This window comes from Streptomyces sp. NPDC050842, assembly GCF_044456565.1.
In the GTDB taxonomy this organism is placed as follows: domain Bacteria; phylum Actinomycetota; class Actinomycetes; order Streptomycetales; family Streptomycetaceae; genus Streptomyces.
Window position 1 is genome coordinate 111,787 of the sequence record NZ_JBITGA010000011.1, and the last position, 115,343, is coordinate 227,129.

Annotated in this window: 78 protein-coding genes and 2 pseudogenes (2 of these 80 only partly in view); 35 read left to right on the forward strand and 45 right to left on the reverse strand. The window is 72.6% G+C overall.

Going from position 1 to position 115,343, the window contains the following annotated elements; all coding sequences use genetic code 11:
- On the forward strand, window positions 1-1,142 hold the 3' portion of the coding sequence (locus ACIBG6_RS31890) for an MFS transporter (RefSeq protein WP_399226190.1). 157 nt of this gene lie to the left of the window's left edge; only the last 1,142 of its 1,299 coding nucleotides appear in the window; its start codon lies beyond the left edge, outside the window; the stop codon is at window positions 1,140-1,142.
- Complete coding sequence (locus ACIBG6_RS31895) at window positions 1,139-2,146, forward strand: NADP-dependent oxidoreductase (RefSeq protein WP_399226191.1); 1,008 nt, start codon at window positions 1,139-1,141, stop codon at window positions 2,144-2,146. The genes ACIBG6_RS31890 and ACIBG6_RS31895 overlap by 4 nt, the downstream gene beginning before the upstream one ends.
- Before the next feature lie 119 nt (window positions 2,147-2,265).
- Here ACIBG6_RS31895 and ACIBG6_RS31900 read toward each other — a convergent pair whose 3' ends face one another.
- Both ACIBG6_RS31900 and ACIBG6_RS31905 read right to left on the reverse strand, forming a co-directional pair.
- On the reverse strand, window positions 2,266-2,868 hold the full coding sequence (locus ACIBG6_RS31900) for a recombinase family protein (RefSeq protein ID WP_399226192.1): 603 nt from the start codon (window positions 2,866-2,868) through the stop codon (window positions 2,266-2,268).
- A 169-nt stretch (window positions 2,869-3,037) separates the two neighbouring features.
- Window positions 3,038-3,613 carry a TetR/AcrR family transcriptional regulator gene (locus tag ACIBG6_RS31905; protein WP_399226193.1) on the reverse strand — a complete coding sequence of 192 codons (576 nt, stop codon included), beginning with the start codon at window positions 3,611-3,613 and terminating at the stop codon, window positions 3,038-3,040.
- 117 nt (window positions 3,614-3,730) lie between these two features.
- On the opposite strand from ACIBG6_RS31905, the gene ACIBG6_RS31910 reads away from it, so the two are divergent.
- Complete coding sequence (locus ACIBG6_RS31910; protein WP_399226194.1) at window positions 3,731-4,657, forward strand: NmrA/HSCARG family protein; 927 nt, start codon at window positions 3,731-3,733, stop codon at window positions 4,655-4,657.
- The gene (locus tag ACIBG6_RS31915) at window positions 4,654-5,550 is read left to right on the forward strand and encodes an LLM class flavin-dependent oxidoreductase (protein ID WP_399226195.1); all 897 of its coding nucleotides are present in this window, start codon (window positions 4,654-4,656) and stop codon (window positions 5,548-5,550) included. Before ACIBG6_RS31910 ends, ACIBG6_RS31915 begins: the two co-directional genes overlap by 4 nt.
- Here ACIBG6_RS31915 and ACIBG6_RS31920 read toward each other — a convergent pair.
- From ACIBG6_RS31920 to ACIBG6_RS31965, 10 genes and pseudogenes are all read right to left on the reverse strand, one after another.
- Window positions 5,540-5,686 (reverse strand): annotated as a pseudogene (locus ACIBG6_RS31920) (hypothetical protein); the annotation flags it as partial. The gene ACIBG6_RS31915 and the pseudogene ACIBG6_RS31920 sit on opposite strands and share 11 nt — an antisense overlap.
- Window position 5,687: 1 nt before the next feature.
- Window positions 5,688-5,992, reverse strand: a pseudogene (locus ACIBG6_RS31925) (response regulator transcription factor); the annotation flags it as partial.
- Between the two features lie 34 nt (window positions 5,993-6,026).
- Window positions 6,027-6,512 (reverse strand): SAM-dependent methyltransferase, encoded by a 486-nt coding sequence (locus ACIBG6_RS31930; RefSeq protein WP_399226196.1) that lies wholly within the window; start codon window positions 6,510-6,512, stop codon window positions 6,027-6,029.
- 93 nt (window positions 6,513-6,605) lie between these two features.
- Window positions 6,606-7,001, reverse strand: coding sequence for a hypothetical protein (locus ACIBG6_RS31935; protein ID WP_399226197.1), 396 nt, complete (start codon window positions 6,999-7,001; stop codon window positions 6,606-6,608).
- Window positions 7,002-7,081: 80 nt separating this feature from the next.
- Entirely contained in the window at window positions 7,082-8,815 is a 1,734-nt protein-coding gene (locus tag ACIBG6_RS31940; RefSeq protein WP_399226198.1) for a tetratricopeptide repeat protein, read from the reverse strand.
- Window positions 8,816-8,903: 88 nt separating this feature from the next.
- Window positions 8,904-9,575 (reverse strand): 4'-phosphopantetheinyl transferase, encoded by a 672-nt coding sequence (locus ACIBG6_RS31945; protein ID WP_399226199.1) that lies wholly within the window; start codon window positions 9,573-9,575, stop codon window positions 8,904-8,906.
- A 51-nt stretch (window positions 9,576-9,626) separates the two neighbouring features.
- The gene (locus ACIBG6_RS31950) at window positions 9,627-10,934 is read right to left on the reverse strand and encodes a hypothetical protein (RefSeq protein ID WP_399226200.1); all 1,308 of its coding nucleotides are present in this window, start codon (window positions 10,932-10,934) and stop codon (window positions 9,627-9,629) included.
- A gap of 159 nt (window positions 10,935-11,093) precedes the next feature.
- Entirely contained in the window at window positions 11,094-12,530 is a 1,437-nt protein-coding gene (locus ACIBG6_RS31955) for a DEAD/DEAH box helicase (protein WP_399226201.1), read from the reverse strand.
- 288 nt (window positions 12,531-12,818) lie between these two features.
- Window positions 12,819-13,022 (reverse strand): cold-shock protein, encoded by a 204-nt coding sequence (locus ACIBG6_RS31960; protein WP_024760785.1) that lies wholly within the window; start codon window positions 13,020-13,022, stop codon window positions 12,819-12,821.
- 252 nt (window positions 13,023-13,274) lie between these two features.
- Window positions 13,275-14,357, reverse strand: coding sequence for an AI-2E family transporter (locus tag ACIBG6_RS31965; RefSeq protein ID WP_399226202.1), 1,083 nt, complete (start codon window positions 14,355-14,357; stop codon window positions 13,275-13,277).
- Between the two features lie 297 nt (window positions 14,358-14,654).
- On the opposite strand from ACIBG6_RS31965, the gene ACIBG6_RS31970 reads away from it, so the two are divergent.
- Both ACIBG6_RS31970 and ACIBG6_RS31975 read left to right on the forward strand, forming a co-directional pair.
- Entirely contained in the window at window positions 14,655-16,436 is a 1,782-nt protein-coding gene (locus tag ACIBG6_RS31970; RefSeq protein WP_399226358.1) for a bifunctional serine/threonine-protein kinase/glutamate ABC transporter substrate-binding protein, read from the forward strand.
- 95 nt (window positions 16,437-16,531) lie between these two features.
- Complete coding sequence (locus ACIBG6_RS31975; protein ID WP_399226203.1) at window positions 16,532-17,263, forward strand: hypothetical protein; 732 nt, start codon at window positions 16,532-16,534, stop codon at window positions 17,261-17,263.
- On the opposite strand, the gene ACIBG6_RS31980 is transcribed toward ACIBG6_RS31975, so the two are convergent.
- The 3 genes from ACIBG6_RS31980 to ACIBG6_RS31990 are packed head-to-tail and all read right to left on the reverse strand — an operon-like array spanning window position 17,260 to window position 19,109.
- Complete coding sequence (locus tag ACIBG6_RS31980; RefSeq protein ID WP_399226204.1) at window positions 17,260-17,925, reverse strand: 4'-phosphopantetheinyl transferase family protein; 666 nt, start codon at window positions 17,923-17,925, stop codon at window positions 17,260-17,262. The two genes, ACIBG6_RS31975 and ACIBG6_RS31980, sit on opposite strands and share 4 nt — an antisense overlap.
- Window positions 17,926-17,935: 10 nt before the next feature.
- Window positions 17,936-18,199: an acyl carrier protein gene (locus ACIBG6_RS31985; RefSeq protein WP_384146290.1), complete on the reverse strand. Its 264-nt coding sequence runs from the start codon at window positions 18,197-18,199 to the stop codon at window positions 17,936-17,938.
- Between the two features lie 49 nt (window positions 18,200-18,248).
- Entirely contained in the window at window positions 18,249-19,109 is an 861-nt protein-coding gene (locus tag ACIBG6_RS31990) for a hypothetical protein (RefSeq protein ID WP_399226205.1), read from the reverse strand.
- Window positions 19,110-19,436: 327 nt separating this feature from the next.
- Between ACIBG6_RS31990 and ACIBG6_RS31995 the strand changes: the two genes are divergently transcribed.
- From ACIBG6_RS31995 to ACIBG6_RS32015, 5 genes are all read left to right on the forward strand, one after another.
- Window positions 19,437-20,528 (forward strand): phytanoyl-CoA dioxygenase family protein, encoded by a 1,092-nt coding sequence (locus tag ACIBG6_RS31995; RefSeq protein WP_399226206.1) that lies wholly within the window; start codon window positions 19,437-19,439, stop codon window positions 20,526-20,528.
- On the forward strand, window positions 20,510-21,850 hold the full coding sequence (locus ACIBG6_RS32000; RefSeq protein ID WP_399226207.1) for a DUF6271 family protein: 1,341 nt from the start codon (window positions 20,510-20,512) through the stop codon (window positions 21,848-21,850). The genes ACIBG6_RS31995 and ACIBG6_RS32000 overlap by 19 nt, the downstream gene beginning before the upstream one ends.
- A complete protein-coding gene (locus ACIBG6_RS32005; RefSeq protein ID WP_399226208.1) occupies window positions 21,844-23,652 on the forward strand; it encodes a condensation domain-containing protein in 1,809 nt (602 codons plus the stop codon). The genes ACIBG6_RS32000 and ACIBG6_RS32005 overlap by 7 nt, the downstream gene beginning before the upstream one ends.
- Before the next feature lie 2 nt (window positions 23,653-23,654).
- The gene (locus tag ACIBG6_RS32010) at window positions 23,655-24,905 is read left to right on the forward strand and encodes an MFS transporter (RefSeq protein WP_399226359.1); all 1,251 of its coding nucleotides are present in this window, start codon (window positions 23,655-23,657) and stop codon (window positions 24,903-24,905) included.
- A gap of 237 nt (window positions 24,906-25,142) precedes the next feature.
- Window positions 25,143-27,161 (forward strand): ATP-binding cassette domain-containing protein, encoded by a 2,019-nt coding sequence (locus tag ACIBG6_RS32015; protein WP_399226209.1) that lies wholly within the window; start codon window positions 25,143-25,145, stop codon window positions 27,159-27,161.
- Here ACIBG6_RS32015 and ACIBG6_RS32020 read toward each other — a convergent pair.
- From ACIBG6_RS32020 to ACIBG6_RS32045, 6 genes are all read right to left on the reverse strand, one after another.
- The gene (locus tag ACIBG6_RS32020; RefSeq protein WP_399226210.1) at window positions 27,142-30,111 is read right to left on the reverse strand and encodes a hypothetical protein; all 2,970 of its coding nucleotides are present in this window, start codon (window positions 30,109-30,111) and stop codon (window positions 27,142-27,144) included. The genes ACIBG6_RS32015 and ACIBG6_RS32020 overlap by 20 nt on opposite strands.
- A complete protein-coding gene (locus tag ACIBG6_RS32025) occupies window positions 30,108-31,232 on the reverse strand; it encodes an AAA family ATPase (protein WP_329619717.1) in 1,125 nt (374 codons plus the stop codon). Before ACIBG6_RS32025 ends, ACIBG6_RS32020 begins: the two co-directional genes overlap by 4 nt.
- Before the next feature lie 12 nt (window positions 31,233-31,244).
- On the reverse strand, window positions 31,245-32,606 hold the full coding sequence (locus ACIBG6_RS32030; protein ID WP_399226211.1) for a VWA domain-containing protein: 1,362 nt from the start codon (window positions 32,604-32,606) through the stop codon (window positions 31,245-31,247).
- A complete protein-coding gene (locus ACIBG6_RS32035) occupies window positions 32,603-33,994 on the reverse strand; it encodes a hypothetical protein (RefSeq protein ID WP_399226212.1) in 1,392 nt (463 codons plus the stop codon). The genes ACIBG6_RS32030 and ACIBG6_RS32035 overlap by 4 nt, the downstream gene beginning before the upstream one ends.
- Window positions 33,994-34,497 carry a hypothetical protein gene (locus tag ACIBG6_RS32040; RefSeq protein ID WP_399226213.1) on the reverse strand — a complete coding sequence of 168 codons (504 nt, stop codon included), beginning with the start codon at window positions 34,495-34,497 and terminating at the stop codon, window positions 33,994-33,996. Before ACIBG6_RS32040 ends, ACIBG6_RS32035 begins: the two co-directional genes overlap by 1 nt.
- Before the next feature lie 111 nt (window positions 34,498-34,608).
- Window positions 34,609-35,199 (reverse strand): HPP family protein, encoded by a 591-nt coding sequence (locus ACIBG6_RS32045; RefSeq protein WP_399226215.1) that lies wholly within the window; start codon window positions 35,197-35,199, stop codon window positions 34,609-34,611.
- 221 nt (window positions 35,200-35,420) lie between these two features.
- Here ACIBG6_RS32045 and ACIBG6_RS32050 point away from each other — a divergent pair, with 221 nt between their 5' ends.
- Complete coding sequence (locus ACIBG6_RS32050) at window positions 35,421-35,666, forward strand: DUF6296 family protein (protein ID WP_399226216.1); 246 nt, start codon at window positions 35,421-35,423, stop codon at window positions 35,664-35,666.
- Window positions 35,667-35,784: 118 nt separating this feature from the next.
- Here the strand turns inward: ACIBG6_RS32050 and ACIBG6_RS32055 are convergent, their stop codons facing one another.
- The 4 genes from ACIBG6_RS32055 to ACIBG6_RS32070 form a co-directional block, all read right to left on the reverse strand.
- On the reverse strand, window positions 35,785-36,192 hold the full coding sequence (locus ACIBG6_RS32055) for a YybH family protein (RefSeq protein ID WP_399226217.1): 408 nt from the start codon (window positions 36,190-36,192) through the stop codon (window positions 35,785-35,787).
- A gap of 144 nt (window positions 36,193-36,336) precedes the next feature.
- Window positions 36,337-43,011, reverse strand: coding sequence for a type I polyketide synthase (locus ACIBG6_RS32060; protein WP_399226219.1), 6,675 nt, complete (start codon window positions 43,009-43,011; stop codon window positions 36,337-36,339).
- Window positions 43,012-43,109: 98 nt separating this feature from the next.
- On the reverse strand, window positions 43,110-52,655 hold the full coding sequence (locus tag ACIBG6_RS32065) for an SDR family NAD(P)-dependent oxidoreductase (RefSeq protein ID WP_399226220.1): 9,546 nt from the start codon (window positions 52,653-52,655) through the stop codon (window positions 43,110-43,112).
- 5 nt (window positions 52,656-52,660) lie between these two features.
- Window positions 52,661-66,697, reverse strand: coding sequence for a type I polyketide synthase (locus ACIBG6_RS32070; RefSeq protein ID WP_399226221.1), 14,037 nt, complete (start codon window positions 66,695-66,697; stop codon window positions 52,661-52,663).
- 270 nt (window positions 66,698-66,967) lie between these two features.
- On the opposite strand from ACIBG6_RS32070, the gene ACIBG6_RS32075 reads away from it, so the two are divergent.
- Window positions 66,968-67,360: a YybH family protein gene (locus tag ACIBG6_RS32075; RefSeq protein ID WP_399226223.1), complete on the forward strand. Its 393-nt coding sequence runs from the start codon at window positions 66,968-66,970 to the stop codon at window positions 67,358-67,360.
- An 87-nt stretch (window positions 67,361-67,447) separates the two neighbouring features.
- Here the strand turns inward: ACIBG6_RS32075 and ACIBG6_RS32080 are convergent, their stop codons facing one another.
- Window positions 67,448-68,200, reverse strand: coding sequence for a thioesterase II family protein (locus ACIBG6_RS32080; RefSeq protein ID WP_399226224.1), 753 nt, complete (start codon window positions 68,198-68,200; stop codon window positions 67,448-67,450).
- 128 nt (window positions 68,201-68,328) lie between these two features.
- Entirely contained in the window at window positions 68,329-68,913 is a 585-nt protein-coding gene (locus tag ACIBG6_RS32085; protein ID WP_399226226.1) for a maleylpyruvate isomerase N-terminal domain-containing protein, read from the reverse strand.
- 220 nt (window positions 68,914-69,133) lie between these two features.
- On the opposite strand from ACIBG6_RS32085, the gene ACIBG6_RS32090 reads away from it, so the two are divergent.
- Window positions 69,134-70,309 carry an acyl-CoA dehydrogenase family protein gene (locus tag ACIBG6_RS32090; protein ID WP_399226228.1) on the forward strand — a complete coding sequence of 392 codons (1,176 nt, stop codon included), beginning with the start codon at window positions 69,134-69,136 and terminating at the stop codon, window positions 70,307-70,309.
- A 118-nt stretch (window positions 70,310-70,427) separates the two neighbouring features.
- Here the strand turns inward: ACIBG6_RS32090 and ACIBG6_RS32095 are convergent, their stop codons facing one another.
- Both ACIBG6_RS32095 and ACIBG6_RS32100 read right to left on the reverse strand, forming a co-directional pair.
- On the reverse strand, window positions 70,428-70,952 hold the full coding sequence (locus ACIBG6_RS32095; protein ID WP_399226229.1) for a flavin reductase family protein: 525 nt from the start codon (window positions 70,950-70,952) through the stop codon (window positions 70,428-70,430).
- A gap of 1 nt (window position 70,953) precedes the next feature.
- A complete protein-coding gene (locus ACIBG6_RS32100) occupies window positions 70,954-71,145 on the reverse strand; it encodes a hypothetical protein (protein WP_399226231.1) in 192 nt (63 codons plus the stop codon).
- Window positions 71,146-71,349: 204 nt separating this feature from the next.
- Between ACIBG6_RS32100 and ACIBG6_RS32105 the strand changes: the two genes are divergently transcribed.
- Window positions 71,350-72,906 (forward strand): aspartate aminotransferase family protein, encoded by a 1,557-nt coding sequence (locus ACIBG6_RS32105; RefSeq protein ID WP_399226232.1) that lies wholly within the window; start codon window positions 71,350-71,352, stop codon window positions 72,904-72,906.
- 143 nt (window positions 72,907-73,049) lie between these two features.
- Here the strand turns inward: ACIBG6_RS32105 and ACIBG6_RS32110 are convergent, their stop codons facing one another.
- Window positions 73,050-75,497, reverse strand: coding sequence for a BTAD domain-containing putative transcriptional regulator (locus ACIBG6_RS32110; RefSeq protein WP_399226233.1), 2,448 nt, complete (start codon window positions 75,495-75,497; stop codon window positions 73,050-73,052).
- Window positions 75,498-76,141: 644 nt separating this feature from the next.
- On the opposite strand from ACIBG6_RS32110, the gene ACIBG6_RS32115 reads away from it, so the two are divergent.
- Entirely contained in the window at window positions 76,142-77,617 is a 1,476-nt protein-coding gene (locus ACIBG6_RS32115; protein ID WP_399226235.1) for an FAD-dependent oxidoreductase, read from the forward strand.
- Between the two features lie 52 nt (window positions 77,618-77,669).
- On the opposite strand, the gene ACIBG6_RS32120 is transcribed toward ACIBG6_RS32115, so the two are convergent.
- The 3 genes from ACIBG6_RS32120 to ACIBG6_RS32130 all read right to left on the reverse strand — a co-directional run bounded on the left by ACIBG6_RS32120 (window position 77,670) and on the right by ACIBG6_RS32130 (window position 80,717).
- The gene (locus tag ACIBG6_RS32120; protein ID WP_399226236.1) at window positions 77,670-78,443 is read right to left on the reverse strand and encodes an SDR family oxidoreductase; all 774 of its coding nucleotides are present in this window, start codon (window positions 78,441-78,443) and stop codon (window positions 77,670-77,672) included.
- 139 nt (window positions 78,444-78,582) lie between these two features.
- Entirely contained in the window at window positions 78,583-80,130 is a 1,548-nt protein-coding gene (locus ACIBG6_RS32125) for a PQQ-binding-like beta-propeller repeat protein (protein WP_399226237.1), read from the reverse strand.
- 38 nt (window positions 80,131-80,168) lie between these two features.
- Window positions 80,169-80,717, reverse strand: coding sequence for a hypothetical protein (locus ACIBG6_RS32130; protein WP_399226238.1), 549 nt, complete (start codon window positions 80,715-80,717; stop codon window positions 80,169-80,171).
- A 202-nt stretch (window positions 80,718-80,919) separates the two neighbouring features.
- Here ACIBG6_RS32130 and ACIBG6_RS32135 point away from each other — a divergent pair, with 202 nt between their 5' ends.
- Window positions 80,920-84,009 carry an AfsR/SARP family transcriptional regulator gene (locus tag ACIBG6_RS32135; protein ID WP_399226239.1) on the forward strand — a complete coding sequence of 1,030 codons (3,090 nt, stop codon included), beginning with the start codon at window positions 80,920-80,922 and terminating at the stop codon, window positions 84,007-84,009.
- 37 nt (window positions 84,010-84,046) lie between these two features.
- On the opposite strand, the gene ACIBG6_RS32140 is transcribed toward ACIBG6_RS32135, so the two are convergent.
- Window positions 84,047-84,931 (reverse strand): NAD(P)-dependent oxidoreductase, encoded by an 885-nt coding sequence (locus ACIBG6_RS32140; RefSeq protein WP_399226240.1) that lies wholly within the window; start codon window positions 84,929-84,931, stop codon window positions 84,047-84,049.
- 49 nt (window positions 84,932-84,980) lie between these two features.
- On the opposite strand from ACIBG6_RS32140, the gene ACIBG6_RS32145 reads away from it, so the two are divergent.
- Window positions 84,981-85,394, forward strand: coding sequence for a MerR family transcriptional regulator (locus tag ACIBG6_RS32145; RefSeq protein ID WP_399226241.1), 414 nt, complete (start codon window positions 84,981-84,983; stop codon window positions 85,392-85,394).
- A gap of 21 nt (window positions 85,395-85,415) precedes the next feature.
- Here ACIBG6_RS32145 and ACIBG6_RS32150 read toward each other — a convergent pair whose 3' ends face one another.
- Together ACIBG6_RS32150 and ACIBG6_RS32155 are read right to left on the reverse strand one after the other, a co-directional pair.
- Window positions 85,416-86,615, reverse strand: coding sequence for a cytochrome P450 (locus tag ACIBG6_RS32150; protein WP_399226242.1), 1,200 nt, complete (start codon window positions 86,613-86,615; stop codon window positions 85,416-85,418).
- Between the two features lie 186 nt (window positions 86,616-86,801).
- Entirely contained in the window at window positions 86,802-87,623 is an 822-nt protein-coding gene (locus ACIBG6_RS32155; protein ID WP_399226244.1) for a class I SAM-dependent methyltransferase, read from the reverse strand.
- Between the two features lie 115 nt (window positions 87,624-87,738).
- On the opposite strand from ACIBG6_RS32155, the gene ACIBG6_RS32160 reads away from it, so the two are divergent.
- The 4 genes from ACIBG6_RS32160 (at window position 87,739) to ACIBG6_RS32175 (ending at window position 94,106) form a co-directional block, all read left to right on the forward strand.
- The gene (locus ACIBG6_RS32160) at window positions 87,739-88,887 is read left to right on the forward strand and encodes an AI-2E family transporter (protein ID WP_399226246.1); all 1,149 of its coding nucleotides are present in this window, start codon (window positions 87,739-87,741) and stop codon (window positions 88,885-88,887) included.
- 125 nt (window positions 88,888-89,012) lie between these two features.
- On the forward strand, window positions 89,013-90,710 hold the full coding sequence (locus ACIBG6_RS32165) for a GMC oxidoreductase (protein WP_399226247.1): 1,698 nt from the start codon (window positions 89,013-89,015) through the stop codon (window positions 90,708-90,710).
- Window positions 90,707-92,251 (forward strand): patatin-like phospholipase family protein, encoded by a 1,545-nt coding sequence (locus ACIBG6_RS32170; RefSeq protein ID WP_399226248.1) that lies wholly within the window; start codon window positions 90,707-90,709, stop codon window positions 92,249-92,251. The genes ACIBG6_RS32165 and ACIBG6_RS32170 overlap by 4 nt, the downstream gene beginning before the upstream one ends.
- A 13-nt stretch (window positions 92,252-92,264) precedes the next feature.
- Entirely contained in the window at window positions 92,265-94,106 is a 1,842-nt protein-coding gene (locus ACIBG6_RS32175; protein WP_399226249.1) for a hypothetical protein, read from the forward strand.
- Window positions 94,107-94,213: 107 nt separating this feature from the next.
- Here the strand turns inward: ACIBG6_RS32175 and ACIBG6_RS32180 are convergent, their stop codons facing one another.
- Window positions 94,214-95,179, reverse strand: a complete 966-nt coding sequence (locus ACIBG6_RS32180; RefSeq protein WP_399226250.1) for a pirin family protein — start codon at window positions 95,177-95,179, stop codon at window positions 94,214-94,216.
- Between the two features lie 103 nt (window positions 95,180-95,282).
- On the opposite strand from ACIBG6_RS32180, the gene ACIBG6_RS32185 reads away from it, so the two are divergent.
- From ACIBG6_RS32185 to ACIBG6_RS32200, 4 genes are all read left to right on the forward strand, one after another.
- On the forward strand, window positions 95,283-95,627 hold the full coding sequence (locus ACIBG6_RS32185) for a tetratricopeptide repeat protein (protein WP_399226252.1): 345 nt from the start codon (window positions 95,283-95,285) through the stop codon (window positions 95,625-95,627).
- 86 nt (window positions 95,628-95,713) lie between these two features.
- Window positions 95,714-96,106, forward strand: a complete 393-nt coding sequence (locus ACIBG6_RS32190) for a DUF6153 family protein (protein ID WP_399226253.1) — start codon at window positions 95,714-95,716, stop codon at window positions 96,104-96,106.
- Between the two features lie 113 nt (window positions 96,107-96,219).
- Window positions 96,220-96,978 (forward strand): DUF305 domain-containing protein, encoded by a 759-nt coding sequence (locus tag ACIBG6_RS32195; RefSeq protein WP_399226254.1) that lies wholly within the window; start codon window positions 96,220-96,222, stop codon window positions 96,976-96,978.
- Window positions 96,979-97,062: 84 nt separating this feature from the next.
- A complete protein-coding gene (locus tag ACIBG6_RS32200; RefSeq protein WP_399226255.1) occupies window positions 97,063-97,947 on the forward strand; it encodes a F510_1955 family glycosylhydrolase in 885 nt (294 codons plus the stop codon).
- A gap of 2 nt (window positions 97,948-97,949) precedes the next feature.
- Here the strand turns inward: ACIBG6_RS32200 and ACIBG6_RS32205 are convergent, their stop codons facing one another.
- Both ACIBG6_RS32205 and ACIBG6_RS32210 read right to left on the reverse strand, forming a co-directional pair.
- Window positions 97,950-99,623 carry an amidohydrolase gene (locus tag ACIBG6_RS32205; RefSeq protein ID WP_399226256.1) on the reverse strand — a complete coding sequence of 558 codons (1,674 nt, stop codon included), beginning with the start codon at window positions 99,621-99,623 and terminating at the stop codon, window positions 97,950-97,952.
- 74 nt (window positions 99,624-99,697) lie between these two features.
- Window positions 99,698-101,098 carry a purine-cytosine permease family protein gene (locus ACIBG6_RS32210; protein WP_399226257.1) on the reverse strand — a complete coding sequence of 467 codons (1,401 nt, stop codon included), beginning with the start codon at window positions 101,096-101,098 and terminating at the stop codon, window positions 99,698-99,700.
- 147 nt (window positions 101,099-101,245) lie between these two features.
- Between ACIBG6_RS32210 and ACIBG6_RS32215 the strand changes: the two genes are divergently transcribed.
- Window positions 101,246-101,881: a TetR/AcrR family transcriptional regulator gene (locus ACIBG6_RS32215; RefSeq protein WP_399226258.1), complete on the forward strand. Its 636-nt coding sequence runs from the start codon at window positions 101,246-101,248 to the stop codon at window positions 101,879-101,881.
- A 7-nt stretch (window positions 101,882-101,888) separates the two neighbouring features.
- Here ACIBG6_RS32215 and ACIBG6_RS32220 read toward each other — a convergent pair whose 3' ends face one another.
- Window positions 101,889-103,328 carry a dihydrolipoyl dehydrogenase family protein gene (locus ACIBG6_RS32220; RefSeq protein ID WP_399226260.1) on the reverse strand — a complete coding sequence of 480 codons (1,440 nt, stop codon included), beginning with the start codon at window positions 103,326-103,328 and terminating at the stop codon, window positions 101,889-101,891.
- Between the two features lie 115 nt (window positions 103,329-103,443).
- On the opposite strand from ACIBG6_RS32220, the gene trxA reads away from it, so the two are divergent.
- Window positions 103,444-103,809, forward strand: a complete 366-nt coding sequence (gene trxA, locus ACIBG6_RS32225) for a thioredoxin (RefSeq protein WP_399226261.1) — start codon at window positions 103,444-103,446, stop codon at window positions 103,807-103,809.
- Between the two features lie 66 nt (window positions 103,810-103,875).
- Here the strand turns inward: trxA and ACIBG6_RS32230 are convergent, their stop codons facing one another.
- The 3 genes from ACIBG6_RS32230 to ACIBG6_RS32240 all read right to left on the reverse strand — a co-directional run bounded on the left by ACIBG6_RS32230 (window position 103,876) and on the right by ACIBG6_RS32240 (window position 106,927).
- Window positions 103,876-105,063 carry a thiolase family protein gene (locus tag ACIBG6_RS32230; RefSeq protein WP_399226262.1) on the reverse strand — a complete coding sequence of 396 codons (1,188 nt, stop codon included), beginning with the start codon at window positions 105,061-105,063 and terminating at the stop codon, window positions 103,876-103,878.
- 542 nt (window positions 105,064-105,605) lie between these two features.
- A complete protein-coding gene (locus ACIBG6_RS32235) occupies window positions 105,606-105,875 on the reverse strand; it encodes a hypothetical protein (RefSeq protein ID WP_399226263.1) in 270 nt (89 codons plus the stop codon).
- Window positions 105,876-105,892: 17 nt separating this feature from the next.
- The gene (locus tag ACIBG6_RS32240) at window positions 105,893-106,927 is read right to left on the reverse strand and encodes a LacI family DNA-binding transcriptional regulator (protein WP_399226264.1); all 1,035 of its coding nucleotides are present in this window, start codon (window positions 106,925-106,927) and stop codon (window positions 105,893-105,895) included.
- 156 nt (window positions 106,928-107,083) lie between these two features.
- Here ACIBG6_RS32240 and ACIBG6_RS32245 point away from each other — a divergent pair, with 156 nt between their 5' ends.
- The 4 genes from ACIBG6_RS32245 (at window position 107,084) to ACIBG6_RS32260 (ending at window position 110,931) form a co-directional block, all read left to right on the forward strand.
- Window positions 107,084-108,370 carry an MFS transporter gene (locus ACIBG6_RS32245; protein WP_399226265.1) on the forward strand — a complete coding sequence of 429 codons (1,287 nt, stop codon included), beginning with the start codon at window positions 107,084-107,086 and terminating at the stop codon, window positions 108,368-108,370.
- 108 nt (window positions 108,371-108,478) lie between these two features.
- Entirely contained in the window at window positions 108,479-109,186 is a 708-nt protein-coding gene (locus ACIBG6_RS32250) for an alpha/beta fold hydrolase (protein WP_399226267.1), read from the forward strand.
- Window positions 109,187-109,200: 14 nt separating this feature from the next.
- Window positions 109,201-109,431 (forward strand): hypothetical protein, encoded by a 231-nt coding sequence (locus ACIBG6_RS32255; protein WP_384146174.1) that lies wholly within the window; start codon window positions 109,201-109,203, stop codon window positions 109,429-109,431.
- An 81-nt stretch (window positions 109,432-109,512) separates the two neighbouring features.
- Window positions 109,513-110,931 (forward strand): flotillin family protein, encoded by a 1,419-nt coding sequence (locus tag ACIBG6_RS32260; protein WP_399226268.1) that lies wholly within the window; start codon window positions 109,513-109,515, stop codon window positions 110,929-110,931.
- A gap of 168 nt (window positions 110,932-111,099) precedes the next feature.
- Here the strand turns inward: ACIBG6_RS32260 and ACIBG6_RS32265 are convergent, their stop codons facing one another.
- Both ACIBG6_RS32265 and ACIBG6_RS32270 read right to left on the reverse strand, forming a co-directional pair.
- Window positions 111,100-111,270 carry a hypothetical protein gene (locus ACIBG6_RS32265; protein ID WP_317601405.1) on the reverse strand — a complete coding sequence of 57 codons (171 nt, stop codon included), beginning with the start codon at window positions 111,268-111,270 and terminating at the stop codon, window positions 111,100-111,102.
- A gap of 94 nt (window positions 111,271-111,364) precedes the next feature.
- Entirely contained in the window at window positions 111,365-112,195 is an 831-nt protein-coding gene (locus ACIBG6_RS32270) for a TIGR02452 family protein (RefSeq protein WP_399226270.1), read from the reverse strand.
- A gap of 212 nt (window positions 112,196-112,407) precedes the next feature.
- Between ACIBG6_RS32270 and egtA the strand changes: the two genes are divergently transcribed.
- The 3 genes in view from egtA to egtC are tightly spaced (each overlapping or abutting the next) and all read left to right on the forward strand, a layout consistent with a single transcriptional unit that may run on beyond the window.
- Window positions 112,408-113,667: an ergothioneine biosynthesis glutamate--cysteine ligase EgtA gene (gene egtA / locus ACIBG6_RS32275; protein ID WP_399226271.1), complete on the forward strand. Its 1,260-nt coding sequence runs from the start codon at window positions 112,408-112,410 to the stop codon at window positions 113,665-113,667.
- Window positions 113,664-115,007 carry an ergothioneine biosynthesis protein EgtB gene (gene egtB, locus ACIBG6_RS32280; protein WP_399226272.1) on the forward strand — a complete coding sequence of 448 codons (1,344 nt, stop codon included), beginning with the start codon at window positions 113,664-113,666 and terminating at the stop codon, window positions 115,005-115,007. The genes egtA and egtB overlap by 4 nt, the downstream gene beginning before the upstream one ends.
- Window positions 115,007-115,343, forward strand: the beginning of a protein-coding gene (egtC, locus tag ACIBG6_RS32285; protein WP_399226274.1) for an ergothioneine biosynthesis protein EgtC. The gene runs 416 nt beyond the window's last position; only the first 337 of its 753 coding nucleotides appear in the window; its start codon is at window positions 115,007-115,009; its stop codon lies beyond the right edge, outside the window. The genes egtB and egtC overlap by 1 nt, the downstream gene beginning before the upstream one ends.

Genomic DNA, 115,343 nt, shown 5'->3' on the forward strand with positions numbered 1-115,343 from the left:
CCGCGACCGCCGGCGGACTGGTCGGCGCCTGGGCCTTGACGATCGCCGTCGCCAGCGTCCCGCTGACCCGGCTGACCGCACGGGTACCGCGCCGGCGGCTCTTCCCCGTCATCCTGCTGCTGCTCGCCCTGGCGACCACCGGCACCGCGCTCGCCCCCTCGTACGGATGGGCGTTCACCAGCCGGATCACCGCCGCCGCCGCGCACGGCCTCTTCTGGTCCCTGCTCGTGCCGACGGTGGCCACGCTCGTCCCGCCGGCGCGGATCGGCCGGGCGGTCTCGGTCGTGCTGGCCGGGCCCGCAATGGCCAGCATCGTCGGCATTCCGCTCGGCGCCACCGTCGGCGCCGCGCTCGGCTGGCGGATCTCCTTCGCCGCGTTGGCGGCGCTGCTCGCACTGGCGGCCCTAGGCATCCGTACCCTGCCGCTGTCGGACACGCCCCAGCAGGCAGTACGGCAGGAAGGCCGCGACCCAGCGCTGTGGATCGTGCTCGGCGTCGCGCTGGCCGGAGGTCTCGTCATCACCGGCCACTTCCTGCTCTACACCTACATCGCGCCGCTGCTCCAACAATTCGGCGGGTACGACAACGCCACCAGCGGCATACTGCTGTTCGTCTTCGGGGCGGCCGGGGTGGTCGGCACCCTCGGGGCCGGATCGCTCTCTGACCGGTTCCCACGGCAGGCGCTCGGCTGGGTCAGTGCAGCCTTCGCCGGTAGCGCCGCCTCACTGCTCCTACTCGATCTCCATCTCGCCGTGGCAGTCGTGGTGATCGCCGGCTGGGGTGTACTCATCGGGTTGCTGCCACCGGTCTTCCAGATGCACCTGCTGCGGATCGCCTCCCCCGGTCGGGAGGCCACCTCCGGGGCGATCGGCATCACCGTGCTCAACCTCGGGATCGCCACCGGGGCGACGCTCGGCGGGGCGGTACTCGACAACTGGCAGGCCGGTGCCCTACCCGCCGTCGCGGCCGTCGTCATCGCCATCGCCACCGTCGGGCTGGTGGTCAACGGTCTCCGGGGCCAGCGCACCGCGGGTGGTGCCGGAGCCGAGCACACCGCAGACGCTGTCCCGGACGGTGACCACCCCGGAAGCGCAGCGGCGCCGGATCGCAGCGCCGCCGAAGCCGGCGGGGTGCGGTCGTGACGGCCGCCGTACCAGGGAGCGCGGCCGACGCGGCCACACCCGCCCCTGACCTGATCCGCGCCAGCGTCATGGAGCGGTTCGGCGCACCCCAGGTGCTGCGTACGGTCCGGCTCCCACGACCCACACGAGCATCCGGACACGCCCTGGTCCGGGTACACGCGGCCTCGGTGAACTACGGCGAGACGAAGATCCGTCGGGGACTCGTACCGGAACTCGGGCCGCCACCGTTGGTGCTCGGCTCGGACCTCTCCGGCACGGTTGTCGAGGCCGAGCCGGGCGGCAGGTTCCGGGTCGGTGACGAGGTCTACGGCATCCACTTCATCGGCACCTACGCCGAGTACGTCTCAGTACCGGAGGCGAGTCTGGCGACCAAACCCGTGACCGTGGACCATGTAAGCGCGGCAGCGCTGCCGGTCGCGGCGCGCACCGCACTCGTCGCCATCTCCGAGTACGCAGCCCTGCGCGATGGTCAGCGGATCCTGATCCACGCCGCGGCCGGCGGCGTCGGCCACCTCGCGGCGCAGCTCGCCCGGCACCGAGGCGCCTACGTTTTCGGCACGGCCCGGACCGCGCACCACCCGTTCCTCCGCGACCTCGGGGTGAACGAACCGATCGACTACACCAGGGTGGACTTCCGGAGCGTGGTCCGCGACGTCGACGTCGTCCTCGACCTCGTCGGCGGCGAGTACGGACAACGCTCCCTCGACTGCCTCCGCCCGGGCGGCCTCCTGATCGGCGCGGCCCTGGACCCAGGCGTGACCGAGGAGGAGGCCGACCGACGGGGCCGGCGGTACCGCTGGCTAGGCGAGGCGCGGATGGCCCAGCCCCTCGACGTGGTACGTGACCTCGTTGACGCGGGACGGCTCAAGGTCCACGTGGAGCGGACCTATTCACTGTCCGAACTGCCCGCCGCGCATGCCCACGCCGAATCCGGCCGGGTTACCGGGAAGCTCGTCATCACGATCAACGACGAGCCGGCGGTCGGCTTGCCGACGCCGCCGTAGTTCGGCTCCCGGCCGCTGCCGCTACGGCCCGGTCCCCAGCTTTCGCACACCGAACACAACTTCGCACAGCCCCCGCAGGGTCAGGCAGCCCCGGCGCATGACTGCGCCGGGGCCGTGTTTCACGAGCGAACGCTGAGCACGGTGTGCAGCATGTCGTCTGTGATGACCGGCGGCCGGCCGCCGTGGTTGCCCTTGCGGGCCGCGGCGTCCAGCCCTTCGAGGGTGGACTCTCGGATGTTCTCCCGCTCCGTCTCCGCCATCGCCGCGAAGAACCCGAACAGCGGACGGCCCGGCCCGCTGGGGTGGTACATCCCTTGGAGGGGTCCGGCGAGCATTTCCAGGACCAGGCCGTGGGCGGTCAGGTGGTCGGCGAGCGCTGTCAGCTCTGCGGCGTCGCGTCCCAGCCTCTTCATCTCGCTCACCGTGAAGATGACCCGGCAGTGCGGAGCGTGGGATTTGATCTCCCTCGCGGCGGCGAGCGCGGCCTCGAACTGCGGGCGGACCCGGACCCGGGTGCTGATCTTCTCGGCGAAGATCTTGTCCCGCGGGATGCCGGGTCCGGCGAGTGCGTCGAGCTGCGACTGGAGTTCCTGGGTGAAGCTGGAGCACCTCGCGTACCCGATGCGAATGTCCGCGGTCGGGGTGTCCGGGTCGATGGGCGCGGGCGCCGGGGTGCCGGGCCGCCACGGCTGGCCCGGGCCGCGGTCGGCGGGGGAGGGCACGCGCAGGAGTTTCGCGAGCCGGGGCACCTTCGTGAAGCGGCCGGTGTGATGGACGCCGGCGACCGCGCCGGCGCGCGAGCGGCAGGGCGAACCTGGCGATGCGTCACAACGTGGGCAGGGGTGGCGCTCGACGTCGTCCGCTCCGGACACGAGTGCGTGAGAACCCGGGTCAGCGCGTGCGGACGCCGTCGATGGCGATCGCCAGCAGGAGGTCGGCCTCGGCCGGGCCGTCGGCGTCCTGCTCGGTAGCCAGTGCAATGGCGCCGACGAGCTTCAGCAGCTGAGTGATGGTGATCCCGGAGCGCACGACACCCGCCGCTCGGGCGTGCGAAAGGAGGGCGTCTCCGGCAGTGGTGATCATGTCGTGGCAGGTCTCGCCCAGCGCTGGGTCTCCTTCGCGCATCAGCGACGCCCCCAATCCGCGGTTGGCCACGGCGTGCGCGCCGACGGCGCGAAGCCAGGTGGACAGCGCCTGGCCCGGGTCGGGTTCACCGAGAAGGGCATCCGCCTTCGCGCACAAGGTCTCCACGCGCCCCTTGAAGACCGACTCCAGGAGTGTCTGGCGGGAGGGGAAGTGACGGTGCAGCGTGGCCGAGCCGACACCGGCGCGGCGTGCGACCTCCTCCAAGGAGGCGTCGGCGCCATGCTCGGCGATCAGGGCCCCGGCGGCGGCCACGATCTTCTCGACATTGCGGCGGGCGTCGGCACGCATCGGCCGGCGGGGTTGGGCGGCGTCCTTCGACACGGGCGCTCCTGCAGCTTGATAAGTGGGGTGTCCCTCCATATCGTAGCGAACGATAAATGGAGGGCCGCCCCACTTACTGGTCGGCTCCCCTTCCGCATGGACGCGATGGAGAAGACCATGAAGTTGAGCCACAAGACCTTCGTGGTGGCGGGAGCGACCGGTCTGCAGGGCAGGGCCGTGACGCATCACCTGCTCCGGGACGGCTGGCAGGTGCGCGCACTGACGCGTGACCCGCACGGGGCGCAGGCCCACGCACTGGCGCAGGCCGGGGCACAGGTCGTGCGGGCACAGATGGAGGATGTCGACTCCCTGACCGCCGCAGCCGAGGGTGCCTGGGGCCTGTTCAGTGTCCAGCCCACCGTCGGCTCGCCCGGCACCGCGCCGGACTTCAGCGCCGAGGACGAGGTGCGCTGGGGTGTGAACGTCGCCGAGGCCGCGCACGCCGCAGGCATCGGGCACTTCGTCTTCACGTCGGTCGCCGAAGCGGACCGGCACCTTGACGAGAAGCTGCCGGTGAACCTGGTCAGCAAGTGGCGGATCGAGCAGCACATCGCCGCGCTCGGCCTGCCCTCGACGATCCTCAGGCCGGTGTCCTTCATGGAGAACTTCACCGGCGGATACGCGCTGCGGGACGGGAATCTGTCCACCGGGCTCGCGCCGGAGGTCCCGCAGCAGATCATGGCCGTCGACGATGTCGGCGCCGTGGCGGCGCTGGCGTTCTCCCGGCCGAAGGAGTGGATCGGCCGGGAGGTCTCGCTGGCGGGGGACGAACTCACGCCGGTTCAGATCGCCGTGGCCATCGGGAAGGCGCTCGGCATACCGCTGCCCTACGTCCAGGTCCCGATCGACGCGATTCGGGCCCTGAGCGAAGACTTCGCCTACGCCAACGAGTGGCTCAACGCATACGGCTACCGCGCCGACATTCCCGCCACCCGGAAGATCCACCCCGCCGCGATGGACTTCGGCACCTGGCTGGAGCGAACCGGTGCGTCCCAGATCGCCGCCTTCCTGGACTCCACGCGCACCGCAGGGCAGGACGCGTGAGCGCCCGCACCCACGGCCTCGGACGCATCGGAATCTGGGCGGGGGACTTCGACCAGCTCTCCGCACCCGGGGTTCGTCAGGCCGCCGCCGTGATCGAGGACCTCGGCTACGGCACCTTGTGGTTCCCCGAGATCATGGGACGGGAGGCCATGGCGCAGGCCCCGATCCTCCTGTCGGTCACCCAACGCATGACCGTGGCCGCCGGCATGACCGACATCTACGCCCGCGACCCGGTCACGGCCGCCGCCGCACAGCGCACCCTGGAGGAGGCATACCCCGGGCGGTTCCTGCTCAGCCTGTGGGACAGCCACCCCAGCCTGGCCCAGGACATCCGCGGCCACCGCTTCGGCCCGCCCCTGGCCACCATGCGCTCCTACCTCGACGCGCTGGACACCGCCCCGTTCGGGCCACCCGACACGGCTGCCTCACCGCAGCACCGCGTACTCGCCGCCCTGGATCCCGACATGCTCGCCCTTGCCGCCGAACGCGCCCGGGGCGCAACGGTCCTTGGCATGCCCATCGAGTACACCCGCAGCGCCAGGGCCATCCTCGGAGACGACGGCCTGTTGGCCATCACCCAGATGTGCGTGCTCAGCCACGACCATGCGGACACCGCCGAGCTGGCCCGCACCACGGCCGCGGCCGCCCTGCCGAACCGCCGCGAACTGCTGCGAGGACTCGGATACGAGAACCCGGACGCGCTCGACGACCGGCTGGTGGTGGGGAATCCTGAAAGCCGTCGCCTCCAGCTCAGGACTGCTGATGACGAAGGCGAGCCTTATCTGTCGCTGCCATCCTCGTCCTCGTCCTGGAGTCGTGGACCTCGGTACGCACAGCCCGCCCAAGTTCTTCGATCGCCCGGTACGTCGGGTGCTTGGGGCCGCCGCGGGTGAACCGGCGCAGGACCTGCTCGGCTTCGGCGGTGCCCAGGCGCAGGGCGGTGGTTACTTCACGATCTGGTCGTACTGCTGGGCGATCAGATCCCAGGCGATCGTCTTGGTGGAGAGCACCGGTCCCAGGTTCGGCCAGTGCGGTCGAGGCTCAGCCGCGTGCCGTAACCCTGCGGTCCCGAAGGCCTGTTATCGGGTCGTGTCCGCCGGAGCACGGCCCGGATCCGGGCGATCACCTCGCGCACCCCGAAGGGCTTGGACGGCAGACGTCCAGACCGTCGGTGTCGGGCAGCCCGAGATCGAGGAGGACGAGGTCGTACGGGGTGGTGACGGCGAGCGCCGCGGCTCCCGTGGTCACCCACTTCACCTCGAACCCGTAGCGCAGCAACCCGCGCCGCAGGGACTCCGCGATCGGCTCGTCGTCTTCCACCAGCAGTACACGCACACACGAGACCCTGGTGCGCGTGCCGTACGTCAGTTCACCAGTAGCGGCGCATGATCTCGTCGGCCCACGCGGGCTGGGTGGTCGGCCCCTGGGGGCCGAACTCGGCCATGTACGGCTTGATGTCGAGTACGGGCGTGCCGTCGACGGCGTCCAGGCCCCGCACATGGAGGTCAAGGCCGTCGGTACGGATCAGGCGACAGCGCGAGACGCCGAGGCGGTTGGGGCGGTTCTTGCCGCGCTGGGCGAAGATCCCGACGAGCGGCCACTCCGTGTTGCCGCGCGGGTGGCGGGCCCCGGTCTCGACCGCGTCCGGCTTCACGCGGTCGAAGTGGTAGACGACCTCCAGGTGCGAGAAGGCGTCGAGACCGGCCAGCGCCTCGGGGCCGAAGGCCTCCGCGTCCAGCCGGATCACCGATTCGACGTCGCCCCACTCGTCGTCGCGCACCTCGTCCCGCCCGCCGACGACACGCCCCACCGGGTGCGAGACGACCGTCTCCGGGGCGCTCTGCTCCTGTGCCATGCGGTTCCTCACTCCTCGCCCGTGGGACGGCCCTCGTCCGTACGTGATCATGACGACGGTACTCCCGTCGGTGACGGGGTGGGGGTACGACGGTCAGATCCCCGGCCCGTACCCCGGATCAGGGCCCTGCTTCGGGTGCCAGACCGCGTCGAGGCCCCAGAGCCCGAGCGCGACGACGGCCAGGCAGACGAGCGCCGCCGCCCACGGCCGCAGGCGCCGCGTGGCCGCCGCCCAGGTCAGGGGCGGGACGGCGAAACCGGCGAGGAGGATCAGCGGCAGTTCGACGAGGACGGTGCTCCAGTCGGTGTCCTGGTCCTCGAAGCCGCCGTCGTAGCTGTACTCGGCCCGGGGCATCGCGTAGGCCGCCGCGATCAGGACACCGGCGACGGCGAGGAGACAGCCGACGCTGTTCAGCACCCGCTCGTCGCGCTCGCCGCTCTCGGCGGCCCCGTCGCCCCCGGCGCTCTCCGGTCGGTCCTCGAAGCTCATGTCGGGTACGGACGCCGGCCGCCGCCGCGCGGTTCCCCAGTCCGGCCGCGACCCCGGCCCCTCCTCCCGCTGCCGTTCGGTCACCTTCCCGGCTTCGGCCCGCGGCGGCGCAGGTCATCCGCCGCCCGCGCCGTCTCCCGGGCGGCTTCGCGGTGGCCGCGCTTGCGCAGGTACCAGGCGAGCCAGGCGAGGGAGTCGGCGAGCGCGGCGACGTCGTTGCTCGGATGGATCCGGTCCAGGGACCGCAGCAGCCGGACGGTCTCCGTCGTGGCGCGCACGGCCTCGTCGGGCCGTTCGACGCGGGCCAGCCGGAGCGCGAGGTTGGACAGGGCGTGGAGAAGGCCGGGCAGGTGCGTCTCCGGGTCCCGGCGGTGGAGACGGCGCTGGAGGCCGGCGGCCTGCTCCGCGACGGCGAGCGCCTCGTCGTGCCGGTCGCTGTCGGTGAGCCGGATGCCGAGGTTGTTCAGCGCACGGGCGAACTCGCCCTCGTACGCGGCCGGGTCGGTGTGCGCGAGTTGCCGGTAGAGCGCCACGGCCTCCGTCGCGGGCGCGACGGCGTCGCGGTGACGCCCGAGGACCGCGAGCCGGCTGCCCAGGCTGTCCGCGGCCTCGGCGAGGAGGGGCCGGACGACGTCCGGTGCGGCGGCGAGTCGGCGCCTGCACAGGTGGACGGCCTCGTCTGCGGCTTCGAGCGCCTCCGTCCGGCGGCCGGCCCAGGCGCGTACGAGCCCGAGGTTGTGGAGGGTCCGGGCCAGGGCGACGGCACTGCGGGGGCTGCCGTCGGCGGCTGCCGCGCGGGCGAGCGCCACGGCCTCGGCCAGGAGCTCCGCGGCGAGGTCCACCCGGCCGGAATCCGCCAGGGCCAGACCGCGTGCGGTGAGCCGGTCCACCTCGCCGAGGGGATCGGCGCCCTCCCGTTCGATGCCTCCCTCCCGGGTGACCCGGTAGCCGTGGCCGCCGAGGAGACGATCGAGGAAGGCGGCGGCCCGGGGCTCGCGCGCGGCGATCTCGGCGCGGAGCGCCGCCACTTCGGCGAAGTAGGGGGCGGCCTCCTGGGTGCGTCCGAGGCCGGTGAGGGTGCGGGCCGCCGCGAAGGCGACCGCCGCGTGCTCGGCGAGCTCCCCCGTGTCCCGCGCCCCGGCCGTGCGTGCCGGGCCCGCGGTCTCGCTCCCGCTCTCGCGCTCGCTCTCTCGGTACGTGCCGACCGCCGCCAGCAGCGCGTCGAGCGCCTCGGGTTGACGGCCCATCTCGCCCAGTTTGATGCCGAGGTCCCCGAGGGCGGAGGCGAGTTCGTGCCGGCCGGCTCCGCTCGCCCGGTCCACGAGGGAGCGTCGTATCTCCACGGCTTCGGTGATCCGGTCGAGTGCCTCGTGGTGGCGTCCCGTCTCGGCGAGCTGGTTGCCGAGGTTCACCAGGGCGGCGGCCAGTTCTCCGCGGCTGCCTTCGACTCGGGCCTCCACGATGCGGCGCCAGAGTGCGACCGCTTCGTGCGCCACGGCGTACGCCTCCTCGCGCCGTCCCATGACGCCGAAGCCGAGGGCCTGTCGGTGCAACGCGACGGCCAGGCCGACGAGAGGGGGATCCGGCGCGTCGTCGGCCAGTCCCCGGTACACCCGGGCCGCCTCGCCCAGGACCCCGATCGACTCCTCGTGACGGTCCGGGTCACCGGCGAGCACGGACCCCAAGGCCAGGAGGGCGTAGGCGAGTTCGGGGAGATGGCGGGCGGGGTCGGCGGCCGCCGCGCGCCGCAGCGCGGCGACGGTCCGCTCGGCCTCGCCCGTCGCGTCCGTCTCCGGTGTCTCCCCGTACGGCATGGCGCTCCCCCTTGCCCGAAAGGATTGGGAGAGCAACGATCCCTGACGCCCGTGAATTCCCGATGAAGAGACCTCCCGCCGGGGCGGGTTACCGGGTCAGGACGATCGCCGTGATCACCAGTCCGCCCCTAGCGAGCCAGCGCCCGGTGAAATGTTCCCGCGGGGTGCCGTCGACCGTCGGCCCGGGTACGAGCAGCCGCGCGTCGAAGGTGCCCGCGCGGCCGTTCCCGTCGTCCGGGGTGAACTCGACCACCGCCTCGTCGAAGTCCAACTCGCGCCCGGTCAGCGGGTACCAGGTCTTGAAGACGCTCTCCTTGGCGCTGAAGAGGAGCTTCTCCCAGGAGACCCCCGGATCCCTGACCTCCAGGGAGGCCAGGTGACGGCGTTCCTCGGGCAGGGACACCACCCCGAGGACGCCGTCCGGCAGGGACTCGGCCGGCTCGGCGTCTATGCCGAGCGACACGACGTCCGTCGACCGGGCCACCGCGGCGGCCCGGTAGCCCTCGCAGTGGGTCATGCTTCCGGCGATGCCCGCCGGCCACCGCGGCTCCCCGCGCGGGCCCGGTGTCAGGGGCCCCACGGGCACCCCGAACCGGCCCAGCGCGAGCCGCGCGCAGAGCCGGACGGTGGCGAACTCCTGCCGCCGCTTCGCCACCGCGTTGGCGACGAGCGCCGTCTCCTCGGGGAAGAGCGTGACCGATTCGGAGTCGTCGAGGCGCCACGCAGTGGCGACCGACCCGGGCACGAGCTCGCCGATCATGGTGTTCCCTCCGCGTACGGGGTGATCACGGGGTGGTGACGGGCCTGACCGTCAGGCCGGGTTCTTCACGTCCGCGACGTAGTTCGCGCCGCCGAGGCAGTCGCGGATCTCGTAGCGGGGCGCGGACGTCCCGGTCCACCGGAGGAAGCCGGTGGCGCCGGTCGCGGACGTCATGTCGATGAATCGGCATCCGTCGTAGATGAGCTTGCCGTTGGTGGTGGCGACGGCGCTCGTCCCCACCTGGTGCGAACCCATCAGCGCGCAGTCGGTGTACCGGACCGTCGGGCCGCGGTCGCCGTTCGCGTTGAAGGCGTACGTGTGCGTGACGGCGTCCGGCGCCCACGACTTGAAGCTCAGCGCGGTGTCGTCGCACGACACGAAGCTGATGTTGCCCTTGTACCAGCGGGAGTCGATCACCTTGTGGCCGAGGCCGCGCAGCTCGAAGCGGATGCCCTGGGCGTACAGGCGCATGGTGGAGTCGGCGCGGGTGGGCGCGTCCGAGGTGAGCTGGAAGAACGTGCCGTTCGACGCGGCGTCGGTGAGGATGTAGGACCCGCCGATGAAGTTCATCGAGCCGCCGCGGTTGTTCTTCACGAACACCCCGGACTGGTACTCGACCTTGCAGTCGCGGAACCAGTAGTTGAGGAACTGGTCCTGCTGGGTCGCGGCCGGGGTCATCCCCATGACGAGGAACGCGTCGGAGTAGGAGCCGCCGACCTGGCAACGGTCCCAGCCCATCTCGCTGTTCAGGTTGGAGGTGGTGGCGGGGCCGTCGAGGCCGATGCCGCGCTTCCAGCTGCCGCGCCACTCGACGTCGGTGTACCAGGTGTCCTGCACGCCGTAGGCGGCGGAGGAGTAGGCGTAGTTGAAGCTCGACGTGGCGTTCTCGCTGGTGAAGGTCAGCCCGGAGATCCGGATGTTCTTGTAGCGCTGGTAGTTGGTCCACAGCGTCGTGTCGTTCGCGGTCGGCGCGTACACGATGCGGGACAGCCGCTTGCCGTAGCCGGTGATCGAGACGCCGTCGACGATGCCGCCGCCGCCCTCGCCGTTCACGTTGGGCAGGAGCGAGTCGGGCTGGGTCAGCAGGTAGGTGCCGGGCGGGATGACCAGCACCTTCTTCGGGACGGCCCCCGAGATCGGGTCCGGCTGGAAGGAGGCGAGCACCTCCGCCGCGGCCGCGCGGAAGGCGGCGTCGCTGGCGGTGGCGCCGGTCGGGTCCGCGCCCTTGCTGATGACGTCGACGCTGTACGGGTCGTCCCCCGCGCCCGCGGCGTACGCCGGGCTTCCGCCGAGCGCCATCACGCCCGCGGCCCCCGCGCCGGCCGTCGCCATTCCGCGTATGAGCGAACGTCGATCCATGTTCCCGGTCATTCGTAACCCCCCATAGTCGTGATCATGAAACAGACGGGACATACGATCACGACTCCGGCGCGGAAGCAAGACCGTTCCGCTCCGCAGGACCCTTCGGAACGGGGCCTGTTGGGCTCCCGGCCCCCCACCCGGCCCCCTCCGGCGGCCTCAGGCGCCGCGGCGGATCCGGGCGGCCTGGCGGGCCTCGGCCTGCTTGCGGGCCTCGGCGGAGCGGCGGGATTCGTTCTTGGCGCGGCCGGGCTTGCCGGGGACGGTGCCCATGCCGCGGAAGGCCGCGCCGCGCGGGGAGCGTTCGGGGGTGACGGGCGCGTTTCCTCCGATGGCGACGCCGGAGGGGGTCTTGGCGCCGGTGATCCGGCTCAGTTCGGCCTCGCCGGAGCGGACCTGGGTGATCTGCGGCCGGATGCCCGCGTCGGTCATGAGGCGGGCCACGTCCTTGCGCTGGTCCGGCGTGACCAGGGTGACGACGCTGCCGGTCTCGCCGGCCCGCGCCGTGCGGCCGCCGCGGTGGAGGTAGTCCTTGTGGTCGGCGGGCGGGTCGACGTTGACGACGAGGTCGAGGTCCTCGATGTGGATGCCGCGGGCCGCGACGTTCGTCGCGACGAGGACGGTGACGACGCCCGTCCTGAACCGCTCCAGGGTGTGGATCCGCTGCGGCTGCGACTTGCCGCCGTGCAGCGCCGCCGCGCGGACACCGCTGCCGAGGAGGTGGCGGGTGAACCGGTCGACGGCGTGCTTGGTGTCCAGGAACATGAGCACCCGGCCGTCGCGGGCGGCGATCTCCGTGGCGGTGGCGTACTTGTCGGGTCCGTGGACCTGGAGGACGTGGTGTTCCATCGTGGTGACGGCGCCGGCCGAGGGATCGACGGAGTGGACCACCGGGTCGTCGAGGTACGTGCGGACCAGCAGGTCGACGTTGTGGTCGAGGGTGGCCGAGAAGAGCAGGTGCTGTCCGCCGGGCCGCATCTGGTCGAGCAGCTCGGTGACCTGGGGCATGAAGCCGAGGTCGGTCATCTGGTCGGCCTCGTCGAGGACGGTGATCCGCACCTGGTCGAGGTGGCAGTCGCGGCGCTCGACGAGGTCCATGAGGCGACCGGGGGTGGCGACGAGGACCTCGACGCCCTCCCTCAGCGCGACGACCTGCTTGTTGATCGACACGCCGCCGAAGACGGTCGCCGTCCGCAGCTTCAGGGCCTTGGCGTACGGCTCGATGGCGGCGGTGACCTGCTGGGCGAGCTCGCGCGTGGGGACGAGGACCAGGGCCAGCGGCCTCTTGGCGTCGGCGCGCCGGCCGGCCGTGCGGGCGAGGAGCGCGAGACCGAAGGCGAGCGTCTTGCCGGAGCCGGTGCGCGCGCGTCCGAGGACGTCGCGGCCCGCGAGGGCGTTCGGCAGGGTCGCGGACTGGATCGGGAACGGCGTGGTGACACCGAGGTCGGTCAGCGTCCGCAGGACCTCCGCCGGGAGTTCCATGGCGTCGAAGGTGTCGGCGGGCGGCAGGGCCGGCGTGATGGTGTCCGGCAGCGCGAACTCACCCTTGACGGGTGCGGCGCGGCGGGTGTCGTTCGTACGGTCCGAGCGGTTCATGGGGGCCTTCCTCGATGCGGCGATGCTGAGATGCGGCGCGTATCGAGGAATCCACGGCATGAATGCGCCGGAGGAATTGCAGGAACGGGCCGAGAACAGTACCTGTACGGATCCGGGCACATCCGTACGATGCGGTACCTCGTCACGGCATCCGGTGTCGGAATGCCATGGGGGACCCGGGCGGGCGGCGGTCTGCGGCCCGCGGCGGGCTTCAGGCCCGGTAAACGCGACGGCCGGTGCCCCCCACCCTGGGGGTGGGGGGCACCGGCCGCGTCAAGCGAGTCAAGCTTAGGCGGGGGTGATGTTCTCCGCCTGCGGGCCCTTCTGGCCCTGCGTGACGTCGAAGTTCACCTTCTGGCCCTCCTGCAGCTCACGGAAGCCGGAGGACGCGATGTTCGAGTAGTGGGCGAAGACGTCGGGGCCGCCACCCTCCTGCTCGATGAAGCCGAAGCCCTTTTCCGAGTTGAACCACTTAACGGTGCCGGTAGCCATGCGATATCTCCTTCGAGGCATTACCCGGAATTCACACTGCGTGAATCCCGGCGTCGCCGCGATGATTGCCCCGTCCGGAAAAAGCACCGAAAATACAAAAAGTGCTCTGACGGTAACGAACCCGCCTAAGCACTTGAAGTCTATGGGAACCACAACTGCAACTGATAACTACTGTATCACGTAATGGGCCGGAGGGCTCTTTGGGGCGGAACTTCTTTCGTTTCGCGTGTCGGCCAGGCCCCCGCGGCCCCGTCACGGCAGGCCCGTGGCCCCGTCACGGGCCGTCCCGCGCGCCTCGCGCAGCGCCGTGTGGACGGACCAGACCACCGACACCAGAGGCACGGCCACCACCGCGCCCACGATGCCGGCCGCGATCGAGCCCGCGATGACCGAGACGGCCACCACCAAGGGGTGCAGCCGCACGGCCCAGCTCATGACGAGCGGGTGCAGCAGGTGTCCCTCGATCTGGCCCATCACCACGATCAGGCCGCTCACGATCAGCGCCACCACCGGGCCCTGCGACGCGAGCGCCACCACGGCGGCGACGGCGAGGGCGATGGGCGAGCCGATCAGGGGGACGAAGGCGGCGACGAACTCCAGGAGGGCGAGCGGGACGGCCAGCGGGACCCCGAGGAGCCAGAGCGCGAGGCCGACCAGGACCGCGTTCGTGGCGGCGACCAGCACGATCCCGTGCGTGTAGCCGGTGAAGGTGCGCCAGGCCGCGCGCCCCGCGATCCCCACCCGGCCCCGTACCGACCTGGGCAGCTGCTCCTGGAACCAGGCCCACTGCCGGTCCCCCGCGTGGACGAAGAACACGGCGGAGAACAGGGCCAGAGCCAGGGTCGTGAGGACGGCCACCACATGGCCCGCGCCGCTCAGCGCCGTACTGACCAGGGCCGACCGGTGGCCGGACAGGAACTGACCGATCCTGGCCTGCATGTCGGACAGCGCCTCCGGGTGCAGCCGGAACGGCGGCCGCTCCAGCCAGTCCTCGATCCGGCCGATGCCCTCCCTGAACTCGCGCACCAGCGTCGTCCGCTCCCCCGCGACGGCCTCGCCGACCAGCGTGAGCACGCCGAGGACGAGCGCGATGCCGCCGAGCAGGGTGAGGGCGACCGCCAGCGGCCGGGGCAGACCCTTGGCGACGATGTCGGCGACGGGGCGCACCAGCGCGGTGATCACCAGGCCGAGGAAGAGGGCGACGCCGATCTCGTGGAAGCGGCCGAGGACGGCGAACAGGCTGTAGACGAGCAGGCCGACGATCAGCAGCCGCCACGCGTACGCCGCGGCCGTGCGGAGGAACGGGGTCACCGGCGGTGCTGTGCCTGGCTGCATTTCGACGAGGTACCACCGGGGGCCCTCCGCGCCACGCCGCCGGCCCGACATTCGCCCGGTCAGCCGGGGGCCGCGCCCCGGCTGCGTACGAGGGGCAGGTACACCTCGTCGGTGATCTCGACGAGGACGTCGTCGGGTGCGGTGGTATCGGGGCGCGGGAGACCGGAACGCCCTCGGTCAACTCCCTTCGCTCCGGGCCGATGTGGCAGAGTCGGGACGGGTTCGGGGTGAGGGGGCTGCGTGGCGCGAGTGGTCGACGGTCGGTTCGAGCTGGTGGCACGGCTCGGCGGTGGCGGCATGGGAACGGTGTGGCGGGCGCGGGACACCGCCCTGCACCGCGAGGTCGCCCTCAAGGAGGTACGCCCGCCCGACCCCGCGCTGGCCGAGTACGACCCCGAGGGCGCCCGCGCCCTGCGCACCCGCGTCCTGCGCGAGGCGAGAGCCCTCGCCCGTATCGCCCACCCGCACGTGGCGACCATCCACCACATCGTGGACGGCGGCGAGGACACGTACCCCTGGCTCGTCATGGAGCTGGTCACCGGCGGCTCCCTCCAGGACCGGCTCGACCGGGGCCCGCTGTCGCCGGCCGAGACGGCCACGCTGGGGCGCGGGGTCCTGTCCGGGCTGCGGGCGGCGCACGCGGCGGGCATCCAGCACCGCGACATCAAGCCCGCGAACGTCCTGCTGCGACCGGACGGCCGGCCGGTCCTCACCGACTTCGGGATCGCGGCGATGCACGGCGCGACGGCGCTCACCGCCGCCGGTTCGATCATCGGCACCCCCGACTACATGGCGCCCGAGCGGGTCGGCGGCGAGGAGGGCGGCCCGGCCGCCGACCTCTGGTCGCTGGCGATGACGCTGTACGTCGCGGTGGAGGGGCACCATCCGCTGCGGCGTGCCAACACGCTGGCGACCCTCGCGGCCGTCCTCGGGGAGGACGTGCCGCCGCCGCGGAACGCGGGAGCGCTGACGCGGGTCCTGACGGACGTCCTGGTCCGGGACCCGGCGGCGCGACCGGACGCCGAGACGCTGGACCGGCTGCTCGCGGAGGTGGAGACGGGGGCGGAGGCGGAGGCGGAGACTGCCCCGGCGGCACCCGCCGCGCCCGGCACCCCCACCTCGTACCCGCTGGCTCCTCCCCTGCCCGCAGCTCCTCCCGGGGAGCCCGGGAAGCGCCGGGGCCCGGTGTACGCGGTGGCCGTCGTCGCGGTGGCGCTCTGCGGCGTACTCGTCTGGTCCCTGCTGCCCGACGGTGACGGTGACGGCGGCGATGACGGCAAGAAGGCGGGCGGCGCGCCGTCCTCCGTGGCGCCCTCCACGGCCCCGTCCGCGTCGACGTCCGCGTCCCCGTCTTCGTCGACGTCCTCCGACGGCTCCGGGATCACCATCGGCATCAAGTTCGACCAGCCCGGGTTCGGCTGGAAGAACCCGGACGGCACCTTCTCGGGCTTCGACGTGGACGTGGCGGCGTACGTCGCCCGCGCGCTCGGTCACGACCTCGCCGACGTCACGTGGAAGGAGGCCAGGAGCGCCACCCGCGAGTCCCTCCTCACCGGCGGTGAGGTCGACCTCGTCGTGGCCACGTACACGGTCAACGACCAGCGGAAGCGGCGCGTCGACTTCGTCGGCCCCTATCTCGTGGCCCATCAGGACGTCCTGCTGCGGGCGGCCGACACCGGCGTGACGCGCCCGGCGGACCTGAACGGCCGGAAGGTCTGCTCGGCGGTGGGCTCCACCTCCGCGCTCAACGTCCGGACGCTCGCCCCGCAGGCGCAGCTCCGGGAGTACGACAGTTACGCGCGCTGTGTCGACGATCTGGCGTCCGGCGCCGTCGACGCCGTCACCACCGACGATTCGCTCCTCGCCGGGTACGCCGCCCAGTCGGCGTTCAAGGGCAGGTTCAGGCTCGCCGGCTTCCGCACGACCGACGAGCCGTACGGCATCGGCCTCCCGAAGGGCAGCCCGCTCGCGTCGAAGGTCCGGTCCGCGCTGGAGCAGATGGTCTCCGACGGCTCCTGGCAGGCGGCCGTCCAGCGGAACCTTCCGCTCCTCCGCGCGGACGCGCCTCCGCTGGGGTAGCGCGGCGTGGCCTCCGGGGTCTCGTGTTCGGGTGATCGTCCGCTGCTAGTGTCCGGTGCGGGGCGTGTGTCCCGTCCCAGGGTGAGGAGGAGCCCATGAACGCCGCGGACGAAGGACGGCAGCAGCTGGACGCGGCCAGCGTCCTCAACGCCAAGAGAACGCTCCTCCAGCTCCTGGCCAGGGCCGGGGTCTGGTCCGGTGACGCCGAGGAGCTGATCGGTCTCGTGGAGGCCGGTGCCCTCGCCCTCGCCCACGCCGAGATCGGCGACAGCGGACGGAGCGGGCCGGGAGACAAGGGCGAGCTGTACGAGGCCGGCTGGCGTGACGGCACCCGGGCCGTCGCCGACGAACTCGCGGACATCGCCGAGCGCACGCTGCGTCACGCCCTCGCCCCCGATCCGACGGTGTCCTCGCCCGACGACCGTTCCCCGGTCGGGCGGGCGGAGATGGAGCGGGCGAAGGTCGCGATCACGCCGCTCTACCTCTCGTACACCGCCGTCTCCGACCTCGACCCCGACGCCACCGAGCAGGTGCTCACCGCCGTCCTCGGCACGATGAGCCCCCGGCAGCGCGCGGGGTACCCGGGTCGTCTGACGGAGTTCTCCACGGCCCATCACGCGCGTCTGGAGCGGCTGTACGCGGAGTACGGCCCCGGCAGCGCGATCGCGATCCACGGCCGCTACTCCCTCGTCCACTCCCCCACCAGCGTCGCCGTCCTGGAACGGCTCGCCGCCGCGCCGGATGCGCTGCACGAGGAGTGGGACGCCGCCGAGCTGCCGCCCGCGTGGCTGGACGGGCTGACCACGGCCTGGGGTTCCGCGGCCTAGCGAGATGCGCTCCGGCTCGGGTGGTCCACGACCTCCTGGTCGAGAGTGAACGTCTTCGCGGGGGCGGCGGCGGCCATCGCCACCACGGCCGCCCGGTGCGGGTCCGTCCATTCGAGGAGCCGGAGGCCTTCCCCGCCGGCTTTCAGCAGCGCTTCCGCGCGCACCCACAGGCGGAGCAGGGCCGCGCCCGGGTCCGGCCCGTCGGCGGCCGCCCGTACGTCGGCCTCGGGCAGGACCCGGCTCAGTACCGACAGGGGGCCCGGCCTGCGCGTGGAGGGTTCCACGTCGACGCCGACGGCGCCGGGGCCTACGGCCGCCGCGACCAGCCCGTCGGCGTGGCTGAGGCTGACGCCCACGCCGGGGTGGTCGCGCAGGTACGGGCGGCCGTGGCCGGTCCGCCCGCACCCGGTGCAGTACTGGGCCGGGGCCGACTCCTCCGGGGAAGCCCCGGTGAAACGGGCGACGCACAGCCGCAGCAGCAGCCGTGCGGCCAGGACGTCGTCCCGGCGGCTCGGCACCCGGACCGCGTCCAGCCGGCGCAGCTCCCACGGTGCGAGCAGTCCCTCGTGCAGCCGCGGGTGGGCGAGGACCTCGCCGGTGGTCGCGACGGCGGCCAGGGCCGTACGGGAGTCCCGGTCCGGCAGCGGGGCGCCGCCGGTCACGCGCGCGTGCTCACCCCGCGGCGGTCGCGCCGGGGGCGGCGGCCGTCGCGGACGGGGTCAGAAAGCGCCGCTCCACGCGGCTGAGGGTGCGGAAGTCGTCGATGGTGACTTCCTGGAGGTCGATGGTGTCGCCGGAGATCTCCTCCAGGAGGTCGATGAACTCCAGGAAGTCCATCGAGTCGATGAGCCGGGCCTCGATGAGGTCCTCGTCGACGTCGATCGGGCCGTCGAGGCCGGGGTTCTTCTCGTGGAGCCACTCGGCGATGCGTTCCATGGTGCGGGTCACTCCTTGCTGGTACGGGTGTTCCTGTCGTAGCGCTCGCTCAGGCGGCCTGGGCGGCGCGGAGTCGTACGAGGGCCTGCTCCGGGGTGCCGTGGGCGAGGATCATCGCGTGCACCCAGCGTTCGACACCGAAGGCGACGCAGGCGCTGTACGCGGGTCCCTCGGCGCCCGCCCGGATGTCCAGCCGCTCGCCGAAGAAGTTGCGGTGCCGGTTCACGGAGGCGATGGCCGTGCCGTCCGAGGCGCTGAACTCGTGCTTGACCGGGTCGAGCGCCATGAGGCGGGCCCGGGAGCCGCCCCGGTCGTAGAACGGGTCGTCGGCCGTGGCACGGGTCAGGTCGAGGCCCAGGAGTCCGGCCAGTTCCCCGACGAACTCGGCCCCCTTCTCGAGGTGTTCGACCGCGCCCTGCTTGGTGCCGAGGTACAGGACTTCCCGCATGTGGAAGCCCCAGAGGCGGCGCAGTCCGTCGTAGTGGGTCTCGTTGCGGAAGCAGCGGCCGGTCGCGGAGAGCCGCAGCCCGTCCTCGCCGACGTCCCGGCCCTCCAGGGAGAGCAGCAGGCCGTAGCAGGTGGCGGAGGGCAGCAGGTGGCCTGTCGGCCGCAGCGGCAGCTCTCCCGGATTCTCGCCGGCCGCCAGACCGTCGAGCGCCTCGGGGGTGAACCGCCCGGCGGAGACGCCGAGATGGGGGAAGTTGCGGAAGTAGTCCAGCTTGGCCAGGCCCTCCACGGACAGCAGCGGCGGACCGACCACCTCGGGGGCGGAGAGGCGTGCGGCCAGGCCGGTCAGCAGGTCGTCGAGGCCGTGCAGCAGGGCGGTGTGGACCGGATCCAGCGTGAGCAGCCCCGGACCGGGGTTCCTCAGACCGCCGTCCGGCAGGGCTGTGCTGCTGCTTGTACTCATGGAACCGCTCCCTCTCAGCGTGGGCGGACAGTCGGGGGCGTCGACAGGCGGGCAGGACGCATCTCCACGACGTGATGGTGTCGGTGCTGACGGCGCTGTCGCGACGGTCCGTACGTCCGGGGAATGGACCCTAGGCCAGCACTTCGCGACTTGTCTAGACCAAAGTCGGCGGGTCGGCGCGTGTCGTCAAGAGTTCGTTTCGATCTTCCGGACAAGTCAACTGTGCATATCGAGCCGACACTTGACAGCAGCTATGGTCTAAACCAATGCTGCTGCGTAATCCGCAGCGACCGTCCTCGGCCCTGACTCCCGTCTTGGAGGGACCACATGACGACCCCCGCTCCCCACGGCCGCTCGCGCCGTCCCCGTCTGCACCGGGCGGCGTCGGACCTTCCGTACTTCAGCGCCGACGGCGAGTCCTATCTGGCCCAGACCACCCTGCGGGAGCTGAAGAAGTCCCGCCCCCTGCGGGTGCTGTCCGAGGAGGACTTCGCCCACTGGCAGACGTACGGATACGTCATCGTCCGGGAGGCCATCACGGCCGAGGACGCCCGCAGACTCCTCGACTTCACCTGGGACTTCCAGGGGCTGGACCCGGACCGGCCGGACAGCTGGTACGAGGACCGGCCGTTCCGCTCCGAGCTGGACCAGCAGCTGCACGTGTACGGATTCGTCGAGGCGTACCACCACCAACTGCTCTGGAACAGCCGCCAGTCCCAGCGCGTGTACGACGCCTTCGTCGACGTGTGGGACTGCGAGGAGCTGTGGGTCACCCTGGACCGGCTCAACCTCAACCCGCCCAACGTCGGGAACCGCGACCGGGCCCTGATCGAGCCCACCGACCGGGGCTTCGACATCGAGCTGCACTGGGACATCGACACGACGCTCGGCGTCCCGCCGCAGCGGGTACAGGGGATCATCGCGCTCAACGACACCCGGCCCGAGACCGGCGGGTTCCAGTGCGACCCGGAACTGTTCCGGCGGTTCGAGGAGTGGAGGATCGCCCAGCCGGCCGGCCGGGACCCCCTCCGTCCCGCCGTGGACCGGGCCGAGTTCCCCGTCGAACGGCCCGAACTCCACCCCGGTGACCTGCTGATCTGGAACGGCCTCCTCGCCCACGGCGTGGCGCGCAACGCCTCCGAGAACGGGGTGCGGGCGGTCCAGTACCTGTCGATGATGCCGGCGCTCGAGGAGCACGAGAGACTGCGGCGCTCCCGGGTCGAATCCTGGCGGCACCTGCGGACCCCGCGCTGGAACCGCACGCTCGTCGGCGACCCGGTGCTGCACGAGTCCAAGCGCTACCCCACGGCCGAACTGACCGGGCTCGGCAGCCGCCTCCTCGGTCTCGCCTCGTGGCACGACACGGCAGCCGACGATCAGAGCCGAGACGGAGAACCGTCGTGCGCCGTGTCTGTCTGACCCTCCCCACCAACCGGGCGTGCTCCGACACCCTCAGGGCGGTCGCCGAGGAGGCCGCCTACGGCGCCCGCCGGTTCGGCGTCGAGGTGCACCTCCTGGTCCTGGACTCCTCCGAGGCACCGGTGCTCGCCGGACACCGCGAGACGGTCGACGGTCTGCCCCCGGCGCCGGGCGTGGTCGTCCACCACCTCGACGAGACCGAGCAGCGGGCCTTCCTGCGGGAGGTGATCGCGCGGTCCGACGTCGCCGCACCCGACCGGGTGCTCGACCTGATGCTGCCGTCCCGCGTGTCCTACGGCGCCTGCACCAACCGCGCCTTCCTCATCGCCGAGGCCCTGGGCTGCGCGTCGGTCCACCGCCGGGACTCCGACAGCCGCTACCAGTCCCTGCCCCGGTCCGACTCCGAGCGCCTGGACGGCGGCGGCAGCGAACCGGTCTTCCCGATCCACCACGAGCTGACGTCCCTGGGGCGGCGGGCCGCCGACGTGGCCGGGCTCGTGTCGCGGAGCAGGCTCGATCCCGCGTACGCGGACCGGCCGGTGGCCCTGGTCGGCGGCTCCTTCGTCGGCGAGATGTCCGTGGACGTCGAGGAGATCCGCCGGCTGGATCCCGCCGTCTACCACGACGTCGTCGGCCTGTCGGTCCCCGACGGCTATCCGGAGATCTGGCGCAGGAACCTCATCGCGGAATCGTTCCGCGGCGCCGGGACCACCCCCTTCACGAGCGACCTCACGACGCTCACCCGCGTCGGCCCCACGCGTGTCGACATGTGCAACATCGGCTTCACCCGCGAGGTCTACGGCCGGGTGCCGCTGCCTCCCGCCACCGACACCATCGGCAGCGACTACTTCCTCATCCACCTGGTCCACGACGCCCGGCTGCCCGGCGTCCTGCACAACCGCCACATCATCAACTTCCATACGGGTGAGCGTCGTTCCGACGCGGGCTTCCTCGCCTATCAGCGGCGGCTCGCGAAGTTCCTCCTGTCCACGCCGTACTTCGACGCCGTGTACGGGGGGATGGCTGCCGCCGGAGACGAGTTGCTCGATGCCGACGGCCAGGTCCGCGCGTCCGCCGTCGCCGGGTTCGTGAGGGACAGCACCCGGCTGGACCGCGTCGAGAACGCCGAGCGGCTCGATGTCGTCGACCGCTCGTTCCGCAAGCTCGGCGGACGCTACGCCGGGGCCGCCGACGTCCTCGCCGCCGAGCGCGAGCGACTCCTCGACGAGGCCCGCGCCGACATGGAGGAGTTCGCCCTCCTGATCGACGCCTGGGGCCCCCTGACCCGCTCCACGAAGTCCGTGAAAGGCATCACATGGTGAGTGAGCGAGCCACTTCGAGACTCAAGGACGTTCGCGCCCGCGCCCGCACCGTGACCGTCGCGTACGCGGGCGGCGAGGAGCGCCGTGGCCCCGTCACGATGGGGCAGGCCAACATGATCCGCTGCATCCTGCGGGACGAGCCCGCGCACATCAACATCCACGATGTGTGGCCGGTGCCCGCCGGGACCACGCTGGAAGCGGCCGTCGACGCCCTGCGCGCCCTCGCCGTCCGGCACGAGGCGCTGCGCACCACGTTCCCCCACGCCCCCGGCTCCACCCCTCGCGAGCAAGTCGTCTCCGCCGCGGGCGGGTTCACCGTCACCATCCTCGACCACGACGAACTCCCCGGCGAACCCTCCCTCTACGCCGAGTCGTTGGCGCGCGAGGCCCGCGACGAGCGCTTCCACCTGGACCGGGACTTCCCCCTCCGGGTGTCCCTGGTCGCCCTCGACGGCGCGCCCCTGTACGCCGCGCTCGCGGCCAGCCACGCGGTCACGGACATCAGCGCCCTCGCCGTCCTGAAGGAGGAATGGCTCGCGCTGCTGGACGGCGGGACACTCCCTCCGCAGACGGCGCTGACGCCGCTCGGCCTCGCCGCCGAGGAGGCGGCCCCGGCCGGGCTCCGCAAGTCCGCGGCGTCGCTGGGGTACTGGGAGCGGATCATCCGTACCGGACCGCAGGCCATGTTCGCGGAACCGGGCGCCGAAGGCACCGAGGTCCGCGCGCGCCAGCTCACCCTCCGGTCGCGGCGCGGCGCCCGCGCCCTGGCGCTCGTGGCGGAACGCACCGGCGGTCTGCCGGCGACGGTGCTGCTCACGGCCTGGTGCGCGCTCCTCGCGCACCGTACGGACCAGCCGGCCTGCGTGACCGCCGTCCCGACGTCCAACCGGTACGAGCCCCGCCTGACCCGCTCGGTGAACACCCTGTCCCAGGACGCCCTGCTCTGCCTCGACGTCCGGGTCCCGTCCTTCGACGTGCTCCTCAGCAAGGCCTGGGGGGCCGCGCTCAACGCCTACCGGCACAGCCGGTTCGACGCCGTGAGCCTGTGGGAGATGATCGGCAGGGCGACCTTCGAGCGCGGCAGCCGGTTCACCCGCGATGTCGCCTTCAACGACGTGAGCACCCTGCCCACCGCGCTGCCTTCCACGCTCCCCTCCGCCCACGACTCCTCCTCCCCCGGCGACGATGCCGTCATCGGCCCGGAACTGGAGCTCAGTTGGGGCGAGGACCAGGTGCTGCCGACCCGCGTCCTGACCTTCGTCCACGAGACGGACCCCCTGCTGCGCCTCGGCGTGTGGGCGGACCCCGCGCTGTTCACCCGGGAGCAGGCGGAGAGCTTCCTCGTCGGTCTGGTGCGTCTCCTGGAGGCGGCCGCCGCCGGGGACGTACCTCTGGACGCGCTCACCGAGGTGACGGGGGTCCGGCCGGTCGAGCGCGGCGCGGACTGGGAGCGGGTGGACGGCTCCTGGGTCTCGCCGCCCGCCGTGGCGGAGGCGCTGAGCCGGGCCCTCGACGGCGTACCCGTACACGTCACGACGGATCCCCCGCACACCGGCGGACCGGCGGAGGCGGATGCCGAGCGCAGCCTCACGGCGTACATCGCCTCGGGGGGCGCGCCCCTGACTCCGGCGGCGGCCCACGCCGCGTTCATGGACGCCCTCCCCGGCCGTCCCGGGCTGCTGGCTCCCCGCCGGTACGTGATCGTCCAGGGCCCGCCGGCGGAGGCCGACCGGAGCGGCGCCTGGCTCCGGCAGCAGATTCTCTCGGAAGGGACCGGCCGGGAACCGGCGGATGCGACATGACGATGGATACCGATGGTGTGACCGTCCGGCAGAAGCCGGACCCGCTTCCCAGCCCGTGGCGGTCGAGCCGCTTCCGGCTGTTCTTCACGGCCCGCAGCGCGTCGCTGCTCGCCGACGGCATGCTGATGGTCTCCCTCACGACCGCCGTCCTCGGTGCGGGCTACGGTGCCAGTGGCGTCGGTTACGCGCTGGCCGCGTGGATGGCGCCGATCGTCCTGCTGGTCCTCGTCGGCGGCGTCCTCGCCGACCGGTTCACCCCGCAGGTGATGATGGTCGGCGCCGACGTGGTGCGCCTGGTCGCCATGCTGGCGCTCGCGGCGCTCCTCGCCTCGGGTGGGGTGCGGCTCTGGCACATCATGGCGCTGCTCGCGCTCAGCGGCGCGGCGACGGCCATGTTCCAGCCCGGCCTGGCGAGCATGGTCCCCCAGGTCGCCGAGGACATCCAGCGGGCCAACGCCCTCCTGCGGATCTCCGAGGCGATCTGCACCCTGCTCGGCCCCGGTCTCGCGGGCCTCCTCGTCGCCTACTGGGACATGGCGGGATCCTTCCTGGTCATCGCGGCGGCCTTCGCGCTCAGCGCGCTGGGTCTCGCGCCGCTGCGGAAGCTGAGCACCGCCAAGGACGACAGCGCCGACCCGCTGTGGCAGAGGCTGGCCACGGGCTGGCACGAGTTCCGGTCCCGGTCCTGGCTGTGGGGCGTCATCGCCGTCTGGGCGGTCTACGGCCTGTTCGTCTTCGGACCGGCCCTGCCGCTGGGCGCCGCCCTGCTCACCGAACAGCACGGGGCGAGCGGCTACGGCTGGATCGCCTCCGCCGACGGGGCCGGCACGATCGTCGGCGGGCTGCTCGGCATGCGCGTCAAGCCTCGCCGTCCGCTCGTCGCGGGCGCCCTCGCCATGGTCTTCTTCTCGCTCAACCCCCTGGCTCCCGCTCTCGGCTGGTCGTTCACGCTCACGGCGGTCACCGGCGTCGTGGCCGGCTGCGGCTTCGCCTTCTGGGGAGTCATGTGGGCGACCAGCGTGCAGACCCACATCCCGCTGGCCGTCCTCAGCCGCGTCTCCGCCTACGACATCGCCGGCTCCATCATGGTGATCCCGCTGGGCCGGGCCCTGGCCGGCCCGGCGGCGGAGACCTTCGGCGCCGACCGGGTGCTGCTGTTCTCCGCCGTGGTGGGTGTCGTGTTCCTCGGAGTCATGCTCTGCGTCCCGGCCGTCCGCGCACTCGGCCGGGCTCCGGAGGGCGGCCGGCGGTAGGGGGCGGATGGGCACGGGCGGGCGCGCGAGGGCGCGCCCGCCCTCGGCGTTTCGGCCATGCGCACCTCGGGGCACGGCCCTCCTCCGGCACGGGTCGGTGTACCCGGCACGCTCGGGTTCTCGCTCTGCCATGCGGATCGCGACACGTCCGAAAGACGCGTGTTCGACATTGCCGCCGTTTCGTTGAGCCGCATGACATCCGGGCGACACCCGGACGGCTCAGCGACGGAGGACACCATGCATCCCTCCCCCACCCCGCCGACGACACCCACCCCACCCGATCAGGACACGGCCGACGGCGGCCCCTCCGCTTCCGAACGGCTGCTGTTCGGCGGCGAGCTCGCGTACGACTTCGGCTGGGGCCGGCACCACGGCGTCTGGCTGAAGCTGAGCCTGCGCGCCATGGCGCTCTCGCTCCCCCGGCAGGTCGGGATCGCCGTGCGGCTGGCCCGCGAGGCCGACCGCCGGGCTCTGTACACGGTCGTGGCAGCCGAGTTCGGGCGGGGTGTCACCCAGGCGGTGTCGCTGATCGCCGTGAACGCGATCCTGGTCGAGCTCCTCGCCCAGGGCAGCACCGTCGAGCGACTGCGCTCCGCCCTGCCCTCCCTCGTCGTCGTCGCCGTCCTCGCGGTGTTCGCCTCGGCGGGGAAGTCGGCCTCCGCGGCGGCGACCGGGATCCTGGAGCCCAAGGTGCAACGGGTCGCCACGGAGCGGTACTTGGGGCTGGTCGCGCGGGTCGAGCTGGAGGCCATCGAGGACGACGCCTTCCACAAGCTGATGGACTCCGCCCAGTGGGGTGCGGAGTCGTCGCGCCGGATGGTCGGGTACTGCACGGCCGTGGTCACCTCGGCGATCTCGCTCGTCGCGGCCGCCGGCGTCCTCACCGTCCTGCACCCCTTGCTGCTGCCCCTGCTGATCGCCATGGCGCTGCCGAGCGCGTGGAGTTCGCTGACGATGGCGCGGGCGCGGTACGTGAGCTGGCACCGGTTCGTGCAGCACGCGCGGGCCGCGCAGCTGATCAGCCGGCTCCTGATCGACCAGCAGGCGGCGGGCGAGGTCCGGGTCCACGACGTCGGTCCGTTCCTGCTCGAGCACTTCCGGGGCATGGCGGAGACCAGCGAGCGGGAACAGACCCGGCTGGCGTGGATCGGTGCCCGGACGGGCCTGACGGCGGACGCGGCGCGCGGACTGGCCACCGTCGGCACGTACGCCGTGCTCGGGCTGCTCCTGTGGGACGGACACATGGCGCTCGCCGTCGGCGGCACGGCCGTCCTCGCGATCCGTACGGGTTCGGCGAGCATCACTGATCTGGTGCTGCGGGTCACCGACGTGCAGGAGGAATCGCTGTTCGTAGCCGATCTGGAGACCCTCTGCGAGGAGGCGGTCCGCCGCGAGATCCCCACCACCGGGGAGGACCTTCCCGAGGAGGTCGACGAGATCCGGTTCGAGAAGGTCACCTTCACCTATCCGGGGGCGGAGAAGCCGTCCCTGAGCGAGGTCGACCTGGTCATCCCCCGGGGCAGGACCGTCGCCTTCGTCGGCAGGAACGGCTCGGGCAAGACCACGGTCACCCGCCTGCTCTGCGGGCTCTACCTCCCGGACGACGGCCGGGTGACCTGGGGCGGGGTCGACGCGGCACGGGCCTGCCGGGCGCAGGTCTTCGACCGTGTCGCGATGGTCGCGCAGAACTTCCACCGCTGGCCCTTCACCGCCCGCGTCAACATCGGCATCGGCCGGCCCGGGGGGCCGCTCGACGACGCGCCGATCGGGGACGCGGCGGCGTACGCGGGGGCGGACGACGTCGTCAAGGGGCTCCCCCGGGGTCTGGACACGCTCCTGGCCCGCGGCTACCGGGGCGGCCAGGAGATCTCGGGCGGGCAGTGGCAGAAGATCGGCCTCGCCCGGGCGCGGTACCGCGAGGGCCAGGTCCTGATCGTGGACGAACCGACGAGCGCCCTCGACCCGGCCGCCGAGCAGCGGGTCTTCGACCAGATCCACCGCCTCGCCGGCACCGGCCAGACCACGATCCTGATCACCCACCGCCTGCACAGCGTGGCCCACGCTGACCTCATCTACGTGATGGAGGAGGGCCGGGTCGTGGAGGCCGGGACCTTCGCGGAACTCATGGACCCCGCCACCGGCACGGGTGCCTTCCGCGAGGCGTACGAACTCCAGGCCCGTCAGTTCGTCCGCCCCTCCGTCCCTTCCCAGGGCGGGCCCGCGGGCGCCGAGTCCGCTAAGGACATGACGCCGTGAGGAGGGACGCCACCGCTTCTGCCGTATCCGGGTGAAGGTCCGTCAGGGTCGGGTGGTGTGGGGCTGGGCCCGTGTGGGTCCAGCCCTCCTCGCAGCCCAGCAGATCCGCCACCGCGTCGCAGGTATCCGGGTGCGCGGGCAGCAGGGCCGCGCCCTGCGGGTGCGACGGCGTTCCGTCCGTGGGCGTCCAGCCGTCCGTGCAGCCCAGCAGCTCTGCGAGCGCGTCGCAGGTGTCGGGGTGCGCCGGCAGCAGCTTCGCGCCCTCTGGGGCCGTGGGGTGTGGGCGGCCGCGGGCCGCCGAGGGGGTGGCCGGTTGCTGCCGCCACGGCGGGACCCAGGCGTCCAGGGCGGCGAGCCGGGCCGGGAAGATCCGGCCCGCCTCGCGGATGAGCAGCGGCGCCAGCTCCGCCGCGTTCGACCGGAGCGTCGTGATGAGCACCGGCAGCCACGGCAGCAGGACGGCGTCCGGCAGTCGCCCGAAGGCGTTCGACACGGCCTCCACCACGACGTCCGCGAGTCCCTGCACCGGTTCCAGCGCGTGGACGAAGCCGCTGAGGTAACGCGGGTACGAGGGCACCACCAGCGGGTTGCCGAGGAGCTCGTCGCAACGGGCCCGCAGCTCCGCTCGGGACAGCGTGCCGAGCTGCACCTGCGCCGCCCACAGCAGTGCCGTCTTCGCCGGGTCCTGCGGGTGCGACTGCGCGACCGACAGTTCGAGCTGCGTCCGGTCGCATCCCAGGGAGAGCGCCAGGCTCTCCATGCTGAACAGGAAGCCCAGCATCGCGGCCACCTGCCCGGCCGTCGCCTCCTCGTCCCGGAAGGCGGTCGGCAGCAGGGTGCAGTAGTGCGCGTAGCCGGTTCTGACGAACGACTCGATCCACGGCGGCAGCACCGCTTCGCTCGTCCGGTAGTACGCGAGGAGGCCGCGCACCCGGCGCAGCACCTCCGGCGCCCCGTCCACCGTGCGCTCGGCCGCCAGGACCTCCAGGGCCCGGGTGCCCAGCTCGTCGGCGAGACGCCGGCCGCCGAGGTACAGCGTCGCGTCCTCGACGGCCGCCAGGACCTGCGCGGTCGTCGCCTGTGGCCCGTGCGCGGTGCGTCGCAGACGCTGCTCCAGGACCTGTTCGAGGCTCACACCCTCGTAACCGAGCTCGATGAGCGCCCGCTGGTGGGTGCCGAGGGACAGGTCCCACGACTCCTGGATCGACCGCTCGCCGAGCCGCCGCTCTCCCATGATGGGCCGGGCGGCGCCGGGCGGCATCAGACGGCGCAGCATCCACAGGACGTCGGAGCAGGCCCGGAGGTCCGGCTCGGACGCCATGTCGAGGAGGGCGCGCCGCACGCCGCGCTGCTGGAGGTTCAGCTCCAGCGGTGCCAGCCGGTCGTGCACGTCGCGCGCGAGGGGCGGCAGCGCGTCGTAGCCGACCTGGCCGATCCGGTCGCCGCCCATCATGATCTCGACGAGGCGGCGCACGTCCCGGCGCCCCGGCACCGAGTCCTTCTCGATGCAGGTGACGGCCGCGTCCTGGAAGTCGTACGGCGTCGGCTTGGCCCGGTCCCGCATGCCGGCCAGCAGGATCGACGTCTCGAAGACGGCGATCGCGTCGGCGGTCGAGGCCAGGTAGCCGCTGCGGCGGGCCGCGCGGACGATGTCCACGGACCAGCCGAGCAGTTCGGCCTCGTCCAGGGTGTCGACGACCGGCGGCCGGCGCAGGAAGCCGGAGAGCCGGTCGTCCGCGCCCACGGGCACGACAGGAGCGGCGGCCCTCACGGGCGTCTTCGCGACCGCCTTCGCGGGAGTCGGCTTCTTCGTACCGGCCTGGCCTTCCAGGCGGTACGGCTTCACCCGGGTGCGCTTGAGGTTCTTCGCCCACTGCGTCGCGGCGATCGACACCGATCCGGAGGCGAGACCGAACTGCGCCTCGATCGCGGTGTGGCTGGACGGGATCAGCCCGTACTGCCAGGTGGTGGCGGTCCGCGGGGAGATGGTGAAGCCGGTGGTGCCGTCGGTGCCGGTGGTGCCGTCCACGCCGAACTCGTCGACACGGCTCGCGGCGTGGAAGGCGCCGCACACGTACAGACAGTCCGCCGGGTCGGTGCCGGTCGCGGCCAGGTGCTCCCGCATCCGGGTCCACATGTACCGCTCGCGGTCCTCGTCGACGCGCACCCGGTCCCCGTCGCCCGGGGCGAGCCGCCGGAAGAGGCTGCCGATGAGGAACATCACCTGGCGGTAGGTGTCGTGATCGCTGTCGCCGAGCGGTACCTCGACGTACTGGTGCCACCACTCCGACCAGTGGCGGACCTTGCCGTGGCGGAGCAGGTGCTCCTCCAGCTCGGCGAAGCGCGGCCGCAGGTCGCCGATCTCGACGCCGACGGCCTCGCCGTGGAGCGCCGCCTCCGCCTCGGTCTCCGCGGGCTTCGCGCTCGGGGCCACCGTGCCCGCGGCGCTCTCGCCCTCCCGGTCGTGCCGGGCGTCCCACTGGAAGACGTGGTCGGAGGAGCGGTCGACGAGGACCAGTTCGACGCCGGGGGTGTCGAGGGCGTACGCGATGGCCTGGTATTCGGCGGAGGCCTCGGTGATCGGCGCGACGACGGACAGCGGGGCCCAGTCGGACGGGAAGCCGTCGATGTCGCTGGCGAACGCCTGGACGGCGACGGGCAGTCGGCAGTTGCGCAGCTCGGTCAGGAGCGGCGCCATGTCCTCGCACAGCTCCAGGTACACGACCTTCGGCTGCTTCTCGCGCAGTCGGCGGGCCATGGCGAGCGCGGACGCGGGCGAGTGGTGGCAGACGGGGAAGATCTCCAGCGGTTCGCCCGCTGCCCGGTCGACGTCGTCGACCATGCCGAGGAGGATGCCTTCCAGGGCGTCCCCTCCACCGGCGAACTCGGAGGCCGCTTCGTGGAGTTGGCCCCGTAGTGCGGCGAACGGGGTCTCGGGGGCCGCGCTCATGCCAGCTTGGCGATCGCGTCGCGGCCGCCCTCCAGGAACTCGGGCCAGGAGCCGCCTTCCGCCTTGCCGCGCGGCTCGACGACGCCGTGCAGGTACTTGTTGAGGATGGCGAGGTCCTCGGGCTCGCGGCGCGCGAGGGAGCCGACGAGCGAGGAGGCGAGGGTACGGGCGGTCAGGGCGCGCTCGCCGAAGAAGTTGCTGTGGAGGACGGCGTCTTCCAGTACGCCGATCTGTTCGGCGGTGGACAGCGCGGACTCCAGCTTCTCGTCGTCGCTGCCCGCCGCCGCCGCGGAGGCGCGGAGATCGGCGAAGCTCTGGAGGAGGACGTCGAGGAGGGTGGGCGGCACGTCCAGGTCGATCTGGTGCCGGCGCAGGAGCTCCTCGGTGCGGAACCGGACGATCTCGGCCTCGCTCTTCTTGTTCGTCACGACCGGGATGCGGACGAAGTTGAAGCGGCGCTTGAGCGCGGAGGACAGGTCGTTGACACCGCGGTCGCGGCTGTTGGCGGTGGCGATGATGGAGAAGCCGGGCTTGGCGAAGACGATGTTGTCACCGCCGCCGTCGCTCTCCAGCTCGGGGACGGAGACGTACTTCTCGGAGAGGATCGAGATGAGCGCGTCCTGGACGTCGCTGGTGGAGCGGGTCAGCTCCTCGAAGCGGCCGATGGTGCCGGTCTCCATCGCGGTCATGATCGGTGAGGGGATCATCGACTCCCGTGACTGGCCCTTGGCGATGACCATGGACACGTTCCAGGAGTACTTGATGTGGTCCTCGGTGGTGCCGGCGGTGCCCTGCACCACGAGCGTGGAGTTGCGGCTGAGCGCGGCCGAGAGGAGCTCGGCGAGCCAGCTCTTGCCGGTGCCGGGGTCGCCGATGAGCAGCAGGCCACGGTCGGAGGCGAGGGTGACGATGGAGCGCTCGACGATGCTGCGGTCGCCGAACCACTTCTGCGTCACCTCCCGGTCGAGGCCGTCGGCGCGCTCGGAGCCGAGGATGAAGAGGCGGACCATCTTCGGGGACAGGCGCCAGGAGAACGGCTTGGGGTTGTCGTCGATCGACTCCAGCCAGTCGAGTTCCTCGGCGTACTTGATCTCGGCGGGAGCGCGGAGCAGGTCGGACATGCGAAGGGCCTCTCAGGTGAGGAAGGTCTTGAGTTCGTGGACGAGCTTGTCGATGTGGCCGGAGACCACCGGGGTGCCGAGCGCCTTGAACCGCTCGCGGAACCAGGGGTTGACCTCCTGCCGTCCGGAGCTGGTCACCGAGCCGACGGGGATGAACCGCACGCCGGACCGGTGGACCGCCTCGATGCCCTCGAAGAGCGGCTGCGAGCGGTCGAACTCGTAGAAGTCGGAGATCCACACCATGACGGTGTTCTTGGGTTCGGCGATCTTCGGCCGGGCCATGGCCATGGCGACCGGCCCGTCGTTGCCGCCGCCGAGGTTGGTGCGGAGCAGGACGTCGAACGGGTCGTGCACCCAGGGAGTGAGGTCGATGGCTCGGGTGTCGTACGCGATGAGGTGGACGTCCACCTTCGGCAGTCCGGCGAAGATCGAGGCCAGGATGGTGCAGTTGACCATCGAGTCGACCATGGAACCGGACTGGTCGACGACGACGACCAGCCGCTGGGGCGTGGTCCTGCGGACGGTGTGCCGGTAGTAGAGGCGGTCGACGTAGAGACGCTCCTCCTCCGGGCTCCAGTTGGTGAGGTTCTTCCAGATGGTGCGGTCGATGTCGAGGTTCCGGAAGATCCGCTTGGGCGGGACGGAGCGGTCCAGCTCGCCGACGGTCGCCTTCTCCACCTGCGTGCGCAGGACCTCGGCGACCTCGTCGACGTAACGCCGGATGAGGGACTTGGCGTTGGCCAGGGCGATGCCGGAGAGATTGCCCTTGTCGCGCAGGAGCTGCTCGATCAGGGACATGCTCGGGGTGAGCTTGGCCGCGAGCGCGGGATCGGCCAGCACCTCGCGCAGGTGCATGCGCTGGACCAGATCGGCCTCGACGGCGCCGAGTTCGGCGCCGAGACCGCCACCGGTGAGTCCCGCTCCGGCCGCCCGGCCGCCGCGCAGCCCGCCGGGCGGGCAGCCGAGCGCGCGCTCCAGCCAGCCGGCGTCCGACTGCCAGCGAGCCAGCTGACCGGCGGAGACCGTGCCGGAACCGGTGGAGAAGACATTGAGCAGGACCTTCGACGCGAGGGCGGCGCGCCGCACCTCGGCTGCCCGGTCGCGGGCGTCGTCCGGTTCGGGCTCCGGGGTCATCAGGCCGTCGAACTCGTCGGCCAGCTCCGGATGGCGCTGGACGACGGAGTCGACGGACGCGCCCGGGTCGAGCAGCGCCGACGGGAGGCCGATGTCCTCGACGACGGCGAGGCTCGCGGACTCCAGTGCGGGCTGCTCCTCGTGGTCGAAGAGCCGGGCGAGGAGACGCCAGTAGAGGACCTGACGGCGGTTGTCGTCGGAGTCGGCGACGTCGGGGACGGGGGCGGTGCTGTCGGTCATTTCCGCAGCAGCCTTCCGGCTCGTTCGCGCAGGACGGCGACGGAGTCCGTGGCCGCCTTCTCCGCCCGGACGCCCACCTTGTCGGTGGTGCCTCCGGCCCAGGCACCCGCGTGGACGGCGACGGTCTTCTTCCGCACGGTCGTCTCGACGGCGAGCGGCTGGAGGACGAACGCTCCGGCGTCCCAGCGGAGAAGTCCGATGCACGCGCCGGACGCGGCGACCGCCTCCGGGGTGAGCGGACCGGCCACGGGGGCGCGGTCGGTGTCGACGGCCATCCGGTGCCCGGCGACCGCGAACGCCGTCGCCCCGTCGTCGTGCTCCACCGCGTACCCCTCGACGAGGACGGGAACGGCGATCCGGACCGGGTGACGGTCCAGCGGGACGGTCACCGGGTCGGAGGCGGTGGACAGGATCACCCGGGCGGTGGCGAACGGGTCGGCGGGCTCCCCCGCGCGGGCCCGCTCGTCGTCCCAGACGAGGTCGCCCTCGGCGGTGACGGGCATGGCGTCGACCTCCATGGAGCGGCCCTCGCTCACGGCGGCCAGGAGCGACATCCGCGGGCGGAGCAGCTGCCAGAGTCCGGCGCCGACGACGGTGTCCGGCTTGGGCGCGGACACCGCGGCCCGCACCAGGCGTGGCGCCGCACCGTCGGCGGGCTCGAACACCGCGTGGACCTGGGCCTGTACGGCGGTCGCGTGCTCCTGTACGTCCACGCCGAGCGGCAGCAGACGGCCGGTCGCGGTGGCCGTCGAGGAGGCGCGGGTGGCCCCCGGCAGGGTCAGCAGCAGCGCGCGGGACCAGAGGTCGGCCCAGCGGCGCACCGGGACGCGCTCCAGGGTGGCGCCCGGGCAGGAGGCGGCCAGCTCGGCGGCGAAACCGTCGAGCAGGGTGGCCTGACGCCTCAGCAGCGGGTCCGGCAGCATCGCGGAGACGACGGGCGCGGCACCGGCGACCAGCTCGTGGTCGATGCCCTGCCACCCGGCGCGGGCGATGTCGCAGAGCCAGGCGCGGGCGGCCGCGAGGACGTTGGCGGCGGGTCCCTCGCCTCCGGCGGCCGGTGCGGTCGCCTCCGCGCGGGGTCGGCCCGTGACGTCCCCGACGCGGGCGACGAGCGCGTCGTGCGCGGAGCCCATGAGGGCGGTGCGGGCGGCGGCGAGGGCGACGAAGTGCTCCTCGCCCGCCGCGCCGGCCGCCGCCTTCTCGGCGGCCTCGGCGACGCGGGAGGCCAGCGGCGTCCCGACGACGGCGTCCGTGAGCGCGGTGAGCCCGTCGGTCTGCGCGGGCTGCGGACGGAGCAGTCCGGCGACGAGCACCCGGTCGAAGGCGTCGACGGCGGCGAGTGCCTCGTCGAGCCCGTCCACGGGGTCGGAGAGCAGATCCGTACGCATCAGGCGACCGCCCTCGTCGGCGGGAACCACTGCATCTCGGGCAACGGCACCGTCACCGGTTCCCGTTCGAGGTAGGCCAGGTGCCGCAGGAACCGGCTGAACACCGGGGCGGCCGCCGCGGTGTCGCCCTGGGCGGGGCGCGTCGCGGTCATCGCGGAGACCAGCGCGTGGGCGTCGGGCTCCTCGCCGGGCGTCTCGGCCTTCAGGTAGCGGGCGACACGCTCGGCCCCGTACTGCAGGACGGCCTCGGCGACGAGCGTCCGGATGTGGTTGCAGAACGCGCCGCGCGCGCCGCCGCAGGGACGGTTGTTGTTGGTGCTGCACGCGAACGCGTACGTCCCGGCCGCGATCGAGGACACGTACACGCGCCCTATGTCGGACCCGCTGGACACGACACCCTGCAACCGCCCGTCGGCCAGCTCGACGAACGGCACCTTGGCGAGCTTCCGCGGTCGCGCGGGCGGTACGACCCGCGCCACGCTCGACGTCTCCCAGACCGTCAAGACACCTCTCCCATGCACGTCAAAGGGATGTTCACGCCGGAGCGGCGCGACAGGGACGAACCTATCCCCGCCCACTGACAACGGCCTGGGAGCGGCCTGGCGGTGGGTCGTTCACCACCAGTAGGCGGGGTACTTCGGTGCGCCGCGGCGGATGCGGGACGCGGTGAACGCGGTCAGCACGAGCAGGATCGTGGCGCCGAAGAGCAGCGGGACGAACCGGCCCGGCGCGGGCGACTGGAGCACGATGACGACGGCGGTCGCGCAGGCCGGCGAGTGCGGGGTCCGGGCCAGCGTCGTCAGCGCGAGGGCGACACCGGCGGCGACGGCGGCCGCCCAGGTGCTGCCGCCCGCCGCGGTCGCGACCGCGTATCCGGCGGCGGCCCCGAGCAGGTGGCCGACAACCACGCTGCGGGGCTGGGCCAGGGGGAGTGTGGGGGCGCAGTGCACCAGGGCGGCGCTGGCGGCCAGCGGCGGTATCAGTACCGGCTCGTGGATGGCGGCGCCGATCGCGACCAGTCCCAGCAGGGCGGCCGTCGCCGCGGTGACGCTGTGGAACGCGGCCGCGGGCGCGGGCCGGGCCGGAGCCCGGCCGACGATCCTGGGCAGGCGGGGGCGGGTGAGGACTGCGGGGCCCGCGGAGTCCGTGGGAGCGGCGGAGTCCGTGGGGTCGGTTTCGGTACGGGGTACGGCGTCGGTGCTCATGTGATGCGGTGTTTCCGGGCGGGCGGCCGTGGGCCGGACAGGACAGGGCAGGGGTCGTCGGGGAGACGGTCGTACGGGACTCTGTGATCGACAGTCGGCCCGGTCATGCGCGTGATCCTGATGCGGCGGCGCAACCGATCACCACTCTAACCAGCGGTTTTACGCCGGAGGGGGCGGGGTCGACGCGGCGCCCTTCGCACATCCGGCGTAAAATAGGGTGAATGGACACACTCAAGTACGAGCTGGTGTTCTCCGACGGCACGGGCTCGGCCCGGGACGTCGTGATCGTGGAGCGCACCCTCTCCTCGGGGCCCGGTGGCCATCCGGTGTACGCCGACGCGACGGGCATCATCCGAGCGGAGATCAGCGACCGCGGTGAGGTGCGCGTCCTCGCCTCGGGCGGCCACCAGGAACCCGCCCAGAGCGTCGAGGCACGGCCGCTCCCCGAGGAGCCCGGAGAGCGTTGAGAGCACGGAGAACCCCCCGTCCACGGGGACGGGGGGCTCTCCTGGTTCCGGCCCCGCGGGGGATTCGGGGCCGGGGCAGGCGGGTGGGGGTGTGTGGGTTCCGGGGTTCCGGGGGCGGCTACTTGGTCGGGAGCTCGTCCGCGAGGGGACGGTCGATCGCCATGATCCAGCGGTCGTCGCCGGTGCGCCGCATGACGTCGGTGCAGGTGCCCGTGATGATCTGGCGCCCGCCCTGCTCGTCGGCGACGTCGAGGCGGAATTCGACGATCACCAGCGAGACGTCACCGGCGACGTAGTTGTGCACGACCTTCGAGTCGAGTTTGGGGCCGGTCTTCAGCAGGTCGATGATGCCCTGCCGGCGCTCCGCGCCCGTCAGCGGCTGGCCCGACAGGTTCGAGATCGCGTCGTCGCGGTACAGCTGGTCGAAGATGGCGCCGTCGCCCGAGTTGAAGGCGTCGATGAACGCCTGGTTCTGCTGCTCCACGTCGTCGGTGAGGACCAGGTTGTCGAGATCGGTGGTGGTCATGGTGATGACTGCTCCCTCTTCGTTGGTGCGTTCTTTGTTGATTCCGGCTGAGACGGGGGGCCGAGGGCACGCCGACCGTATGCGGCGGCGCCCCACCCCCCGTCCACCGTGGGGTAATCGTGGTAATCGCCGATCCGGCGCGGATCACCCCTCGGTCATCGGTGCCGCCGGGAAGTAGCCGACCTCGGTGAAGAAGTCGACGTACCTGCCGAACAGTTCCTTGGTCACGGGCGGGCAGTGGACTCCGCTGCCCGCGAGCACCTCCAGCGTGTCGGCGATGTCCATCGGCGGGTAGAAACCGGAACTGTCCGCGGTCAGCAGCTCGAAGGCGTCGAGCAGCGGCACCAGCGCGTTGCCCCGGTCGGCGCGCACGAGCTCCAGCCATTCGTCCCGGTCCAGTTCACCCAGCGGGTACCCGAACGACCGCAGGTGGTCGGCGGCTTCGGCGAGTGTCAGCTCGCTCGGGTTGTAGAGGTGGAACGTCCGGCCCACCGCGCCCTCCTTGCCCGACATCGCGAGGATCGCGGCGCTGACGTAGTCCACCGGCATCAGGTGGACGGGTCCGACCATCCCCTCCGGGACCGCGCCGGCCTGCAGGATGCCCTTGAGGCTCAGCCAGACGAAGTCCCGTGTCTGGCATGCCCCGTTGCGCTGGTCACCCGAGATCACGTCGACGCGGTACACCGAGACCGGAAGACCCCTCTCCCGGGCCGTCCCGATGAGCTGCTCGCACACCCACTTGCTCTGGACGTAGCCGGTGGGCAGCGACTCCGCCGGGCCCGTCGGCGCGTCCGGCGCGAGCGCGGCGCCGCCGCTGTCGGCGCCCGAGAAGACCCCGGTCGTCGACACGTAGTGGACGGGGACCGTACGGTGCCGGGCCGCGAGCCGCAGGACCTCGACCGTGCCGGAGACGTTCGCCGCCTTCACGTCCTCGTACGGATGGAGCCAGTTGACCGAGGCGCCGACGTGGTAGACGACCTCGGTCTCCCGGCTCAGCCGGTCGAACTCCCCCTCGTCGAGGCCGAGAAGGGGCCGTGCGAGGTCGCCGACGACGATGTCGATCCGGCCCTCGTCGACCTCCTCCCCCAGGCGGTACCACTCCAGGTTGGCGCGCAGCCGCTCCCACGCCTCCGCCCGGTCCGCGCCGCGGACGAGCACCCGCACGCGAGCGGCCGTGGTCCGCAGCAGGTCGCGCAGGACGAAGGCGCCGAGGAAGCCGGTGGCCCCGGTCAGGAACACCGCCGTGGGGTCGGTGGCGACGCGGGTGACGACTCCCTCGGGCCTGATGTCCTCGGGGAGTACGGTCTCGGCCGCGAAGTCCACGGCGTGCGGCGCGGCACCGCCCTCGCCGTGCGCCCCGGCCTGGCCGGGGGCGCTCTCCGCCTGGCCCTCCAGCGCGACCGTGCGGAGGTACGCGGCGAGTGCCGCGGGCGTCGGATGGTCGAAGACCAGCGTGGCGGGGAGCCTGACACCCACGACGTCGTCGAGCCGGTTCCGGAGTTCGACGGCGGTCAGCGAGTCGAACCCGAGCGACGGGAAGGGCCGGTCACCGTCGATGCCCGCCGGGTCGGGGTGGCCGAGTACGGCGCCGGCCTCGGCCCGGACGACCCCGAGGAGGTACGCGAGCTGTTCGGCCTCGCTCATCCCGCGCAGGTCCCGGCCGGAGGCGGCGCCGGGGTCGGCGGCGTTCCGGGCGGTGCCGCGGGTGGGGGTGCCGGCGAGCGTGGACAGCAGGAGCGGCGCCCGGCCGGGGTTCTCCCGCAGGGCGGCCACGTCCAGCGGGGTGCCGACCAGGGCCGGCAGCGCCAGGGCGAGGGCGGCGTCGAGGATCGCCGGTCCGCGCTCGGCGGTGACGGGCCGGAAACCGGCCCGGGCGATGCGCCGGAGGTCCGCCTCGTCCAGGTCCCCGGTCATGCCGCCGGACTGCTCCCACAGGCCCCAGGCGACGGACGTCGCGGGCAGCCCGCGGGCCGCGCGGTGCTCGGCGAGGCCGTCGAGGAAGGCGTTGGCCGCGGCGTACGGGGCCTGGCCGGCGCCGCCGATGACGCCGGCGAGGGAGGAGAACAGGACGAAGGCCGAGAGGTCGAGGCCGCGGGTCAGCTCGTGGAGGTTCCAGGCGGCGTCGGCCTTCGGCCGCAGCACCGCGTCCAGGCGCTCCGGCGTCTGGTCCGCGATCAGGCCGTCGTCCAGGACGCCGGCCAGATGGACGACGCCGGTCAGCGGGCGGTCCGCCGGGACGTCGGCGAGGACCCGCGCGAGCGCCTCCCGGTCGGCGGCGTCGGCGGCGGCGATCGTCACCCGGGCACCGAGCTCCGTGAGCTCGGCGGCCAATTCCTGAGCCCCGACAGCCTGTTCGCCGCGCCGACTGGTCAGGAGGAGGTCCCTCACCCCATGGCGGGCCACCAGGTGGCGCGCGAAGAGGGCTCCGAGCGAGCCGGTGCCGCCGGTGATCAGGACCGTACCCTCAGGGTTCCAGGACCCCGACGGACGACCCTCCGTCGTGGTCGAGACGCGGCGCATCCGCGGCCGGAGCAACCGTCCGTCTCGGAGCGCCAGTTGCGCCTCGCCGGCGCCGGCGCCGGAGATCAGCGGAAGCATGGCGTCCGAGGCCGGAGACCCGTCGGTGTCGACGAGCACGACGCGGCCGGGGTGTTCGGACTGGGCCGAGCGCAGCAGCCCCCAGACGGCGGACGCCGCGAGGTCCGTCACGTCCTCGGTCCGGGTCGCGACCGCGCCCCGGGTGAGGACCACGAGCCTGGTCCCGGCGAGCCGGTCGTCCGCCAGCCACTTCTGGACCAGGGCGAGCGCGTGACGTGCGGCCCGGTGGACCGAGCCGGGCAGGACCCCGCCCTGCGCACCCCCGGCGGGGGCGAGCACCGCGAGGAGCGGCTGCCCGTCACCGGACCGCGCGGCCTCCCCGGCGGCCGGGACGTCGGGCAGGTGCCGGGCGCCTGGCAGGAGGGCGTCGAGCTGCGGCGACGGGGCGCCGAGTACACCCCAGGACACCGTCCCGTTCCGGGCTCCTTCGAGACCGACCGGCGCCCAGGCGACCTCGAAGAGGGCGTCGTGCGCGCGCGTCCCGGCGGCTACGCGGGGCTCGGCGGAGCCGAAGCCCAGCGAGGTGATCGTGGCGACGGGCCTGCCCGTCGCGTCGGCGAGGTACGCGGAAAGGGTGCCGTCACCAGCGGGCGTCAGACGTACGCGGACGAGGGAGGCGCCGGCGGCGTGCAGGCGCACTCCCCGCCAAGCGACGACAAGCCGCGCGGACCGGGAACCGGGACCTTCGGCGGAGCCGTGCTGCGCCTCGGCCGTCGGCAGCGCCGTGTCCGTCAGCGGCGCCGCGTGCAGGGCGGCGTCCAGGAGGGCGGGGTGCAGGGCGAAGTCGCCGGGCAGTGCGCGGTGACGGCCCGCTTCCGGCAGGTGGACCTCGGCGTACAGGTCGTCGCCGCGCCGCCATGCTGCAATCACGCCCCGGAAGCCGGGGCCGTAGGCCGGTCCGTCTCCCGCGAGTCGTTCGTAGGCTCCGTCCAGGTCGATCGCGGTCGCCCCCGCGGGAGGCCAGCTCTCCAGCGCGAAGTCCGGCTCGGAGGCGTCCACGCCGACCTGGCCCCGCGCGGCGAGCGACCACGTGACGTCACCGGCCTCGGGCCGGGTGTGGACCGTGACCGTACGCCGTCCCCGCTCGTCCGCCGCGCCCACGCCGACCTGCACCCGCAGCCCGGCTCCGGGGTCAAGCCTCGGCAGCGCCTCGACGGAGAACGCGTCGAGGACGGTGGCGCCGAACTCGTCCCCGGCCCGCACCGCCAGTTCCACGAGGGCGGCGGGCGGCAGGACGGTCGCCCCGTCCACGACGTGGTCGGCCAGCCAGGGGTGGGAGTGCCGGGTGATCCGGCTGGTGAAGAGCGCCTCGTCGCCGTGCGGCCCCGCGACGGTGACGGCCGCGCCCAGCAGGGGGTGCCCGACGGCGTCCAGGCCCAGGCCCACGGCGTCCGTGGCGGCCGAGACCGGCTCGTACCAGTACCGGTCCTGCTGGAAGGCGTACGTCGGCAGGTCGACCCGCCGCGCCCCGGAGCCCGCGAAGACCGCGTCCCAGTCGGGGGCGGCACCCCGCACGTACGCCTCGCCGGCCGAGGTCCAGAACCGCTCCTGGCCTCCCTCGTCGCGCCGCAGCGTGCCGATCACGACGGCGTCGCGCCCGGCGTCCTCGGCGATGTCCTGGACCCCGGTCACGAGCACCGGATGCGCGCTGGCCTCCACGAAGGTGGCGAAGCCCTGGCCGAGGAGAGCACGGACGGCCCGCTCCAGTTCGACGGTCTGCCGGAGGTTGCGGTACCAGTAGCCGGCGTCCAGTTCGGGCCCCTCGACCCACTCGCCGGTCACCGTCGACAGCATCGGAATCCGGGGCTGTCGGGGAGTCACATCCGCGAGAAGGGACGACAGTTCGTCCTGGAGCAGCTCCACGTACGCCGAGTGCGAGGCGTAGTCGACCGGTACGCGACGGGCCCGGATCCCGTCCGCCCGGGCGTCCGCGAGGAACTCGTCGAGCGCCTCGTTCTCGCCCGAGACGACCACCGAGCGGGGGCCGTTGACGGCCGCGATCTGGATCCTGCCCTCCCACGGAACGGTCCGCTCGCGGACCTCCGAGGCGGGAAGGGCCACGGAGACCATGCCGCCGAGACCGGCGAGGATCCGGCCGATCGCCTGGCTGCGCAGGGCCACCACGCGGGCGCCGTCCCGGAGGGTGAGCGCCCCGGCGACGGTCGCCGCCGCGATCTCGCCCTGCGAGTGCCCGACCACGGCCTCGGGACGCACGCCCCGGGAGCGCCACAGCTCGGCGAGGGACACCATCACCGCCCACAGGACGGGCTGGACGACGTCGACTCGCTCCAGACCGGGGGCGCCGTCGGCTCCGCGGCCATCGACTCCGGCGACGTCGACTCCGCGGCCGTCGGCTCCGTCGGTTCCGTCGGTTCCACGGCCGTCGGCTCCGCGCAGGACGTCCTGGAGCGACCAGTCGGTGAACTCGGCCAGCGCCTCGGCGCAGGCGTCGATCCGTGCCGCGAACTCCGGGGACGTGTCCATGAGGTCCACGGCCATGCCGGCCCACTGCGAGCCCTGGCCGGGGAAGAGGAACACGGTCTTGCCGGACCGGCCCGCGGTCCCCGTCACCAGGCCCGCGGCGGGTGCGCCGTCGGCGAGGGCCGTGAGCCGCGCGAGTCGGGCTTCCCGGTCGGCGCCGACGACCGCCGCCCGCTCGGGGAGGGCGGCCCGGGTCGTCGCGAGCGAGAACGCCACGTCCTGGTCGGTGAGTTCGGGCCGCTCGGCGAGGTGCTCCGCGAGGCGGCGCGCCTGATCCCGCAGGGCAGGGCGGGACTTGGCGGACAGCACCCAGGGCGTGTCGTGCCCGCCGGCCGTCTCCTCCTCCGGGGCGGTGGGCGTCTCCGGCACCTCTTCGAGGATGACGTGGGCGTTGGTGCCGCTGACGCCGAACGACGAGACCGCGGCCCGGCGCGGACGGTCGAGCTCGGGCCAGGCCCGTTCCTCGGTGAGGAGTTCGACGGCGCCCGCGCGCCAGTCGACCACGGGCGTGGGCTCGTCGACGTGGAGCGTCCTCGGCATGGTCCCGTGCCGCATGGCCTGGATCATCTTGATCACGCCGCCGACGCCGGCCGCGGCGACGGTGTGCCCGATGTTGGATTTGAGCGAGCCGAGGCGCAGCGGCCGGTCGGCGGGGCGGCCCTGCCCGTACGTGGCGAGGAGGGCCTGTGCCTCGATCGGGTCGCCGAGCCGGGTCGCCGTGCCGTGCGCCTCGACGATGTCGACGTCGGCGGTCGTCAGTCCGGCGTCGGCGAGCGCCCCCTTGATGACCCGTTCCTGGGAAGGGCCGTTGGGGGCGGTCAGGCCGTTGGAGGCGCCGTCCTGGTTCACGGCGGAACCCCGGATCACCGCGAGGACGCGATGCCCGTTCCGGCGCGCGTCGGACAGCTTCTCGACCAGGACCAGGCCGACTCCTTCGGACCAGCCGGTGCCGCCGGCCGAGGCGGCGAAGGACCGGCAACGGCCGTCGGCGGACAGGCCGTTCTGCCGGGAGAAGTCGACGAACCCCCCAGGGTGGCCGTTGACCGTGACACCGCCGGCGACCGCGAGCGCCGACTCGCCCGAGCGTACGGACTGAACGGCCAGGTGCAGCGCGACCAACGAGGACGAGCAGGCCGTGTCGAGCGAGACGGCCGGCCCCTCGAGGCCGAACGAGTAGGCGATGCGGCCGGAGGCCACACTGCCCAGTTTGCTCGTCATGAGGTATCCCTCGAACTCCTCCGGTCCGTCGAGGCCCAGATAGCTCTGCTCGACGATGCCGGCGAAGACACCGGTGCTGCTGCCCCGCAGGGCCGTCGGGTCGATGCCCGCGTTCTCGAAGAGCTCCCAGGCCGTCTCCAGGAGCACCCGGTGCTGCGGGTCCATGGCGAGGGCCTCGCGCGGCGAGATCCCGAAGAACGCCGCGTCGAAGCGGGTCGCGCCCTCAAGGAAGCCGCCCTCCTTGGTGTACGTCCGGCCGGGCAGACCCGGCTCGGGGTCGTACAGGGCGTCGACGTCCCAGCCGCGGTCGGCGGGCCACTCGGTGATGGCGTCGCGCCCCTCGGCGACGAGGTTCCACAGGTCGTCGGGGGAGGCGACGCCGCCCGGGTAGCGGCAGGCCATGCCGACGACGGCGACGGGTTCGGGCGCCGCCGACTCCAGCTCGGCTAGCCGCCGGCGGGTCTTCTGCAGGTCCACGGTGACGCGTTTGAGGTAGTCGACGAGCTTTTCTTCGTTGTTCATGGGCTTGCGGGTCTCCCAGATCAGTGGGGTCGTCGGAGAGGTGGAGAAGGGGCGCGCGGCGACGAGCGTTCTGTCCGCGACGGGCGCGGGCGACCGGCTCAGTCGGCTGCCGGGTCCAACTCGCCGTCGATGAGGGCGAAGAGGTCGTCGGCGGTCGCGGACGCGAGCCGGTCGGCGAGATCGTCGTCGTCCGCCGGCGCCTGGTCGCCGCCGAGCGGCGTGGTGCCGTGGGCGGAGCCGGCCTGCTGCCCGTCTCCGGTGAGCCGGAGCAGGAGGCCCTGGAGTCGCGCCGCGACTGCCGTGCGGAGCGCCTCGTCGTCGGCCATGTCCGGCAGCGCCGATTCCAGGTGGTCGAGGCCGGCCAGGGTCGAGCGGATGCCGGCTTCCTCCCGTACGGCCGCGAGGTGGACGAGAAGGTGGTCGGTGAGCGCGTCGGGGGTCGGGTGGTCGAAGACCAGCGTCGCGGGAAGTTCGGAACCGGTGGCCCGGCCGAGCCGGTTGCGCAGGTCGACGGCGATCAGCGAGTCGAAGCCGAGGTCCTGGAAGGCGCGCTCGGGCTCGATGGCGTACGGGTCGAAGTGGCCCAGGACCGCGGCCACTTCGCCCCTCACGAGATCGAGCAGCGCCACGCGCCGCGCCTCCGGCGGCATGGCCGCGAGGAGCTCGGCGTACGGCTCGGCGGCGGAGTCGGCCGGGTTGCCGGACGTGGCGGCCTCGACGGCACGCCGCGACGGGCCGGTCGGATGACCGTCCCCGGCCCCGGCCGACGCGCCCTCCGCGACCGGCGGGTCCGCCGGAGCGAACTCCTCCAGGGGCACCTCCTGGTAGCCGAGCGACTCGACCGTGATCACGGGGCGCCCTTCCTCGTCCGTGAGCCGGACGGCGGCGGTCCGCTGTCCGGTCTCCGTGAGGAGGACCCGGGCGGTGGCCGCTCCGGTGGCGTGCAGGCGCACGCCCCGCCACTCGGCCGGTACGAGTACGGAACCGGCCGGGACCGGGAAGGGGTGACCGAGGACGGCGGCGTCGAGGAGGGCGGGATGCAGCCCGAACCGGACGACGTCCGGAAGGAGTTCCTCGGAGAGTCGCACCTCGGGAGCCCCCTGTACGGCCTCCCGGTCCTCCCGGTCCTCCCGGCCACCCGCCTCCCCGTCGTCGCCTTCGGCGAGAAGCCCCTCCGCGTAGAGGGCCCAGGAAGCTCCGGGACGGGCCGGGCGCGCGTGGACGGCCAGGGAACGCCGGCCGGAGTCGTCCGGGGCCCCCACCCGCACCTGCGTCTCGACCGCGCCCTCGCGGGGCAGCGCCAGCGGCGCCCGCAGGGACAGTTCATCCAGGACGGTCGCACCGGTGGCGTCACCCGCCCGGATGGCCGTCTCCACGATCACGGAGGCGGAGAGGACGACCGCGTCACCTACCGCGTGATCGGCCAGCCAGGGGTGGGTGCGGAGGGAGACCCGACCGCTGAACACCGTGTCCCCGGAGCCCGCCAGGGCGACGGACGCGCCGAGGAACGGATGCCCGGCCGGGTCCGCGCCGGAGTCGGACGCCCCGGATTCGGACGCCCTTGACTTCGCCGGGCCGGACTCCAGCCAGTGGCGCCGGTGCCGGAAGGGGTACGTGGGCAGGTCGAGGTGCGGACGGCCGCCACCACCGTGTCCGTAGTACGCCGACCAGTCGACCGGGACGCCACGGGTGTGGAGCAGCCCCAGTGCGGTGAGCAGGGTCTCGGCCTCGGGGCGGCCCCGGCGCAGCGCCGGCACCGCCGTCATCGCCGTCGTCGCCGCGTGAGCGCCCGCAGGCCGTACGCCGTCGGTCATCGCGGACAGGGCGCCGTCCGGTCCGAGTTCCAGCAGCGTGGTGACGCCCAGGTCGGACAGCGTCGCGACGGCGTCACCGTAACGGACCGCGCCCCGCACCTGGTTCGTCCAGTACGCGGCGGTGCGCAGGTCGCCTCCGGTGGCGAGCCGGCCGGTCAGCGTCGACACGACCGGTATCTGTGGATCGCGGTACGTGAGCCCCTCCGCGACCTTCTGGAACGCGTCGAGCATGCCGTCCATGTGAGGCGAGTGGAATGCATGACTGACCGTCAAGAACCGTGTGCGTCGCCCGAGTTCCTCCAGGTGACCGGCAATCTCAGCCACAGCCACCGCGTCGCCCGAGATGACGACGGAGGCGGGGCCGTTGACGGCCGCGATCCCCACCTGGTGCTCACGTCCCGCGAGCAGCTCGACGATTTCGTCCTCGTCGGCACGTACCGCGAGCATCGCTCCGCCCCCGGGCAGGTCCTGCATCAGGCGGGCCCGGGATGCCACGAGGAGGCACGCGTCCGCGAGGGACAGGACTCCGGCGGCATGGGCGGCGGCGAGTTCCCCGATGGAATGCCCGGCGACGAAGTCCGGGGTCACCCCCCAGGACTCCAACAGCCGGAAGAGTGCGATCTCGACGGCGAACAGCGCGGGCTGGGTGTAGCCGGTCAGATCGAGTTCGTCGCCGCTCGCTATCACCTCCGCCAAGGGTCGATCCAGAGAGGCATCGAGCTCCGCCGCCACCGCGTCGAAGGCCCGCGCGAAAGCAGGGAACGACTCGTACAACCCCTGCCCCATCCCGACCCGCTGCGCACCCTGCCCCGTGAAGACGAATCCGGTACGGGCGGACTCCCTGGCGGCGCCGCGTACGACGCCGGGGCCCTCGTCACCGGCCGCGAGGGCGCGCAGACCTGCGACGAGCGCGTCCCGGTCGGCTCCGACGACCACGGCTCGCTGCTCGAACGCCGAACGGCTCGTCGCCAACGACCAGCCGACGCGCTCCACTTCCGCTGCCGCGTCGGACTCGGCGAAGACGGCGAGGCGTGCTGCCTGTGCCTCCAGCGCTTCGCTGGTCTTCCCTGAGAGCAGCCACGGCACGGCCGGAAGCGAGGAGACCGGGGCGACGAGGTCCTGGTCTTCACCCAACGGCACGGTTTGTGGTGCCTGTTCGATGATGACGTGCGCGTTGGTGCCGCTGATTCCGAAGGAGGAGACGGCGGCCCGACGCGGGCGCCCGACCTCCGGCCAGTCCCGCTCCTCCGTCAGCAGCTCGACCGCGCCCGCCTCCCAATCCACATGCGGCGACGGCTCGTCCACGTGCAGCGTCCTCGGCAGCACACCGTGCCGCATCGACTCGATCATCTTGATGACACCACCGACACCGGCAGCGGCCTGCGTGTGGCCGATGTTCGACTTCAGCGAGCCGAGGTAGACGGGCTGTTCATTGGGTCGGTCCTGGCCGTAGGTCGCCAGCAGCGCCTGCGCCTCGATCGGGTCCCCCAACCGCGTTCCCGTGCCGTGGGCCTCCACCGCGTCGACGTCGGAGGCGGACAGACCGGCGTTTGCCAGCGCCTGTCGGATCACCCGCTCCTGCGCGGGACCGTTCGGAGCCGTCAGACCGTTCGACGCGCCGTCCTGGTTCACGGCCGAACCCCGCAGCACGGCAAGCACCCGATGTCCGTTGCGCTCCGCGTCCGACAACCGCTCCACGAGCAGCAGACCCACGCCCTCGGCCCAGCCCGTCCCGTCCGCCGAAGCCGCGAACGGCTTGCACCGGCCGTCGGTCGAGAGACCGCGCTGCCGGGAGAACTCGACGAACGTGAGCGGCGAGGACATGACGGTGACACCGCCGGCGAGTGCGAGGTCGCACTCGCCGCGCCGCAGGGCATGCGCCGCCGTGTGGAGCGCCACCAGCGACGACGAGCACGCCGTGTCGACGGTGATCGCGGGCCCTTCGAGGCCGAGCGCGTACGAGACCCGGCCGGAGGCCACGCTGCCGGCGATTCCGGCCGCGAGGTAGCCCTCGAGGTCGTCCGGGATGTTCTGCGCGCCGACGCCGTAGTCGTGGTACATCACGCCCGCGAACACGCCGGTCCGGCTGCCGCGCAGGGTGGCGGGCACGATGCCGGCACTCTCCACGGCCTCCCACGCGGTCTCCAGGAGGAGGCGCTGCTGCGGGTCGGTGGCGAGCGCCTCGCGCGGGGACATCCCGAAGAAGTCCGCGTCGAACCCGTCCGCATCGTGCAGGAAGCCCCCATGGCGGACGTACGACGTACCGATCCGCTCCGGATCAGGGTCGTACAGCTTCTCCAGATCCCAGCCACGATTCACCGGGAACCCACTGATCGCGTCCCTCCCCTCCGCCACCAGCCGCCACAGATCCCCCGGCGACGACACCCCACCCGGATACCGGCACGCCATCCCCACGATCGCGATCGGATCCTCGGCGGCGGCGACGTCACCCGGGGATGCGCCCCGCTCGGCCACGGTCTTTCCGTCCTTCACCTGGTCGTCCACGTCGGAGAACTCTCCGAGCAGGTGAGTGGCGAGGGCGGCGGGTGAGGGATGGTCGAAGACGAGGGTCGTGGGCAGCCGAAGCCCGGTGGCGGAGTTGAGACGGTTACGGAGTTCCACGGCCGTCAGCGAGTCGAAGCCCAGCTCCTGGAACGCCCGCTCCGCCTCCACCGCACCCTGATCCGTATGACCGAGCACGCCGGCGACCACACCCCGCACCAGCTCCAGAAGCACCCGCGCGCGCTCGGCCCGATCCAGGCCGGCCAGGCGCTCCGACAGAGCCGAGGAACCACCCGCGGAAGCGGTACCCGCCGCGGCGGCCCGACGCGGTGCCGGAGGCACCAGCCCCCGCAGCATCACCGACAGCAGCTCACTCCCCTGCGCCCGCAGGGCAGCGGTGTCCATCCGCGTGACCGCGAGAACCGCGTCGGCCGCACCATCAGCCGTGGCCGAGTCGAACAGGTCCATCGCGTCCTTCGACTCCAGCGGCAACAGACCCGAACGCGCCAAGCGCCGCAGATCCGCCTCCCCCAGATGCCCGGACAGCGCACTCGACTCCGCCCACAACCCCCACGCCAACGACACGCCCGGAAGACCCGACGCCCGCCGGTACTCCATCAGCGCGTCCAGGAAGGTATTGCCGGCCGCGTAATTCGCCTGCCCCGCCGTCCCCAGAAGACCGGCCAGCGACGAATAGACGACGAACGCGTCCAGCCGCATGCCCTGCGTCAACTCATGCAGGTTCCACACGGCATCGACCTTCGGCCGCAGCACCGCATCCAGCCGCTCCGGCGTCAGCGCCTCGACCGTCGCGTCGTCCGACACACCCGCCGTGTGCACCACAGCCGTCAACGGACGCTCGGCAGGAACCGCCGCAATCACCTCGGCCAACGCAGAACGATCCGCCACGTCGACAGCCGCGAACACCACCTCGGCACCCGCGGCCCCCAGCTCCTCGGCCAACTCCGCTGCGCCCGGGGCGTCCATACCCCGTCGACTCAGCAGCACCAGGCGACGAGCGCCCCACTCGTGCACGAGATGGCGGGCCACCACCGCACCGAGTGCACCCGTCGCACCGGTGATGAGGACCGTCCCCCGAGCCCAGTCCCTGGGCTCCGCCGCCGGAGCGACGTCGGCGCGGACGAGACGCGGTACAAGTACCCGGCCACCTCGGACGGCAGCCTGCTCCACACCCGACGCGAGGACCACAGCGACATCGGCCTCGTCCTCCACATCCGCCAGGACGACCCGACCCGGATGCTCGGCCTGCACCGAACGCACCAGACCCCACACGCCCGCGTGGACAAGATCCGACACGCCTTCACCGTCGGCCCCCACCGCGCCCCGGGTCACGACCACCAACCGGGACTCGGCACTCTGCTCGTCAGCCAGGAACTCCTGGACCTTCGCCAGCACCTCCCCCACGGCACCCCGAGCCGCCTCGGCCAGATCGCTCCCGGCCACCGCACCCGGAGCCAGTACCAGCGACACCGTCTCCGGCCCGCCGGCACCGGTGTCACCGGCACCGGTGTCACCGGAACCCACCGGAACCGGCCGCCACTCCACCCGGAACAACCCGTCCCGCGCGGCACCCGCCGCACGCAACGCCTCCCGCGACAACGGCCGCAACACCAGCGCATCCACCGACCCCACCAACCCGCCCAGGCCATCGGCAAGGGTCAGGGACACCGAATCAGGACCGGTCGTCGTCAGGCGGACCCGCAGGTCGGAGGCGCCCGTGGCCTGGACGTTCACACCGGACCAGGAGAACGGGAAGCCTGCCTGTCCGATCTCGTCCGCGACGCCCGGGAGGAGGGAGTGAAGGGCCGCGTCGAGGAGCGCGGGATGCACCGCGAACTGACCCGCGTCCGCCCGCAGCCCCTCCTCCAGAGCGACCTCGGCGAAGAGCTCCCCCTCGCCCTTCCACAGCCGCCGCAATCCCTGGAACGCAGCCCCGTACCCGTATCCGCGCTCCGCCAGCCGGTCGTACACACCGGCCAGATCCACCTCGCGAACACCCACCGGCGGCCACACCGCCAGACCGGTACCCGCGTCCGGCTCCACCACCCGAGGCACCACCGAGCCACTCGCGTGCAACACCCACGAGCCCTCGCCCTCAAGCCTCCCGAACACCTCCACGGAACGACGACCCGACGACTCCTCCACACCCCCCACCACGACCTGCACCTGCACACCACCACGCTCAGGAACCACCAGCGGAGCGGCCAGCGTCAGCTCCTCCACCTGTCCCGCGCCCACCTGCTCCCCCGCCGCCAGGACGAGCTCCACGAAGGCGGTGCCGGGGAAGGGAACGCTGTCGAGTACGGCGTGATCGGCGAGCCACGGGTGCGTACGCAGCGAGACGTGGCTGGTGAACAGGGTCTCCTCGGCACCCGCCACCGCCACGGCGGCGCCGAGCAGCGGGTGACCGACCGAACCGAGACCGAGGGCCTCCGCGCCCGTCGCGGCGGTGCCGGGCTCCAGCCAGTACCGGTCGGTCCGGAAGTTGTATGTGGGGAGGTCGACGCGCCGAGCGCCGGTCCCCTCGTAGAACGCACCCCAGTTCACCGGGACGCCACGGACGTGCAGCCGGCCCAGCGCGGTGATCAGGGTCCGGTCCTCGGGCTGATCACGGCGCAGCATGGGGACGGCGGCCACGGCCTCGGCAGCGCCGCTCCCCACGGACGCGCCGTCGCCCTCGTCCGTGCCCTCGGCAGGCCGGTCGATCAGGCCGTCGGCCAGGGCCGTCAGCACGCCGTCCGGGCCCAGCTCGACGAATGTGGTGACCCCCTGCTCGACGAGGGTGCCGACCGCGTCGGCGAAGCGCACGGCTCCCCGCACCTGGTCCGTCCAGTACGCGGCGGTGCGCAGGTCGTCACCGGCGGCGAGCCGTCCGGTCAGGGTGGAGACGACGGTGATCCGCGGCGCGTCGAAGGCGAGCCGGGACGCGGTCTCGCCGAACGCGTCGAGCATCCCGTCCATGTGCGGCGAGTGGAAGGCGTGGCTGACGGTGAGCTGCTTGGTCTTGCGTCCCCGCTGTTCCAGTTCCGCGGCGATGTCGGCCACCGCGTCGGCGTCCCCGGAGATCACGACCGACGTCGGGCCGTTGAGGGCGGCGATGGCGGCCCGCTTCTCACGGCCCGCGAGCAGGGCGACGACCTCCTCCTCGCTCGCCTGTACAGCCGTCATCGCCCCACCGCCGGGCAGGGCCTGCATCAGGCGGCCTCGCTCGGCGACCAGCGAGCAGGCGTCCGCGAGGGACAGGACTCCGGCGGCATGGGCGGCGGCGAGTTCCCCGATGGAATGCCCGGCGACGAAGTCCGGGGTCACCCCCCAGGACTCCAACAGCCGGAAGAGTGCCACCTCGACGGCGAACAGCGCGGGCTGGGTGTAGCCGGTCAGATCGAGTTCGTCACCGGTCGCGATCACCTCCCGCAAGGGACGCTCCAGGTGGGCGTCCAGCTCCGCCGCCACCGCGTCGAAAGCCCGCGCGAAAGCAGGGAACGACTCGTACAGCCCCTGCCCCATCCCGACCCGCTGCGCACCCTGCCCCGTGAAGAGGAACGCGGTCCTTCCGCTGCTCCGGGCGCCCCGCACGACGCCCGGAGCCGTCTCATCGCCCGCTAACAGGCGTACGCCTGCCAGCAGTTGGTCCGGATTCTCGCCGACGACCACCGCCCGGTGGTCGAGTGCGGAGCGGCTCACGGCGAGGGAGAAGCCCACGTCGATCGCGCTCGACTCGCCCGGCTCCGCCGCGTCCAGCGTGGCGGCGAGGCGCGCGGCCTGCTGCCGCAGCGCGTCGGCGGTCTTTCCGGAGAGCAGCCACGGCACCACCTGGAGGGGCGGGGAGGAGACCGATGCGTCGCCGTCGTCCACCGGCGCGGTCTGCGGCGCCTGCTCGATGATGACGTGCGCATTGGTGCCACCGAATCCGAAGGAGGAGACGGCGGCCCGGCGCGGGCGCCCGACCTCCGGCCAGTCCCGCTCCTCCGCGAGCAGCTCGACCGCGCCCGTCTCCCAATCCACATGCGGCGACGGCTCGTCCACGTGCAACGTCTTCGGCAGCACACCGTGCCGCATCGACTCGATCATCTTGATCACACCACCGACACCCGCGGCGGCCTGCGCATGACCGATGTTCGACTTCAACGACCCCAGATACAGAGGCCGTTCCTCCGGCCGCTCCTGACCGTAGGTCGCCAGCAGCGCCTGCGCCTCGATCGGATCACCCAACCGCGTACCCGTCCCGTGCGCCTCCACCGCATCCACATCCGACACCGAAAGACCCGCACTCGCCAACGCCTGACGAATCACCCGCTCCTGCGCCGGACCGTTCGGCGCCGTCAGACCATTCGACGCACCGTCCTGATTCACCGCCGAACCACGCAACACCGCCAACACCCGATGCCCGTTGCGCTCCGCGTCCGACAACCGCTCCACCAACAGCAGACCCACACCCTCGGCCCACCCCGTCCCGTCCGCCGAAGCGCCGAACGCCTTGCACCGGCCGTCGGCCGCGAGACCGCGCAGTCGCGAGAACTCGATAAAGGCGACCGGGGTCGACATGACCGTCGCCCCGCCGGCGAGCGCCAGGTCGCACTCGCCGCGGCGCAGCGCGTTCGCCGCCAGATGCAGCGCCACCAGCGACGACGAGCACGCCGTGTCCACCGTCACCGCCGGCCCCTCGAGGCCGTACGTGTACGACAGCCGGCCCGAGGCCACGCTGCCCGCACTGCCGCTGAAGAGGTAGCCCTCGAAGCCTTCGGGGGGCAGGTGGGGCCGGGAACCGTAGTCGTTGTACATGACGCCGGTGAACACGCCGGTACGGCTGCCGCGCAGCGCCTCCGGGTCGAGCCCCGCGTTCTCGAAGCTCTCCCACGCCGTCTGGAGCAGGAGCCGCTGCTGCGGGTCGGTGGCGAGCGCCTCGCGCGGGGACATCCCGAAGAAGTCCGCGTCGAAGCGGTCCGCCTCGTGGAGGAAGCCGCCTTCGCGACCGTACGACGTGCCCGGCCGGTCGGGGTCGGGGTCGTAGAGGTTGTCGAGGTCCCAGCCACGGTTCACCGGGAACTCACTGATCGCGTCCGTCCCCTCCGCCACCAGCCGCCACAGGTCTCCGGGCGACGACACGCCACCCGGATAGCGGCAGGCCATCCCCACGATCGCGATGGGCTCCTGCGCCTTGTCCTCCACGTCGCGCAGGCGCCTGCGCGCGTCCCGGGCGTCCGCGATCGCCCGCTTGAGGTAGTCGCGGAGTTTGTCCTCGCCCGCCATGGTGTTCTCAGCTCCCCGTGGTGTCGTGCTCGTCGGCTGATCTGCTGTGCTGGTCATGCTTGTCACTCCAGGTCGTCGAAGAGCGCGAAGAGCTCCTCGTCACTCGCGGACGTGAGGTCCTGGTCCCGGTCGTCGTCCTCGTTCGTGTCCCCGGCCTCGGCCTCGGGCGAGGCTCCGGCCGCCGCGTCGGCGACGTCGAGGAGCTCCCGCAGCCCGGCGGTGATCCGTTCGTGCGCGGTGCCGCCGTCCGTGGCCGCCGCCCCGATCGCCTTCCCGACCGCCTCCCCGATCGCCGCCTTGAGCCGGGCCAGTTCCTTCAGGACGGGTTCCTCCGGCGGGACCTCGTCGTGGGCGAGGAGGTCGAGCAGGTGGGTGGCGAGGGCGGCGGGTGAGGGATGGTCGAAGACGAGAGTGGTGGGCAGCCGAAGCCCGGTGGCGGAGTTGAGCCGGTTACGGAGTTCCACGGCCGTCAGCGAGTCGAAGCCCAGCTCCTGGAACGCCCGCTCCGCCTCCACCGCACCCCGGTCCGCATGCCCCAGCACCCCCGCGACCTGCTCGCGTACGAGGTCGATCAGGGCGCGCTCACGCTCGGCCCGGCCGAGAACGGCCAGCCGCTCGGCCAGGGCCGAGGTTCCTTCCATGGAGGGGGAGGCGGAGCCCGCTGCGGTCCCGCGCCGCGCCGAAGGCACCAGGCCCCGCAGCATGACCGGCGGCGTGTCCTGCCGCGCCCGGAGGGCGGCGGTGTCGAGGCGGGTGACCGCGAGGACGGCGTCGGCCACACCCGCGGACGTGGCCGACTCGAACAGCTCCATCGCGTCCTTCGACTCCAGCGGCACGAGACCCGAACGCGCGAGGCGCCGCAGATCCGCCTCCCCCAGATGCCCCGACAGCGCACTCGACTCGGCCCACAGACCCCACGCCAGCGACACACCGGCCAGCCCGGAAGCCCGCCTGTGCTGCATCAACGCGTCCAGGAAGGTGTTGCCGGCCGCGTAGTTCGCCTGCCCCGCCGTCCCCAGCAGGCCCGCCAGCGACGAATAGACCACGAACGTGTCGAGTGCCGACTCCCGCGTCAGTTCATGCAGGTTCCACACGGCATCGATCTTCGGCCGCAGCACCGCGTCCAGCCGCTCCGGCGTCAGCGCCTCGACCGTCGCGTCGTCCGACACACCCGCCGTGTGCACCACAGCCGTCAGCGGACGCTCGGCAGGAACCGCCGTGATGACCTCCGCCAACGCGGCACGATCCGCCACATCGACGGCGGCGAAGACCACCTCGGCTCCGGCCGCCGCCAGCTCCTCGGCCAACTCGACCGCCCCCGGGGCCTCCGAGCCGCGCCGGCTGACGAGTACCAGTCGCCGTGCTCCGAGCCGGGTCACCGCGTGACGTGCGGCGAGGCTGCCGAGCGTGCCGGTGGCGCCGGTGATCAGGACCGTGCCCCGCCCCCAGTCCACGGATTCCTCGGCAGGTGCTGCGACGTCGGCGCGGACGAGCCGTGGCACGAGCACCCGGCCGCCCCGCACGGCGGCCTGCTCCTCACCCGACGCAAGGACCACGGAGACATCGGACTCGTCCTCCACGTCCGCCAGGACGACCCGACCCGGATGCTCCGTCTGTACCGAACGCACCAGACCCCACACACCCGCGTGCACAAGGTCCGACACGCCCTCTGCGGCCTCGACACCCACCGCGCCCCGGGTCACCACCACCAACCGGGACCCGGCCGACGACTCGTCCGCCAAGAACTCCTGGACCCGCGCCAACACCTCCGCCACCGCACCCCGAGCCGTCTCGGCCAGACCGTCCGGCCCCGCGCCCCCGGGCGGCAGAACCAGCACCACCGGATCCGGCGCGCCGGCGCCCTCCCCGGCACCCACCGGCACCGGCCGCCACTCCACCCGGAACAACCCGTCCCGCGCGGCACCCGCCGCACGCAACGCCTCCCGCGACAACGGCCGCAACACCAGCGCATCCACCGACCCCACCGACCCGCCCGCACCGTCCGCGAGGGTGAGCGACGCCACCAGGGAGTCCGGGTCCGGGCTGGTCAGGGCGAGCCGTACGCGAAGGACCGACGCTCCGGTGGCGTGGACGTCCACGCCGGACCAGGAGAAGGGCAGCCACGACGGGCCGTCCTCCGTGGCGACGCCGGGGAGGAGGGAGTGGAGCGCCGCGTCGAGAAGCGCGGGATGGACAGCGAACAGGTCGGTGTCCGACTGGAGTTCCTCCCCCAGAGCCACCTCGGCGAAGAGCTCCCCCTCGTTCTGCCACAACCGCCGCAATCCCTGGAACGCGGCGCCGTACTCGTACCCGTGCTCCGCCAACCGGCCGTACACACCGGCCAGATCCACCTCGACCGCCCCTGCCGGCGGCCACACCGTCAGACCGCCCGCGTCCTGCGCCTCCGCCCGCGGCAGCACCGCCCCTTGAGCGTGCAGAGTCCACGAGTCCTCCGCGTCCGGTCGCCCGTACACCTCCACGGATCGGCGGCCCGAGGTCTCCTCCGCACCCCCCACGACGACCTGCACCTGCACGCCGCCCCGCTCGGGCACCACCAGGGGTGCCGAGAGCAGCAGTTCCTCGACCCGGCCCGCGCCTGCCTGTTCCCCCGCGGTGAGCGCGAGTTCCAGCAGGCCCGTGCCGGGCACCAGCACCGAGCCGGCGACCGCGTGGTCCGCGAGCCACGGGTGCGTACGGGTGGAGAGGCGTCCCGTGAACACGTATCCGTCGCGGTCCGCCATGGCGACCTCCGCGCCGAGCAGCGGGTGGTCCGCAGCGGCCAGGCCGAGGGCGGTGGCGTCGCCCGTGGTCTCCGCCCGGCCCTCCAGCCAGTACCGCCGGTGCCGGAAGGCGTACGTCGGGAGGTCGACCCGCCGTGCGCCCGGGAACACCGCCGCCCAGAGGGGGCCGGCTCCACGCAGCGCCATGCGGGCCACGGCCGCGCCCACGGTACGGGTCTCGCTCGCACCCCTGCGCAGGGCGGTGGCGAGCGTCCCCGCCTCCTTCGCCAGGCAGTCCTCGACCATGGCGACGAGGACGCCGTCGGGGCCGAGCTCCAGCCATTCGGTGACGCCCTCGCCCTCCAGGTACCGCACGCCGTCGGCGAAGCGCACGGCCTCGCGGATGTGGCGTGCCCAGTACGCGGGCGAGGTGAGCTGGTCGACGGTGGCCAGGGTTCCGGTGACGTTGGAGACGACCGGGATCCCCGGGGCCCGGAAGGTGAGCCCGGAGACCGCGGCGACGAACTCGTCGACGATCTCGTCCATGTGCGGCGAGTGGAAGGCGTGACTGACCGGCAGTCGCTTCGTCCGCCTGCCCTGCTCGCGCCAGCGCGCGATCATCCGCTCCACCGCCTCCTCGTCGCCGGAGACGACGGTGGCGTTCGGCCCGTTGACTCCGGCGACGGCCACAGCGACAGCGACAGCGAAGTCGGCACCGAGGGCCGCGATGTCCCCGCGCACCTCGTCCTCGCCCGCCTGGACAGCGGCCATCGCGCCGTCCGCCCGGGCCGACTGCATCAGGCGGCCCCGGTGGGCGACCAGGACGCACGCGTCCGCCAGGTCGAGGACCCCGGCCAGATGCGCGGCGGTCACCTCGCCGATGGAATGGCCGATGAGAAAGTCCGGGACCAGGCCGTGAGCCTCGAACAGCCGGAACAGGGCGGTCTCGACGGCGAACAGCGCCGCCTGGGTGAACACCGTCCGGTCGATGAGGTCCGCGTCCTCCGACCCCTCGGGGGCGAAGAGAACCTCCTTGAGGGGGCGGGGCAGTTGCCGGTCGAGATGGGCGCAGACCTCGTCGAGCGAGGCGGCGAACACCGGTGACCGGTCGTAGAGTTCACGACCCATTCCCAGACGCTGGGACCCCTGCCCCGTGAGCAGGACCGCGGTCCGTCCCGTGGCGGTCGCCGTTCCTCGGACGACGGCGGGCGAGTCCTCGCCGCGCGCCAAGGAGGCCAGGGCGTCCAGGAGTTCGCCCCGGTCGGTACCGACGGCGGCGGCCCGGTGGTCGAGCAGGGCTCGTGTCGTAGCCAGCGAGAGGCCGATATCGGCGGCGCTCGCCTCCGGGTGCTCGATCGCGTACGTACGCAGGCGCTCGGCCTGATCGCGTACGGCCCGCTCGTCGCGTCCCGACAGGATCCACGGAAGGGCCACGCCCGGCCCCGCAGGGGCGGTGGGGGCATCCGTGGACCGGTGCTCCACGGCAGGTGCCACCGTGTCGGATGCCTGTTCGATGATGACGTGCGCGTTGGTTCCGCTGATTCCGAAGGAGGAGACGGCGGCCCGGCGCGGGCGCCCGACCTCGGGCCAGTCTCGCTCCTCCGCGAGCAGCTCGACCGCGCCCGCCTCCCAATCCACATGCGGCGACGGCTCGTCCACGTGCAACGTCTTCGGCAGCACACCGTGCCGCATCGACTCGATCATCTTGATCACACCACCGACACCCGCGGCAGCCTGCGCATGACCGATGTTGGACTTCAACGAACCCAGATACAGAGGCCGTTCCTCCGGCCGGTCCTGGCCGTAGGTCGCCAGCAGCGCCTGCGCCTCGATCGGATCACCCAACCGCGTACCCGTCCCGTGCGCCTCCACCGCATCCACATCCGACGCCGAAAGACCCGCACTCGCCAACGCCTGCCGAATCACCCGCTCCTGCGCCGGACCGTTCGGAGCCGTCAGACCATTCGACGCACCGTCCTGATTCACCGCCGAACCACGCAACACCGCCAACACCCGATGCCCGTTCCGCTCCGCGTCCGACAACCGCTCCACCAACAGCAGACCCACACCCTCGGCCCACCCCGTCCCGTCCGCCGAGGCGCCGAAGGAGCGGCAGCGGCCGTCCCCGGAGAGTCCGCGCTGTCGTGAGAACTCGACGAAGACGTGCGGTCCCGCCATGACGGTGACGCCGCCGGCGAGCGCGAGGTCGCATTCGCCGCTGCGCAGCGCGTTCGCCGCGAGATGCAGGGCCACCAGCGACGACGAGCACGCCGTGTCCACCGTCACCGCCGGGCCCTCAAGGCCGTACGTGTACGACAGCCGGCCGGAGACCACGCTGGACAGGGTTCCCGCGAGGACGAAGCCCTCGAACTCCGCCGGGGTGGCGGCGAGGCGCGACGCGTAGTCGTCGTACATCGCCCCGGTGTAGACCCCGGTGTTGGTGCCGCGCAGGGTCGCCGGGTCGATGCCGGCGCTCTCGAAGCTCTCCCACGCGGTCTCCAGGAGGAGGCGCTGCTGCGGGTCGGTCGCGGTCGCCTCGCGCGGGGACATCCCGAAGAACTCCGCGTCGAACCCGTCCGCCTCGTGCAGGAAGCCACCGTGCCGGACGTACGACGTACCGATCCGCTCCGGATCAGGGTCGTACAGCTTCTCCAAATCCCAGCCACGATTCACCGGGAACCCACTGATCGCGTCCCTCCCCTCCGCCACCAGCCGCCACAGATCCCCCGGCGACGACACCCCACCCGGATACCGGCACGCCATCCCCACGATCGCGATCGGATCCTCCGCAGTGGCCGTTCGTACGGTGGGGGCTACGCCCGACGCCTTGGCCGTCCCCCCGGGCACCTGCGCGAGAAGGTGATGCGCGAGCGCGGCCGGCGAGGGGTGGTCGAAGACCGCGGTGGCGGGGAGGCGCAGGCCGGTGGCGGCGTTGAGCCGGTTGCGGAGTTCCACCCCCGCGAGGGAGTCGAAGCCGAGGTCCTTGAAGGAGCGTTCCGCCCCGACAGCAGCGGAGTCGACGTGCCCGAGGACGTCCGCGACGACACCCGTCACGAGCGCCACCGCGGTACCGCGCCGCTCCTCCGGGGACTGCGCGGCAAGTCGGCTCGCCCAGGTACCGGACGTACCGGAGGTCTCCGCCTCCTCGCCGCCGGCGGCCCGTGCGGTGCGGCGCGGACGGCCGCGGACGAGCCCGCGCCACAGCGCCGGGGGCTGTCCGTCCGTACCCCGGTGGGCGGTGGGCCGCAGCCCGGCGGGGACGAGCAGGGCGTCGTCCCGGGTGACCGCGGCGTCGAAGAGCGCGAGGCCCAGTTCCGGAGTGAGCGGCGTGACCCCGGCACGGCTCCAGCGTGCGAGGTCGCCGGCCCCGAGCGTGCCGCCCATGCCGTGCGTACCGTCCCAGAGGCCCCAGGCGAGCGACGTGGCGGGCAGGCCCGCGGCGGCGCGGTGGGCGGCGAGTGCGTCGAGGCCCGTGTTGGCCGCCGCGTAGTTGGCCTGGCCGGCGGTGCCTACGATGCCGGAGACGGAGGAGAAGAGCACGAAGGCGTCGAGCGGCAGGTCCTTCGTCAGGTCGTGCAGGTGCCACGCGGCATCGACCTTCGGGCGCAGTACCCCGGCCAGCCGTTCCGGCGTCAGTGCCTCCACCGTCGCGTCGTCCACCACGCCCGCCGTGTGGACCACCGCCGTCAGCGGATGCTCCGCGGGCACGGCGGCGATCACCCGCGCCAGGCTCGCGCGGTCCGCCACGTCGGCGGCGGCGAACGTCACCTCCGCGCCCAGCCCGGTGAGGTCAGCGCCCAGGTCGACCGCTCCGGGAGCGTCGGCGCCGCGACGGCTCACCAGCACCAGCCGCCGCACCCCGTGACGTGCCACGAGGTGGCGCGCGACGAGGGCGCCGAGTCCTCCCGTGCCTCCGGTGACGAGGACGGTGCTCGCGGGGCCGAAGGCTGCGCCGTCGGTGTCGTCCCCGGAGGGAGCGACGGTACGGGCCAGCCTCGGCGCGAGCGGTCGGCCGTCCCGTACCGCGAGCTGCGGCTCGTCCCCGGCCGCCGCCGCGCGCATCAGGTCCTTGGCCCCGTCGCCCTCGCCCAGGTCGAGGAGGAGCAGGCGCCCGGGGTGCTCGGCCTGGGCGGAGCGGATGAGGCCCCACAGGGGGGCGGTGGCGAGGGACGTGACGTCCTCGCCGGGGCGGGTGGCGACCGCGCCGCGGGTGACGCACAGCAGCCGCGAACCGTCGAAGCGGGGCTCGGCGAGGAACGCCTGGACGATGCCGAGGGCGCGCCTGACGGCGGTGTGCGCGGCCGCCGCCGGCTCCCTTTCGAGTGCCCAGCGGTCGGCGCGGACGACGACGTCCCCCGCACCGGCCTCGGCTGCCTCGGCGAGGCCGTCCAGGTCGTCGACTTCCACCCCGGCCTGCCCGACGGGCTCCGGAGTGGCGATCTGCGTCCAGGCGACGGTGAAGAGGGCGTCGGCGACGCTCGTGCCGGCCGTGACGAGCCGGTCCTTCGCCACCGCGCGCAGGGTCAGCGAGTCCACGGTGGCGACGGGCGCACCGGTGGTGTCGGCGAGGCGGAGCGCGACCGTGTCCGGGCCGGTGGGCGAGATCCGTACCCGGAGCGCGGTGGCGCCTTCGGCGTGCAGGGTCACCCCGGCCCACGCGAACGGCAGCCGGATCCGGCCGGAGGCATCGGCGTCCGTGCGACCGCCGTCGTCATCGGCTTCGCCGTCGAGCACGATCGGGTGGAGTGCCGCGTCGAGCAGCGCCGGGTGTACGCCGAAGAGTCCCGCGCTCGCGTGCTGTGCCGCGGGCAGCCGGATCTCGGCGAGCGTGTCGGCGCCGTCGCGCCACAGCCCCGTCAGGCCCTGGAAGGCGGGGCCGTATCCGTAGCCGAGTTCCGCGAGACGGTCGTAGACGCCGTCGAGGGACGTGGCGGTCGCCGACGCGGGCGGCCAGGCCTCGGCTGCATCCGGGGTGGCGAAGTGGTGGTCCGCCTCCGTGGCCGCGTCCCCTTCGTCGAGTACGCCGGAGACGTGGCGGGTCCACTCCCGGGGCGCGTCGTCGGCGGTGTCCGGTCCGCCGGAGTCGGGGCTGCTGTGCACGCTGAACGCGCGCCCGGCCGGTGACGCGACGCCGCTCACCCCGACCTGGATGCGGACGGCACCGCGCTCGGGCAGGACGAGGGGCGCTTCGAGGGTGAGTTCCTCCACCCTGACCGCGCCGACGTGGTCGCCCGCGGCGAGGGCGAGCTCCAGGAAGGCGGTGGCGGGGAGCAGGACGGCACCGTTGACCACGTGGTCGGCCAGCCAGGGCTGGTCGGCCAGGGAGAGACGGCCGGTCAGCAGGACTCCGTCGCCGCCCGCGACCTCGACCGTGGTCGTCAGCAGCGGGTGCCGTGCCGCGTCGAAGCCGAGGGCGCGGGCGTCCGTACGGGGCTCGGGCGTCAGCCAGTAGTGCTCGCGCCGGAAGGCGTACGTGGGCAGGTCCGTGCGGCGCCCGCCCGGGAAGAACGACGCCCGGTCCAGGGGCGCGCCGTGGACGTGGGCGGTCGCGACACCGGCGGCGAGGGTCTCGGCCTCGGGGCGACCCGCGCGCAGGAGCGCGACGGCGGTGACCTCCGAAGCGTCGGGAGTGTCCGTGGGGTCTGCCGGCCGCGCGAGGGCGTCCTCGGCGAGTGCCGTGAGGACGGCGTCGGGGCCGACCTCGACGAGGACGGTCGCGTCCTGGGCGGCCAGGGTGCGGACCGCGTCCAGGAAGCGCACCGGGCGCCGGATCTGGTCGGTCCAGTACGCGGGCGAGGTGAGCTCGCCGGTGGTGACGAGCTCACCGGTGACCGTGGAGACCAGGGGGATCCGCGGCTCCTCGAAGGTCAGGCCCTCGGCGACCTGGAGGAACTCGTCGAGGACGTCATCCATGTGCGGGGAGTGGAAGGCGTGGCTGACGCGCAGCCGGCGGGTGCGCCGGCCGCGTCGGGCCCACTCGGCGCGGAGTTCCTCGGCGGCGTCGGCGTCGCCGGAGACGACCACGGCGGTGGGACCGTTGACGGCGGCGACGGCGACCCGGCCCTCGTACCCCTTCAGGGACGCGACGACCTCGGCCTCGTCCGCCTGGACGGCGATCATCGCGCCGCCCTCGCGGGCCGCCTGCATGAGCCGGCCGCGGGCGGTGACGAGGTGCGCGGCGTCGTCGAGGGAGAGGACGCCGGCGACGTGGGCCGCGGCGATCTCGCCGACGGAGTGGCCGGTGAGAAGGTCGGGGACGAGACCGTGGTGTTCGAGGAGGCGGAACAGCGCCACCTCGAAGGCGAAGAGGGCGGGCTGGGTGTACGCGGTGAGGTCCAGGTCCTCCCCGCTCGCGACGATCTCCCGCAGGGGCCGGTCGAGGTGCCGGTCGAGGGCCGCGTACACGGTGTCGAGCGCGGCGGCGAACACGGGGTGCGCGGCGCGCAGTTCCTCGCCCATTGCGGCGCGCTGCGCTCCCTGGCCGGTGAAGAGGAAGGCCGTGCGTCCGGTCCTGCCTGGGCCGCCGGTGACCAGGCCGGTGGCCTGCTCGCCGCGACCGAGGGCCTCGAGACCGGCGAGCAGCTCGCCCCGGGTGGCCGCGGTGAGGGCGGCCCTGTGCTCGAAGGCCGTACGGGAGGCGAGTGAGCGCCCGAGGTCGGCGACGGTGACGTCGTCCCGGCCGTCGAGGAAGGCGCGGAGCCGGACGGCCTGGGCGCGCAGGGCGGCGTCGTCGCGCGCGGAGACCACGAGGGGCGTGGGGACGGGGTCGGGGACGGAAACACGGCTGTCTCCCTGATCCGGGTCCTGGACCTGGTCCGGGTCCTGGACCTGGTCCGGTTTCTCCGGGGCCTGTTCGACCACGACGTGCGCGTTCGTGCCGCTGATGCCGAAGGAGGAGATCGCCGCGCGGCGCGGGCGGCCCGTCACCGGCCACTCCCGTTCCTCGGTGAGGAGTTCCACGTCGCCGGAGTCCCAGTCGACGTGCGTGGTGGGCCGGTCCACGTGGAGCGTCCTGGGCAGGACGCCGTGGCGCATGGCGAGGACCATCTTGATGAGCCCGCCCACCCCCGCGGCGGCCTGCGTGTGGCCGATGTTCGACTTCAGCGAACCGAGCTGGAGCGGTGCGGCCTCGCCCCGGTCCTGGCCGTACGTGCCGAGGATCGCCTCGGCCTCGATCGGGTCGCCGAGCCTCGTGCCCGTACCGTGCGCCTCGACGGCGTCGACCTCGCCGGGGGTGAGCCCGGCGTCGGCCAGGGCCTGCCGGATGACGCGCTGCTGGGACGGGCCGTTGGGGGCCGTGAGCCCGTTGGAGGCGCCGTCCTGGTTGACGGCGCTGCCCCGGATCACGGCGAGTACGCGGTGGCCGTTGCGCTCGGCGTCCGAGAGCCGCTCGACGACGAGGAGTCCGACGCCCTCGGCCCAGGAGGTGCCGTCGGCGGCGTCGGCGAACGCCTTGGAGCGGCCGTCGGCGGCGAGGCCGCGCTGCCGCGAGAACTCGACGAGCATGCCCGGTGTCGACATGACGGTCGCACCGCCGGCGAGGGCGAGCGTCGACTCGCCCTGCCGCAGCGACCGGACGGCCAGGTGCAGCGCGACGAGGGAGGACGAGCAGGCGGTGTCGACGGTGACGGCCGGCCCGGTGAGGCCGAGCTGGTAGGCGATGCGCCCCGACATCACGCTGGGCGTGGTGCCGGTCAGGAGGTGGCCTTCCACACCCTCGGCTCCGTCGTGCATGCGCGGGCCGTAGTCCAGGGCGGTGGCGCCGACGAAGACGGCCGTCCGGCTGCCCCTGAGGTCCTCGGGGTCGAGCCCCGCGTGCTCCACGGCCTCCCACGCCGACTCCAGGAGGAGCCGCTGCTGCGGGTCCATGGCGAGGGCCTCACGCGGTGAGATCCCGAAGAACCCGGCGTCGAACAGGGCGGCGTCGTTCAGGAATCCGCCCTCGCGGACCGAGCTCTTGCCGCTGCGGTCGGGGTCGGAGTCGAACAGGTCCTCGTCCCAGCCCCGGTCGGCGGGCAGCCCGGAGACGGCGTCGCGCCCCTCGGAGACGAGCCGCCACAGGTCCTCGGGCGAGCTGACACCGCCGGGGTAGCGGCAGGCCATGCCGATGATCGCGATCGGCTCCGCCGTGGCGTCCGGCGGTGTCGCGGGCGGTATGCCGGTGCCGTCGGCCGCTTCGGGGCCACCGGTGAGCAGGTCGCCCAGATGTGCGGCGAGGGCGCGCGGCGTCGGGTGGTCGAAGAGCAGTCCGCTGGGCAGGCGCAGGCCCGTGTCGTCGGCGAGCGCGTCCCGCAGCTCGACCGACATGAGGGAGTCGAAGCCCAGTTCCTTGAAGGTGAGGCCGAGTTCGACGCGGTTCGGGTCGTCGTACTCGAGGACGGCGGCGACGTGCGCGCGCACGCGGTCGGTCGTCTCGTGGCGGGCGCGCCGGTCGCCACCGCCTGCGCTCGTCCCGCCCGAGCTCTTCCCGCCGGTACGGGTACCGGTACCGGTACCCGTACTCGTGCCCGTCCCCGCGAGCGGCGCCGCCGTCCGCGCGGTGCCGTCGAACCAGTGGCGTTCGCGCTGGAAGGCGTACGTCGGCAGGGGCACCCTGGCCGTGCCGCCGCTCCCGTGGACGGCGGCCCAGTCGACGTCGTGGCCCCGGGCGAAGACGGCGGCGAGCGCGGCGAGCAGCGCCGGGGGCTCCGCGCGGCCCTTGCGCAGCGCGGAGACCGTCGCGGCGGCCTCCGGGTCGCGTACCGAGTCCGCCGCCATCGCCGAGCAGACCCCGTCGGGACCGAGCTCCAGGAAGGTGTCGGCGCCCGACTCCTCCAGGGCGCGTACGGCGTCGAGGAACCGTACGGGCCTGCGGACCTGGTCCACCCAGTACGCGGGATCGCTCCACTGGCCCGCCGTGACGGGCAGGCCCGTCACCGTGGACACCACGTCGACGTGGGGCTCGTGGAAGTCCAGCTCCGCGACGATCCGGCGGAAGTCGTCGAGCATCGGCTCCATGAGCGGCGAGTGGAAGGCGTGCGAGACGCTGAGCCGCTTGGTCCGTCGGCCCTGTTCGCGCAGGCGGGCGACGGCATCGAGGGCGGCACGCTCGTCACCGGCGAGGACGACGGCGCGCGGGCCGTTCACGGCCGCGAGGGAGAGCTCCCGCTCGTGTCCCGCGAGGAGCGGCAGCACCTCCTCCTCGCTCGCCTCGACCGCGACCATCGCACCGCCCTCCGGCAGCGCCTGCATGAGGCGGCCGCGCGCGGCGACGAGGCGTGCGGCATCGCGCAGCGAGAGGACCCCGGCGACATGGGCGGCGCTGATCTCGCCGACGGAGTGCCCTGCGAGCAGGCCGGGCGTGACGCCCCAGGACTCGACGAGACGGTGGAGGGCGACCTCGACGGCGAAGAGCGCGGGCTGCGTGTGGACGGTCCGGTCGAGGGTGTCGCCCTCCGCCACGAGCTCGGCGAGGGGCCGGTCGAGGAGGGGGTCGAGCTCGGCGGCGACGGCGTCGAACGCCGCCGCGAAGGCCGGGTAGGCGGCGTACAACTCGCCACCCATGCCCGTACGTTGGGCGCCCTGCCCGCTGAAGAGGACAGCGAGGCGCCCGGGGGCGGGGGCTCCGGTGACCACGCCCGGCGCGGGCGTCCCGGCGGCGAGGGCGCGGAGGCCGTCGAGGAGGCGGGCGCGGTCCTGGGCGAGGACGACCGCGCGGTGGCCGAAGACCGTACGGGTGGTGACCAGGGACCGGCCGAGATCGGCGAGCGCCGGGTACGGGGCCGTGTCCGCGTCCGGGGCCGCGTCCGGGGCCGCGTCCGGGTCCGGGGCCGGGGCCGGGGCCGGGGCCGGGTCCGCGTCGACGGTCTCGTACAGGAGCCGTGCCTGGGCGCGCAGCGCCTCGCGCCCGCGGCCGCTGACGACGAAGGGCAGGGTGGCCCCGTCTCCGGCGGTGGCCCCGTCTCCGGCGCGGATCCCGTCGTCAGCGGGAGCCCCGTCGCCGGCGGGGGTTTCCACGCCGGGACCGGGCACCTCGCCTTCCGGGACGGGTCCTTCGCTGAGGACCACGTGGGCGTTGGTGCCGCCCATGCCGAACGAGCTGACGCCCGCGACGAGTTCACGGTCGGGGTGCGGCCACTCCCGCAGTCCGGCGGGCACGTCGAGACCGAGGGTGCCGAGCGGGATGTCCGGGTGCGGCGTACGGAAGTTGAGGCTCGCGGGGATCCGGCGCCGGCCGAGCGCGAGGAGCGTCTTGATGAGGCCGACGATGCCCGCGGCGCCTTCGAGGTGACCGACGTTCGTCTTGGCCGAGCCGACGAGAAGGGGTTCGTCCGCCGGGCGGGCGGTCCCCGCGGTACCGAGCACCGCACCGAGCGCCGCCGCCTCGACGGGGTCGCCGACGGGGGTCCCGGTGCCGTGCAGTTCCACGTACTGGACGGTGGACGGATCCAGATCCGCCTTGCGGTACGCCTCGCGCAGCACCTTCTCCTGGGCGGTCCTGCTGGGCACGGTCAGCCCCGGGGTGGCACCGTCGTTGTTGACGGCGCTGGCGCGGATGACGCCGTGGACGCGGTCGCCGTCGGCGAGGGCGCGGGCGAGGGGCTTGAGGACGACGACTCCGCCGCCCTCGCCCCGGACGAAGCCGTTGGCACGCGCGTCGAAGGTGTAGGCGGTGCCGTCCGGGGAGAGTCCGCCGAAGCGCTCCTCGGTCACGGCGCTCTCCGCGAGGATGTTGAGGTTGACGCCGGCGACGAGCGCCGTCGTGGACTCCCCCGCACGCAGGGACTCGCAGGCCAGGTGCACGGCGACGAGCGAGGACGACTGCGCGGTGTCGACGGTGAGGCTCGGGCCCTGCAGGCCGAGGTGGTACGAGACGCGGTTGGCGATGACGCCCCGGTTCCCGCCCGCCATGGTGTGCTGGGTGATGGCCTGTTCGCCGTGCTGGTAGAGGAGGCTCGTGTAGTCGTCGCGGAGGGTGCCGACGAAGACGGCGGTGCGAGTGCCGGCGAGGGTGCCGGGGACGATTCCGGCGTCCTCCAGTGCCTCCCAGGCGAGTTCGAGGACCAGTCGCTGCTGCGGGTCCATGGCGGCGGCCTCGCGGGGCGAGATCCCGAAGAAGGCCGCGTCGAAGAGGTCGAGGGAGTCCAGGAACCCGCCCCGGCGCACTCCGCGCTCCGATCGGCCCGCCGCCGGCCCGGCGTCGTCCACTCCGTCGAGCACCGACTCCCACCGGCCGGCGGGTACGTCGGTGACGGCGCTCTCCCCGTTCCGCAGCAGCTCCCAGAAGGCGGCCGGGTTCGAGGCCTTCGGCAGACGGCAGGACATGCCGACAACAGCGATGGCCTCGTCCACCGATCGGGCCTCCCCCGCCGTCGCGGGAATCCCGTCGTTCGTCGTCACGCCTGGCCGCCTCTTCGTCACTGAATCCCCCAACGGACTTACCCGACTACTGCTGCATTTCCGCCTACGTCAACGACCATACAGACGACGGGAATAGGCGCTGCAAATGTCCGGTAACTCGGATCGAGTGAGGGAACTCGCTCATCGGCGGGTCACTCATGGGCGGTCGGTTACTCCTCGCTGAACCTCTCGTGAGACAGTCGGAGATAGCCTTCGAGCGCCAGTGGAATTAGCCGTGCAGTTCACAGGGAAAGCGGGCATGAATTCGCCATGACGAGCCTTATAGACGACTTCGCTCTCACCGACGACGCGACCAGGCAGACCGAGCTCTACGTACGGGCGTTCAACTCGGGCGACCCTGATCTCGTCAACCTGCTCTACACCGAGACGGCGGTCTCCGCCTGGGAGGCGGACAAGCCGCTCACCGGCCAGGCCCGCAAGGACGCCCTCGCGGAGTTCCTCGCGCTCGGTCCGAGGATGACGGCCACGCTCCGCCACTCCTACGTGGCCGGCGACGCCGCGCTCCTGGTCGTGGACTGGCGGATCGACGTCACCGGCGCCGATGGCGTCGCCGAGGTCCACGAGGGCGTGGGCAATGACGTCCTGCGCCTCGGCGCGGACGGGAAGTGGCGCTTCGCCATCGACTACCCGAACGGCAGCTGACGCCTGACGGGACGGAGAAGGGGCCCTGCTTCCGGTCGACCGGAAGCAGGGCCCTTCTCCGTCGTGGCGGCGGCGCCACGGTGGGTGTCAGACGCGCAGGCCGAGCGCGGCGGTGATCACGTCGCCGATCTCCTCGGTGTGGCCGTCGAGGTAGAAGTGGCCGCCGGGGAAGACCCGCAGATCGGTGTCCGCGGCGGTGAATCCGCTCCACGCCGCCGCCCGCTCGACGGGTGCCACGGGGTCCGTGTCGCCGACGAGGACGGTGATCGGGCAGTCCAGCGGCGGGCCCGGCTGCCAGGCGTACGCGCCGATGGCCCGGTAGTCCGCGCGGAGGGCCGGCAGGGCCATCTCCATCAACTCGGGGTCGTCGAGGACGCCCACGCCCGTGCCGCCGAGCATCCGGATGGCCGCGATCACGTCGGCGTCGCTGGTCATCCGGTCGGCGGCCTGGGGCCGGGGCTCCGGCGCGGCCCGCCCGGAGAGGAACAGCCGCAGGGGGCCGGGCGCCGACCGTGCGGCGAGCCTGCGGGCCGTCTCGTAGGCGACGACCGCCCCCATGCTGTGCCCGAAGAAGGCGTACGGCCGGCCGTCCGCCGGGTCCAGGGCGTCCGCGACGAGTTCGGCGAGCCGGGTGACGGACTCGACCGGCTGCTCACGATGCCGGTCCTGCCGCCCCGGATACTGCACGGCCAGCACGTCGACGGCGGGGCTCAGGAGGCGGGAGAAGGGCACGTACGAGGTGGCCGCGCCGCCCGCGTGCGGGAAGCAGACCAGCCGAAACCCTCTCTCCGCGTCCCCCTGCGGCACCCCACCGAATCGCCGAAGCCATGTGACGTCCACTGCTGCCCCTCCTCCTGCCCTCGCTCGGGCGCCCGTTCGGATTCCCGTTCACGACTCTGCCGTACTCCCGCCGCTCCCGTACGTCGAACGGAGTGGTCGGCGCACGGTGCGGTCAGCGATCGGGACGGTCAGCGGACGGTGCCGTCCCAGCCGCCCCAGTCGCGTCGCCGCGCGAGCCCGGGAAGGTCGATGCGGCCCGTGCACCAGAGCAGGGTCTCGGCGGGGGCGTGCCCTGTCGGGGCGTCCGGGAAGAGCCGCTCGACGGCAGGTGCGCACAGGTCGTCCGCCGGCAGCCAGTCGAGGCCCAGAGCGTCGGCGACGTCGTACGTGTGGACGAGCATCTCGACGACGCCCATGGCGGCGAAGCCGGGGCCGTCCGAGTTGCCCCAGGGGTGGAAGGCACGGACCTGCGGGTCCGCCTCCCGCACGGCGGAGGCCAGGATGGTGGCGCAGACGCGGACGCCTTCGAGGCAGACCGGGATCGGCGCCTGCTCGTTGAAGCCGGCGAGCATGCCGGTGAAGCGGTCGGACGGCCGGGCGATGAGGAGCGCCGAATAGCCGACGAGACCAAGGGCGGTGTGGTCGAGGACTTCGCGACAGGACCAGTCGCTGTCCCGGGCTTTGACGGACCAGTCCTGATCGGCGACCTTCTGCAGAATGTCGGTGCAGTCGGTGGCGGTGGTAACTACGCGGTCGGGCCAGGAGATTGACATGCGAGTCATGCTGCCACAGATATCCGCGGCTCCCGGGGAATCAAAGGGCGCTGGGGGCCGCCGCCGTCCACTGTCCGCGAATCGCCCGGTAATTGCCTGGTAATCGGGAATTCCCGCGCACCCCGGTGACCACCTCGTGACCACGGTCCGATCGCCCGGGGAACGGCCGGCCGTACGCTCGACGCCGGAACGAGACGATCGAGCAGGGAGAGGGAATCGCATGAGCATGAACGCTGAACTCGAATCCGTACTGGAATCCGTCCGGAGCATCGTGCCGACGCTCAGGGAGAACGGTATCGAGTCGGAGAACCGCGGCTGGATTCTCGATGAGAACATCGAGCTCCTGGAAAAGGCGGGCGTCTTCCGGATCGCCGTCCCGAAGCGGTTCGGGGGCCTGGACTTCGACCTGGCCGACCAGTCCAAGGTCATCGCCGAGGTGGCGCGCGGCTGCCCCTCGACGGGGTGGGTGACGTTCGTCTGGGCGACCAGCGCGTGGGCGGCCACGCTCTATCCCGACCGGGCGCAGGAGGAGCTCTTCACCGACGGCTCGGTCCGGGTCTCCAGCGCCTTCGCGCCGACCGGCCGGCTCACGCCCGTCGAGGGCGGCTACCGGCTGACCGGCAGCTGGCGGTTCAACTCCGGATGCCGGGGCGCCCAGTGGAACTTCGCCTCGGCGATGCTGGAGCACCCGGACGGCTCCCTCGAGGAGGTCATGGCGCTGCTGCCGATGTCCGACATGACGGTGGTCGACGACTGGCAGGTGTCGGCCGGTTCCGGCACGGGCAGCGCGACCTCCTCGGCCGACGACGTCTTCGTCCCCGACTACCGGGTCGGGCGCTTCGAGGAGTTGCTGTTCAGTACGACCGGTGACCGCTCCAACGGCGGTGCGGACGGCCGCGAGTACGGGTTCGTGAGCGAGGTGATGGCCGCGGCCGCCGCGGTGTTCATCGGCATCGCCAAGGGCGCGTACGACCTGTTCGTCGAGCGTCTCCCGGGGCGCGGCATCACGTACACCTCGTGGACGGACCAGACTCAGCACCCGCTCACCCAGATCCAGGTGGCGACCGCCGCCAACAAGATCACGGCGGCGGAGGCCCTGGCCGGCGTGTGGCTGGAGCTGATGCAGCGGCGGGCCGACGCCGGTGAGCAGCTGTCGCTGGAGGAGAAGGCCGTCGTCCGCGGCCAGACGGCCTTCGCGGCGCAGCTCGCGAAGGAGGCGGTCGAGGTGCTGTTCAACGCGAGCGGCGGGTCGGTGATCCAGCGCAGTGTCCCGTTGCAGCGCTTCCACCGCGACATCCAGGGTTTCTCCCTGCACGCGCTGGCGCAGTTGAACGGCAACCTGGAGGTCCAGGGCCGGGCGCTCCTGGGCCTCGACCCGGAGACTCCCTTCCTCTAGGCGAGCGGGCGATGGCCCGGGGCCGGGAGGCCCCGGGCCAGTGCGTGTCCATGCCGGTGATCCCGGCGGCCGTCCGGCCGCCGGGATCACCGGCATGAGGGGGTTCGGGGCCGTGCGTTCAGCGGCCGGGGGTGGTGCCGGTCCGCTGGAACCGGCCTTCGAAGAACAGGAGTCCGTCGCCGACGGCGCCGTTCACCGCGCTGACCACCTCGCCGAGGAAGACGGAGTGGTCGCCCACCTCGTGCGCCTCGGTGACCTCGCACTCCAGCCACGCCAGGGCCCCGGAGAGCAGCGGGGCGCCGGTGCCCGGGCCGGGCAGCCAGTCGACGCCCTCGAACTGGGCGGGCCCGAGCGGCCGCTTCTTGTCGGCGAAGTACCGTGTGGTCTCCTCCTGTTCGGCGCTCATGACGGAAACGCCGAAGCGTCCGGCGTCGGTGATCGCGGAGTGCATGACGGCGCTGCGGCCGATGCAGCAGAGCACGGTCGGCGGATCGAGCGAGACGGAGCTGAAGGCGTTGGCCGTCATGCCGTGAGGCGTCTCGCCGCCGACGGTGAGCACGACGACGCCGGTGGCGAACCGGGACATCACCTCCCGCAGCGACGCGGCGGTCACGTCGGTGGCGACGGGCCGTACGGGCGGCATCTCAGGCCCCCGCCGTGCGAGCCGGTGCGGAGGACCAGGCGCGGGCGCCCTCGCCGACCGGGATGCGGGCGAATATCAGCTCCAGGCAGTCGGCGGCGGAGAGCCGGCCGACCGATTCCCGGTCGTCCAGGCCGCGCCACCACGCGGGGATGTCCGGATCGGGAATCCCCGTCGCTACGGAAGAGAAACTCATGCCGCCTCTTTCGGAATTCGGATGTGGGAGCACCAGGCCAACGTATCGGACGGCATTCTGACGCTTGTTCATCCTCAAGTAACGCGTGGACCTGGGGTGTTCACGCTCAGCCTCGACCGGCCGGTGACCACGTCGTGACCCGGTGGCGGCGCCGTTCCGCCGCCCCGTGGGTAGGGTCCCCGGTATCCAAGAAGAGGGGGCGTCATGAACTCCGTAACCGATGAACCCGGAATCTCCGAGCCTTATCTGCTCGGTTTCCTCACCTCCGTCGGTCTCGATGTCGAATACACGCGGGCCGAGGGGAATACGCTGTTCTTCCGAGGCGACGACGGGGAGGAGATCCCGGTCCTGGACGCCGCGGGCGGCTACGGCTCGCTGATCTTCGGTCATCACCATCCCGAGATCGTCGCGCGGGCGAGGCGTCTCCTCGACGAGGGAATCCCGGTCAACGCCCAGTTCTCGCGCAACTCGTGCGCCCAGGAGGTCGCCGCCCTGCTCAGCGGCATCGTCCGCAGGGAGACGGGAGCCGACGAGGAGTACGCGGCGATCTTCGCCAACAGCGGGGCCGAGGCGATCGAGGCGGCCGTCAAGCACGCCGAGCTGGACCGGGTGCTCCAGGCGGGCGCTCTCGTCGCCGAGCTGGCGGAGCACGCCGCCGCCGCGCGGGCGGCGGTCGAGTCCGGCGAGGCGGTCCTGCCGGACGGGGAGCACCAGGACTTCGCGGCCCTGGCGGAGGAGGTCTCCCGTGCGAACGCGCAGGTCATGTCGAGGCCTCCGGTCTTCCTGACCCTGGAGGGTTCCTTCCACGGGAAGCTGGTCGGCAGTGTCCAGCTGACGCACAACGCCGCCTACCGGACCCCGTTCACGGCGCTGGCGAACCGGGCCAGGTTCGTCCCGCTCGACCGTCCCGACGCCCTCGGGGGGATCATCGCCGAGGAGAGCACCGCGGTCCGCGACCTCGTGGTGCGCGACGGCGTGGTCGCCGTCGTCGAGCGGCCCTTCCCGCTCGTGGCGGCCTTCCTGCTGGAGCCGATCCAGGGCGAGGGCGGCATCGTCCCGCTGACGCGGGAGTTCGCCGGCGCGGTCCGCCGGGAGTGCGACGCCGCCGGCATCCCGGTGGTGATCGACGAGATCCAGAGCGGGATGGGCCGCACGGGCGCGTTCCTCGCGAGTTCGCTGATCGGCCTGCGGGGCGACTACTACGTGCTGGCCAAGAGTCTGGGCGGCGGCCTGGCGAAGACGTCGGTGATGCTCGTACGGAGCGGCCGCTACCGCAACGAGTTCGAGCTCGTCCACAGCTCGACCTTCGCGAAGGACGGCTTCTCCACCCCGATCGCGCTGAAGGTCCTGGAGATGCTGGAGGCTGACGACGGCCTCGCCTACCGGCTCGCGCGGGAGCGGGGCGCCCGGCTCGCCGAGGCCCTGGAAGGGGTCCGCGCCGACTTCCCGGACGTCGTGAAGGACGTGCGCGGGAAGGGGCTGATGCTGGGCCTGGAGTTCCACGACCAGTCGGAGTCGTCCTCCGCGGTCGTGCGGGACGGGGCCAGGTCCGGCCTGCTCGGGTACACCCTGTCCGGCTATCTGCTGCGGGAGCACCGGGTGCGGACGTTCCCCACGGCGAGCGCCGGGAACACACTGCGGTTCGCGCCGTCGGTGCATCTCACGGACGCGGAGATCGAGCGGCTCGCGGAGGCCCTGCGTGCGGTGGCCTCCGTGCTGCGCGACGGGGACGAGAAGCGCCTCACCGGTGGAGGGGTGTGAGGGCCGCGGATCCGCGTGACCGGTGTGGCCCGTCCCGTCCGGGACGGGCCACACCGTCGTCGACTGTGGAGGGTCTGCTCCACAGCCGGTCTCGGTCTACCTCTCCGCGCTCTCCCTCCGCTGTCTGCCTCTCCGCGGTCTGTCTAGCCGTACTGGCGCTCGCTCTGGACGCGCTGGACCGGTTCCTGCGCGCCGGCCCCGTGACCACCGGTCCCATGGCCACCGGTCCCGGGACCGACGACCCCATGGCCGCCTGCCCCACCGCCGCCCTTTCCGGCGTGGCGGAACTCGGCGAGGCGCAGCACCGACCGGGCGGCGCGGACACCGGGACTCCGGCCCCCGCCTGCCGTGATCGCGCCCGCCGTCCCGCTCGCCACCTCCTGCGCGTCTCCGGGGGCCGACGCCGACAGCAGCTCCTGGAGTCGCTGTTCGGCGGCGTCCGAGAGCGGTTCGAGGGTGAGGGTGGTCGCCTGGCGGCTGCCGCTGCCCCAGTCGGGGCGGCGCTCCAGGAGTTCGGGGCGGGCGGCCGCGATCACCACGAGGGGTACGGCGCCGACCCTCTCCGGGAGCTGCTCGACGCAGTCGAGCAGCCGGTCGTCGCCCCGGTGGAGGTCGTCGACGACGATCACGAGGGGCCGCTCCTCGGCGGCGAGGCCCACGAACTCGTACCAGGCGTTGAGGAGTTCGGAGACCATCGGCTGCCGGATCTCCGAGCCCTCGGGGTCGACGAGCGGGCTGAGGTACGGCAGCAGCCGGCCGGCCGTCTCCTCGCACTGCACCAGCTGATGGAGTGTGCTGGCCAGTTTGGCCCGGGCCTGCTTCCCCGAGTCGCCCTGCTGGATCCCGCAGCACGACGCCAGTATCGCGATCTGCGCGGAGAGCGGGTGGCTGCCGTACAGGAGGGTGGCCCTCGTCGCCAGGAACAGGGGCGCGTGCGGGCGGCCCGTGATGCGGTGCTCCAGCTCGACGATGAACCGGGTCTTCCCGACGCCACCCTGGCCGAGGAGGGTCACCAGGTGCGGGTTGCCGCGGTGTCGGGCCAGTTCCAGCAGTCCGCGCAGCACTTCGAGTTCGATCTCGCGGTCGACGATCGGCACGCCGTGGTGGTCGGTCGGCTCCTCGCTGCCGCACCTGACCCGCCATCCCCTCGACGGATCCTCCGCCGGCTCGTAGGCGATCACGGACTCGGTCTCCCGGAACGTGCTGTCGCTCACCCTGACCTCGCCCTGGGGAACGACCGCGAGCAGCCGGTGGCACTCGTCCATCAGCGCGCCGACGGCCGAGGGCGGTGTCTCCTCGTCACCCGGGAGGTAGCGCACCAGCGCCTCGCCGACATCGACGGCCGCCTTGACGGCGAGCCGCTCGGTGGGGGCGAGCCGGTCACGGATGGCCAAGGCGGCGCGGACCGCGCGTTCGGCGTCGTCCGCTCGGCCGCGGTGCACGCCGAACAGCGCCAGCGAGAACGGGCCGACGGAGCCGGCGATGTTCCCGCCGTGGCGTTCGATCTCCTCCTTGACGGCGGCCGCCGTCCCCTGGAGCAGCCGGTCGGCCTCGATGCCCGTCTCGGAGGCGTGGGCGTGGAGTTCGGTCCTGAGGAGGACGACACCCACCTTGCGGTGCTCGGAGACCACGGTCTGCTGGACCCCGGGCGGGCTCGCCTCCGCGGGGCCCGCCGCCGCCCCGTCGGCCGGATTGGCCGGCGCGGGCTGCGCGGCCGACGTGCCCGAGCCGGCCCGGTACGCGGGGGCTCTGGTGGCGCCCCGCAGGGCGACCGCGCGCTCGGTCGCGGCGGTGACCTGGGTGAACTCGTACGAGGTGGCCGGGCCCTGCAAGGTGAGGGCGGGGTCGTGGGTGAGGATGGCCTGCTGGAGGGTGCGGAGTTCGTGGCCGGGTTCCAGGCCCAGGTTCTCGACGAGGGCGGAGCGGATCCGGCCGTACACGTTGAGCGCGTCGGCCTGTCGTCCGCAGCGGTAGAGCGCCAGCATGAGCTGGCTGCAGGCCCGTTCGCGGAGGGGCTCCCTCTCGACGAGCGTCTCGAGCTCGCCGAGGACGGAGTGGTGGCGTCCGAGGGCGAGTTGCGCCTCGAAGTAGTCCTCCATGGCGTCGGTACGGGCGCCCTGGACGGCCGACAGCTCGGGCCAGGAGATCCCGGTCTCCACCAGGTCCGTCAGCGCGGGTCCGCGCCAGAGGTCGAGCGCCTCCTTCAGGAGGCGGGCCGCGGACTCGGTCCGGCCGGCTTCCAGTTCCGCCCGCCCCTGGACCGCGCGCCGCTCGAAGCGGAAGAGGTCCACCTGCTCCGGTTCGACGCGCAGCATGTACCCGGGTGCCTGGGTGAGCAGGGCGGGGGGCTGCGTGGTCCGGCTGCCGGATCCGCCCTGCGCGCCGTTGTGGAGGACGCCCCGGAGTCCCCAGACCGCGTTCTGCAGGATCTTCCGCGCCGAGCTCGGGGCGTCGTCCGCGGACCACACGGCGTTGAGCAACTGACTGGTGGCGACGACTTTATTGGCCTTCAGCAGGAGGAACCCCAGGGTCGCCCGCTGCCGGGAACCTCCTAGCGAGACGGTCCCGCCGCCCTCGGATACGACCTCCAACGGCCCCAACATGTGAATGTGCATGTGTCCCCCTGGACTGCGCAAGATCCGACGATTGCCCCAATGGCCCCACTCACGTCCCCGTGTCGGCGTCTCGACCGAATCGCTCTCTTCTGCCGGCGTGTCGCCATGCTCCCCCGCATTCGGACATCATTCGCCCTTGGCTGGATTTTACTGTTTCTCGGCCTGAAACATTCAGCCTCCTGGAGAGTGGTCAGAAATCCAGGACATATCCGACTGCACATTTCACCGCCGATTGCCATGATTTCACATCGGCCGAACGTTCCCGCAGGAGTGGCGCGCCGGACCGACGGTGTCGATGGTCACGCGCCATCAGGTCCCCCCTCGTCCGCAGCCCTGGCCGGAGCCTTCGGCGTCCCGTTGCTCCTCCACCGTCGTCGAACAGCCCCACCGTTCGGGAACCGGCGGGAAACCGTCCCCTCTCCGCCGGCTCATCCGCCGCCTATTACCGACCCGTGAGCATGCATTGGGCAGGGTGCGGCGGGACCTCGGCTACTTTCGCACCGGTACGGAATTCGGCTGATTACCTTCGCTCGGCCGTCCGGGAATCACGCAATCCGGAACGCCCGTCGCGATCGCACGCCGAACATCGCAGAACGTCGCAGAAACATCGAGGAGACATCGTGAACACCGACAGGACGCCGTCGCGCTCCGGCGCTCATCGCCCGGTGGGCCGCCGTACCGCGCTCAAGGCCACGGGTCTTGCGGCGGTCGCCGCCTCGGCGGGATCGCTCGCCTTCGGCGGCACGGCGCACGCCGGCCCCGCCCAGGTCGCCGAGGACGCCCGGAGGGACTTCGACGTCATCGTCGTCGGCGCGGGATTCGCCGGTGCGGCCGCCGCCCGGGAGCTCCGGTCGCGCGGCCTCCAGGTCCTGGTCCTCGAAGCCCGCAACCGCGTGGGCGGCCGGGTGTGGACCGACAGCTACCTCGGCCGGAAGATCGAGCTCGGCGGGCAGTGGATCCATCCGGCGCAGACGTACGCCATGGAGGAGCTGAACCGGTACCGCATCCCGCTGGTCACCGAGATCCAGCCGGAGGTGGCGATCTACCCCACCGCGAGCGGTCCGACCACCTTCGCGCCCGGCGAGGTGTTCGGGCGCCTCGGCGAGATGCTGACGCAGCTCTTCGAGGGCTCCCGGCAGTACTTCGAGCGGCCGCGCGACCCGCTGTTCCGCGCCGACCTGCTGCGGTCGGTCGACCCGCTCTCCCTGCACGACCGCATAGCCCAGCTCAACCTCCCGGCGCAGGACGCGGGTTGGCTGAGCTCGCAGGTCGCGGGGTTCGCCGGCGGCTCCAGCAAGGACGGCGCCCTCACCTCGCTCGCCCAGTGGTGGGCGCACACCGGGTGGAACGCGGACGGCTGGTTCTCCCTGATGTCGCAGCGCGTCGGCCTCAACGGCATGAGCGGGCTCGTCCGCGCGATGCTGTACGAGGAGCCGCTGACCATCCGCCTCAACACCCCGGTCACCGCCATCGCGGACACCGGCAGCGGCGTCTCGGTCGTCACGGCCAACCGCGGGACCTTCCGCGCCTCGCACGTCGTCGTGGCGGTGCCCACCAACGTGTGGAAGGACATCACCTTCGCGCCGGGGCTGCCCAAGGTGCACGCCGACGCGGCGGCCGAGGGCATCGGCGTGCGCCGCACGGTCAAGCTGTGGATGCACGTCAAGGGCGTCACCCCGCTCAGCCTCTGCCAGGGGTACGAGGGCCAGCGCATCGAGAGCCTCTTCCCGACCGCCAAGCTGACCGACGGCCACCTCATGATCGGCTTCGCCTTCGACCCGACCTTCGACCCGACGAACCTCGCGCAGGTGCAGGCCGCCGTCCGGGAGTACCTGCCGACCGCCCAGGTCGCCTCCGTACGCTCGCACGACTGGGGATCCGACCCGTACGCCCGGGGGGCCCAGGCACTGCGCCGCCCCGGCCAGCTTCTCCGCCAACTGCCGGACATCCAGCGGCCGTACGGCCGGATCGCGTTCGCGGGCGGCGACCTCGCGAGTGTGTGGAACGGCTTCGTCGACGGGGCGATCGAGTCGGGCCGGGCGGCGGCGGATGCGGTGGCCCCGAGGGCGCTCGCGTCGCGGCTCGTCAGGGCCTGAGACGACCGTGACCCGCGGGGCGGCGATGCCGCTCCGCGGGTCACGGGTTCTCCTACTGCTGCGGCGGCACCGGCTGGATGTGCTGGGTGAGCCCGCCGTCCACGACCAGCTCGACACCGGTCGTGAAGGTCGCGTCGAAGGCGAAGAAGAGCGCGGCGGTGGCGACCTCCTCCGGCGTGCCGTGCCGCTTCATCGGGGTGAGCTCGTCGCCCACCTTGCTGAGGATGGCCCGCTCCTCGGCGGTGGCGTCCGCGATGCCCATGGTCGGGGTGTGGATGAAGCCCGGGCTGACGGAGTTGACCCGGATGCCGCGGGGCAGGAGCTCGGCGGCGAAGACCTGCGCGAAGGAGCGCACGGCGGCCTTCGCGCCCGAGTACACGCCCATGCCGGGGGTGCCGGTGACGTTGGCGATCGACGTGGTGAAGACGATCGACCCGCTGTCGTTCACGAGCGGGGCGAGCTTCTGCACCGTGAAGAACACGCCCTTGGTGTTCACGTCGAACTGCCGGTCGTAGGTCTCCTCGGTGACGAGGGCGATCGGTTCGAGCGCGGCGTACCCGACGTTCACGAACACGGCGTCGACGCGGCCGAGCTTCTCCTCGACGGCCGCGCCCAGCTCCGCGATGTCCCCCATGCTCGCGACGTCCGACCGCAGGACGTGCACGGCCTTCCCGTCGAGGTCGCGGCGCGCGGTCTCGATGTTGTCCTTGTTCCGCCCCGTCAGCAGGACCTCGGCCCCGCCGTCGAGCAGCCCCTGCACCATGGCGAGGCCCATGCCGTGCGTCCCACCGATGACCACGGCCTTCTTGCCGGCGTACTTGCCCATCACTTCTCCTGAAGACGTCAAGCGACTCACTGAACGACACCGACCGTAACCGGGCCGGTACCACTGCGTGATCACTGACCGGTAACCGGGTCTTCATCGCCCGCGGAGTCCTGCGGCCCGTACCGTCCGTGCCGGCCGGTCACGGGGTCCCGGGAGCGAAGGACAGCATGCGTGCCTCGTGGTCCGCGTCGTTGCCGGACACCCCGCTCGGCGAGATCACGATCCGGCCGTTCACATAGGCCAGGCGTCCTGCCAGCATGCGACGTTCCACGGACCGGGCCGTCATGGGATGGACCAGCACCTGCTTCTTCGTGTCCGCGCTGCCCGGGCCGAACCGGAGGATCCCGCCCGGCCGGTCGGCCGAGGGGGCCTCGTAGACGAGTGCGAACAGGCCGCCGTCCGTGCGCAGCGGGTGCAGGGTGGTGTCCGAGGACTTCACGCCCCAGACGAGCTTCCCGGTGTCGAGGCTGTAGCCGCCGACCCGGTCGGTACCGCCCAGGAACACGATGTCCTTGCCGACGGCGGTGCCCGGGCACTGCTGCATGTTCCCTCCCGAGTCCCCCGCGTCGGCGCAGTACGTGAACCCCTTGGGCCGGGCGTCGATGGTGACGCGGAGCTTTCCGCCGGGCTTCAGGGCCACGACCCGCCAATTCTCGGTGCGCTTCTCGTGGTGGTAGGTGGTGAAGACGACCGGCTCGACGGAGAGCATCTTCCCGACGCTCCAGCCCGGCTGGGTGCGGTAGCGCCAGCGGACCTTGCCGGTGCGCGGGTCGAGCTCGCGGAGCTGGTGATAGGACTTGCCGCGGTCGACGCTGATCGCGCAGGTGGAGCTCACCACGAGCCGGGGGCCGCCCGCGAGGTTGTCGGGGTAGCACTTCCCGGGGTTCTCCAGCGGGATGTCGTAGAGCTTGGCGCCGGTGTCGACGCGGTACGCGGCGGCCTTCATGCTCTGGACGATCGCGAGGGTACCCCCGCTGATGGCGCTGTTCACCGTGATGGTGCCGTCCATGGAGCCGGTCTCGGTGAGCCTCTTGCGCCACCCTGCCTTGCCGGTCTTGAGGTCGATCATCTGGAGTTGGTTGCAGCGGTTCCCGGTCCAGGCCCGGTTGCTCTTGTAGACCACGACGATCTTGCCGTCGGGTGTCGGGTTGGCCGGTGCCTCGCAGACCGAGGCGGGCAGCGGCACGCTCCACACCTCGACGCCGTCCGACAGGCGGCGGGCGGTGACCTTCTCGTAGGCCGCCTGGACGACGGTGTCGCCGACGATCCACAGGGGGTAGAGCTTGATGTGGCGTCGGGGCAGGTCGGTCCGGTCGTCGACGATCCACGCCGCGGCGTCTCCGGCCTTGCGGCCCGCGTTGATCTCCTCCGACGTCGGGATCCTCTTAGGCGTCGGCGTGGCGACGGCGGGGGTACGGGACGGTGTCGGCGTCGCGGACGGGCTGGGCGCCTTGTCGGCCACGGGCGCGGCCGGGTCGCCCCACCGGCCGTCGGCGAGGGCGTACACCCCTCCGCTCGCCGCCAGGAGCAGCAGGACGACGACCGTCGCGATCAGCGGCCCCTTGCCGAAGCGTCTCCGGCGGGGCGGCGGCTCCGGCGGGGTGTAGCCCTCGGGGGCGTACGGGTTGTGCGGGACCGGCTGCTGTGACTGGTGCGGCTGGTACCAGGGCTGTGGCGGGTGGTGCATCGGTGTCTCCTACTGTCCGCCGGTCCGAGAACTGTCCATTACGAGGCGACTCGTTCACCGGACGGGTCGGCGACCACGATCTGGAGGTGCGACGGAGCGTAGCGGCGCGCCTTGTGGACCATCTTCTCGAGATCGAACTTGGCACGCGGAACGGCGACATGGATCGGCGCGGGCATGGCGGGGTCCTGCGCCAGGGCGCTCACCCCCGCGGGAAGGGCCGCGCCGGGCCGGAACCGCGCGCCGATCAGCGCCCGCTGTCCGTCCGCCGGTGTGACCACGACGAACTGGGTGACGTCGGTCCACGGCACCATCACGGTGCCGAACCGGGCGCCGGCCGCGTCGAACTGGAACGCCGTGCGGCGGTTCTCGAACGAGGCGATGATGAAGGGCACCGCCGCGACGATGACGACTCCGCCCTTCATGTCGAGGGCCCAGCCGAGGAGCGCCGCCAGGGCCACGACACCCACGATCGACCCCCACAGGGCCGCCTGGTCCTGCGCGGAGAAGGGATGGGTGACCCGGTAGCGCTCCCACCGGCCGCCGCGGCGGGTGGGCCGTGCACCGGAGGTGCCACTGGCATGCGACATGGGGACATGTCCTCTCTTGACGGTGTGTCGGCTGCCGTTCGCCGACCGACTGTTCCCGCTCACCGCCCGGCACGTCGGCACCCGACATGACGAGTCCCACACTGGAGAGGCACTCTGCAGCGCGGATGAAATCCCGCTGATGCAGGAGACTGGGACTCCTGCGCGGGCAGGGAACACGGGGACATGGGGCTGGGAAGTGGGCGTGGATGCAGGGAGGCCTGGTGCGGTTCCGGCCGGGACGAGGGAGCGGCTGCGGATCGAGCTGCTCGGGCCCGTCCGGGCACTGCGCGGCGAGACGCCGATCGCACTCGGCCCGGTACGGCGGCAGGCCGTCCTCGCCGCCCTGGTCCTGCGCGCGCCGGCCTTCGTGACGTACGGGCAGCTCCTCGACGACGTCTGGGGAACCGAACCTCCCGGGACGGGTCACCGGGTCCTGCCGAGTTACGTCTACGCCCTGCGCAAGGCCCTGGACACGCTGGGCGCCGGGCCCGCCGGGTCGGTGATCGAAGGACGGCACGGCGGCTACCGCTTCGTACCGGGCGAGACCCGGACCGACCTCGCCGACCTCGCCGAGCACATCGGCCTCGCGCGGCACGCGAAGGCCGCCGGTGACCTCGGCGGCGCCCTCCACCACGGCGACCGGGCCTTGGAACTGCTCCGCGGCGAACCCCTGCCCGGTGTGCCGGGACCGCTCGCGGGCACCGAGCGGCACCGCCTCGCCCGGCAGCGGCGCGCCCTGCACCAGGACCGGGCCGAGTGCCTGGTGCTGCTCGGGCGGTATCCGGACGCCCTGGACGGTCTCCTGGAGGCGCCGTCGGCGCGGCCTCACGACGAGCCGCTGGCGGCCCTGCGGATGCGCGCCCTGTACGGCAGCGGCCGGCAGGCCGAGGCGCTGGCCGTCTACCGGGAGACGCGGCGGCTGCTCCTCGACGAGCTGGGCGTGGAACCGGGCGAGGAGCTGCGCCGCGTACACCAGGCCGTCCTTCGCCGGGAGGACGAGCTGCTGCTCGGCCGGGCGCCGGGTCCGCACACGGCCGTCCCGCGCACGTCGGTCCGCGACGCGGCCGTCCCGGACTCGGCCGTCCCGGACGCGGGCGGGGGCGCACCGCTCCAGGACTCGCCACCCCCACAGCGTCCCCTTTCGCACCCTCGGCGCAACGAACTGCCGGGCGACACCGCCTGCCTGGTCGGCCGCGAGGCGGAACTCGCCCTGCTCACCGCCCCCGTGGCGCCCGGCGCCGTGTCTGTGATGACGATCGACGGCACGGCGGGCGTCGGCAAGACCGCCCTGGTGGTACGTGCCGCCTGGGCGTTGGGCGACGCCTACCCCGACGGCTGCCTGTTCGTGGACCTGCACGCGTACGGCGTCGCCCACGAGAGCGTCGGCCCGCAGCGGGCGCTGCGGCGGTTGCTCCGCGCCGTCCGTGAGCCCGGCGCCGAACTCCCCCACGGTTCGCCCGACATGGACGACCGGATCGACCCGGACGACGTGACGGAGCTCGTCACCGCGTGGCGTGCGGCGACGAGCGGCCTGCGGCTGCTGCTGGTCGTGGACAACGCCCGCAGCGCCGAGCAGGTCAGGCCGCTGCTGCCCGCGGGACCGGGTAGCCGGGTCCTGGTGGCGGGCCGGCATCGCCTGCCGGGCCTCGACGCCGATCTCCGGCTCACCGTGGAGCCACTCGGTTCCGGCGACGCCGTCGGCCTGTTCCGGGAGCTCCTCGGCGAGTCCCGGGCGGACCGCGAGCCCGAGGCCGCTCGCGAGCTCGCCCTGCGCTGCGGCGGCCTTCCGCTGGCGCTGCGCATCGCGAGCGCCCGGCTGCAGAACCGCCCGTCCTGGACGCTGGCCTTCCTCGCCGACCGGATGTCCGACGACGCGCGCGGCCTCGGCGAGCTGAGGGCCGGGGACCGCAGCGTGGAGGCCGCCTTCCGGATGTCGTACGACCAGCTCACGCCCGAACTGCGGCGCGGTTTCCGGGCGTTGGGTTCGGCGCCGACCGCCCGCTTCGACGCCCTCACCCTCGCCGCCATGCTGGGCCGGTCCGACGAGGACACCGAGGCCCTCCTGGAGGACCTGGTCGACGCGAGCCTGCTCCAGGAGCCGCATCCCGGCCGGTACCGGCTGCACGATCTCGTACGGGCACACGCGCGGAGTCTCGCGGCCGAAGCGCCCCTGGAAGCCGCCGCGGACCGCACCGCCGTCCTGCGGCTCTACGCGGCGGCGGGCCGCATCGCGAGCGACTGGTGGCCGGAGGCCTCCCCCACCGGCCAGGACGTCACAGGGCCGCCGCCGTTCTCCGGTTGGGGCGAGGCCTCCGCCTGGCTGAGCGCGGCGGGCGGAGACCTGGTCGACGTGGTGGCCTTCGCGGCCGCCGCCGGTGAGTTCGACCACGCCTGCCGGATCGCCGAGGCCCTCGTCGACCACCTGGCGCGCCAGGGCCACTTCCACGAGTGCCGTATCGCCCTGGAACGTGCCCTGGAATGCGCGGACATGACGACCGACCGCCGGATGCCCTCCTCGCTCCGCATCTGCCTGGGAATCGTCGACGTCTACCAGGGCCGGTTCCGGCAGGCGCACGACCGGTTCGCCGAAGCGCTGCGGTACGCCCGCTGCCAGGGTGATCCGCGCGACGTGGCCCGGGCGATCGCCGGAATGGGCGCCGCGGCAATGACGCTGGGCCGGACCGACGAGGCGCTGGCCCGGCTGAGCGAAGCGGTGGAACGGGCGTCCGCTCTCGACGACGACTGGCTGACCGGGACGGCGAACTGCAACCTCGGCGCGATCCACTCCCGGCAGGGACGGCACGAGCAGGCGCTGGACCACTACGCCACCGCGCTCGCCCTCGCCGAGAAGAACGGCCGCCCCCGGATGATCAGCAGCACCCTGTGTTTCGCCGCCGACGCCCACCTGGCCCTCGGCCGGCACGCGGAGGCCTCGGACCTGCTCCGGCGGGCGGCCGAACTGGCCCGCGAGGCCGAGGACCTCCCGCTCCGCGCGGCCGGCCTGTCACGGCTCGCCGTGGCGGAGCACGTACAGGGGGATCTGCGCTCCGCCGTCGACACCCACCACCAGGCGCTGTCGGCGCTGAACCGGCACACGAGCACGTGGCTGGAGATGGGGGTCCGGATCCGCCTCGGCAACACGTACGCGGCGGCGGGCCGGCACGCCGAGGCGCACGAGGAGTTCCGTACCGCCCTCGCCCTGCCCGGAGCGGGTGACCACCCCCGCGAGTACGGCATGGCACGCGACGGGCTGAGCGGCACCTCCCCGGGGTCGGGCGACCCCCGGGAGTGACCCGGGAGCGGCCCGGGAGCAACCCGGAGCGGCCCGGTCAGCCGGTGTGGGGCTTCCCGAACTCCTCGATGAGCACGGGATACTGCTCCCCGCCGTGCCCGGCGGCGATCGCGCGGTCCGCCATCGCCTTGATCAGCTTGGGCAGTTCGGCGTTGACGCCGAGCGTCTCGCTCTCCTCGACGAGGTGGTCCATCGCCCGCGCGTCGGTCTCCAGCGCCGACACCTCGGCGGGGAAGGAGCCCTTGTCGATCTGCTCGGCGTACCCGGGCAGCCAGTCGGCCACTCCGGCGGCGATCTGCCGCGCGAACGGCGCGTACGTCGCGGCGTCGACACCGGCCGTCCTGAGCAGGGCGGTGCCCTGGAGCCAGGCGTTCAGGACGCTCCACATCATGGTCAGGCCGGCCACGTCGTACAGGGACGCCAGGCCGTGGTCCGCCCCGAGGTGGGTCACCGTGCCGAGGGCTTCGAGCGTCGGCTCGTGCGCCTCGAAGACCTCCTGGGGACCGCTGTGGAGGATCACCGCCTCGGCGGTGCCGATCCCCGACGGGATGGCCATGATGGCGCCGTCCAGGTAGCGGGCGCCGCGCCGCGCGGCCCACTCGGCCGCTTCGCGCGCCTGGCCCGAGCTCCCCGAGGTGAGGTTGATCAGGGTCGTACCGTCCAGTGGGACGTCGTTCGCGTCGAACAGCTCGTACATGGCGTCGTAGTCGGTGAGGCAGACGATCGTCAGGGGACCCGCCGTGAGCGCGTCGCCGAGGGTCGGCGCCGACCGTGCGCCCGCGGCCACCAGTGGGGCGGCCTTGGCGGACGTACGGTTCCACACGGTCGTGGGATGCCCTGCGTTCAGGAACGCGCCGGCGAGTGCCCGGCCCATCAGTCCGAGTCCGATGACCGTCACGGGCGCGTGGGGTGTGTTGTTCATGGCAGCATCGTCAACGTTGATACCGGTGTGAAGGTCAAGCGAGGTTTCGATGCGTATCGGGGAACTCAGTCGTCGGGCGGGCGTCAACGCCCACCAGTTGCGCTACTACGAGGCCCAGGGCCTGCTGACGGCGGACCGCGGCACGAACGGCTACCGGGAGTACGACGAGAGCGCCCTGCTGAGGGTGAAGCAGATCCGGCACCTGCTCGGCGCCGGGCTGTCCTCGGAGGACATCGCGTACCTGCTGCCCTGCGCGGTCGGCGAGGTGCCGGAACTCGCCGGGTGCCCGGAGCTGTTGGCCGCGATGCGCTCGCGCCTGCGGCGACTGGACGACCAGATGGACCGGCTCGCCCAGTCCCGCGAAGCCCTCGCCGACTACATCGTCGCGGCGGAACGCGTGGGCGGCGAGAGCTACCCACCCTTCACGGATGCCGACGCCGACGTACGGGCCGTCGCCTCCTGAACGGGCGCTCGCGGCTCCCGGTCACGAGTCCCAGGTGACCGGGAGGCTCTTCACGCCGTAGATGTCCGCGGTCTCCGGACGGAGGGCGACGTCCTCGGCCGGTACGGCCAGGCGTAGCGTGGGGAAGCGGGCGAGCAGCGCGTTGAACGCGACCCGCATCTCGACGCGGGCCAACTGCGCGCCCAGACACAGGTGGACGCCGTGACCGAAGGCCACGTGTCCGGTGGACTGCCGCCGGATGTCGAGGACATGGGGGTCGGCGTGACGCTCGGGGTCGCGGTTGGCGGTGTTGTACGAGAGGACGACCGTCGTCCCGGCCTCGATCAGTTGCCCGCCCACCTCGACGTCCTCCAGCGCCGTCCGCATGAACGACTTGGCGACGCTCAGATACCGCAGCAGCTCCTCGACGGCCTGGTCGATGAGCGCGGGATCGTCGCGCAGCGCGGCCAGTTGCTCCGGGTTCCGCAGCAGCGCGAAGGTCCCGAGGGCCAGCATGTTCGCGGTGGTGTCGAATCCGGCGGCCAGCAGGATCAGGCTGATGCCCTTCAGTTCCTCGTCGGTGAGGTCGCTGTCGGTGAGTTCGCTGAGCACGTCGTCGGTGGGGTTCGCGCGCTTGGCGGCCACCAGTTCGGCGAGGTACTCCTGGGTCGCGGTGTAGGCCGCGATCAGCTCCTCGTCGCCGGTCTCCCCGCCCATGAACGTGTCGATCTGCTCCTGGAAGGCGTCCCGGTCCTCGTACGGCACGCCCAGCAGCTCGCAGATGACGATGGTGGGGATGGGCTTGGCGAACGCGGTGACCAGGTCCACGTCCGGCCCGGTCTCCTCCATGGCGTCCAGGCAGTCGGCGGTGATCTGCTCGACGCGCTCGGTGAGCAGCCGCATCCGCCGCGCGGTGAACTTGCCCACCAGCGGCTTGCGGTAACGGCTGTGGTCCGGATCGTCCATGAGCAGGAACTCGCCGGGCGGCGCCGGCGGGATCTCGAAGTCGACCACGTTCAGGAGGTCCTTGCGGGAGCTGAAGCGGGGGTCGGCCAGGACGGACCGGACCAGGTCGTAGCCGGTGATCAGCCAGCCCTCCTTCCCGCCGGGGTGGGTGTAGCGGCTGATGGGGCCGTGCCGGCGGGCGTCGACGAGCTCGGCCGGCGGGTCGAAGGGGCAGCCGGTGGGACGCTCGGTCGGCAGCGTCGTGACGGTGTGGACGGTGTGGACGGTGTCGGTCATCGCCATTCCTCATCTCGCGACATTGCGCGTTTGCGCATGGCGAAAGCTACGTTGCGTTCATGGTCTCGTCAATCGCGAGAATCGCGTTAACACAGGTAGAGCGCGGTAAATTGATGCAATGGCGCTGCACATGAATGCAATGACGCGTTGCAATGAATGACGGCGAAGGCAATACGCACGCGCGACCTACGCGCGCGCGGATTCCCCGGGCTTCCGCCCCCAGGCAGTGAGCATCCCGGCCGACAGCGCGGCGCACTCGTCGGATTCCAGGTAGCGGACCGCCTCGTCGACGGCCGCGTCGTCGACGAGGCCGGTGGCGAGCATCGCCGCTCTGCTCCGCTGCCAGGTGTCCGCCCAGAAGCGGCTGAGAGGACTGCCGGGCCGCAGCGGCGGTACGTGGATCTCGGCGGCGACGGGCACGAGCCCCGCGCCGCGCAGGAGCTGGGGGTACGACGGCACCCGACTGACGTCGGTCCCGATGGTGTCCCGAAGCCCCTGCCACATCGCCCGCATGGCCGCGGTGTACGGAGTGCCGGGCCTCACGTCGCCCGGCAGACCGCTCGTCAGGTCGACCGCGTCGCTGAGCACCAGCACCCCACCCGGCTCGACGAGTTCGGCGAGCCGGGTGACCAGGCGGGTGTGCTCGGGCAGGTGCATCAGCACGAAGCGCGCGTGGACGAGCCGGAACCGGCCGGGGGCGAAGTCCGGGGCGGTGACGTCGGCCTCCAGCACGTCGAGCCCGGGCAGGGGCCGGTCCCTGAGGAACCGTACGTCGCGGTCCACGGCGAGCACGCTCGTCACCCCGGCCTCGGCGAGCAGCCGCCGGGAGACCGTGCCCGTACCGGCCCCCACGTCCAGGCACCGCCACCCCGGACCGGCGCCGAGGGCCCGCAGCCGCGCCATCGTGATGTCGTCGTAGGCGAGGGCGCCGAAGTCGATGCGCTCGCCCTCGCCCGCCTGCTCGGGACGGAACACGGCCTCGCCGTAACGGCCGCCGAACTGTTCCATGACCGGACCTCTTCCTGCCGGGGAGCGGTGCCGGGCGGCCCGCGACGCGGGCCGCCCACCGCACCGATACTCCCCCGGCGACCGCCCGTACGGCCGAGGCGCGCCGCCTGCTTGGATGTCTCCCATGTTGAGTTCCACGAAATCCGCCGGTGCGCTCCGGACAGCCGCGCGTGTCTCCGCCGAATCGCTTCTCGTGCTGCTGATGGCCGCGGTGACGCTCTGGCTCGTGGGCCGGATGTGGTCCGTCGTGTGGCCGCTGATCGCGGCCCTGTTCCTCACCACCCTCACCTGGCCGCCGGCCCGGTTCCTGCGGCGGCACGGCTGGCCCCCCGCCCTGGCCGCGACCACGGTGACCGTGCTCTTCCTCCTGCTGATCGCGGGCATCGTCGCGCTGATCTCCGTACCGATGGCGTCCCAGTCCGGCGAACTCGCCGACGGCGTGGTCGAAGGGATCCAGCGGCTGCGCGAGTGGGCGGCCGGGCCGCCCCTGAACATCGGCGACAGTCAGATCAACGGCGCCCTCGACACCGCCGTCGCCCGCCTCCAGGACAGCATCGGCAGCATGGTCAACGCCGTCGCGACGGGGGTCGGCACCGTCTTCAACGGCGTGGTCACCGCCTTCCTCGCGCTCTTCCTGATGTTCTTCTTCCTCAAGGACGGGCCGCGCTTCCTGCCGTGGCTGACCCGGCAGCTCCCCGGCCGGCTCGCCACCGACATCCCGGTCGTGGCCGCGCGCGGCTGGGACACGCTCGGCGCGTTCGTCCGATCCCAGGCGTTCGTCGGCCTGATCGACGCCGTCCTCATCGGCCTCGGCCTGTGGTTCCTCGACGTGCCGCTGGTGCTTCCGCTGGCCGTCCTGACGTTCGTCTCCGCGTTCGTGCCGATCATCGGCGCCTTGTTCGCGGGGCTCGTCGCGGTCCTCATCGCCCTGGTGTCGAACGGCCCGACCGACGCGCTGATCGTGCTGGCCCTGATCGTGGTCGTCCAGCAGCTGGAGGGGAACGTCTTCCAGCCCATGCTCCAGAGCCGGGGCCTGGGTCTGCACGCGGCGGTGATCCTGCTCGCGGTGACGCTCGGCGGCAGCCTGGCGGGCATCGTGGGCAGCCTGCTCGCCGTCCCCGCGGCCGCGCTGATCGCGGTGGTCTGGAACTACATCCGCGGGGAGCTCGACGAACCCGGGCAGGAACTCCCGGGTCCCCGGCCGGAACCGGCGGCCGACGAACCGCCCGCCGGCCCGGCCCTCGACCCGGCCGCGACCGCGTAGTCCGGCGGTTCGACGTGCGCGTCACGACCCGCGGGTGAACCATTGAAGGGGGTCGTGCGTGCACCAACCGCATGCGGGGGAAGTCAAGGCATCAGCATCAGCTTCGGCTTCTAGAGGTGGCGAGCGTGGACGTCTTCGATGCCGTCGTCGTCGGGTCCGGTTTCGGCGGATCCGTCACCGCATTTCGTCTGGCCGAGGCCGATCTGAGCGTATGCCTGCTGGAAAGAGGACAGCCGTTCCCGCCGGGGTCCTTTCCGCGTAGCCCGCACGACGCGGCGAAGAACTTCTGGGACCCGGACTCCCGCCTGTACGGAATGTACGACATGTGGAGCTTCTCGAAGCTCGACGCCCTGGTGTCCAGCGGGCTCGGCGGGGGCTCGCTGATCTACGCCAACGTGCTGATCCGCAAGCCGGAGAGCTGGTTCGTCCACGAGGCGTTCGACGGCGGCTACGAGGACTGGCCCGTCACACGCCAGGACCTCGATCCGTACTACCAGCGGGTCGAGGACATGCTCGGAGCGCAGCGGTACCCGTCCGATGTGAAGCCCTATCAGGACACGCCCAAGACCCTCGCCATGGAGGAGGCGGCGGCCCGGCTGGGTCTTCCGTGGGAGCGTCCGAAGCTGGCCGTGTCGTTCGGAGACCCCGCCGTGCCCGGCGCTCCCATTCCGGGCGGCGAGGACAACATCCACCACAGCCCCCGCTTCACGTGCAAGCTCGTCGGCGAATGCGACCTCGGCTGCAACTTCGGCAGCAAGAACAGTCTCGATCTCACCTACCTCAGCGCCGCGGACCAGCTCGGGGCGGACATCCGGACCGGCTGCGAGGTCCGCTCGTTCGAACCGGTCCCGCAGGGGTTCCTGGTCTCCTACATCAAGCACGACTCCGCCGGGGACGGAGATCCGCACGCGTCTCCCGAGGTCCACACCCTCAGGGCCAAGCGGCTGGTCCTCTCCGCCGGCACCCTCGGCACCACCTATCTGCTGCTGAGAAACCACAGCGCCTTTCCCGCACTCAGTCCGGCGCTGGGCACCCATTTCTCCGGAAACGGCGACTTCCTCGGACTGGTCCTCAAAGCCCGGCGGAGGATTCAGGGCAGGCCCGGGCAGACGGAGCCGCGCATGCTGGAGCCGAGTTTCGGCCCGGTCATCACGAGTGCGATGCGCGTGGACCGCGAGGAGAGAGACGAGAACGGCGAGAGCGTCCGGGGCTTCTACATCGAGGATGCCGGATACCCGGAATTCCTGAACTGGCTCGTCGAGCACAACGTCCTCACCATGTCGAACAGGGTCGCGAGGTTCCTGCTGCGGCGAGGCTGGTCGCAGCTGACGGGAACGGCCAAGAGCCGTGTGGGGCGACAACTCGGCGACGCCATGGGCAAGGGACTGTTCACCGCGACGTCCGCGCCGCTGCTCGGCATGGGAAGGGACGTCCCCAACGGCCGCATGTTCCTCCGGGACGGACACCTCGACCTCGCCTGGGACCTGACCGCCTCGGCTCCGTACTTCGACCAGATGAACACGACCATGCGGCGCGTGTCCCACAGCATCGGCGGGCGCTACGCCTCCAGTCCCCTGTGGTGGATGAACCGCCTCATCACCGTGCATCCCCTGGGCGGAGCGCCGATGGGACGCCATGAGCGGGAAGGTGTGGTCGACTCCTTCGGGCGGGTGTACGGCTACCCGGGTCTGTCGATCGCCGACGGCTCGGTGATGCCCGGTCCCGTAGGCCCGAATCCCTCGCTCACCATCGCGGCGCTGGCCGACCGGTCGGCCGACCGCATCATCGAGGATCACCGACAGCACTCCGCGGAGCCCTCATGACGACCGGCCAGGGCGGCGAGCGCCGCGACGCGTCCCCCCGCAGATCCCTCATCCTCGCCGGCGGCGGCCTGAAGGTGGCCTTCCAGGCGGGAGTCCTGCAAGTCCTCCTCGACGAGGCCGAGTTGCGGTTCGACCATGTCGACGGTGCCAGTGGAGGCGTGTTCAACCTCGCGATGTACTGCCAGGGGATGTCCGGGCGCGAGATCGCGGACAACTGGCGCACCCTCTCCCCCCTGAAGGGCGTCACCCCGAACTGGCGCGAGCTGCCGAAGGGACCGTACGCCCGTTCCCTCTTCACCCTGGACGGCTACCGGCGTCGCGTCTTCCCGGACTGGGGACTGGACTGGGAGCGGATCCGGGCCACCGACCGGGAAGCCACCTTCAACCTCTACGACTTCAGCTCCAACGAGCTGGAGACGGTGACCGCGGACCGCATGGACGAGGACCGCTTCTGCGCCGGGGTGGCACTGCCCATGTGGTTCCCTCCCGTCGTGATCGACGGGAAGACGTACATCGACCCGGTCTACCTGACGGACGGAAACGTCGAGGAGGCCATCCGGCGAGGCTGCGACGAGCTGTGGATCATCTGGACGGTCAGCCGGCGGCACCGCTGGCGGAACGGCTTCGTGGCCAACTACTTCCACATCATCGAAACGACCGCCAACGGCCAGTTGAAGCACTGGCTTCGCCGGATCGAGGCCAGCAACACGGCCATCCGCGCGGGAGAGCACGGAGAGTTCGGACGCCTCATCGACGTCAGACTCCTGAGCGCCGAGGTCCCGCTGAACTACCTCGTCAACTTCAGCAGGGACCGATTCGCCCAGGCCGTGGAACTCGGAGTCCACCGCGCCCGCCAGTGGTGCACCGACCAGGGGATTCCCTGGAAGCCCGGCGCCCCTCCGGACCCCGACGACCCCACCCGTCTGCGCTTCACCGAACGCATGGTCGGACGCGTCGCCTTCGGCGAGCCTGACGTCCAGGACACGCACCCGCAGGAGGACGGAGCAGCCGTCGACCTGGCCCTGCATGTGACCGTCGACATCCAGGGGATGGACCGCTTCCTCGTCGATCCGGAGCACGAGGCCTCGCTGCGGGGAGAGATCGTCTGCCAGGCCCTGGGCGGACGCCTTCCGGTGACGCGAGGGACGTTCCAGCTGTTCGTGGAACAATCCGACCCCGAACACCTCCAGATGCGCTACCGCCTGTTCTTCACCGATCGCGCCGGTCACCCCCTCACCCTCAGCGGACACAAGGACGTCAACGAGGACTCCCGCCGGGGAGTCTGGAAGGACACGTCCGTCCTCCACACCCGTGTTCTCCGTGGCCACGTCGGCGTCGACGAGGAGCCCGGAGCCCAGGTGGTGGCCTCGGGAACCCTGCGCATCCGCCCGGCCGACTTCCTGAAGCAGCTCACCACCTTCCGGGTCGAAGCGCCGACGCTCGCCGGCCGGGTGACCACCCTGGGCCGCTTCGGACGGTTCTTCTCCGGCAAGCTGTGGGACGTGTACGCACAGAACGTCCTGCCCTGGTCGCCCCTGTGAACGAGGAGCCATCGTGGACGTCAATGAATTGCGCAGGCACGCGACGGCGCTCCGTTTCACCCCCCGGGACCCGGTGCGCTGGCTGGCACCGACGGAGCTGGCACGTACGGCGGTCAAGGTCGGGCTCGCCGCGGTGTTCGCCGACTACGCGGACAAGCGCGAGATCCAGGGCGCTCTCCGGGCCGGGCTGCTTCAGGCGCCGTTGGCGCAACCGGACGCCGGGGAGATCTGGATCGACTTCGTCGCCGACCTCGGCGACGGCTTCGAGGCGACGTACTCGGTGGCGTCCGCGCTGGCCGCGCCCGAGCTCGCCGTCTCCGCTGCCGAATCGTGCCCCCGGGGCTCGCTGCTCGTCCTCGGCGGGGACCAGGTCTATCCGGTGGCATCGACGACGGCGTACGAGGACCGGCTGAAGGGGCCCTACCGCGCCGCGCTCCCGTCGGCACCCGACCAGCCGCTCATGCTGGCGCTGCCGGGCAACCACGACTGGTACGACGGACTCACCGCGTTCCTGCGGACGTTCGCCCAGGACGGGTCCATCGGCGGCTGGCAGACCCGGCAGACCCGGAGCTACTTCGCGGTGCGGCTGCCGCGGCGCTGGTGGCTCGTCGGTCTCGACAGCCAGCTCGGCTCCTACATCGACGATCCGCAGCGACGCTACTTCGAGACCTGCCTCTCGCCACGGCTGCTGCCGGGCGACAGCGTGATCGTCTGCTCCGCCGCGCCGACCTGGGTCAAGAGCCACGCGGATCCCGACGCCTTCAACACCCTTCACTGGTTCGACCGGAACTTCGTCCGGACCCGACTCGACCGGGCGACCGGGCAACGCGAGGACACGGGCGCGGCGATACGCCTCTGGCTGACCGGCGACAAACACCACTACGCCCGCTACGCGGAACGTCTGCCCGACGACCCGCACGCGTCCGGCGGCCCTCCTCACGCGAACCCCCGACGGCGCCAGATGGTGACGTGCGGCCTGGGCGGCGCGTTCCTGTCCTCCACGCACAGGCTCCCGACCGCGCTGCCGCTGCCCCCTGCCACCTCGCGGCTGCGGGAGAAGGACGACCCGCCGACGGCATTCGCCCTCACCCCGCACACGTACCCCACGGCGGAAGCGTCCCGCTCGCTCGCCCGTGGGATCGCCAACCCCTTCACGCGGCACTGGCTCGGGTGGCGCAACCCCTTGTTCGCCGTACTGGCCGGGGTGGTGCAGCTGGTGCTCGTCCTGCTGATGAGTGGCGCGTTCGCCCTTGCCGCGGGGAGAAAGCATCCCGTCGACGCCGTACGGAGTGCCGGCGCCGACGACCTGATCGGCATGTTCGGCATGTGCGCCTTCCTCTTCGCCCTTCCCTTCCTGCTCGGCTGGGGAAGACGACCGGCGGACGCACGGCCGCCACGGAGAATGACCGGTCCGATCGTCGCCACGCTGCTCCAGCTGTCGGTCGCCGTCGGGGTCCTGGCCATCACCGTCACCGTGGTCTGGGCGCTGCCACCTTCGTGGTTCGGGTTCTTCCTGCTGGTCATCCCCCTGATCGTCATCGCGGTGTTGGGTGCCCTCCTCGGCTCCGAGGCCTTCGCCCTGTGGGTGCTCTGGACGGACTACGGCCTGGTCGCCGACTGGCAGATGTCCGGCCAGTCCATCGACGACAGCACGGGCTTCGTCCGGATGCACATCGCGCCGGACGGCACCCTCACGCTCTACCCGCTGGCACTCGACGGCACCTGCCGGGACTGGGAACTCGACGTGGTCGCGGACACCCCGACCTCGTGGGTCCGGCCGATACCCGGTACGCCGCCGACCGTGAGGCTCATCGAACATCCCGTGGTGATCGCACGGCACGGAGCGCCCGACTGAGCACACCCGGCCGATTCCCGCACCGGCCACCGAACCCGGGCGGTGGTGGAGCGGTCGCCACGGCCCCGGTCCGGGTGGGCGGATCTGCTCGTCGCCGCAGCCGCGGGTCAGCGCACGCGCCCGCGGGCCTTCAGCTGGGTCGCCGGGACCTCCGGGGCCGGAAGGCGGTCGCCGTCGTAGCCCTTCACGTCGCCGAAGCGCCCGCTGGTCATCCAGGCCTCGCGGGCCTCGCGGATCTCCTCGTCCGTGCGGCCGATGAAGTTCCACCACATGACGATCTCCTCCTCGAACGGCTCTCCGCCGAGGAGCATCAGGCCCGCGTCCGACAGGGCGCGCAGGGGCAGCTCGGTGCGGCCGCAGCCGAGGTACAGCATGGAGCCGGGCAGGACCGGTACGCCGTCGACGTGGGCCTCGCCCGACATGGACAGGACGGCGTACTCGAAGTCGGGCTCCAGCGGGAGGCTCGTCTCGGTGCCCGCCGTCAGCGTGAGGTCGGCGCCGACGAGCGGCGAGTACGTGGTGCCGGGCGAGGCGGCGCCGTCGAGTGCGCCGAGGATCACGGTGGCCGTGAGACCGGGGGCCGTGACCCGGGGCAGGTCGGCGTGGTGCTGGAAGTGGGGTCCCACGTGGCGGTGGGCGTCGGGGAGCGCGACCCACAGCTGTGCGCCGTGCAGGAAGCGGGCGTGCGGGCGGGGGCTCTCCTCCGAGTGGGAGATCGCCCGGCCCGAGGTCATCAGGCCCAGCTCGCGCGGGCGGATCGTCTGCAGGCTGCCGGTGGAGTCGCGGTGCAGGACCTCGCCCTCGTGGAGCCAGCTCACGGTCTGCAGCCCCATGTGCGGGTGGGGCGGGACCTGCATGCCGGGCTCGTCGGCGATGTCGTCGGGGCCGTAGTGGTCGACGAACGCCCAGGCGCCGACCATCCGCCGGCCGAGGTTCGGGAGCAGTCGGCGCACCTCGGTCGACTCCCCGAGCTGGACGCGCCGCGGGCTGAGGAGCTCCCGTACGGGCTCGGCGACGACGAAGCCGCGGCCACCGCACACCGTCAACGCGGCCTGACGATCAAGATTGCTCATGACGCTCAACCTATCGTAGTGGAATGTTCAACCATCCAGGCTTGTTGACCTGGTCGACCGTCACACAGAGTGGCAGATCCGGGAAGCCGGAAGGGGAGAGCAAGTGAGCGACACGTACTACGAGTTCGGAACGGCCGGGGAACGCTGGGACCGCGCGCGGCTGTTCTTCGACGCAAAGGAGTACGGCACCGCCGTCCGTATCCTGCGCGGTCTCGTCGCCGAGCACCCGGAGCAGACGGCCCAACGGCTCCTCCTCGCGCGTGCCTACTACCACTCCGCGCAGCTCACCCGGGCCGAGACCGAGCTGCGTGCCGTCCTGGACCGCGACCCCGTCGAGCACTACGCCCGGCTGATGCTCGGGCGCACGCTGGAGCGGCAGGGGCGCCCCGACGAGGCCGCTCCGCACCTGCGGATGGCCGCCGCGATGGCGGGCGAGACCGCGTCCTGACGCCGTTCTGATACCCCCGCACGGTATGGTCGCGCCAGGAGGTCCTGGTCTTGCGTACACGTCGGGCGGCCCGCGGACAGCGCGGCATGCGAGCAGGAGGTGCCCTGGCGCACCTCCTGCTCGTCGTCGTGCTCGCGCTCGGGGTGTTCCTGATGCACGCCGTCGGCCACCCCGAGGGCTCCGGCGGTACGCCGGATACCACCGCGGCCGCCCACCACTCCGCCCCGGAGCCCGGCGCGCATGCCGCCGGCGGCGACAGCTCCGACGCGCGGCACGACCCCGGTGCGGGGATGGACATGACCACGCTGTGCGTGGCCGTTCTCGGCGCCTGGCTCCTCGCCGGGCTCGTCCGGGCCGCCCTGGCCCGACGCCCCGACTGGCTCACCGTCGTCCTCGCGCGGCTCATCCCCGCCCTGGGACCCCACGCGCCACCGCGCAGACCTCCCGACCTCGCCCTGCTGTCGATCCTGCGGATCTAGGCCGTATCGCCACCGCGGGCGCCTCGCGCTGCCCGTGAACGCCTTCGACCTGACCCTTTTCCCGCCGGTACGGACGCCCGTTCCGTACGGACAGCACACGAGGTATCACTCCCATGCGCACCTTCACGCGTCGCACTGCCAAGAAGTTCGCCCTCGCCGGCGTCGTCACCGCCACCGGGCTCCTGCTCGCCGCCTGCGGAACGGACGACGGGATGAACGGCATGGACCACGGCGGGACGTCCGCCACGGCCTCCGCCAAGTCCTCCGCTTCCGCCTCGCCCTCCGCCTCGTCCTCCGCCTCCGCCTCCGCATCCGCATCCGCATCCGCATCCGCATCCGCATCCGCCGAAGCGTCCGCCACCGGGGCCGAGGCCGCCGCGCCCGGGGCCTTCAACGACGCGGACGTCATGTTCGCGCAGATGATGATCCCCCACCACGAGCAGGCCCTGGAGATGGCGAAGCTCGCCGACGGCCGGGCCGAGGACCCCGAGGTCAAGAAGCTCGTCGCCGCGATCGAGCAGGCGCAGGACCCGGAGATCCAGAAGATGAAGGCCTGGCTCAAGGGCTGGGGCAAGCCCGAGTCCGCCGGTGCCGGTCACGGTTCCGAGGGCGGGAGCGGGAGCGGGAGCGGCCACGGCATGGCCGGGATGATGTCCGAGCAGGACATGAAGGACCTGGCGGCCGTCAAGGGCGAGGCCTTCGACCGGAAGTTCGCCGAGCTGATGATCGCCCACCACGAGGGCGCCGTCGACATGGCGAAGTCCGAGCAGAAGGACGGCCGGAACGCCTCGGCGAAGAAGCTCGCCGACGATGTCGTCCGGACCCAGTCCACCGAGATCGCCGAGCTGCGGAAGATCCTCGACCGGCTCTGACCGCGAGCGGCCGGCCCCACACCGGGGCCGGCCGCGCGCCCCGGACCTTCCGCTCCTTCCTTCCTCTCCTCCGGCGAAAGAACGATGAAGAAGTACATCCCCGGGCCCACGGGCACCGCCGCCGTCACCGCCCTCACCCTCGCCCTCACCCTGACCGCCTGCTCGCAGGAGCCGGCCGCCGACGACGCCCCCACCGTCACGCTGAGCCACATCCACGGCCTCGGCGTACGCGGCGACACCCTCTACGTCGCCACCCACGACGGCGTCCACACCCCCGACGCCACCGGCCGACCGACGCTCGTCGGCGACCGCCGGGACGACTTCATGGGCTTCACGGTCACGGCTTCGGGCGCCTTCCTCGCGAGCGGGCACCCCGCCCCCGGCACCGGCGGACCCGCCGACCTCGGCCTCGTCGAGTCGACGGACGCCGGGCGCACCTGGCACGAGAAGTCCCTCGGCGGCGAGGTCGACTTCCACTCCCTCGACACCGCGCCCGATTCCACCGTCTACGGCTACGACAGCGCGAACGGCCGCCTGCGCGTCAGCCCCGACGGCGTCACCTGGGAGGACCGGGCCGCCCTGCGCGCCCTCGACATCGCCGTCTCCCCCGCCACCCCGGGCACCGTCCTCGCCACCACCGAGACCAGGGTGGCCCGCAGCGCGGACGGCGGCAGGACCTTCGCCCCGGGCGAGGGCCAGGTCCTCTCGTACGTCTCCTGGGGTGCTCCCGACGCCCTCTTCGGCGTCGATCCGAGCGGGGTCCTCTTCCGCGGTACGGATACGGGGACGGGTTCCGGTGTCCGCTGGGCCCGGGTCTCCACCGTGCCGGGCGGGGCCCCTCAGGCGCTCACCGTCGTGGACGCCCGCCGGCTGCTCGCCGCCACCCAGGTCGGGGTGTACGAGTCACGGGATGGCGGGCTGACCTTCGAGCGGCGGGTCACGGTGACGTCGGGGAAGGGCGGCCACTGACCTCACCCCTCGCGCCGCTCCACGACCACCTCGCCGCCCACCACGACCGTCTCCGCCACCGTGCCCGGGATCTCCTCGGGCGCGACGCGGAGGATGTCACGGGAGAGGACGACGAAGTCGGCGAGCTTGCCCACCGTCAGCGAACCCCGCTTGTCCTCCAGGTGGTTGGCGTAGGCCGAGCCCATCGTGTAGCCCTCGACGGCGGTGGCGACATCGATGGTCTCGCCCGCCGTCCAGCTCTCCCCGCCGCCGGGCGGGCGGCGGGTGACGGCGGCGTGGATGCCCACCATGGGGTCCATCTCGGCGACGTTCCAGTCGCTGGAGAGGGCGAGGACCGCCCCGGCCTCGCGCAGGCTGCGCAGCGGCCAGGCCTTGTGCCAGCGGTCCGGGCCGACGTTCTCGGCCCAGTCCTTGCCGGGGCCCGCGATGTCGGGGGCGGCGTGCCGGGGCTGCATGCAGGCGACGACGCCGAGTTCGGCGAAGCGGGGGGTGTCGGCCGGGTCGAGGCACTCGACGTGGACGATCTGGTGGCGCGCGTCGCGCGGCCCGTTGGCCGCGCGGGCGCGCGCGACGGCGTCGAGGACGGTGCGGATGCCCCGGTCGCCGGTGGCGTGGACGAAGCACTGGAAGCCGCGCGCGTCGAGGCGGGTGAGGAGCTCGGCGAACTCCTCGGGCGGGTAGAAGGTGTCGCCGCGATGGTGGGCGCAGCCCGCGTACGGCTCCAGGAGGGCGGCCGTGCGGGGTTCGACGACGTCGTCGATGTACAGCTTGAGCGGGCCGACCCGCAGCCGGTCGTCCGCGAACTCCTTCGCCGCCGCCTCGAAAGCGTCGAGGTCCGTGTCGGTGGTGCCGCGCGGGTGGAAGAGCGCGGCGACGATCCGCGAGCGGAGCCGGCCCTCGGCGCGGGCGCGCTGGAAGAGGGCGAGGTCGTCGAGGGAGTTCTGGGGTTCGACGACGGTGGTGATGCCGTAGCCGATGGCGTCGTCCAAGCTCTTGGCGAGGCGGCCGTACTGCCGGTCGGGCGAGGCCCAGGGCACGCCGAGCTCGCGCAGCGCGCGGTGGCCGTCGCGGGAGAGCCCCTTGATCGCGAAGTCCTTGACGAATCCGGTGGGTTCGCCGGTGGCCGGATCGGTGACGGCGCTACCGAAGGGCAGGTCGGTGTGGTCGCGGTCGACGCCGAGTCGCCGGAGGGCGGCGGTGTTGAGCCAGGCGGTGTGCACGTCGTAGCTGAGGACGACGGCGGGGGTGTCGCCGGTGGCCGGGTCGAGGTCGGCGGCGGTGGGCATGCGTCCGCCGGGGACGGCCGAGTAGTCGAAGGCCTCGGCCTCGATCCACTCGGCGTCGGGGTGCGCCGCGTGCCAGGAGCGGATGCGGTCGTGGATGGCGTCGAGGGTGCGGGCGCCCGCGAGCTGGACGCAGGCGTCGTCCGAGCCGAGGCGGACGTGGTTGTGGGCGTCGACGAAGCCGGGCAGGACGAGCCGCCCTCCGGCGTCGAGCACCCGGGTGCCGGGCCCCGTCCAGGCGTCCGCTCCGGCGTCGGAGCCGATCCAGACGATGCGGCCGGCGCGGACGGCGAGGGCCTGCGCCTCGGGGAGCGCGGGGTCGACGGTGTGGATGCGGGCGCCGCGGAGGACGAGGTCTGCGGGGGCGGGGGTCGCGGCGGTGGTGCTGTTCATGCGGGTGGCTCCGTGACGTACGTACGAGTGACGAGTGTGGTGCGCAGGGAAGGGACCGGGGGACCCGGGGTGCGTCAGGGGTGCGCCGGGGCGACCGTGCGACGGGCGAGGAGCACGTACACGAGGGCGGAGACGACCGCGCCGAGGAGCGTGAGGTCCGCGCCGCCGAGCGGGGCGACCAGAGGGCCGGTCCACAGTTCGGAGTCGCAGGTGAGCGCGGAGAACGTGAGGCCGGCGACGAGCGCGATCAGGCCGGGCGGATGCCAGCCCGAGCGGTACCAGTAGGCGCCGCCCTCGCGCGCGTGCAGGCCGGCGGAGTCGTAGGCGCAGCGCCGGAGCACCATGTCGGCGAGGAAGACGCCGCCCCACGGGGCGAAGACGATGATCAGGAGGGAGAGGAAGGAGAGGAGCGAGGTGGTGAAGTCGGTGAGGAAGAGGGCGCCGAGGGAGCCCGCCGCGGTGACCGCCGCGCTGATGACGATGGCCCGCGCCCGGCTCCACGGGATGCCGAGGACCTGGAGGTTCAGGCTCGACGAGTAGAGCGTGATGATCGAGTTCGTGACCGAGCCGCCGAGGACGAGGGCGAGGAAGAGCGGCTGGAACCAGCCGGGGAGCAGGCTCTCGGTGCCCGCCACCGCGTCGGTCATGTCGGCCTGGGTCGCGGCGGCGACGCCGGCGACGCCCAGGGCGACGGAGGAGAGGAAGCCGCCGAGCGCGCCGCTGAGGGTGACGGCCTTGAGGGAGGTCGTACGGGGCAGGTAGCGGGTGTAGTCGGCGGGCATGGGGAGGTACGAGAAGGGGCCCGCGAGCATGACGACGAAGGCGATGCTCCAGCCGGCGGCGCCGGGCGCGGCGGAGGGGGCGGCGGTGTCGGCGCCGGGCAGCACGAGGACGAGGAGCGCGGCGAAGCCGACGGCGAGGACGTAGGCCATCCAGCGTTCGGCGAACTGGACGGTGGCGTGGCCCCAGAGGGCGACGGCGAAGGTCAGCGCGAGGGTGACGCCGAGGGCGAGGGCCCGGGTGAGGTGCCCGCTGTGCCAGCCGAGGTCGGCGAAGAAGGCTTCGAGGGCGAGGGTGCCGACCACGGTGTTCACGATGGTGTAGCCGATGCTGACGATCCAGTTGAGCAGACCGGCGGGCCAGTTCCCGCGGACGCCGAAGGCGGCCCGGGAGATCACGAGGGTCGCGGTGCCGGTGCGCACGCCGCTGAGTCCGGCCGCGCCGATGGCGAGGAAGGAGAGGCCGCCGAGCACGACGACGAGGGTCGCCTGCCAGAAGGAGAGCCCGAAGGCGACGGCGAGGGCGCCGTTGATGACGTAGGTGAACGTGAGGTTCGAGCCGAACCAGAGCCAGAAGACGTCCTTGGCGCTGCCGTGCCGTTCGGCGTCGGGGATGGGGTCGATGCCGTGCTCCTCGACCTGGAACACCTCGTCCCGGCCGTCCGTGGTCACGGTCACCGTCTCGTGTCCGAGCACACCGCACCTCCTGTCTTGAATGCTGTTCTAAGTTTTTGAATGACATTCAAGATGTGCGATGGATTCAGGCCACGTCAAGACCTTCGGAGGTTGCGGTTAGGGTCGATCAGGTCACGGAACGACAGAGCGAGGATGGTGGCGGCGGCGGTGGCACGGGCAGCACGACGGCGGGACGGGCACGTCACCCAGGAGCGGATGCTGGAAGAGGCCATGGCGGCGATCGCCGAGGACGGCCTCGCCTCGCTCACGATGTCGGCGCTCGCGGAGCGGCTCGGCACGAGCGGCGGCCACATCCTGTACTACTTCGGCAGCAAGGACCTGCTGCTGCTCGCCGCACTCCGGTGGAGCGAGGCCGCGCTCGCCGAGGAGCGCGGCGCCCTGCTGGCCCGGCGGATCACGGCCGAGCGCAAACTCGATCTCTTTCTGCGGCTCTACCTGCCGCGCGGCCCGCGAGATCCGCGCTGGACGCTGTGGATCGAGCTCTGGGCCCGCACCCCGGGCAACACCGAGCTGCGCGAGGCCCAGGAGGCGCTGGACCGGGGCTGGCAGGAGGACCTGGAGTCCCTGCTGGCGGCGGGGGTCGCCCGGCGGCGTTTCGCGCCGCTGGACGCCACCGAACGGGCCTCCGAACTCCTGGCGCTGCTCGACGGGTTGAGCACCCGGGTCGTCCTGGGCCAGGAGTCCGGCCGGGACACGCGACCGGCGCTGGAGGCGGCGCGGTCCGCGGCGCGGCTGCTGATCACTCCATACGCCTCCGACACGCCCCGGACGGAAGAGAAATGACGGCCGCTCAGTCCCGGTAGGCCTCCAACAAGCGCAGCCACGCCTCGCTCAGGGTCGGGTACGACGGTACGGCGTGCCAGAGCCGGGCGATCGGCACCTCGCCGACCACGGCGACCGTCGCCGAGTGGAGGAGCTCGCCGATCCCCGGGCCGACGAAGGAGGCGCCGAGGACGACCTCCCGGTCGAGGTCGACGACCATCCGGGCCTGGCCCCGGTAGCCTTGGGCGTAGAGCCCGGCCCCGGCGACCTGCCGCATGTCGACGTCGACGGCCCGGACCCGGTGACCCGCCCGCTCGGCCTCGGCCAGGGTCAGGCCGACGGCGGCCGCCTCGGGGTCGCAGAACACCACCTGCGGAACGGCGGCACGGTCGGCGGTGGCCGCGTGCGCACCCCAACTCCCGTCGTCCAGCGGCCCGGTGCCCTTTGCGCGGGCCGCGATCGCGGCACCGGCGATCCGGGCCTGGTACTTGCCCTGGTGGGTCACGAGCGCGCGGTGGTTGACGTCCCCGACCGCGTAGAGCCAGTCGCTGCCGGTGACCCGGAGGCTGTCGTCGACGTCGAGCCAGGAGCCCGGTTCGAGGCCGACCGTCTCCAGTCCGAGGTCCTCGGTGCGCGGGGCCCGGCCGGTCGCGAAGAGCACCTCGTCGCCCTCGACGTGGTCGCCGCCCTCCAGGACCACGGTCACCGGGCCCGTGCCCCCGTCGCGTACCACCGCGGCGACCCGGGCGCCCGTACGGACGTCCACACCGCGCGACGCGAGCGCCGAGGCGACCCGCTCGCCGACGAACGGCTCCATCCGGGGCAGCAGGCCCACGCCCCGCACCAGCATCGTGACCTTCGCGCCGAGGGCCTGCCAGGCGGTGGCCATCTCCACCCCGACCACTCCCCCGCCGACCACGGTCAGCCGCGCGGGCACCTTGCCGGCGCTGGTCGCCTCACGGCTGGTCCAGGGCCTGGCCCCGGGCAGGCCGGGCAGCTCGGGGAGGACGGCGCGGCTGCCGGTGCAGACGGCGACCGCGTGCCGGGCGGTGAGGACGTGCTCGTCGCCCTCGGGTCCGGTGACGGCGACCCGGCGGGGCCCGGCGAGGCGGCCGTGCCCGCGGAAGACCCGTACGCCGATCGAATCCAGCCAGTCGACCTGTCCGTCGTCCTTCCAGTGCCCGACGACGGTGTCCCGGTGGCGGAAGACCTCCAGGGCGTCGAGCGGGCCGTAGACCGACTCGCGCAGGCCGGCGACCTTTCGGGCGTCGGAGCGGGCGAGCGCGGGACGCAGGAGGGCCTTGCTGGGCATGCACGCCCAGTACGAACACTCGCCGCCGATCAGCTCGCTCTCGACGATCGCGGCCGTGAGCCCGGCCGCCCGCACCCGGTCGACGACGTTCTCGCCGACCGGACCCGCCCCGAGGACCACCACGTCGTAGGCGCTCTCTTCCACCGTTCGTGTCATGATCCCAGTCTGCTGGCACGGGTCCGGAATAGCGCGGCTCGATACGCCGTTGTGCCGGGCGAGTCCCCAGGGGACCGTGAGGACACCGCCAGGAGACCCCGAAAGGCAGGCAGGCATGAGCACCGTAGAGCTCACCAAGGACAACTTCGACGAGATCGTGAGTGGGAACGGTTTCGTCCTGATCGACTTCTGGGCTTCGTGGTGCGGTCCCTGCCGTCAGTTCGGCCCGATCTTCGAGGCCGCGTCGGAGCGGCACCAGGACCTGGTCTTCGCGAAGGTGGACACCGAGGCGCAGCAGGAGCTGGCCGCAGCGTTCGAGATCCGCTCGATCCCGACGCTGATGATCGTGCGGGACAACGTGGCCGTCTTCGCGCAGCCGGGTGCACTGCCGGAGGCCGCCCTGGAGGACGTCATCGGGCAGGCCCGCCAGCTGGACATGGACGAGGTCCGCAAGTCGGTCGAGGCCTCGCAGCAGCAGTGACGCCGTGACGAGAGGGGTGCGGGAGAGCCTCCCGTACCCCTCTCGCGTATGCGTTCTCGTCCGTGCTCAGCGCTCCAGGACCAGCGCGAGGCCCTGGCCCACGCCGATGCAGAGCGCCGCGAGGCCCGTGCCCGAGCCGGCCGCGGCGAGCTGGTGGGCCACGGATCCGGCGAGACGGGCACCCGAGGCGCCCAGCGGGTGGCCGATGGCGACGGCGCCGCCGCGCGGGTTCACGATCTCCGGGTCGAGTTCCGGCCATTCGGCGAGGCAGCCGAGCGCCTGCGCCGCGAAGGCCTCGTTGAGCTCGAAGGTCGTCAGGTCGGCGAAGGAACGTCCCGCCTTCTCCAGCGCCCGCCGGACCGCAGCCACCGGGCCGAGGCCGAAGAGCTGGGGCTCGATGCCGGTGACCGCGGACGTACGGATACGGGCGAGCGGCTCGCGGCCGGTCTCGCGCAGCCCCTCCGCGTCCACGAGGAGCAGGGCCGCCGCACCGTCGTTGAGCGGCGAGGAGTTGCCCGCCGTGACGGTGCCGCCCGTGGGGCGGAAGGAGGGCTTGAGCTTGGCGAGCGCCTCCAGGGACGTGCTGTCGCGGATGCACTCGTCCCGGGTCAGGTCCACGCCCGCGTACGGGACGACCTCGTCGTCGTACAGCCCCTTCGCCCACGCCTCGGCGGCCTTGCGGTGGCTGGCGAGCGCGAAGGCGTCCTGCCGGTCGCGCGTGAGGCCGTGCTTGTCGGCGACGAGCTCCGCGCCCTCGCCGAGGGGGACCGTCCACTCGGCCGGCATGCGGGGGTTGGTCATGCGCCAGCCGAGGGTCGTCGAGTGGAGCTGCTGGTGACCGGCGGGGAAGGCCCGCTCGGGCTTCTGCAGGACCCACGGGGCGCGGGACATGGACTCGACGCCGCCGGCGATGGCCACCGACGCGTCGCCCAGCGCGATCGCGCGGGCCGCCTGGATGACGGCCTCCATGCCGGAGCCGCAGAGGCGGTTGACGGTGACGCCCGGGACGGAGACGGGCAGTCCGGCGAGCAGGACGGCCATCCTGGCCACGTCGCGGTTGTCCTCGCCCGCGCCGTTGGCGTCGCCGAAGTAGACGTCGTCGACGCGGGCCGGGTCGAGCGCGGGCGTGCGGTCGACGAGGGCCCGCACCACGTGGGCGGCGAGGTCGTCCGGGCGCACCCCGGCGAGCGCGCCCCCGAACTTCCCGATCGGTGTGCGGACGGCGTCGACGATGTAGACGTCGCGGATGCTCATCGGTTCTCTCCCACGTGACCTTCGGAACGACTCTGTTCGCCTGGTGCCTCGCCCGGTGAGGAGACGTTCCGTCTCCGGGCGTGCGCCGCCGAGTCTGTGCCCGTCGCCGCGCGGTGTCAACGGGCCTCTTCAGGCCGGGGGCGGGGGCGGCCCGCAGGGGAGAGTGCCAGGTCAGCCACGGGGCGAGCGCCGGGACCGGCTGCGGGTAGCGCGTCAGGCCCACCGCGGGGAGAGCGCGGGGCCTGCCGCAGGAAGTGCGCAGGGCAGCCGCAGGGAATGCCGCCGCGTTACCCGCAGGGAGCGCCGCCGTGTCAGCCGCAGTGAGCGCGTTGGGCAACCGCAGGGAATGCCGCCGCGTTACCCGCAGGGAGCGCCGCCGTGTCAGCCGCAGTGAGTGCGTTGGGCAACCGCAGGGAGTGCCGTCGCGTCAGTCGCGGTGGGTGCGCAGGGGCAACTGCGGGGAGCGCCGCCGTCTCATGCGCACTGAGTGCGCGGGGGCAGCGGCACGGAGCGCGCCGCGTCCCCGTGGGGAGAGCGCCCCGTCAGGCGCGTGCCGCCGGGCGGACGAGGGCCGTGAGTCCGTAGTCGATCTCGCGGCCGTCGACGAGCAGGGCCTCGACCGTCCGCGTCTCCGGGTCGACGTCGGCGACGATGCCGTGCCCCTCGTAGATCGGATAGCCGGAGGCGCCGTGCCGCCCGGTGGCCTCGACGACGGCCGTGCGGACGGCGCTGTCCTCCACGGACGCGCCGCCGCGGTCCTCGACGTGCGCGGGCACCAGCAGGATCTCGAAGCGCTTCGGAACTGTGCTCATGTCCCGACGCTAAGCGCTCAGCTGGACTCCCGCCGGACGACCCGCGACTCCAGCAGGCGGCGGGGGCGCGGCGGGACGTCCTCGTCCCGCACGGCGCGGTCGACGAGCTCGGCGAGCTCCCGGCCGAGGACCATGTCGATGTGGACGGTGCTCAGCCGCGGCCGCAGCAGCCGGCCGAGGAGCAGGTCGTCGGCGCCGACGACGGCCGTCTCGTCCGGCACGGAGATCCCGGCGTCCTGGAGCGCCCGCATCAGGAGCATCGCGTACTCGTCGTTGTAGGCGAACACGCCGTCGAGCCCGAGCTCGCGCCACCGTCCGGCCAGCTCCTCCGCCGACTCCTCGTCGTACCGCAGGGGCAGGGGCACGACGGTGGCACCGGTGCCCTCGGCCGCGCGCCGCGCGCCGTCGAGGCGGGGCTGCGAGAACATCCCGAGGCCCGGCTCCTCCGGGACGACGACGCCGATCCGGCGCCGGCCGCTCTCGACGAGGTGGGCGGTGGCGACCTCGCCGACCCGGCCCTGGTCCATGACGAGGGAGTGGGTGCCCTCGACCTGCTGGGTGCCGAGCGTGATCACCGCGCGGGCCCCGGAGCGCTTGAGGAGCTCGACCGCCTGCTCCGTGAGCTCGACCTCGCCGAGCGAGACCACGGCGACCGGGCGCAGCTCGGCCCAGGCCCGGGCCGCCTCGTCGGGCTTGAGACCGACGCTGCCGTACTGCACGACCGTGTAGTCGAGGCGCCGCAGCTCCCACTGGAGATCGCTGAAGAACTGGCTGTAGAGCGGGCCCACGGGGATGTGGGCGCTCGGCAGCAGCACCATCCGGCTGTGGCCGGCGCGCAGGCTGCGGGCCGCCGCGTGGGGTACGTACCCCAGCTCCTCGGCCGCCTCGCGCACCCGCTGACGGGTGGGCTCGCTGATCCGGACGGCCGAGGTGTTGTTCAGCACGTACGAGACGGTGGCCCGAGAGACGCCCGCGAGGCGCGCGACGTCGGCACTGGTCGGGACCGCGCGCCCGGTGGGGCGCTCGGGGGACTGTTCGGTTGAGTGGCTCATCGCTCCGGCATCTTTCCAGAACAATCCGGCACAGGGTCTGGCGGATGGCCTGATGTGAGTGCTACACAGTGCTCACACGTGTCACTGACACGTGTAACTCTATCGCTCAATCCGCTCTTCGCCCCCTCATCGGGCGATCTCTCCCAGGAGGGCAATGTGGCCCTTTCCTCCCCCGGAACCGGCTCCGGCACCGGAACCGGCACCGCCGGCACCGACGCCGCCACGGTCGGCCCCGACTCCCCCGCGGCCGGCCGGCCGACGCGGGGCCTGCTGCCCCTGCTCCTCGCCGGCAACTCGGCGATGTACACCCTGTACATAGGCGTCGGCGGCATGCTCCTCGCGCTCCAGGTCGAGTCCATCGACCCCGCGAACAAGGTGGCGAACTTCGGCCTCGTCGCCGGTGTGTCCGCCATCTTCGCCACCGTCTTCAACCCGGTCGCGGGCGCTCTCTCGGACCGGTCCGGACGGCGCAACCCCTGGATCCTCGGCGGCGGCCTACTCGCCCTCCCCGTGATGCTGCTCCTCGGCAGCGTCCACACGATCCTGCTGGTCACGATCGCCTGGTGCCTCGGCCAGGCCGTCATGAACATCTACCAGGCCGCGATCACCTCCGTGGTGCCCGACCGGGTCCCGATGGCCGCGCGCGGCAAGGCCTCGGCGGCCGTCGGCCTCGGTCTGCCGATCGGCTCGACCATCGGCGCCCTGATCGGCGCGGCCTACTCCGACGACTACCGGACCGGCTACCTCGTCTTCGGTGCGATCGTCGCCGCCACGGCCGTGCTGTTCAGCACCTGTGCCCGCGAGGAGCGCATGCCCCCGAAGGCGCCGCTGCCGGTCAAGCAGCAGATCGCGGCCTTCGGCAGCGCCCTCAAGGACCACGACTTCCGCTGGGCGTTCATCGGCCGGGCCCTGCTGGTCCTCGGCTACTTCGCCGTGGCCGGATTCCAGCTGTACATCCTCAAGGACCACACCGAGCTGCCCGCCGGGCTGAAGCCCGAGGAGGCCGTGGCCGTCCTCATGCCGCTGAACGCGGTCGCCATGGTGGTCTCCACCGTGCTCGGCGGCTGGCTGTCCGACCGCTACGACCGCCGCAAGCTCTTCGTGGGCGCCTCGGCGGTGCTCGCCGCCGTCGCGCTGGTCATCCCGGCCGTCTCGACGAGCTGGACCGCGATGCTCGCCTTCTCGGTCGTCAACGGCCTCGGCTTCGGCTGCTACATGGCCGTCGACACGGCGCTGGTGACCATGGTGCTGCCCAAGGCCGAGGACGCGGCCCGGGACATGGGCGTCCTCAACGTCGCCAACGCCGGCCCGCAGATCATCGCCCCCTTCGTGGCCTCGCTCATCGTCTCGCTGAGTGGCGGATACACGGCCCTGTTCCTGGTGGCGGCCGTACTGTCGGTGCTCGGCGCGCTCGCCGTGCGCCCCATCCGCAGCGTGCGCTGACCGGTCGGTCGGCGCCCGCCCGGGGGTGTCCCGCGGATCAGGGCCTGCCGATGCCCCTGATCCGCGGGGCACCCCCGTACCCGTCGCACCGATCGGAGAGGCGGCACCGTGCGCCTGCACACCACCACGTGGGGATCCGGTGACCGGATCGCCCTGCTCGTCCACGGCCTCATGGCCGACCACCGCACCTGGCGGCGGGTCGGACCGGCCCTCGCCTCGCGGGGCTACCGGGTGATCGCCGTGGACCTGCGGGGGCACGGAGCGAGTGCCCGGGCCGCGGGACCCGAGGAGTACCGGCCGGAGGACTACGCCGACGACCTCGTCGAGAACCTCCCGGCCGGGGCCGAGCTGGCCGTCGGGCACTCGCTCGGCGGGCTCGCCCTCGTACGGGCCGTGGAGCGCCTCGCGCCCGCCCGCGCGGTGTACGCGGATCCGGCCTGGCACCTGAGGCACGGTCCCGACGGGTACGTGCCGGAGCTCTTCGTCCGGGGCAAGTCCCTCTCCCGGGACCTCGTGCAGGGGTTCAACCCGCGCTGGTCGGACGACGACCTGGACACCGAGATGGCGTCGGTACGCGTCTGGGACGAGCGGTCGGCGTACGGCCTGGTCGGCGTCACCGGTACGGACATGTGGCCGGTACGGCCCACCGTCCCCTCCCTCGTCACGCTCGCCGATCCGAGCCTGCTGATCTCCGCGGACGACGCCCGGATGCTGGAGGGGCGCGGCTTCACCCTGCGCACGGTCGCGGGCGCCGGGCACACGATCCACCGGGACGACTTCGACGGGTTCATGTCCGCGCTGGACGACTGGATCTGACGTACCGTTCACCCATGGACGAAGCGTCGATGGACTCCTCGATGGTGGGACTGCCGGGCCGGGTGACCGGCACGGTCGGGCCCGGCCTCGTCGGCGAGGTGATCGTCCGGATCCGGGGCGGCGCCGAGCACTTCCTCGCCTATCCGGCCTCGCCGAAGGAACGGATCGAGACGGGGACGGTCGTGATGGTCATGGAACATCTCCCTCCGCGCACCGTCTATGTCACAGCCGCGTACGACAGTTGACCGAACCGTTGAGTGGCGCCCCTCACAGGCGCACACTCCCTTCACCGGGTCCGCACGGCTCCGGTGAAGGGGGAACTGCCCATGGGCATCGGCATTCTGGCGGGCGTCGTCGTCGGCGCCTTCGTCCTTCTGATCATCGTCTTCAAGATGATGTGGCGCGTCGCGGAACCCAACGAGGCGCTGATCATCTCCGGTTCGAACCACAAGAACGAGGGCCTCGGCGCGGGGATGGGGTTCCGGATCGTCACCGGTCGCGGCACCCTCGTGATGCCCGGCGTCCAGGCGGTGCGCAAGCTCTCGCTCGACCTCAACGAGACGCAGCTGTCCGTCGAGTGCGTCACCCACCAGGGCATTCCGCTCAAGGTCCGCGGTGTGGTGATCTTCAAGGTCGGTGACGACTTCGTGTCGATCGCCAACGCCGCGCGCCGCTTCCTCGACCAGCAGAAGCTCATGAGCGAGCGGGTGCACATCGTCTTCGCCGGTCATCTCCGCGCCATCGTCGGCGGGTTGACCGTGGAGGACATGATCCGTGACCGGGAGAAGCTGACCGGACAGGCGCGTTCGGCCTGTGGCACGGAGATGGAGAAGCTCGGTCTGATCGTCGACTCGCTGCAGATCCACGAGATCGAGGACCCGACCGGGTACATCAAGAACCTGGCCGCCCCGCACGCCGCCGCCGTCCAGCGGGACGCGCGGATCGCGCAGGCGGAGGCGAACCGGCGGGCGACCGAGGCCGAGCAGATGGCCGCGGCGCGCATGTCGGAGGCGACCCGCGACAGCGAGATCCTCCAGGCGGGCTACCAGGCCGAGCGGGACCAGGCCTCGGCCAAGGCCCGTCAGGCCGGCCCGCTCGCCGACGCGGCCTCGCGCCAGGAGGTCGTGGTCCAGGAGACCCGGGTGGCCGAGCTGGAGGGCCACCGCAAGGAGCAGCAGCTCCAGGCGGAGGTCCGCAAGCCGGCCGACGCCATGGCGTACGAGACCCGGACGCTGGCCATGGCCGAGCGTGACGCCCGGATCTCGGCGGCCGAGGCCGACGCGAAGGAGACCGAGCTGGCGAGTGCGGCCAAGGCGACGGCGACCCGACTCACCGGCGAGGCGGAAGCGGCGGCGCAGCACGCGAAGGGGCTCGCGATCGCCGAGGCGACCCGGGCGAAGGGCCTGGCGGAGGCCGAGTCGATCAAGGCGCGTGCGGCGGCGCTCGCCGAGAACCAGGAGGCCGTCGTCGCCCAGCAGCTGGCCGAGAAGTGGCCGGAGATCGTGTCGGCCGGCGCGTCGGCCTTCGGGAACGTCGACCAGATGGTGCTGCTGAACGGCGCCGACGGGATGGCGGACGTCTTCGCCAAGGCGCTGACCATGGGCGGGACCGGTCTCGGTCTGGCCCGGCAGCTGCTCGCCACGATGAACCCCGGGGCTCCGGAGCGTCTTGGCGGGGTGCCGCCGGCTCCGCGGTCGGAGGAGAGCGTCGAGAGCGTGCAGATCACGGTCGGCGACGCGGAGTAACCGGAACCACGGACGCGACGGGCCCGGTGCCGTCATGGCGCCGGGCCCGTTCGTGCGATCCCCTGGCCTGGGTGGAGGCCTGGCCGCTGTACGGGGCCGACCTCGATCGTGGCCTGGCCTCAGTTACGGCCTGCCTCAGTTGCGGCCTGCCTCAGTTGCGGCCTGGCCTCAGTTGTGGCCGAACTTCCGTTCCTTGCGGTGGGACGCGTGCTCCACGAGGGGCATCTGCGGCTCTCTCGTGGGGGTCGCCACGGTCTTCTCCTTCGCGGCCGCCTCCGTGCGGTGCTCATGGCCGCCGGTACGGGCACCTCGGTTGGTCCGGGTCTGTTTCTTGCCCACGATCGCGCCTCCCATGAAGGGGTCTCGGACTGTGGTCCGTATCCCCTCAGCCTCGCACGGGGGCATGAAAGCCGCATGTCAGCGGATCCGCACGTCAGACGGGTCGGTCGAAGACCCGGGCGAAGGCGGCGAGCGTCCGCGCGCCGGAGGAGCGGTCCAGGACGGCGAAGACGATCTCCTCGAAGTGGCCCGCGAACCGGCCGTTCCCCGTGAGCAGTGCTCTGAAGGCGCCGGCGACCTCCGCCGGGTCGTTCTGGAACACCCCGCAGCCCCAGGCTCCGAGCACGAGCCGGCGGTATCCGGCCACGGCGGCCGTCTCCAGGACCCGTTCGGCGCGGGAGGCCAGGGCCGCCGGGAGCCGAGAGGCCAGTTCGGGGGTGCGGCGGCGGACGACGCCCGCATTGGGTGCGGGCGAGGTGAGGAAGCCGACCGTGAACGGCTCGGCGAGCAGTGCGCCGCGTTCGTCGCGGAAGACCGGGACCCGGGGCGAGTGGATGACCCGGTCGGTGTAGAAGGCGTCGCGGTTCTCGCGGTGGTGGGCGTAGTAGTCGGGGGCGCGGAGCAGCGTGGCGTGGAGGGCGGAGGCCCGGCAGAGGGCCTCTTCCTGGGCCTGGGCGCCGTTGAGGTAGCCGCCGCCGGGGTTGCGGGCGGAGGCGAAGTTCAGGACGGCGACCGGGCGGGCGGGGCCGGCCGCGACCATGCGGCGCGCGGCTGCCAGGCTGCTCTCTCCGGTGACGTCCAGGGTGGCCGTGCGGTCGGTGTCGGGGGTGACGGGTACGGGTTCGGGGCCGTGGAGGCGGGTTCCCGCCAGGGCGGCGGCCAGGTCTTCGGCGAGGGAGACGATCCGGCCGTCCGGGGCCCGGTACTCGCCCGCGGCCACGATCTCCTCGGTCCGCCGCGCGGTCTCCCGCAGTCGTGCGCTCATGGCCGCCAGCATGATCGTTTCCCCTTCGCCGGGACAACGGATTTTCCGAGGTTTCCGCCCGGGCGGGAAGTTTCGGGCCAACAGGGGCACAGGGGGCGCGTGCGGCCCGCGCAGGGCGCTCTTGCACGCGGGTCGGCGGTGGCTTTAGGTGGAAGCAGCGGCTTCCGGGGCCGGCCTTACCGGGCCGGTCCCGTGGATCAGGAGGTGCACGGATGGCAGCGAGCGGCACACCGCGTGGCGGCCCCCCACTCACCGAGGCGGAGGCGGAGGACCTGCTGCGCGGCATCTGTTTCAAGACGGGCCCACCCCGCACGGTGGGGGCCGAGCTGGAGTGGCTCGTCCATGATCTGCGCGACCCCCGCCTGCCCGTACGGGCCCCGAGACTGGCCGCCGCGCTCGACACCGTACGCTCCCTGCCGCTGGTGTCGGCGCTGACCTTCGAACCGGGCGGTCAGCTGGAGCTCAGTTCGCGTCCGGCCGGGTCGCTGATGGAGTGTCTCGACTCGCTCGCCGCCGATCTGCGCGCGGTACGGGAGGCGCTCGGACCGCTCGGTCTCACGCTGAGCGGCTACGGGGTGGACCCCTGGCACGCGCCGCGCGGCCGGGTGCTGCACGAGCCGCGGTACGACGCCATGGAGATCGTGCTCGACCGTACGGGACCGGCCGGGCGGGCCATGATGTGCGACTCGGCCTCCGTGCAGGTCTGTCTCGACGCCGGGCTCGACGAGCCGGGTCCGCTCGGCTACCACCGTCGCTGGCGGCTGGCCCACCTCCTCGGCGCGGTGCTCGTGGCGGTCTTCGCCAACTCCCCACTGCACGGCGGCCGTCGGACCGGCTGGCGCTCGACGCGCCAGGCGCTGTGGACGGAGCTCGACCCGCGGCGGGCCCTCGCGCCCCGGCCGGACGGGAAGCCCCGCGACGAGTGGACCGCGCACGTCCTGGACACGCCGGTGATGTGCGTACGGGCCGCCGAGGGGCCGTGGGCGGTGCCGGAGGGGCTGACCTTCCGCGAGTGGCTGCGCACCGGCGCCCCCCGCCCCGCCGACCTCGACGATCTGCGCTACCACCTGACGACGCTCTTCCCGCCGGTCCGGCCGCGCGGTCATCTGGAGCTGCGGATGATCGACGCGCAGCCCGGCCCGGACGGCTGGATGGTGCCGGTGGCCGTGACGACGGCCGTCTTCGAGGACCCGGTGGCGGCGGAGACCGTGTACCGGGCGGTCGAACCCCTCGCGGAGCAGGCCGGTCCGGGGCCTGCGCCGCGCAATCCGCTGTGGCTCGCGGCGGCGCGCGGCGGCCTCGCCGATCCCGGACTGCACGCCGCCGCCCGCGCGGTCTTCTCGGCCGCCGTCGAGGCGCTGCCCCGGATCGGGGCGAGCCAGGAGGTGCGGCGGGCCGTCGTCGCCTTCGAGGAGCGGTACGTGATCCCCGGGAGCTGTCCGGCCGACGAGCTTCAGGTGGTGACGTCATGACCGAACGGAGCACCGCGGCCGAACGGAGCACCGGGATCGATCCTGAGGTGCTGCGCGCCCGGGCGCTGGACGCCCTGACCGTCGCGCGGGAGCGCACGGCCCTCCTCACCTCCTGCGTCGACGACGGTGAACTCACCGCCCAGCACTCGCCTTTGATGTCGCCCCTGGTCTGGGACCTGGCGCACATCGGCAACCAGGAGGAGCAGTGGCTGTGGCGGGCCGTCGCGGGGCGGGACGCCCTGCGACCGGAGATCGACTCCCTCTACGACGCCTTCGAGCACCCGCGTGCCACCCGCCCCTCGCTGCCCCTGCTCGCGCCCGGTGAGGCCCGCGCCTACGCGGCGGACGTCCGCCTGCGGATCCTCGACGTGCTGGAGAGCGCCCCGCTGGAGGGACGGCCGCTGCTCGACGACGGTTTCGCGTTCGGCATGATCGCCCAGCACGAGCAGCAGCACGACGAGACCATGCTGATCACCCATCAGCTGCGCAGGGGTCCTGCGGCGCTGACCGCTCCCCCGCCGCCGGCCGCGCTGTCTGGTCCACTGCCCGCCGAAGTCCTCGTCCCCGGCGGCCCGTTCACCATGGGCACGTCGGACGAGCCGTGGGCCCTCGACAACGAACGCCCCGCCCACGCCCGGATCGTTCCGGCCTTCTTCGTCGACACCACCCCCGTCACGAACGGCGCCTATCTGACCTTCATGGCGGACGGCGGGTACACGGACCGGCGATGGTGGCGGCCCGAGGGCTGGGCGCAGATCCGGGAGCACGGCATCGAAGCGCCGCTGTTCTGGCGCGGGGACGGCGGGCAGTGGCTGCGCCGCCGCTTCGGGGTGACCGAACCCGTACCGGTGGACGAGCCGGTCCTGCACGTGAGCTGGTACGAGGCGGACGCGTACGCGCGCTGGGCCGGACGCCGGCTCCCCACCGAGGCCGAGTGGGAGAAGGCCGCCCGGTACGACCCGCTCTCGGGGCGCTCGCGCCGCTATCCGTGGGGCGACGCCGATCCCGGTCCCGAGCACGCGAACCTCGGGCAGCGGCACCTGCGGCCGGCCGCCGCGGGCAGCTATCCGGAGGGCGCGTCGCCGCACGGCGTACGGCAGTTGATCGGCGACGTGTGGGAGTGGACGGCGAGCGACTTCCTGCCGTACCCGGGCTTCACGCCCTTCCCGTACAAGGAGTACTCGGAGGTGTTCTTCGGACCGGAGCACAAGGTGCTGCGGGGCGGGTCGTTCGCGGTGGACCCGGTCGCCTGCCGGGGCACCTTCCGCAACTGGGACCTGCCGGTGCGGCGTCAGATCTTCTCCGGCTTCCGCACGGCGCGGACCGCGGAGCTCGACTGATGTGCCGTCATCTCGCGTACGTGGGCGGGCCGGTGGCGCTGGGCGAGCTGCTGGTCCGGCCGGAGCACGCCCTGCTGCGCCAGTCCTGGGAACCGCGTACCCAGACGAGCGGTGTCGTGAACGCCGACGGCTTCGGAGTGGGCTGGTACGCGGAGGAGGACCCGGTGCCCGCGCGGTACCGGCGCGCGGGGCCGATCTGGGGCGACCTCTCCTTCGCTGACCTCGCCCGCGTGGTCCGCTCCGGGGCGCTGCTCGCGGCGGTACGGGGCGCCACGCTGCCCGGCGCGGACGGGGAGGCCGCGGCGGCTCCGTTCACCGCGGGCCCCTGGCTGTTCA

Excerpts from the sequence above, each read along its gene's own strand:
- ACIBG6_RS32010 (WP_399226359.1), top strand. The coding sequence starts at position 23,655 with ATGGATACCGATGGTGTGACCGTCCGGCAGAAGCCGGACCCGCTTCCC.
- ACIBG6_RS32005 (WP_399226208.1), top strand. The coding sequence starts at position 21,844 with ATGGTGAGTGAGCGAGCCACTTCGAGACTCAAGGACGTTCGCGCCCGC.
- ACIBG6_RS32060 (WP_399226219.1), bottom strand. The coding sequence starts at position 43,011 with ATGAACAACGAAGAAAAGCTCGTCGACTACCTCAAACGCGTCACCGTG.
- ACIBG6_RS32105 (WP_399226232.1), top strand. The coding sequence starts at position 71,350 with ATGAACTCCGTAACCGATGAACCCGGAATCTCCGAGCCTTATCTGCTC.
- ACIBG6_RS32270 (WP_399226270.1), bottom strand. The coding sequence starts at position 112,195 with ATGAGCGCACGACTGCGGGAGACCGCGCGGCGGACCGAGGAGATCGTG.
- ACIBG6_RS32065 (WP_399226220.1), bottom strand. The coding sequence starts at position 52,655 with ATGACCAGCACAGCAGATCAGCCGACGAGCACGACACCACGGGGAGCT.
- ACIBG6_RS32235 (WP_399226263.1), bottom strand. The coding sequence starts at position 105,875 with ATGAGCACAGTTCCGAAGCGCTTCGAGATCCTGCTGGTGCCCGCGCAC.
- ACIBG6_RS32050 (WP_399226216.1), top strand. The coding sequence starts at position 35,421 with ATGGACACACTCAAGTACGAGCTGGTGTTCTCCGACGGCACGGGCTCG.
- ACIBG6_RS32230 (WP_399226262.1), bottom strand. The coding sequence starts at position 105,063 with ATGAGCATCCGCGACGTCTACATCGTCGACGCCGTCCGCACACCGATC.
- ACIBG6_RS31975 (WP_399226203.1), top strand. The coding sequence starts at position 16,532 with ATGAACGCCGCGGACGAAGGACGGCAGCAGCTGGACGCGGCCAGCGTC.
- ACIBG6_RS31960 (WP_024760785.1), bottom strand. The coding sequence starts at position 13,022 with ATGGCTACCGGCACCGTTAAGTGGTTCAACTCGGAAAAGGGCTTCGGC.
- ACIBG6_RS32155 (WP_399226244.1), bottom strand. The coding sequence starts at position 87,623 with ATGGAACAGTTCGGCGGCCGTTACGGCGAGGCCGTGTTCCGTCCCGAG.
- ACIBG6_RS32150 (WP_399226242.1), bottom strand. The coding sequence starts at position 86,615 with ATGACCGACACCGTCCACACCGTCCACACCGTCACGACGCTGCCGACC.
- ACIBG6_RS32260 (WP_399226268.1), top strand. The coding sequence starts at position 109,513 with ATGGGCATCGGCATTCTGGCGGGCGTCGTCGTCGGCGCCTTCGTCCTT.
- ACIBG6_RS32100 (WP_399226231.1), bottom strand. The coding sequence starts at position 71,145 with ATGAGTTTCTCTTCCGTAGCGACGGGGATTCCCGATCCGGACATCCCC.
- ACIBG6_RS32240 (WP_399226264.1), bottom strand. The coding sequence starts at position 106,927 with ATGAGCCACTCAACCGAACAGTCCCCCGAGCGCCCCACCGGGCGCGCG.
- ACIBG6_RS32140 (WP_399226240.1), bottom strand. The coding sequence starts at position 84,931 with ATGAACAACACACCCCACGCGCCCGTGACGGTCATCGGACTCGGACTG.
- ACIBG6_RS32030 (WP_399226211.1), bottom strand. The coding sequence starts at position 32,606 with ATGACCGACAGCACCGCCCCCGTCCCCGACGTCGCCGACTCCGACGAC.
- ACIBG6_RS31935 (WP_399226197.1), bottom strand. The coding sequence starts at position 7,001 with ATGAGCTTCGAGGACCGACCGGAGAGCGCCGGGGGCGACGGGGCCGCC.
- ACIBG6_RS32160 (WP_399226246.1), top strand. The coding sequence starts at position 87,739 with ATGTCTCCCATGTTGAGTTCCACGAAATCCGCCGGTGCGCTCCGGACA.
- ACIBG6_RS31930 (WP_399226196.1), bottom strand. The coding sequence starts at position 6,512 with ATGGCACAGGAGCAGAGCGCCCCGGAGACGGTCGTCTCGCACCCGGTG.
- ACIBG6_RS32130 (WP_399226238.1), bottom strand. The coding sequence starts at position 80,717 with ATGTCGCATGCCAGTGGCACCTCCGGTGCACGGCCCACCCGCCGCGGC.
- ACIBG6_RS32145 (WP_399226241.1), top strand. The coding sequence starts at position 84,981 with ATGCGTATCGGGGAACTCAGTCGTCGGGCGGGCGTCAACGCCCACCAG.
- ACIBG6_RS32095 (WP_399226229.1), bottom strand. The coding sequence starts at position 70,952 with ATGCCGCCCGTACGGCCCGTCGCCACCGACGTGACCGCCGCGTCGCTG.
- ACIBG6_RS32220 (WP_399226260.1), bottom strand. The coding sequence starts at position 103,328 with ATGACACGAACGGTGGAAGAGAGCGCCTACGACGTGGTGGTCCTCGGG.
- ACIBG6_RS31985 (WP_384146290.1), bottom strand. The coding sequence starts at position 18,199 with ATGGAACGCATCGCCGAGTGGCTCCACGAGAAGAACCCCGGCCTCGAC.
- ACIBG6_RS31965 (WP_399226202.1), bottom strand. The coding sequence starts at position 14,357 with ATGCAGCCAGGCACAGCACCGCCGGTGACCCCGTTCCTCCGCACGGCC.
- egtA (WP_399226271.1), top strand. The coding sequence starts at position 112,408 with ATGGCAGCGAGCGGCACACCGCGTGGCGGCCCCCCACTCACCGAGGCG.
- ACIBG6_RS32190 (WP_399226253.1), top strand. The coding sequence starts at position 95,714 with ATGCGAGCAGGAGGTGCCCTGGCGCACCTCCTGCTCGTCGTCGTGCTC.
- ACIBG6_RS31955 (WP_399226201.1), bottom strand. The coding sequence starts at position 12,530 with ATGAACCGCTCGGACCGTACGAACGACACCCGCCGCGCCGCACCCGTC.
- ACIBG6_RS32180 (WP_399226250.1), bottom strand. The coding sequence starts at position 95,179 with ATGAGCAATCTTGATCGTCAGGCCGCGTTGACGGTGTGCGGTGGCCGC.
- ACIBG6_RS32020 (WP_399226210.1), bottom strand. The coding sequence starts at position 30,111 with ATGAGCGCGGCCCCCGAGACCCCGTTCGCCGCACTACGGGGCCAACTC.
- ACIBG6_RS32255 (WP_384146174.1), top strand. The coding sequence starts at position 109,201 with ATGGACGAAGCGTCGATGGACTCCTCGATGGTGGGACTGCCGGGCCGG.
- ACIBG6_RS32055 (WP_399226217.1), bottom strand. The coding sequence starts at position 36,192 with ATGACCACCACCGATCTCGACAACCTGGTCCTCACCGACGACGTGGAG.
- ACIBG6_RS31950 (WP_399226200.1), bottom strand. The coding sequence starts at position 10,934 with ATGGATCGACGTTCGCTCATACGCGGAATGGCGACGGCCGGCGCGGGG.
- ACIBG6_RS32090 (WP_399226228.1), top strand. The coding sequence starts at position 69,134 with ATGAGCATGAACGCTGAACTCGAATCCGTACTGGAATCCGTCCGGAGC.
- ACIBG6_RS32035 (WP_399226212.1), bottom strand. The coding sequence starts at position 33,994 with ATGCGTACGGATCTGCTCTCCGACCCCGTGGACGGGCTCGACGAGGCA.
- ACIBG6_RS32015 (WP_399226209.1), top strand. The coding sequence starts at position 25,143 with ATGCATCCCTCCCCCACCCCGCCGACGACACCCACCCCACCCGATCAG.
- egtB (WP_399226272.1), top strand. The coding sequence starts at position 113,664 with ATGACCGAACGGAGCACCGCGGCCGAACGGAGCACCGGGATCGATCCT.
- ACIBG6_RS31910 (WP_399226194.1), top strand. The coding sequence starts at position 3,731 with ATGAAGTTGAGCCACAAGACCTTCGTGGTGGCGGGAGCGACCGGTCTG.
- ACIBG6_RS32075 (WP_399226223.1), top strand. The coding sequence starts at position 66,968 with ATGACGAGCCTTATAGACGACTTCGCTCTCACCGACGACGCGACCAGG.
- ACIBG6_RS31940 (WP_399226198.1), bottom strand. The coding sequence starts at position 8,815 with ATGCCGTACGGGGAGACACCGGAGACGGACGCGACGGGCGAGGCCGAG.
- ACIBG6_RS32170 (WP_399226248.1), top strand. The coding sequence starts at position 90,707 with ATGACGACCGGCCAGGGCGGCGAGCGCCGCGACGCGTCCCCCCGCAGA.
- ACIBG6_RS32025 (WP_329619717.1), bottom strand. The coding sequence starts at position 31,232 with ATGTCCGACCTGCTCCGCGCTCCCGCCGAGATCAAGTACGCCGAGGAA.
- ACIBG6_RS31990 (WP_399226205.1), bottom strand. The coding sequence starts at position 19,109 with ATGAGTACAAGCAGCAGCACAGCCCTGCCGGACGGCGGTCTGAGGAAC.
- ACIBG6_RS32195 (WP_399226254.1), top strand. The coding sequence starts at position 96,220 with ATGCGCACCTTCACGCGTCGCACTGCCAAGAAGTTCGCCCTCGCCGGC.
- ACIBG6_RS31970 (WP_399226358.1), top strand. The coding sequence starts at position 14,655 with ATGGGAACGGTGTGGCGGGCGCGGGACACCGCCCTGCACCGCGAGGTC.
- ACIBG6_RS31995 (WP_399226206.1), top strand. The coding sequence starts at position 19,437 with ATGACGACCCCCGCTCCCCACGGCCGCTCGCGCCGTCCCCGTCTGCAC.
- ACIBG6_RS32125 (WP_399226237.1), bottom strand. The coding sequence starts at position 80,130 with ATGCACCACCCGCCACAGCCCTGGTACCAGCCGCACCAGTCACAGCAG.
- ACIBG6_RS32205 (WP_399226256.1), bottom strand. The coding sequence starts at position 99,623 with ATGAACAGCACCACCGCCGCGACCCCCGCCCCCGCAGACCTCGTCCTC.
- ACIBG6_RS31945 (WP_399226199.1), bottom strand. The coding sequence starts at position 9,575 with ATGATCGGCGAGCTCGTGCCCGGGTCGGTCGCCACTGCGTGGCGCCTC.
- ACIBG6_RS32045 (WP_399226215.1), bottom strand. The coding sequence starts at position 35,199 with ATGAGCACCGACGCCGTACCCCGTACCGAAACCGACCCCACGGACTCC.
- ACIBG6_RS32085 (WP_399226226.1), bottom strand. The coding sequence starts at position 68,913 with ATGTCAATCTCCTGGCCCGACCGCGTAGTTACCACCGCCACCGACTGC.
- ACIBG6_RS32200 (WP_399226255.1), top strand. The coding sequence starts at position 97,063 with ATGAAGAAGTACATCCCCGGGCCCACGGGCACCGCCGCCGTCACCGCC.
- trxA (WP_399226261.1), top strand. The coding sequence starts at position 103,444 with ATGAGCACCGTAGAGCTCACCAAGGACAACTTCGACGAGATCGTGAGT.
- ACIBG6_RS32120 (WP_399226236.1), bottom strand. The coding sequence starts at position 78,443 with ATGGGCAAGTACGCCGGCAAGAAGGCCGTGGTCATCGGTGGGACGCAC.